At 71.6% G+C, this 109,066-nt stretch carries 114 protein-coding genes and 4 pseudogenes (2 of these 118 cut by a window edge); 50 read left to right on the top strand and 68 right to left on the bottom strand.

Translation table 11 applies throughout. The features are described 5' to 3' along the window. Both OIE67_RS19690 and OIE67_RS19685 read right to left on the bottom strand, forming a co-directional pair. Positions 1–439 carry the beginning of a D-alanine--D-alanine ligase family protein gene (locus tag OIE67_RS19690; RefSeq protein WP_326642368.1) on the bottom strand. 518 nt of this gene lie to the left of the window's left edge, so the window shows 439 of its 957 coding nt (coding positions 1–439); the start codon lies at positions 437–439; its stop codon lies beyond the left edge, outside the window. A gap of 114 nt (positions 440–553) precedes the next feature. Beyond that, a complete protein-coding gene (locus tag OIE67_RS19685; RefSeq protein ID WP_326642365.1) occupies positions 554–1,138 on the bottom strand; it encodes a TetR/AcrR family transcriptional regulator in 585 nt (194 codons plus the stop codon). A gap of 83 nt (positions 1,139–1,221) precedes the next feature. Here OIE67_RS19685 and OIE67_RS19680 point away from each other — a divergent pair, with 83 nt between their 5' ends. Together OIE67_RS19680 and OIE67_RS19675 are read left to right on the top strand one after the other, a co-directional pair. Next, positions 1,222–1,995 (top strand): oxidoreductase, encoded by a 774-nt coding sequence (locus tag OIE67_RS19680; protein ID WP_326642363.1) that lies wholly within the window; start codon positions 1,222–1,224, stop codon positions 1,993–1,995. Positions 1,996–2,028: 33 nt separating this feature from the next. Further along, the gene (locus OIE67_RS19675) at positions 2,029–2,376 is read left to right on the top strand and encodes a VOC family protein (protein ID WP_326642361.1); all 348 of its coding nucleotides are present in this window, start codon (positions 2,029–2,031) and stop codon (positions 2,374–2,376) included. Between the two features lie 9 nt (positions 2,377–2,385). Here the strand turns inward: OIE67_RS19675 and OIE67_RS19670 are convergent, their stop codons facing one another. Beyond that, positions 2,386–2,982: a TetR/AcrR family transcriptional regulator gene (locus tag OIE67_RS19670; RefSeq protein WP_326642359.1), complete on the bottom strand. Its 597-nt coding sequence runs from the start codon at positions 2,980–2,982 to the stop codon at positions 2,386–2,388. Positions 2,983–3,091: 109 nt separating this feature from the next. Here OIE67_RS19670 and OIE67_RS19665 point away from each other — a divergent pair, with 109 nt between their 5' ends. Then, positions 3,092–3,907 (top strand): SDR family NAD(P)-dependent oxidoreductase, encoded by an 816-nt coding sequence (locus tag OIE67_RS19665; protein WP_326642357.1) that lies wholly within the window; start codon positions 3,092–3,094, stop codon positions 3,905–3,907. 35 nt (positions 3,908–3,942) lie between these two features. On the opposite strand, the gene OIE67_RS19660 is transcribed toward OIE67_RS19665, so the two are convergent. Continuing rightward, a complete protein-coding gene (locus tag OIE67_RS19660; protein WP_326642355.1) occupies positions 3,943–4,677 on the bottom strand; it encodes a phosphotransferase enzyme family protein in 735 nt (244 codons plus the stop codon). Positions 4,678–4,679: 2 nt separating this feature from the next. Beyond that, a pseudogene (locus OIE67_RS19655) lies at positions 4,680–4,925 on the bottom strand (response regulator transcription factor); the annotation flags it as partial. A gap of 63 nt (positions 4,926–4,988) precedes the next feature. Between OIE67_RS19655 and OIE67_RS19650 the strand changes: the two are divergent. After that, a complete protein-coding gene (locus OIE67_RS19650; RefSeq protein WP_326642352.1) occupies positions 4,989–5,825 on the top strand; it encodes a pentapeptide repeat-containing protein in 837 nt (278 codons plus the stop codon). Between the two features lie 325 nt (positions 5,826–6,150). Here OIE67_RS19650 and OIE67_RS19645 read toward each other — a convergent pair whose 3' ends face one another. Continuing rightward, positions 6,151–7,101, bottom strand: coding sequence for a helix-turn-helix transcriptional regulator (locus OIE67_RS19645; RefSeq protein WP_326642350.1), 951 nt, complete (start codon positions 7,099–7,101; stop codon positions 6,151–6,153). A gap of 170 nt (positions 7,102–7,271) precedes the next feature. Here OIE67_RS19645 and OIE67_RS19640 point away from each other — a divergent pair, with 170 nt between their 5' ends. From OIE67_RS19640 to OIE67_RS19630, 3 genes are all read left to right on the top strand, one after another. Further along, entirely contained in the window at positions 7,272–7,721 is a 450-nt protein-coding gene (locus tag OIE67_RS19640; RefSeq protein ID WP_326642348.1) for a carboxymuconolactone decarboxylase family protein, read from the top strand. 177 nt (positions 7,722–7,898) lie between these two features. Beyond that, positions 7,899–8,498 carry a YdeI/OmpD-associated family protein gene (locus tag OIE67_RS19635; RefSeq protein WP_326642346.1) on the top strand — a complete coding sequence of 200 codons (600 nt, stop codon included), beginning with the start codon at positions 7,899–7,901 and terminating at the stop codon, positions 8,496–8,498. A 242-nt stretch (positions 8,499–8,740) separates the two neighbouring features. After that, the gene (locus OIE67_RS19630) at positions 8,741–8,971 is read left to right on the top strand and encodes a hypothetical protein (protein WP_326642344.1); all 231 of its coding nucleotides are present in this window, start codon (positions 8,741–8,743) and stop codon (positions 8,969–8,971) included. Positions 8,972–8,998: 27 nt separating this feature from the next. Here the strand turns inward: OIE67_RS19630 and OIE67_RS19625 are convergent, their stop codons facing one another. Further along, on the bottom strand, positions 8,999–9,673 hold the full coding sequence (locus OIE67_RS19625) for a TetR/AcrR family transcriptional regulator C-terminal domain-containing protein (RefSeq protein ID WP_326642342.1): 675 nt from the start codon (positions 9,671–9,673) through the stop codon (positions 8,999–9,001). Positions 9,674–9,682: 9 nt separating this feature from the next. Beyond that, positions 9,683–9,985 carry a hypothetical protein gene (locus tag OIE67_RS19620; protein ID WP_326642340.1) on the bottom strand — a complete coding sequence of 101 codons (303 nt, stop codon included), beginning with the start codon at positions 9,983–9,985 and terminating at the stop codon, positions 9,683–9,685. A 26-nt stretch (positions 9,986–10,011) separates the two neighbouring features. On the opposite strand from OIE67_RS19620, the pseudogene OIE67_RS19615 reads away from it, so the two are divergent. Next, a pseudogene (locus OIE67_RS19615) lies at positions 10,012–10,659 on the top strand (hypothetical protein); the annotation flags it as partial. Between the two features lie 323 nt (positions 10,660–10,982). On the opposite strand, the gene OIE67_RS19610 reads toward OIE67_RS19615, so the two are convergent. The 3 genes from OIE67_RS19610 to OIE67_RS19600 form a co-directional block, all read right to left on the bottom strand. Continuing rightward, positions 10,983–11,150 carry a hypothetical protein gene (locus OIE67_RS19610; RefSeq protein WP_326642338.1) on the bottom strand — a complete coding sequence of 56 codons (168 nt, stop codon included), beginning with the start codon at positions 11,148–11,150 and terminating at the stop codon, positions 10,983–10,985. A 171-nt stretch (positions 11,151–11,321) separates the two neighbouring features. After that, on the bottom strand, positions 11,322–12,158 hold the full coding sequence (locus OIE67_RS19605) for a M55 family metallopeptidase (RefSeq protein WP_326642336.1): 837 nt from the start codon (positions 12,156–12,158) through the stop codon (positions 11,322–11,324). A 110-nt stretch (positions 12,159–12,268) separates the two neighbouring features. Then, positions 12,269–12,841, bottom strand: a complete 573-nt coding sequence (locus OIE67_RS19600) for a TetR/AcrR family transcriptional regulator (RefSeq protein ID WP_326642334.1) — start codon at positions 12,839–12,841, stop codon at positions 12,269–12,271. 144 nt (positions 12,842–12,985) lie between these two features. Between OIE67_RS19600 and OIE67_RS19595 the strand changes: the two genes are divergently transcribed. Next, a complete protein-coding gene (locus OIE67_RS19595; protein ID WP_326642332.1) occupies positions 12,986–13,723 on the top strand; it encodes an SDR family oxidoreductase in 738 nt (245 codons plus the stop codon). Positions 13,724–14,037: 314 nt separating this feature from the next. Here the strand turns inward: OIE67_RS19595 and OIE67_RS19590 are convergent, their stop codons facing one another. Next, a complete protein-coding gene (locus tag OIE67_RS19590; RefSeq protein WP_326642330.1) occupies positions 14,038–14,934 on the bottom strand; it encodes a TauD/TfdA family dioxygenase in 897 nt (298 codons plus the stop codon). A 186-nt stretch (positions 14,935–15,120) separates the two neighbouring features. Continuing rightward, positions 15,121–15,855, bottom strand: coding sequence for a Clp protease N-terminal domain-containing protein (locus OIE67_RS19585; RefSeq protein ID WP_326642328.1), 735 nt, complete (start codon positions 15,853–15,855; stop codon positions 15,121–15,123). Positions 15,856–16,113: 258 nt separating this feature from the next. Here OIE67_RS19585 and OIE67_RS19580 point away from each other — a divergent pair, with 258 nt between their 5' ends. Then, positions 16,114–16,425: an HflX-like GTP-binding protein gene (locus OIE67_RS19580; protein WP_326642326.1), complete on the top strand. Its 312-nt coding sequence runs from the start codon at positions 16,114–16,116 to the stop codon at positions 16,423–16,425. A 15-nt stretch (positions 16,426–16,440) separates the two neighbouring features. Here OIE67_RS19580 and OIE67_RS19575 read toward each other — a convergent pair whose 3' ends face one another. Next, positions 16,441–16,893: a hypothetical protein gene (locus tag OIE67_RS19575; protein WP_326642324.1), complete on the bottom strand. Its 453-nt coding sequence runs from the start codon at positions 16,891–16,893 to the stop codon at positions 16,441–16,443. A gap of 268 nt (positions 16,894–17,161) precedes the next feature. Between OIE67_RS19575 and OIE67_RS19570 the strand changes: the two genes are divergently transcribed. Continuing rightward, complete coding sequence (locus OIE67_RS19570; RefSeq protein ID WP_326642323.1) at positions 17,162–18,445, top strand: MFS transporter; 1,284 nt, start codon at positions 17,162–17,164, stop codon at positions 18,443–18,445. A 16-nt stretch (positions 18,446–18,461) separates the two neighbouring features. On the opposite strand, the gene OIE67_RS19565 is transcribed toward OIE67_RS19570, so the two are convergent. Continuing rightward, on the bottom strand, positions 18,462–18,851 hold the full coding sequence (locus OIE67_RS19565; protein ID WP_326642321.1) for a VOC family protein: 390 nt from the start codon (positions 18,849–18,851) through the stop codon (positions 18,462–18,464). Continuing rightward, entirely contained in the window at positions 18,848–19,645 is a 798-nt protein-coding gene (locus OIE67_RS19560) for an arsenate reductase/protein-tyrosine-phosphatase family protein (RefSeq protein WP_326642319.1), read from the bottom strand. Before OIE67_RS19560 ends, OIE67_RS19565 begins: the two co-directional genes overlap by 4 nt. Positions 19,646–19,818: 173 nt before the next feature. Here OIE67_RS19560 and OIE67_RS19555 point away from each other — a divergent pair, with 173 nt between their 5' ends. After that, positions 19,819–20,751 (top strand): M48 family metalloprotease, encoded by a 933-nt coding sequence (locus OIE67_RS19555; protein ID WP_326642317.1) that lies wholly within the window; start codon positions 19,819–19,821, stop codon positions 20,749–20,751. Between the two features lie 12 nt (positions 20,752–20,763). Here OIE67_RS19555 and efeB read toward each other — a convergent pair whose 3' ends face one another. From efeB to efeU, 3 genes are read right to left on the bottom strand one after another with little or no spacing between them, the layout of a single operon-like run. Beyond that, complete coding sequence (efeB, locus tag OIE67_RS19550) at positions 20,764–21,990, bottom strand: iron uptake transporter deferrochelatase/peroxidase subunit (protein WP_326642315.1); 1,227 nt, start codon at positions 21,988–21,990, stop codon at positions 20,764–20,766. Beyond that, the gene (efeO, locus tag OIE67_RS19545) at positions 21,987–23,123 is read right to left on the bottom strand and encodes an iron uptake system protein EfeO (protein ID WP_326642313.1); all 1,137 of its coding nucleotides are present in this window, start codon (positions 23,121–23,123) and stop codon (positions 21,987–21,989) included. Before efeO ends, efeB begins: the two co-directional genes overlap by 4 nt. An 11-nt stretch (positions 23,124–23,134) precedes the next feature. After that, on the bottom strand, positions 23,135–23,959 hold the full coding sequence (efeU, locus tag OIE67_RS19540; protein ID WP_326642311.1) for an iron uptake transporter permease EfeU: 825 nt from the start codon (positions 23,957–23,959) through the stop codon (positions 23,135–23,137). Positions 23,960–24,069: 110 nt separating this feature from the next. Here efeU and OIE67_RS19535 point away from each other — a divergent pair, with 110 nt between their 5' ends. Together OIE67_RS19535 and pdxR are read left to right on the top strand one after the other, a co-directional pair. Continuing rightward, positions 24,070–24,462, top strand: a complete 393-nt coding sequence (locus OIE67_RS19535; RefSeq protein ID WP_326642308.1) for a BlaI/MecI/CopY family transcriptional regulator — start codon at positions 24,070–24,072, stop codon at positions 24,460–24,462. A 10-nt stretch (positions 24,463–24,472) separates the two neighbouring features. Next, the gene (gene pdxR / locus OIE67_RS19530; protein ID WP_326642306.1) at positions 24,473–25,900 is read left to right on the top strand and encodes a MocR-like pyridoxine biosynthesis transcription factor PdxR; all 1,428 of its coding nucleotides are present in this window, start codon (positions 24,473–24,475) and stop codon (positions 25,898–25,900) included. A 34-nt stretch (positions 25,901–25,934) separates the two neighbouring features. On the opposite strand, the gene OIE67_RS19525 is transcribed toward pdxR, so the two are convergent. Next, on the bottom strand, positions 25,935–27,299 hold the full coding sequence (locus OIE67_RS19525; RefSeq protein ID WP_326642304.1) for an FAD-binding oxidoreductase: 1,365 nt from the start codon (positions 27,297–27,299) through the stop codon (positions 25,935–25,937). 193 nt (positions 27,300–27,492) lie between these two features. Between OIE67_RS19525 and OIE67_RS19520 the strand changes: the two genes are divergently transcribed. Both OIE67_RS19520 and OIE67_RS19515 read left to right on the top strand, forming a co-directional pair. Next, positions 27,493–28,305, top strand: a complete 813-nt coding sequence (locus tag OIE67_RS19520) for a MarR family winged helix-turn-helix transcriptional regulator (RefSeq protein ID WP_326642303.1) — start codon at positions 27,493–27,495, stop codon at positions 28,303–28,305. 77 nt (positions 28,306–28,382) lie between these two features. Further along, a complete protein-coding gene (locus OIE67_RS19515) occupies positions 28,383–29,021 on the top strand; it encodes an NAD(P)-dependent oxidoreductase (RefSeq protein ID WP_326642301.1) in 639 nt (212 codons plus the stop codon). A gap of 41 nt (positions 29,022–29,062) precedes the next feature. On the opposite strand, the gene OIE67_RS19510 is transcribed toward OIE67_RS19515, so the two are convergent. Both OIE67_RS19510 and OIE67_RS19505 read right to left on the bottom strand, forming a co-directional pair. After that, positions 29,063–30,193 (bottom strand): SWIM zinc finger family protein, encoded by a 1,131-nt coding sequence (locus OIE67_RS19510; protein WP_326642299.1) that lies wholly within the window; start codon positions 30,191–30,193, stop codon positions 29,063–29,065. A gap of 20 nt (positions 30,194–30,213) precedes the next feature. Further along, positions 30,214–32,946 carry a DEAD/DEAH box helicase gene (locus tag OIE67_RS19505; RefSeq protein ID WP_326642297.1) on the bottom strand — a complete coding sequence of 911 codons (2,733 nt, stop codon included), beginning with the start codon at positions 32,944–32,946 and terminating at the stop codon, positions 30,214–30,216. Between the two features lie 102 nt (positions 32,947–33,048). Between OIE67_RS19505 and OIE67_RS19500 the strand changes: the two genes are divergently transcribed. Genes OIE67_RS19500 through OIE67_RS19490 form a run of 3 tightly spaced genes read left to right on the top strand, consistent with a single transcriptional unit; the run spans position 33,049 to position 35,412 of the window. Next, on the top strand, positions 33,049–33,666 hold the full coding sequence (locus tag OIE67_RS19500; RefSeq protein ID WP_326642295.1) for a DedA family protein: 618 nt from the start codon (positions 33,049–33,051) through the stop codon (positions 33,664–33,666). Further along, a complete protein-coding gene (locus tag OIE67_RS19495) occupies positions 33,650–34,777 on the top strand; it encodes a sensor histidine kinase (RefSeq protein WP_326642293.1) in 1,128 nt (375 codons plus the stop codon). Before OIE67_RS19500 ends, OIE67_RS19495 begins: the two co-directional genes overlap by 17 nt. After that, positions 34,768–35,412, top strand: coding sequence for a response regulator (locus OIE67_RS19490; protein ID WP_106239917.1), 645 nt, complete (start codon positions 34,768–34,770; stop codon positions 35,410–35,412). Before OIE67_RS19495 ends, OIE67_RS19490 begins: the two co-directional genes overlap by 10 nt. Positions 35,413–35,438: 26 nt before the next feature. Here the strand turns inward: OIE67_RS19490 and OIE67_RS19485 are convergent, their stop codons facing one another. The 4 genes from OIE67_RS19485 to OIE67_RS19470 all read right to left on the bottom strand — a co-directional run bounded on the left by OIE67_RS19485 (position 35,439) and on the right by OIE67_RS19470 (position 38,109). Further along, a complete protein-coding gene (locus OIE67_RS19485) occupies positions 35,439–35,822 on the bottom strand; it encodes a PPOX class F420-dependent oxidoreductase (RefSeq protein WP_326642289.1) in 384 nt (127 codons plus the stop codon). Between the two features lie 64 nt (positions 35,823–35,886). Next, complete coding sequence (locus OIE67_RS19480; RefSeq protein ID WP_326642287.1) at positions 35,887–36,426, bottom strand: sigma-70 family RNA polymerase sigma factor family protein; 540 nt, start codon at positions 36,424–36,426, stop codon at positions 35,887–35,889. A 33-nt stretch (positions 36,427–36,459) separates the two neighbouring features. Beyond that, positions 36,460–37,329, bottom strand: a complete 870-nt coding sequence (locus OIE67_RS19475) for a GNAT family N-acetyltransferase (protein WP_326642285.1) — start codon at positions 37,327–37,329, stop codon at positions 36,460–36,462. A gap of 66 nt (positions 37,330–37,395) precedes the next feature. Continuing rightward, positions 37,396–38,109: an SDR family oxidoreductase gene (locus tag OIE67_RS19470; RefSeq protein WP_326642284.1), complete on the bottom strand. Its 714-nt coding sequence runs from the start codon at positions 38,107–38,109 to the stop codon at positions 37,396–37,398. A 156-nt stretch (positions 38,110–38,265) separates the two neighbouring features. Between OIE67_RS19470 and OIE67_RS19465 the strand changes: the two genes are divergently transcribed. From OIE67_RS19465 to OIE67_RS19455, 3 genes are read left to right on the top strand one after another with little or no spacing between them, the layout of a single operon-like run. Then, positions 38,266–38,865 (top strand): TetR/AcrR family transcriptional regulator, encoded by a 600-nt coding sequence (locus OIE67_RS19465; protein WP_326642282.1) that lies wholly within the window; start codon positions 38,266–38,268, stop codon positions 38,863–38,865. A 27-nt stretch (positions 38,866–38,892) separates the two neighbouring features. Continuing rightward, entirely contained in the window at positions 38,893–39,273 is a 381-nt protein-coding gene (locus OIE67_RS19460) for a nuclear transport factor 2 family protein (RefSeq protein WP_326642280.1), read from the top strand. Beyond that, positions 39,270–39,710, top strand: a complete 441-nt coding sequence (locus OIE67_RS19455; RefSeq protein ID WP_326642278.1) for a MarR family winged helix-turn-helix transcriptional regulator — start codon at positions 39,270–39,272, stop codon at positions 39,708–39,710. Before OIE67_RS19460 ends, OIE67_RS19455 begins: the two co-directional genes overlap by 4 nt. 17 nt (positions 39,711–39,727) lie before the next feature. Here OIE67_RS19455 and OIE67_RS19450 read toward each other — a convergent pair whose 3' ends face one another. From OIE67_RS19450 to OIE67_RS19440, 4 genes are all read right to left on the bottom strand, one after another. Continuing rightward, the gene (locus OIE67_RS19450; RefSeq protein WP_326642276.1) at positions 39,728–40,099 is read right to left on the bottom strand and encodes a YybH family protein; all 372 of its coding nucleotides are present in this window, start codon (positions 40,097–40,099) and stop codon (positions 39,728–39,730) included. A 160-nt stretch (positions 40,100–40,259) separates the two neighbouring features. Then, positions 40,260–40,973 carry an SDR family NAD(P)-dependent oxidoreductase gene (locus tag OIE67_RS19445; RefSeq protein ID WP_326642274.1) on the bottom strand — a complete coding sequence of 238 codons (714 nt, stop codon included), beginning with the start codon at positions 40,971–40,973 and terminating at the stop codon, positions 40,260–40,262. 302 nt (positions 40,974–41,275) lie between these two features. Beyond that, complete coding sequence (locus OIE67_RS55490; protein ID WP_407674869.1) at positions 41,276–41,575, bottom strand: pentapeptide repeat-containing protein; 300 nt, start codon at positions 41,573–41,575, stop codon at positions 41,276–41,278. A 44-nt stretch (positions 41,576–41,619) separates the two neighbouring features. Then, positions 41,620–42,201, bottom strand: a complete 582-nt coding sequence (locus tag OIE67_RS19440; protein WP_326642272.1) for a hypothetical protein — start codon at positions 42,199–42,201, stop codon at positions 41,620–41,622. Between the two features lie 334 nt (positions 42,202–42,535). On the opposite strand from OIE67_RS19440, the gene OIE67_RS19435 reads away from it, so the two are divergent. Further along, positions 42,536–43,459 (top strand): aminoglycoside phosphotransferase family protein, encoded by a 924-nt coding sequence (locus tag OIE67_RS19435; RefSeq protein WP_326642270.1) that lies wholly within the window; start codon positions 42,536–42,538, stop codon positions 43,457–43,459. 4 nt (positions 43,460–43,463) lie between these two features. On the opposite strand, the gene OIE67_RS19430 is transcribed toward OIE67_RS19435, so the two are convergent. The 4 genes from OIE67_RS19430 to OIE67_RS19415 form a co-directional block, all read right to left on the bottom strand. Further along, a complete protein-coding gene (locus tag OIE67_RS19430; protein WP_326642268.1) occupies positions 43,464–43,964 on the bottom strand; it encodes an MBL fold metallo-hydrolase in 501 nt (166 codons plus the stop codon). Between the two features lie 106 nt (positions 43,965–44,070). Next, positions 44,071–44,301, bottom strand: coding sequence for a hypothetical protein (locus tag OIE67_RS19425; protein WP_326642266.1), 231 nt, complete (start codon positions 44,299–44,301; stop codon positions 44,071–44,073). Next, positions 44,301–44,537 carry a hypothetical protein gene (locus OIE67_RS19420; RefSeq protein ID WP_326642264.1) on the bottom strand — a complete coding sequence of 79 codons (237 nt, stop codon included), beginning with the start codon at positions 44,535–44,537 and terminating at the stop codon, positions 44,301–44,303. The genes OIE67_RS19425 and OIE67_RS19420 overlap by 1 nt, the downstream gene beginning before the upstream one ends. Positions 44,538–44,881: 344 nt before the next feature. Further along, positions 44,882–48,679: an NACHT and WD repeat domain-containing protein gene (locus OIE67_RS19415; protein ID WP_326642262.1), complete on the bottom strand. Its 3,798-nt coding sequence runs from the start codon at positions 48,677–48,679 to the stop codon at positions 44,882–44,884. Between the two features lie 647 nt (positions 48,680–49,326). Between OIE67_RS19415 and OIE67_RS19410 the strand changes: the two genes are divergently transcribed. Together OIE67_RS19410 and OIE67_RS19405 are read left to right on the top strand one after the other, a co-directional pair. Then, positions 49,327–49,764, top strand: a complete 438-nt coding sequence (locus OIE67_RS19410) for a hypothetical protein (protein ID WP_326642260.1) — start codon at positions 49,327–49,329, stop codon at positions 49,762–49,764. Positions 49,765–50,985: 1,221 nt separating this feature from the next. Next, positions 50,986–51,408 carry a hypothetical protein gene (locus OIE67_RS19405; RefSeq protein ID WP_326642258.1) on the top strand — a complete coding sequence of 141 codons (423 nt, stop codon included), beginning with the start codon at positions 50,986–50,988 and terminating at the stop codon, positions 51,406–51,408. Between the two features lie 301 nt (positions 51,409–51,709). On the opposite strand, the gene OIE67_RS19400 is transcribed toward OIE67_RS19405, so the two are convergent. The 4 genes from OIE67_RS19400 to OIE67_RS19385 form a co-directional block, all read right to left on the bottom strand. Then, the gene (locus OIE67_RS19400) at positions 51,710–52,651 is read right to left on the bottom strand and encodes a tyrosine-type recombinase/integrase (RefSeq protein WP_326642256.1); all 942 of its coding nucleotides are present in this window, start codon (positions 52,649–52,651) and stop codon (positions 51,710–51,712) included. A gap of 93 nt (positions 52,652–52,744) precedes the next feature. Then, positions 52,745–53,515 (bottom strand): YceI family protein, encoded by a 771-nt coding sequence (locus OIE67_RS55485; protein WP_407674868.1) that lies wholly within the window; start codon positions 53,513–53,515, stop codon positions 52,745–52,747. A 274-nt stretch (positions 53,516–53,789) separates the two neighbouring features. Further along, on the bottom strand, positions 53,790–54,158 hold the full coding sequence (locus tag OIE67_RS19390; protein WP_326642252.1) for a hypothetical protein: 369 nt from the start codon (positions 54,156–54,158) through the stop codon (positions 53,790–53,792). 8 nt (positions 54,159–54,166) lie between these two features. Beyond that, on the bottom strand, positions 54,167–54,889 hold the full coding sequence (locus OIE67_RS19385; RefSeq protein WP_326642250.1) for an SDR family oxidoreductase: 723 nt from the start codon (positions 54,887–54,889) through the stop codon (positions 54,167–54,169). 104 nt (positions 54,890–54,993) lie between these two features. Here OIE67_RS19385 and OIE67_RS19380 point away from each other — a divergent pair, with 104 nt between their 5' ends. Then, positions 54,994–55,830 carry a helix-turn-helix transcriptional regulator gene (locus OIE67_RS19380; protein ID WP_326642248.1) on the top strand — a complete coding sequence of 279 codons (837 nt, stop codon included), beginning with the start codon at positions 54,994–54,996 and terminating at the stop codon, positions 55,828–55,830. Positions 55,831–56,362: 532 nt separating this feature from the next. Here OIE67_RS19380 and OIE67_RS19375 read toward each other — a convergent pair. Then, positions 56,363–56,788: a Tn3 family transposase gene (locus tag OIE67_RS19375; protein ID WP_407674904.1), complete on the bottom strand. Its 426-nt coding sequence runs from the start codon at positions 56,786–56,788 to the stop codon at positions 56,363–56,365. Here OIE67_RS19375 and OIE67_RS55480 point away from each other — a divergent pair. The 4 genes from OIE67_RS55480 to OIE67_RS19360 all read left to right on the top strand — a co-directional run bounded on the left by OIE67_RS55480 (position 56,672) and on the right by OIE67_RS19360 (position 59,006). Beyond that, positions 56,672–57,043 (top strand): recombinase family protein, encoded by a 372-nt coding sequence (locus OIE67_RS55480; protein ID WP_407674903.1) that lies wholly within the window; start codon positions 56,672–56,674, stop codon positions 57,041–57,043. The two genes, OIE67_RS19375 and OIE67_RS55480, sit on opposite strands and share 117 nt — an antisense overlap. Then, a complete protein-coding gene (locus OIE67_RS19370; protein ID WP_326645404.1) occupies positions 56,941–57,156 on the top strand; it encodes a helix-turn-helix domain-containing protein in 216 nt (71 codons plus the stop codon). The genes OIE67_RS55480 and OIE67_RS19370 overlap by 103 nt, the downstream gene beginning before the upstream one ends. 342 nt (positions 57,157–57,498) lie before the next feature. After that, positions 57,499–58,062: an RNA polymerase sigma factor gene (locus tag OIE67_RS19365; RefSeq protein ID WP_326642245.1), complete on the top strand. Its 564-nt coding sequence runs from the start codon at positions 57,499–57,501 to the stop codon at positions 58,060–58,062. Next, positions 58,062–59,006: a CU044_5270 family protein gene (locus OIE67_RS19360; protein WP_326642243.1), complete on the top strand. Its 945-nt coding sequence runs from the start codon at positions 58,062–58,064 to the stop codon at positions 59,004–59,006. The genes OIE67_RS19365 and OIE67_RS19360 overlap by 1 nt, the downstream gene beginning before the upstream one ends. A 556-nt stretch (positions 59,007–59,562) precedes the next feature. Here the strand turns inward: OIE67_RS19360 and OIE67_RS19355 are convergent. Then, entirely contained in the window at positions 59,563–60,792 is a 1,230-nt protein-coding gene (locus OIE67_RS19355; protein ID WP_326642241.1) for a transposase, read from the bottom strand. Between OIE67_RS19355 and OIE67_RS19350 the strand changes: the two genes are divergently transcribed. Next, positions 60,767–61,378: a hypothetical protein gene (locus tag OIE67_RS19350; RefSeq protein ID WP_326642239.1), complete on the top strand. Its 612-nt coding sequence runs from the start codon at positions 60,767–60,769 to the stop codon at positions 61,376–61,378. The genes OIE67_RS19355 and OIE67_RS19350 overlap by 26 nt on opposite strands. 87 nt (positions 61,379–61,465) lie before the next feature. On the opposite strand, the pseudogene OIE67_RS19345 reads toward OIE67_RS19350, so the two are convergent. Next, positions 61,466–61,822, bottom strand: a pseudogene (locus OIE67_RS19345) (DUF4158 domain-containing protein); the annotation flags it as partial. A gap of 144 nt (positions 61,823–61,966) precedes the next feature. Between OIE67_RS19345 and OIE67_RS19340 the strand changes: the two are divergent. Together OIE67_RS19340 and OIE67_RS19335 are read left to right on the top strand one after the other, a co-directional pair. Next, a complete protein-coding gene (locus OIE67_RS19340; protein ID WP_326642237.1) occupies positions 61,967–62,311 on the top strand; it encodes an antibiotic biosynthesis monooxygenase in 345 nt (114 codons plus the stop codon). 29 nt (positions 62,312–62,340) lie between these two features. Continuing rightward, complete coding sequence (locus OIE67_RS19335; RefSeq protein ID WP_326642235.1) at positions 62,341–63,045, top strand: TetR/AcrR family transcriptional regulator; 705 nt, start codon at positions 62,341–62,343, stop codon at positions 63,043–63,045. 26 nt (positions 63,046–63,071) lie between these two features. On the opposite strand, the gene OIE67_RS19330 is transcribed toward OIE67_RS19335, so the two are convergent. Beyond that, positions 63,072–64,454: an FAD-dependent monooxygenase gene (locus tag OIE67_RS19330; protein ID WP_456094168.1), complete on the bottom strand. Its 1,383-nt coding sequence runs from the start codon at positions 64,452–64,454 to the stop codon at positions 63,072–63,074. Between the two features lie 384 nt (positions 64,455–64,838). On the opposite strand from OIE67_RS19330, the gene OIE67_RS19325 reads away from it, so the two are divergent. Together OIE67_RS19325 and OIE67_RS19320 are read left to right on the top strand one after the other, a co-directional pair. After that, positions 64,839–65,384 carry a dihydrofolate reductase family protein gene (locus tag OIE67_RS19325; RefSeq protein WP_326642231.1) on the top strand — a complete coding sequence of 182 codons (546 nt, stop codon included), beginning with the start codon at positions 64,839–64,841 and terminating at the stop codon, positions 65,382–65,384. A gap of 87 nt (positions 65,385–65,471) precedes the next feature. Further along, on the top strand, positions 65,472–65,633 hold the full coding sequence (locus tag OIE67_RS19320; protein WP_326642229.1) for a hypothetical protein: 162 nt from the start codon (positions 65,472–65,474) through the stop codon (positions 65,631–65,633). Between the two features lie 83 nt (positions 65,634–65,716). Here the strand turns inward: OIE67_RS19320 and OIE67_RS19315 are convergent, their stop codons facing one another. Then, positions 65,717–66,385, bottom strand: coding sequence for an alpha/beta fold hydrolase (locus tag OIE67_RS19315; protein WP_326642227.1), 669 nt, complete (start codon positions 66,383–66,385; stop codon positions 65,717–65,719). 84 nt (positions 66,386–66,469) lie between these two features. Between OIE67_RS19315 and OIE67_RS19310 the strand changes: the two genes are divergently transcribed. Continuing rightward, positions 66,470–67,063: a TetR/AcrR family transcriptional regulator gene (locus tag OIE67_RS19310; RefSeq protein ID WP_326642225.1), complete on the top strand. Its 594-nt coding sequence runs from the start codon at positions 66,470–66,472 to the stop codon at positions 67,061–67,063. Between the two features lie 55 nt (positions 67,064–67,118). Here the strand turns inward: OIE67_RS19310 and OIE67_RS19305 are convergent, their stop codons facing one another. After that, on the bottom strand, positions 67,119–67,541 hold the full coding sequence (locus tag OIE67_RS19305) for a pyridoxamine 5'-phosphate oxidase family protein (RefSeq protein ID WP_326642223.1): 423 nt from the start codon (positions 67,539–67,541) through the stop codon (positions 67,119–67,121). Positions 67,542–67,691: 150 nt separating this feature from the next. Here OIE67_RS19305 and OIE67_RS19300 point away from each other — a divergent pair, with 150 nt between their 5' ends. Further along, positions 67,692–68,120 (top strand): SRPBCC family protein, encoded by a 429-nt coding sequence (locus OIE67_RS19300; protein ID WP_245955860.1) that lies wholly within the window; start codon positions 67,692–67,694, stop codon positions 68,118–68,120. 30 nt (positions 68,121–68,150) lie between these two features. Here the strand turns inward: OIE67_RS19300 and OIE67_RS19295 are convergent, their stop codons facing one another. The 4 genes from OIE67_RS19295 to OIE67_RS19280 form a co-directional block, all read right to left on the bottom strand. After that, on the bottom strand, positions 68,151–68,717 hold the full coding sequence (locus OIE67_RS19295; protein ID WP_326642220.1) for a carboxymuconolactone decarboxylase family protein: 567 nt from the start codon (positions 68,715–68,717) through the stop codon (positions 68,151–68,153). Then, positions 68,714–69,313 (bottom strand): TetR/AcrR family transcriptional regulator, encoded by a 600-nt coding sequence (locus OIE67_RS19290; RefSeq protein ID WP_326642217.1) that lies wholly within the window; start codon positions 69,311–69,313, stop codon positions 68,714–68,716. Before OIE67_RS19290 ends, OIE67_RS19295 begins: the two co-directional genes overlap by 4 nt. A gap of 98 nt (positions 69,314–69,411) precedes the next feature. Then, positions 69,412–70,743: a serine hydrolase domain-containing protein gene (locus tag OIE67_RS19285; RefSeq protein ID WP_326642215.1), complete on the bottom strand. Its 1,332-nt coding sequence runs from the start codon at positions 70,741–70,743 to the stop codon at positions 69,412–69,414. 263 nt (positions 70,744–71,006) lie between these two features. Beyond that, complete coding sequence (locus OIE67_RS19280; protein ID WP_326642213.1) at positions 71,007–71,324, bottom strand: winged helix-turn-helix transcriptional regulator; 318 nt, start codon at positions 71,322–71,324, stop codon at positions 71,007–71,009. Between the two features lie 204 nt (positions 71,325–71,528). On the opposite strand from OIE67_RS19280, the gene OIE67_RS19275 reads away from it, so the two are divergent. Beyond that, positions 71,529–72,296, top strand: a complete 768-nt coding sequence (locus tag OIE67_RS19275; RefSeq protein WP_326642211.1) for an alpha/beta fold hydrolase — start codon at positions 71,529–71,531, stop codon at positions 72,294–72,296. 260 nt (positions 72,297–72,556) lie between these two features. Here the strand turns inward: OIE67_RS19275 and OIE67_RS19270 are convergent, their stop codons facing one another. Next, positions 72,557–73,501, bottom strand: a complete 945-nt coding sequence (locus tag OIE67_RS19270) for an alpha/beta hydrolase family esterase (RefSeq protein WP_326642209.1) — start codon at positions 73,499–73,501, stop codon at positions 72,557–72,559. Between the two features lie 216 nt (positions 73,502–73,717). Between OIE67_RS19270 and OIE67_RS19265 the strand changes: the two genes are divergently transcribed. After that, on the top strand, positions 73,718–74,260 hold the full coding sequence (locus OIE67_RS19265; protein ID WP_326642207.1) for an AAA family ATPase: 543 nt from the start codon (positions 73,718–73,720) through the stop codon (positions 74,258–74,260). 129 nt (positions 74,261–74,389) lie between these two features. Next, entirely contained in the window at positions 74,390–75,340 is a 951-nt protein-coding gene (locus tag OIE67_RS19260) for a phosphotransferase family protein (RefSeq protein WP_326642205.1), read from the top strand. A gap of 24 nt (positions 75,341–75,364) precedes the next feature. Here the strand turns inward: OIE67_RS19260 and OIE67_RS19255 are convergent, their stop codons facing one another. Continuing rightward, the gene (locus tag OIE67_RS19255; RefSeq protein ID WP_106239867.1) at positions 75,365–75,559 is read right to left on the bottom strand and encodes a CsbD family protein; all 195 of its coding nucleotides are present in this window, start codon (positions 75,557–75,559) and stop codon (positions 75,365–75,367) included. A gap of 90 nt (positions 75,560–75,649) precedes the next feature. Beyond that, positions 75,650–76,051 carry a VOC family protein gene (locus OIE67_RS19250; protein WP_326645402.1) on the bottom strand — a complete coding sequence of 134 codons (402 nt, stop codon included), beginning with the start codon at positions 76,049–76,051 and terminating at the stop codon, positions 75,650–75,652. 592 nt (positions 76,052–76,643) lie between these two features. Between OIE67_RS19250 and OIE67_RS19245 the strand changes: the two are divergent. Together OIE67_RS19245 and OIE67_RS19240 are read left to right on the top strand one after the other, a co-directional pair. Continuing rightward, a pseudogene (locus OIE67_RS19245) lies at positions 76,644–76,952 on the top strand (hypothetical protein); the annotation flags it as partial. Further along, on the top strand, positions 76,895–77,380 hold the full coding sequence (locus tag OIE67_RS19240; RefSeq protein WP_326645400.1) for a phosphotransferase: 486 nt from the start codon (positions 76,895–76,897) through the stop codon (positions 77,378–77,380). The pseudogene OIE67_RS19245 and the gene OIE67_RS19240, both read left to right, overlap by 58 nt. A gap of 318 nt (positions 77,381–77,698) precedes the next feature. Here OIE67_RS19240 and OIE67_RS19235 read toward each other — a convergent pair whose 3' ends face one another. The 4 genes from OIE67_RS19235 to OIE67_RS19220 form a co-directional block, all read right to left on the bottom strand. Continuing rightward, a complete protein-coding gene (locus tag OIE67_RS19235; RefSeq protein ID WP_326642201.1) occupies positions 77,699–79,819 on the bottom strand; it encodes a PP2C family protein-serine/threonine phosphatase in 2,121 nt (706 codons plus the stop codon). After that, positions 79,800–80,924, bottom strand: coding sequence for a DUF4158 domain-containing protein (locus tag OIE67_RS19230; RefSeq protein WP_326642199.1), 1,125 nt, complete (start codon positions 80,922–80,924; stop codon positions 79,800–79,802). Before OIE67_RS19230 ends, OIE67_RS19235 begins: the two co-directional genes overlap by 20 nt. Before the next feature lie 301 nt (positions 80,925–81,225). Then, the gene (locus OIE67_RS19225) at positions 81,226–82,068 is read right to left on the bottom strand and encodes an AraC family transcriptional regulator (protein WP_326642197.1); all 843 of its coding nucleotides are present in this window, start codon (positions 82,066–82,068) and stop codon (positions 81,226–81,228) included. A gap of 22 nt (positions 82,069–82,090) precedes the next feature. Further along, complete coding sequence (locus tag OIE67_RS19220) at positions 82,091–82,897, bottom strand: alpha/beta fold hydrolase (protein WP_326642195.1); 807 nt, start codon at positions 82,895–82,897, stop codon at positions 82,091–82,093. Between the two features lie 92 nt (positions 82,898–82,989). Between OIE67_RS19220 and recD2 the strand changes: the two genes are divergently transcribed. The 3 genes from recD2 (at position 82,990) to OIE67_RS19205 (ending at position 87,163) form a co-directional block, all read left to right on the top strand. After that, complete coding sequence (gene recD2 / locus OIE67_RS19215) at positions 82,990–85,257, top strand: SF1B family DNA helicase RecD2 (RefSeq protein WP_407674902.1); 2,268 nt, start codon at positions 82,990–82,992, stop codon at positions 85,255–85,257. Between the two features lie 155 nt (positions 85,258–85,412). Continuing rightward, positions 85,413–86,609, top strand: a complete 1,197-nt coding sequence (locus tag OIE67_RS19210; protein WP_326642193.1) for a L,D-transpeptidase — start codon at positions 85,413–85,415, stop codon at positions 86,607–86,609. Between the two features lie 56 nt (positions 86,610–86,665). Beyond that, positions 86,666–87,163, top strand: coding sequence for a GNAT family N-acetyltransferase (locus tag OIE67_RS19205; RefSeq protein ID WP_326642191.1), 498 nt, complete (start codon positions 86,666–86,668; stop codon positions 87,161–87,163). 52 nt (positions 87,164–87,215) lie between these two features. On the opposite strand, the gene OIE67_RS19200 is transcribed toward OIE67_RS19205, so the two are convergent. Both OIE67_RS19200 and OIE67_RS19195 read right to left on the bottom strand, forming a co-directional pair. Next, entirely contained in the window at positions 87,216–88,124 is a 909-nt protein-coding gene (locus tag OIE67_RS19200) for an SDR family oxidoreductase (protein ID WP_326642190.1), read from the bottom strand. A gap of 2 nt (positions 88,125–88,126) precedes the next feature. Next, on the bottom strand, positions 88,127–89,377 hold the full coding sequence (locus tag OIE67_RS19195; protein WP_326642188.1) for an MFS transporter: 1,251 nt from the start codon (positions 89,375–89,377) through the stop codon (positions 88,127–88,129). A gap of 79 nt (positions 89,378–89,456) precedes the next feature. Between OIE67_RS19195 and OIE67_RS19190 the strand changes: the two genes are divergently transcribed. Next, positions 89,457–90,350, top strand: a complete 894-nt coding sequence (locus tag OIE67_RS19190) for a LysR family transcriptional regulator (protein WP_326642185.1) — start codon at positions 89,457–89,459, stop codon at positions 90,348–90,350. Here OIE67_RS19190 and OIE67_RS19185 read toward each other — a convergent pair. Together OIE67_RS19185 and OIE67_RS19180 are read right to left on the bottom strand one after the other, a co-directional pair. Further along, on the bottom strand, positions 90,343–91,632 hold the full coding sequence (locus tag OIE67_RS19185; RefSeq protein ID WP_326642184.1) for an ArsB/NhaD family transporter: 1,290 nt from the start codon (positions 91,630–91,632) through the stop codon (positions 90,343–90,345). The genes OIE67_RS19190 and OIE67_RS19185 overlap by 8 nt on opposite strands. A gap of 265 nt (positions 91,633–91,897) precedes the next feature. Then, a complete protein-coding gene (locus tag OIE67_RS19180) occupies positions 91,898–92,362 on the bottom strand; it encodes a cupin domain-containing protein (protein ID WP_326642183.1) in 465 nt (154 codons plus the stop codon). A 90-nt stretch (positions 92,363–92,452) separates the two neighbouring features. Here OIE67_RS19180 and OIE67_RS19175 point away from each other — a divergent pair, with 90 nt between their 5' ends. Further along, positions 92,453–93,040 carry a TetR/AcrR family transcriptional regulator gene (locus tag OIE67_RS19175; RefSeq protein ID WP_326642182.1) on the top strand — a complete coding sequence of 196 codons (588 nt, stop codon included), beginning with the start codon at positions 92,453–92,455 and terminating at the stop codon, positions 93,038–93,040. Positions 93,041–93,082: 42 nt separating this feature from the next. Here the strand turns inward: OIE67_RS19175 and OIE67_RS19170 are convergent, their stop codons facing one another. From OIE67_RS19170 to OIE67_RS19145, 6 genes are all read right to left on the bottom strand, one after another. After that, positions 93,083–94,249 (bottom strand): tyrosine-type recombinase/integrase, encoded by a 1,167-nt coding sequence (locus OIE67_RS19170; protein ID WP_326642181.1) that lies wholly within the window; start codon positions 94,247–94,249, stop codon positions 93,083–93,085. Positions 94,250–94,317: 68 nt separating this feature from the next. After that, positions 94,318–95,847: a helix-turn-helix domain-containing protein gene (locus OIE67_RS19165; RefSeq protein ID WP_326642180.1), complete on the bottom strand. Its 1,530-nt coding sequence runs from the start codon at positions 95,845–95,847 to the stop codon at positions 94,318–94,320. A 16-nt stretch (positions 95,848–95,863) separates the two neighbouring features. Then, positions 95,864–97,567, bottom strand: coding sequence for an enoyl-CoA hydratase-related protein (locus tag OIE67_RS19160; RefSeq protein ID WP_326642178.1), 1,704 nt, complete (start codon positions 97,565–97,567; stop codon positions 95,864–95,866). 799 nt (positions 97,568–98,366) lie between these two features. After that, a complete protein-coding gene (locus OIE67_RS19155) occupies positions 98,367–99,275 on the bottom strand; it encodes a helix-turn-helix domain-containing protein (protein WP_326642176.1) in 909 nt (302 codons plus the stop codon). Between the two features lie 125 nt (positions 99,276–99,400). Next, positions 99,401–100,006 carry a TetR/AcrR family transcriptional regulator gene (locus tag OIE67_RS19150; RefSeq protein ID WP_326642175.1) on the bottom strand — a complete coding sequence of 202 codons (606 nt, stop codon included), beginning with the start codon at positions 100,004–100,006 and terminating at the stop codon, positions 99,401–99,403. A gap of 33 nt (positions 100,007–100,039) precedes the next feature. Further along, positions 100,040–100,948, bottom strand: a complete 909-nt coding sequence (locus OIE67_RS19145; protein WP_326642173.1) for an alpha/beta fold hydrolase — start codon at positions 100,946–100,948, stop codon at positions 100,040–100,042. Between the two features lie 349 nt (positions 100,949–101,297). On the opposite strand from OIE67_RS19145, the gene OIE67_RS19140 reads away from it, so the two are divergent. Further along, positions 101,298–102,020 (top strand): fasciclin domain-containing protein, encoded by a 723-nt coding sequence (locus tag OIE67_RS19140; protein WP_326642171.1) that lies wholly within the window; start codon positions 101,298–101,300, stop codon positions 102,018–102,020. A 495-nt stretch (positions 102,021–102,515) separates the two neighbouring features. On the opposite strand, the gene OIE67_RS19135 is transcribed toward OIE67_RS19140, so the two are convergent. Next, positions 102,516–103,505 carry an aldo/keto reductase gene (locus OIE67_RS19135; RefSeq protein ID WP_326642169.1) on the bottom strand — a complete coding sequence of 330 codons (990 nt, stop codon included), beginning with the start codon at positions 103,503–103,505 and terminating at the stop codon, positions 102,516–102,518. Between the two features lie 54 nt (positions 103,506–103,559). Next, positions 103,560–104,786, bottom strand: coding sequence for a GNAT family N-acetyltransferase (locus OIE67_RS19130; RefSeq protein ID WP_326642167.1), 1,227 nt, complete (start codon positions 104,784–104,786; stop codon positions 103,560–103,562). A 68-nt stretch (positions 104,787–104,854) separates the two neighbouring features. Here OIE67_RS19130 and OIE67_RS19125 point away from each other — a divergent pair, with 68 nt between their 5' ends. After that, positions 104,855–107,686, top strand: coding sequence for an ATP-binding protein (locus OIE67_RS19125; protein WP_326642166.1), 2,832 nt, complete (start codon positions 104,855–104,857; stop codon positions 107,684–107,686). Positions 107,687–107,727: 41 nt separating this feature from the next. Here OIE67_RS19125 and OIE67_RS19120 read toward each other — a convergent pair whose 3' ends face one another. Then, the gene (locus OIE67_RS19120) at positions 107,728–108,702 is read right to left on the bottom strand and encodes an aldo/keto reductase (RefSeq protein WP_326642165.1); all 975 of its coding nucleotides are present in this window, start codon (positions 108,700–108,702) and stop codon (positions 107,728–107,730) included. Between the two features lie 17 nt (positions 108,703–108,719). Between OIE67_RS19120 and OIE67_RS19115 the strand changes: the two genes are divergently transcribed. Further along, positions 108,720–109,066, top strand: partial view of a TetR/AcrR family transcriptional regulator gene (locus OIE67_RS19115; RefSeq protein WP_326642163.1) — the 5' portion only. Its footprint extends 379 nt past the window's final position; the window shows 347 of its 726 coding nt (coding positions 1–347); its start codon is at positions 108,720–108,722; its stop codon lies off the right edge, out of view.

Raw genomic sequence — 109,066 nt, 5'->3', positions numbered from 1 at the left:
GTTTGACGTACATCGGCCAGTCGAGCGACTTCACCAGGCCCCAGGGGTCGGTGGTGGCGCGCCACTCGTGCTCGGTGAACCACATGTGCGGGGTGATCGGGATGCCCTCCGCGAGGAACGCGCGCCGCATCGCCACTTTGTTCATCGCCACGGCCGAGGCCAGGACGCCGCAGCCGACGTACGGGATGCCCAGCGTCTCCAGGTGACCCTGCACGACGCCGTCCTCGCCGAACGGGCCGTGCAGCACGGGGAAGACCACGTCCGCCTGGTCGCGGTCGAGCCGGGCCGGCCATCTGCCCTGCCGGTCGATGATGACGGCGACGGGCTCGTACAGGTCCCTCGGCAGGGCGTCCAGCACCGCCTGCGCCGACTGCAGCGACACCTCGTGCTCGGCGGACGGCCCGCCCGCCAGCACAGCCACGCGCACGCGTTCAGTCACGATCGATCAGCCTTCCTGTGGTACGAGAAGCCCCGGTCCCGTCATCCGGAACCGGGCCTCCACCACTGTCGGCCGTCCGTGTCCCTGCCCCGTCAGCGCCGTGTCATGGTTGTGTCACGGGCGTGATCCCGCCGTGGACGCCGCGTCGTGGCGCAGGCCGTCGTACAGGATGGTGGCGATCCGGATCGCGTCCTCCTGCCAGCCGTTCGCGCGCATCGAGCAGATGCCGCCGAGGCCGCGCAGCACGACGCGCCCGCTGACGCCGTCGCGGATCAGGCCGGCCGCGGCGCCCGTGGCGAGGAGGTCGTCGAGGGCGCGGGCCATCTCGGTGCGCGCGTCGTCGAAGACCGGTGAGTCGGTCGCCATGATGCTCTCCAGCGCCTCACCCATCCCCTTGCTCACCGCAGAGTGCTCCACGAGCAGCAGCAGGAAGGCGCGCAGGGCCTCGTCGGGGGAGTGCCGGGCGAGCAGCCGGGCGGGGGCCGCGCAGAGTTCGGCGACCTCCTGGCGGTACACCTCGGCGACGAGCGCCTCGCGCGTGTCGAAGTGGCGGTACAGGGTGCCGACGGCCACGCCGGCGCGGCGGGCGATCTCCTCCACGTGGGCGTCGTCGTCGGCGAGGAACGCCTCCCGCGCCGCCTCCAGGAGCGCTTCGCGGTTGCGGCGGGCGTCGGCACGCAGCGGACGTGGTGACGGCAACAGTCCTCCCTAAGGTGAGTCCGACTCCGTTTGGTGTGTACAGTTTCCGGAGTCGAGTTCACCTTACCGAAGGAGTCACCCTCATGACGATCGACCACGAAGAGCTGACCGGGCTGCGCGTGCTGGTGACCGGCGCGAGCCGCGGGCTCGGGCTGGCCACGGCGCGCCGCTTCGCCGCGGCCGGCGCCACCGTGCTGACGGCCTCGCGTACCGCGCCCCCTGACGACCTGGCCGCCACCTTCATCCCCGCCGACCTGCGCTCCGCGGAGGGGGCGGCCGAGCTCGGGCGGCGCGCGGTGGAGAGCGCCGGGGGCATCGACGTCCTGGTCGACAACGCCGGGGCCGAGTCCCGGCCGGCGCCGACCCTGGAGCGTTCCGACGCGTCATGGCTGGCCGACCTGGAGATGAACCTGCTCAGCGCGGTCCGGCTGGACCGGGCCCTCGTCCCCGGGATGGTCGAGCGCGGCTCCGGCGTCGTGGTGCACGTCTCCTCCATCGCCAGCCACATCCCCCAGCCCCATGAGGCGTCGTACGCGGCGTCGAAGGCGGCCCTCAACGCCTACAGCCGCGAGCTGGCGACGGCGGTGGGCACGCGCGGCGTGCGCGTGGTGTGCGTCCTGCCGGGCTTCGTCGTCACCGAAGGAGCGGCGGAGCACCTGCGGCACCTGGCCGACGACCAGGGCGTGAGCGTCGAGGAGGTGCAGCGGCGGCTGGTGGAGCGCCTGCGGGTGCCGATGGGGCGGCCGGGGCGGCCCGAGGACGTCGCGGAGCTGATCGCGTTCCTCGCCTCCGACCGCGGCCGATGGCTCACCGGCGCCCAGTACCGGGTGGACGGCGGCATCATCCCCGTCGTCTGAGCCGTGTTCCGTACCTGATCAGAGGAGGACATCATGACCTTCAGCCTCACGTCGCTCGTCGTGGACGCCGCGGACCTGGAGAGCGAGAGCTCGTTCTGGCACCGGCTGCTCGGCGGCACGATCACGAGGACGGCGACGCACCACTTCCTGCGGATCGACGGCTTCCCCGTGATCGTGATCCAGCACGCTCCCGGGCAGGCGCCGCCGCGCTGGCCCGGCGGCTCCTCCCAGCAGCTGCACGTCGACCTCGCCAGCGACGACGCGGCGGCCGCGGACGAGCGGGTGCGTGCCGCCGGCGGCACGCGGCTGAGCCCGGCCGACGCCTCCGCGCGGGTGTACGCGAGCCCGGCCGGACATCCCTTCTGCGTCCGCCCGTCCTGAAGGGCCAGGTCAGACCGGTTTCATGGCCTTGAGGAAGGCTTCGACGAGGGCGTCGGCGTATTGCGGGGTGAGCGGGCCGGTGCGGAGCAGCCAGCGCTGGTAGAGGGGCGCGTACAGCAACTCGAGGGCCAGGTCGAGGTCCGCGTCCGCGGCGAGTTGCCCGGCCCGCTGCGCGCTGCGCAGCCGGTCCTTCTTGGCCTCGTCCACCGGGCCGGCCAGCTTCTCGCGATACTGGGCGGCCAGCGCGGGATCGTTGATGATCTCGGCGTTGAGCGCGCGGATCGGCCCCTCGAACGCCGGGTCGGCGAACTCGGCCACCGTCGCCCGCATCACCGTCTTGAGGTCGGCCGCCACGTCGCCGGTGTCGGGCAGCGCCATGCTCCGCTCGGGCCCGGCCTCGCTGAGGGCGAGGAACGCGTCCAGCACGACCGCGCCCCTGGAGGGCCACCAGCGGTAGATGGTCTGCTTGCCGACGCCGGCCCGGGCCGCGATGGCCTCGATGGTCAGCTTGGCATAGCCCACCTCGGAGACCAGCTCGCGGGCCGCGTCGAGGATGGCCTGCCGGGAGCGCTCGCTGCGGCGGGCGGGGTTGGGCTGCTTCACCATGACGGGGATCGTACCACATCGTGAGACGAGACGTTCCGTCTTGACAGCATCGCGAGGCGAGACGTACCGTCTTGCCTAGTTGAGGATGTATCTACAGAAAGAGGGCGTCATGAGCCGGGTGTGGTTCATCACGGGTGCGTCGCGCGGCCTGGGCCGGGCGTTCACGGAAGCGGCCCTGGAGACGGGGGACCGCGTCATCGCGGCCGCGCGGAACGTCGAGCCGCTGGCCGGCCTCGCCGCAGAGCATCCGGACCGTCTGGTACGGCTGCCGCTCGACGTGTCCGACCGGGCGGCCGTGTTCGAGGGCGTGGAGCGGGCGGTGGCTGCCTTCGGCCGGCTCGACGTCGTGGTCAACAACGCCGGGACGATGCTGCTCGGCATGGTGGAGGAGGCGACGGAAGAGCAGATCAGGGCGCACTTCGCGGTCAACCTGTTCGGCGCGCTCTGGGTCACCCAGGCCGTGCTGCCGCACCTGCGCGCCCAGGGCGGCGGCCGCATCCTCCAGGTCACGACGATGGGCACCGGCGGCGGCTTCCCGATGACCGGCCTCTACGCGGCCGGCAAGTCGGCCCTCGACTCGATCTCCGAGGCGGTGGCCATGGAGGCGGAGCAGTTCGGCGTCAAGCTCACCATCGTCCAGATGGGCGGCTACGACACCGGCCTGTTCACCGCGGGCACGACGATGACCGCCCCCGCCCCGCACTACCGGCGGTTGCGCGACCAGTTGATCGAGATGTGGGGCGACGACGCCGGTCCCGCTCCGGGCACGGCGGCGCCCGTGATCATGGAGCTGGCCGGCCTGCCGGATCCGCCGCGGCGGCTCGTCGTGGGCGGCGCCTCCTATGACATGGTGCTGGCCGGCGTCGAGGAGCGGGCGGCGGCGTACCGCGCCTGGGAGCACCTCAGCCGCAAGGCCCCCGGGTGACCCGCCGGCTCTCAGACCGGCTCTCCGCCCGGCCCTCAGACGGGCCGGACCTCGGCCAGCCGCTTGACCGCGTACGCGTCGTCCCAGCAGACGGCGGCCTCCCACGCGGCCGACGCCTGCGCGGCGACGTCGTACGCGCCTTCCTCCAGGCCGGCGGCGTTGCCGGGCAGCACCAGGTCGAGCTCGGGGACGTCGACGTGCGCCTCGTCCCAGTCGATCAGCGCGACCCGGTCCGCGGTCACCCGGACGTTGCCCAGGTTGTTGGAGTCGCCGTGGACGACACAGGTCTCCCGTCCGGCTAGCCGCGCCCACGCCGCCCGGCACCGGGCGACGCCTTCAGGCGGCATCGCGCCGAGATCGACCTTCGTGCCGGTCTCGGCGTGCAGGAGGTCGGCCGACGACCGCCAGCCCGGGCGCTGCGGCCAGCCCCGCGTCAACCGGTGCAGCTTGCGCAGCTCGCCGGCCGCACGCCGCCAGTCGTCCTCCGTCTCGGGCGGGCCGCCCTCGACGTAGGTCATCACCACCAGACCGTCGGCGAACAGCCGGCCGTCCGTCGTCGGGATCGGCACCGGAACGGTCAGACCTTCGCGGTCGAGGTACCGGAGCAGCTCGGTCTCCCACGCGAGATCGGCGTCGCTCCTGCCGCCGAGCCGCCCGACCGCGAGCCGCCCGCCGACCCGCACGCTCCACACATCGTTGGCGACCCCGCCGGTGAGCGGTTCGACGCGGGCGACGTCCGCACCCCACCGCTTGAGTGTCTCCCATCCCATGATCAGAGCTTACGGAAACCCCGGACGTGCTCGCCGTACGCTGCGCGCCTGACAGAACTGTGATCTTCTTCGCGCCTGACGACGAGGTCCGCCTCGTAGGCGGCGATGACCAGATGAACCTCGCTGCAGGCGTCGAGCTTCAGCAGCAGGCTGCTGACGTGCGTCTTGACCGTGCTCAGGGTGACGTACAGGGTCTGCGCGATCTCCGCGCTGGACAGGCCGCGCGCCACCAGGACCAGCACCTCCCGCTCGCGTTCGGGATGTCCAGGCCACGGGTCGGCCGGCTCACGTAACGCTCGATCAGCCGCCGCGTGGCGCTGGGCGCGAGCAGGAAGTCGCCGGACGCGACCGCCTGCACGCTCCTGATCAGCTCGGTCTGCGGGGTGTCCTTGAGCAGGACCGCGCTGGCGGCCGGTGCCGGGGTTGGCGCTGCGGTGATGCTGCTGCTGGCCGTGCGCCGTCAGCGGCACCAGGAGTCGACCACCGCGCACACCACGCACGACGCTGCCGAACGCCGCACCACCGAGCGGTACGCCAAGGCGGTCGAGCAGCTCGGCAGCGACCAGGCCCCGGTCCGGCTCGGCGGGCTGTACGCGCTGGACCGCCTGGCCGAGCAGACCCCCGCGCTGCGGCAGCGCGTGGTGGACGTGATCTGCGCGTACCTGCGGATGCCGTTCACCCCGCCGGCCGAGCAGGACCGGCGCGAGGAGATCCGCGCCGCCCAGCGGGCCGCCCGGACCCGCGCCCGCGCCGCCCAGAGAGCCGCTCACGCTGGAACCACCTGCCCGGCCGCGGACCGCAGCCGCGACCCGCACGAGGAACGCCAGGTGCGCCTGACCGCCCAGCGCATCCTGGAAGATCATCTGCGCCACCAGGACTCGCCCGTCCACCGCTGGTGGCAGCGCCGCACCACCGACCCCAGCCCACGCCACTGGGCTGACATCCGTCTCGATCTCACTGGCGCCATCCTCAGCGGCGTCCGCCTGAACAACTGCCGCATCAGCGAGGCCTGGTTTGTCGGGGCGACCTTCTCCGACGAGCCCGAGTTCGTCGAGACGACCTTCACCCGCTGCGCCCGATTCAACAACGCAACGGGGCTGGAGCGGGCAAAACTGAACGACGCGCGGACGGCACGTGGCGGTCGGTGAGGTCGTCCAGGGCGTGACGGACGGCCGTCCGTGCGTTCAGGGTCCTCGGGCAGGGCGCGTCGGGCGGTGTTCAGGGCGCGGGCGATGGTGGCCTGCCCGACGTCGAGGAAGGTGCGGTACCTCTCGCCACCCCGCGCCAGACGACCGGCCGCCTGAAGGGCCTCTGGGGAGGATCGGACCGGACCGCGTCTTCGCGGACCGGCAGTGCGGCGTGTCTCGTTGAGCGGACCTCGATGGAGACAGTCAAGATCGAGTTCGCACTTCATGGTGGCTGACAACATCCGTCACTGCGGGTAGCCGTGTCAGCGATCGGCGGGTGTTCGTGTTACTGGTTGTCGTTGAGGAGCTGTTGTGTGCGGGTGAGGAATGCCTGGCGGACCTCTTCTGGGTGCAGTATCTGGAGTGGCCGGCCGAGGCTGAGCAGGTAGCGGGCCAGGCCGTCGGCGTCGGGCCCGCCGATGTCGATGATCGTGGCGTCATCGCCGTCCGGGTGGTGGACGCCGACCGTTGGTGGCACCAGCCTGCGGGCCTCATCGGCCGGTACGGCCAGGCGGATGGTCACCCGCACCGGGTAGGGCCTCAGCGCGATGCCCGTGCTGACCATCTGTGCTGGATCTGGCGGGTCGGGCAGGGCGGTGGCCTGCCCGGTGGCTGTGGCATCGATGATGCGATCGGTACGGAAGGTGCGCCAGTCCTGCCGCGTCAGGTCGTAGGCGAGGAGATACCAGCGGCGGCCGGTGTAGATGAGCCGGTGGGGGTCTACTCGGCGGGTGGACGTCGTTCCGGCCCCGTCGCGGTAGGTCAACTGGGTACGCTCGCCTCGCCGGCACGCGGTGGCCAGGTCGAGGAGCAGCGCGGGGGAGATCTGGCTGTCCTCGGGTCGTGCGGTGTGGGTGAACGCGGCGTCCAGCTCGCCGAGCCGGTCGGCGATTCTGGCCGGCAGCACCTGGCGTAGTTTCAGCAGCGCCGACAGGGCTGCTTGGTCGCTGCCGGAGACTCCGCTGAAGGCGGCGGTGCGCAGCCCGACAGCGACCGCGAGGGCCTCCTCCTCGTCAAGGATCAGTGGCGGAATGCTGGTTCCGGGCCCGAGGTGGTAGCCGCCCCATGGGCCCATCTCCGATTCGATGCCGTAGCCGAGTTCACGTAGCCGGGAGATGTCCCGGCGAACCGTCCGTTCGGTGATCTCCAGTTGGGCGGCCAGATCAGCGCACGTCCAGGACTGCCGCGTTGACAGCAAAGACAGCAACTGCAGCAGTCGCGCCGAGGTGTTGACCATGGCTGACAGTCTGCTCGATAACCAGGACCGTTTCTGACCGGGTCATACCGTAACGTCGCCGGCACGACCGAGAACTCCTCGGCCGAAAAGTCCATGACGTTGACCTCCGCCAAGGTGCGTTAGATGACGGAACCGGACGGGCCGAGGTAACCGATGAAGGAGCAACACTGATGGATGCACGCATGAAGAGCGTGGCGAATTCCGACGTGATCACAGGGATCACGCATCTCCAGAAGGCGATTCACGCCGGTGGCGTCGACCCGCTCGTGCTCGAGCTGGTCCATCTGCGGGCCAGCCAGATCAACGGCTGCAGCCCGTGTGTGTTCGCCGGCGTCCAGTCGGCGAAGAAGCATGGAGAGACCGACGAGCGGCTGCACAGCGTGGTCACCTGGCGCGAGACCCCGTTCTTCACCGAGGAGGAGCGGGCAGCGCTCGCGCTGACCGAGGCCGCCACCCGGATCCAGGACGGCGCGCCGGGCGTGACCGACGAGATCTGGGACGCCGCTGCCACCCACTTCGACGAGAAGCAGATGTCGGCGATCATCTTGAACATCGCCATCACCAACTTCTTCAACCGGATCAACCACACGATCCGGGAGCAGGCTGGCAAGGCCTGGTGAAGGCGGGCGACCGTCATCCGTCCAGAGGACGTGGTGGCGACGTGGCGAAGGACGAGATCGGCCGGCTCCACCGCTGGCCGATCCAGCGCCACCGCCGGCAGGCCCCCGTTCTGGGCTCTCACCTTCGGGTGACCGCCGACAACCATCCCTTTGATGATGATCAGGGGCACAATGACGATGAGCGACGAACTACTGGAACTGACCGTTGCCGATGCCCGAGCCTGGCGGGAGTGGCTCAGCAGGCACCACGACAACTCGGCAGGGGTGTGGCTGGTCCTCGCCAAGCAGAACACGACCCGGCCCACCAGCCTGACCTATGACCAGGCGCTCGACGAAGCCCTGTGCCACGGCTGGATCGATGGCCGGCTACGACGGCGGGATGAGATCACCTTCTGCCGGCGCTTCACCCCTCGCGGAAGGCAAAGTCCCTGGTCAGCGCGGAACGTTTCCATCGTCAACCGTCTGATCGGCGAGGGCCGGATGCATCCGGCCGGAATGACAGAGGTCCAACGCGCCAAGGCCGACGGCCGCTGGGACACGGCCTACGCGGGACAAGCCGGCATCGAGGTACCAGCCGACCTGGCCGCCGCATTGGCCGCCAAACCCCAGGCGCAAGCGATGTTCGACATCCTCACCTCCCAAAACCGCTACGCCGTTCTCTATCGGATCACGAACGCCAAACGCGCCGAGACCCGAGCCCGCCGTATCACTCAGTTCGTTGACATGCTCGCCCGCGGCGAGACGATCCACCCACAAAAGCGCGCCCTCGGCAGTTGAACGCTGGACCACTCCTCTCCCCGCCTCGCTCCTCCAAGCCCACGCACATGGCGGCGCGGCGTTCGGCCAGAGCCGGAACCTTACCCAGCCCCCAAGAACCCATCATTGGCATGCTCCACGTCATCGTCGCGCTCACCCAGACCGGCCCGTAAGCACCAAGGGGTGGTCCGCGCCCGCTAGCCCTGGACCCGACCGAGTTCTGCGACAGCCTGCGCGAGGAGATGACCAGCGCCCTGGCGTAGTTGAACGACGCGCCGCCCTCCCCGGACTGGGTCCAGATCAGCGACCGCAAGGCGGGAGCGATCAAGCTGAGCTCGGAGGTGCTGGCTGAGCGGCTGATGCTGGTCATCTACGCCTGCGGCACCAACTGCGGTGTCCAGCAGATGGTCTCCGGCGCGCACGCCCACAGCGAGGTGGATCTGCGCTACGTCCGCCGCCGGCGCTACCTGACCCCGCCACAGCCGCGTCAGTAGGTCAGCGACTGTAGGGGGTGATGCTCGCTAGCCACGGTCGATGAGCACTTGGACGCCGTCAAGGATGCGATCGAGGCCGAAGTCGAGTGGATCGAGCTGGGTGGAGGTGAATGCGCCGTCGGCGATCGCCTTGGTCAGGGCGGGGAAGCGATTGCTGTGGCGGTTGAGTAGTTCGCTGGTCAGGCGGCCCCATTCGCGGTTGTGGTCCTCGTCAAAGTCGGCCCGTTGCTGGGCGAGGTTGCGTACCTGCCCGGCGATCAGCAGGAAGACCTGGTGGCGTTGGCCGGCGGTCAGACCGGTGGGTTCCAGGGCGGCAAGTGCGGCGTCCATCCAGGCGAGCTGGTGGGGGCCCATGATCTGCCGGCGCATGGCGGTGGCGGCCAGCAGCCAGGGGTGGGCCTGGTAGACCCCGCACTGGCGGTGGGCCCACGCGGAAAGCCGGGGTCGCCAGCCGGAGCCGGCGGCGACCTTGTTCATCGAGACGGTCTCCAGCCCTTCGGCGTCGGCGAGGGTCACGGCGGCTTCGGCGATGCGCTGGGGGGTGAGGCTGGGCTTGGGGCCGCGGGCGGGCTGGTCCTGTTCGCCCCACAGCAGCGCGATGCCCGTCGGCAGGTCGCGCGCCTTGCCGCAACCGTCACCGCGGTCATCACCGTCCCCGCCGCAGGCCTGCTCGGCTACCGCCAGCTCAGGCGCACCGCCCACGCCAAACGACTACGCATCAGCAGCCCGCACGGCATCGAGGAATCCGGGTTCGTCCGCATCGGCGGCATCGATCAGTGGGTCACCATCCGCGGCGAAGACCGCCGCAACCCGGTGATCCTGGAACTCCACGGCGGCCCCGGCGCCACCAACCTGATCTTCGCCTCGCGCACCCGCGACTGGGAGCGGCACTTCACGATCGTGCGGTGGGACATGCGCGGCGCAGGCAAAACCTTCGCCCACGGCGGCCCCGACGGACAGGGCGACATGAGACTGCATCGACTTGAACGCGACGCCCTGGAGGTCACCCAGCACATCCGCGCCCGCCTCGGCGTCGACAAGTCGTGCTGCTCGCCTGCTCCTTCGGCTCCATCGTCGGGCTGCGCCTGGCCCGCAACCACCCGGAGCTGTACTGCGCCTACATCGGCACCGACCAGAACATCAACGCCGGCGGCCGCGACCACACCGCCTACCGCGCACTGCTGGACCGGCTCGGCACGGCCGGCAAGCGCAAGGAACTGGCCGCCGTCACCACGATCGGCCCGGACAGATCCGCCTGGAGTATGGAGGACTGGTCGCAGTACAACAAGCACACCGTCGGCTCCGACCCGCTCACCTTCGACACCATCAAGACCGTCGTGGTCGGCTCCCTGCTGTCCTCGCCCCTGCACTCCGTGCGCGAGCTGCCTGCCTACACCAAGGCCATGAGCTTCTCCGAGCGCGTCGCGCCCGAGTCCGCGACCATCGACGAATGGGCCGAAGGCACCACGTTCGTCATACCGTTCTTCATCTTCCAGGGCGAGCGCGACGTGATCACCCCGCCCGAGCCGGTCCGGCGGTTCTTCGACGACGTCACCGCGCCCGTCAAGAACTTCTCCCTCATCCAGGACGCGAGCCACTTCGCCTCCTTCCGCCACCCCGACCGGTTCCTCGACCTGATGCTCACCAAAGTCCGGCCCCTACTCACCAGCCAACCGATCACCTGGTGAAGCGCCACAATCCTTGGCCATCACAAACCCGTCGGCCCGGCGACTGGACATCGGAGCCGCTGCTCGAGTCGCTGCGAACGCAATATGACCATTTCTGCAAGCATGCAGCGTGACGAAGATTACGCACAGCTACTTTGGGGCTCACCGCACAAACCCCAGTCCAAACCGAGGCCGGTGACAGCACAGGACGCCCGGCCGAATCGGCCGACTAAGTCACTCGCGGGTACCGCCAACGGCTGTCCTGCCAGTCAAGCCCGGACTTCCGGTGCTCAGCCCGGCTTGTCGGGCGGCGCGTCGGAGCGCGATGCGCGCTCGCCGGGCTGCTACTTGGTGACCTCGCGATAGATCCGGGCACCGTTGACCATGTCGACGCCGATGCCCGGCGTGTAGACGAGGTGGGTACCGGCGTCCCGGTCGGCGGGCATGCGGGCGCGGTCGGCGCGGGCGAGCGGGGTGCCGATGTCGCCGGTTCCGACGACCGCGATGTTCATGGGTTCTCCTGTCGGTGTCGCCGGCCTGCCGATGCAGGGCGGGCCAGGGCCGGTTCCAGGCCAGCGCCCTGTGCCAGCTCCGCTGATCGCGGCCCTCGCCAACAAGCGGGCCTGGCTTGAAATAGCGGCAGCAGGGCGCGGTGCCTCAATGTGAGCCGACCTCCCTGGGGCTCACCGTCGGGCCGCCACCGTGGCGGTCGCGTGTGCCGACAGGTGCAGGCAGGCGGAGATCAGCCTGATCAGGTCCTCGGTGCTGCCGACCTCGCGGACCAGTCCCAGGCCGCCGGAACGCCGAGCCTCGGGCACGTACATGGCGTAGTCGCAGGCCAGCGGGGTGGTGAACTCGATCTCGACGCGCAAGCTGTCCGGCACCGGCGGGCACGCCAGCCCGGCGTGACCGGCCACGGCGTCGCGGGCCGCGGCTCTGATGCGCTCGGCGGCCACCGACGGGTGCGTGGAGGTCGCCGCGTGGAAGCCCGCCGCCCGCTTCACCGGTACGGTCCGCACTCCGGGCAGCGCCTTGGCCGCCGCGGCGCAGACCAGGTCGTCGCCGGTGACCAGCCCCACGGGCACGCCCAGCGCCGCGGCGTGCAGGGCGTTGACCTCGAGTTCGCCGACCGGCGCGCCGTTCACCCGGATCTCACGGAAGGTGCCGGAGAAGCTGTGCGCCAGCACGCCGCGCTCGCCCGCCGCCGCGTGGTAGCCGACCAGCAGGGCGACCGCGTCGCCCTCCGTGATGCCCTGCATCATGGCCAGCGGTTTGGGCGAGCCGGTCACCACCTGGGCGCGCGGGTCAAGCTCGGCGTGCAGGAGGTTGTCCATGCTGCCGTGGCTGTCGTTGACCACGACCTCCCCGGCGCCGGCGTCGAAGGCGCCCCTCACGGCGGCGTCGGCCTCGGCGGTCATCAGCCGCTGGGCTCGCGCGTAGCCGGTGCCGCCGCGTACGGCCTGGTCGAGGGTCGCGACGCCCGCGACTCCTTCCATGTCGACCGAGATGAAGACTCGCATGCCCGAGATCTTAGTGTCGGCGCTGATCGAGGGCCGACCTCCTCGTCCGGCAGCGCGGGGGCGTCCGGACGGAGCGGCGTCTCAGGCGCGGGAAAGGTCTGCTCGTGGCGTCACGCGCGGACCCTGAGGCCGTCCAGGGTGAGGTCGAGCAGGCGTTCGGCCTGCTCCCGCTGCTCGGGCGCGGCCGAGGTGAGGGCGATGCCCGCCAGGGCGGCGCCCAGGTCCGCCGGGCTGATGTCGGTGCGGATCAGGTCGGCGGCCACGCAGGCGTCCATCAGGGCGGTGATGGCGTCCTGGATCATCTCCCGGCTGTGACCGTACGGGTTCTCGCCCGTGGCCGCGATGGCGCGCAGGGCGTCGGCCATGCCGAGTTTGGCGCTCACGTAGTCGAGGAAGAGGCGCGTCCAGGCGCGCAGGGCCTCGTCCGGCGCATGCTCCGCGAGCAGGCCCGGCACGGCGTCGCACAGCTGGGCCACCTCGTTGCGGTAGACCGCCTCGATCAGCGCCTCCCGGGTGGGGAAGTTGCGGTAGAGGGTGGCGGTGCCCACGCCCGCCTCCTTGGCGATGCGTTCCAGGTGGGCGTCCAGTCCGTGCTCGGCGAAGATGCCCGCCGCGGCCGTGATGATCTTGTCCCGGTTACGGCGCGCGTCGGCTCGCAACGGGCGCGGTGCGTGCTGGCTCATCGGCGGCCCGTCGTCCCCTCTCCGTCCTTGAGTTGCTAAACGGAGGAGCGCCCACTTACGCTGCAAATAAGTGGTGGCGCCTCCACTTCCACTCTAGGTCATCGGTTGGCCTGGGCACATAGCTCGGGGAAGGGATTGCTGATCATGACAGGCATCGCAGGGAAGGTGGTGGCGATCACCGGCGCCAGCAGCGGCATCGGAGCGGCTACGGCGACGTACCTCGCCGAGAGGGGCGCCCGGCTCGTGCTCGGCGCGCGCAGGAAGGACCGGCTGCGCGAGGTGGTGGCGCAGATCGCCGCCCAGGGCGGTTCGGCCGTCGGAGAGGTCGTCGACGTGACGCGCCGCGAGGACATGATGCTGCTCACGGACACGGCGATCGACCGGTACGGCCGGCTCGACGTCCTGATCTCCAACGCCGGCACCATGGCGGTTTCACCCTTCGACGACCTGCGCCAGGACGACTGGGACGCGATGGTCGCGACGCACGTCACCGGCCTGCTGAACGGCATCGGCGCGGCCCTGCCCGTCTTCCGGCGGCAACGCTCGGGCCAGTTCGTCAACGTCGCCTCCACCGCTGCCTACGTCGTCAAATCGCCGCAGGGCGTCTACGCGGCCACCAAGGCGGCGGTCAAGGTGCTGACCGAGGCGCTGCGCCAGGAGTCGGGGCCCGACCTGCGCGTCACCCTCGTCTCACCCGGGTTCACCAACACCGAGGGGGTGGGCAAGGGGGCGCCCCCCGAGGCGGCCGCGGCGATCGCCCGGCAGCGCGACGAGATCGCCATCCCGCCCTCGGCCATCGCGGCGGCGATCGGGTTCGCCATCGAGCAGCCGGCGGGCGTCGACATCAGCGAGGTCGTCGTCAGACCAACCGCCCAAGCCTGACAACCGCCGGCGAAGATTGGTCCGGATCGCGCCACCGCCCGGGCCCGCCGCTCGCCTGCCGTCACCGGCTGTGCGGCCTCCGGGCGACCGGCCGCCCTTCGCCGAGCCCCGCCGCTTCCTGCCGCCACCGGCTTCCCGGCCTCCAGGCGATCAGCCGCCCTGCGCGCCGACCCCTTCGCCGAGCCCCGTCGCTTCTTGCCGTCGCCGGCTCCCCCCAGCCTCCGGGCCGTCAGCCGTCCGGCCCGCCGAGTCCCCGCCATCATCGGTTTCCCGCCCGCCGAGCACCCATTGAGCGCCCGCTGGGCCGGCCGCCGCTACGTCGTCAGCCAGAGGCGCAGCAGGTGACGGCGGAGGTCGAGCCGGGGGTGATCGGTATAGGCGGTGCGGCTGTGCAGGACGACATGGTTGTTGAGTAACTGCAGGTCGCCGGCCCGCAGGTCCATGGTCAGCGCGAAGCGGGGGTCGCCGGTCAGCCGGTCGAGCAGCTCCATCACCTCCGTCTGGGCGGGGGTGAGCGGCGGCACGCCGGGGCCGCGCAGCGCCGAGCGGAGGTAGTCGGGCCCGTAGGCGATGGAGACCCCGCCGCCCGGACGCGAGGTGCACAGCGGCTTGGCGTAGAAGCTGTCGGGGCCGTCCCCGGTGCGGCGGTCGTGCCACCACGGCTGGTAGAGCACCTGGGCCAGGTCGGGGCGGGTGCGTACGAGCTCGTTGTGCACGGCGACGGAGCTGACGATGGAGCTGAGCCCGCCGGACCGCGCCGGACGCAGGCACAGCAGCGCGACGGCGTCATAGGGGTCGCTGTGGTAACCGAGCCGTCCACTGTGCTGGTAACTGCGGGTGACGGCGCCGGCCGGGTCGGCGCCGGTGTCGCGTACGTGTCTCAGCGGCGCCCCGTCCGGGCCCTGCGGGATGATCTGCCCGATGTGCCCGGCCAGACCCAGCGCGGCGGCCTCGCACTCCCGCGCGCTCAGCTCACCCACCGGCACGCCCCGCAGCAGCACGAACCCGCGGCCGTGCACGAGCCGCTCACGCACATCCCGCAGGACGGAGCCGAGCGTCGGCAGCGGGAATCGTCCGTCGCCCGGCCCGGCTCTCACGGCGTCGATGATCTCCCTCGCGTGTCGCTCGCCGAGATGTATCTGCCAGTCATCGCTGTCGCGGACCTCCGCCGCCAGCCAGCCGGCCGGTCCACGCACCTCCGTCACCGCCATCGCGCTGATGCCCCCTTCCGCCGCCCGGTGCCTCGCCTCCTCAACGATCGCCCGTCGATCCGCCGTACGGCACCCGTCATCGCCCACGGCGGAACGTCTTCGCCGAGAGCGCAAGGCCGACAGTGGGAAGGCCAACAGCGCACGGTCGCGGCTCAGCGGGCCGGGGCGAAGGCGGCCGGTGCGGGATCACGTGTCCTTCGAGCGCAGCATCCGTTCGACCGCGGGTACGATCTCCGCCTCCGCGGGCTGCTTGGCCACGCCGAGCCCGGCCAGCGTGCGCACCACCGGTGCGTCGTCCAGCGACAGGATGCCGAGCAGGAGGTGCTCGGTGCCGACGAAGTCGTGTTCGAGGCGCAGCGCCTCGCGCGCGGCCAGGTCCAGGGCCTTCCTGCCCTGCGCGGTGAACGGCGTCGGCTGGGAGCCCGGCCCGTCGCCGGGGCCGAGCTCGGCCGTGACGGCCTCCCTGACCGCGTCCAGGGAGGCGCCGAGCGCCACCATGGTCGTGGCGGCCAGCCCCTCGGGCTCGCGCAACAGGCCCAGCACCAGGTGCCCGGCCTCGATGTGGGCGTGACCACCCGTACGGGCCTCCTCCTGCGCCTTGACGAGGACGCTGCGCGCCTTGTCGGTGAAGCGGGAGAAGGTACGCAGATCGTCCTGGAGGGGCCGGGAGTTTCCGCTGCTCTTGGGCACGAAACGCTTCTGCACGGCCTGCTTGCTGACGCCCATGCTGTGGCCGATGTCGGTCCACGAGGCGCCGGAGCGCCTGGCCTGGTCGACGAAGTGGCCGATGAGGTGGTCGGCGATCTCGCCGATGTGCTCGGCCAGGGTGACGGCGTCGGACAGCTCGCCGAGGGGGTCTCCGTCCGGGTGGCGGTCCTTGATCGTGGTGATGAGATCGTCGAGTCGCACGTTGCTCTGCATGCCGTCAACCATAGGTTGACGCACTCAGATCGTCAACCCTGGGTTGACGCAATGAGCTTCCGGGTTGCCGGGGGCACAGGTGCGAACGGGTTCGACTCTCCCGGCGCCCGAATCTAAGCTGCTGAGGTGCGTGGTGAGCGGAAGCGCCGGAGGGCTGGGCGACCATCTCCTGTACGTGCCCCCAAAGACGTCATCGAGGGCGGTGATGTCCTTCTCGCAGGTCTTTTCTCCGCCAGGCGGAAGGATCACCTGGCGTGTATGGATGCTCTGGCGGGAGAGGTGTCCGCTCTGGGCGGCCGGGTCGTCGGATGCTTCGTCCAGCGGCGGGGAATCTCGGGCGGGAAGAAGGGACAGGCTCCCGGGGGGAGGGACAACATGGACCTGCCGTACTCCTCCAGGACGCTCATGAGCACGGGGAAGGTCCGCGAGATCGCTCAGGATCGCGCGGAGGCGGATGCCCTGGCGGTGGTGTTCTTCAATCCGCTGACCGGCAGGCAGCGCACCGTTCTCGGCGAACTCCTCGGCTGCCCGGTGTTCAGCCGCACGGATCTCCAGCCGCCTGGGGCATGAGCTTCCCGGGCCGGATCACGCCGGGACGGGTCTCGTGGCTCTCACGTACGACCTGGTCATCTCCAGGGACACGGCGATCGCGACGATCCCGAGGAGTCCGTGGTACCACTGCCAGCCCACGCCGATGCCGACGAAGCCGTCCACGATCATGATGCCGCCCCCGCCCACGACGGCCAGCGTCATCCCGGCCAGGACGAGCAGCATCAACGCCCGCGGCACCCTGCGGCCGACCGGTGTGACCGTGGCCATGGCGACGCACGCGCCCAGCACGCCGGTCGCGGCGGCGAGCCACTGCGCGGTGGCCGGGTCGAGGAAGTAGCCGGCCGCCTCGGCGGCCGACACGGGCGGTCCGCCCGGGAACCCGAGCCGGGCCTGCGCGGCGAAGACGGCCTTCCCGGCGGCGTAGCCGAGGAACAGTGCCGCCATCAGGTACGCCGGCCAGCGCCGCGGACGATGGAGATCGCTCATGGGCCCGATCGTAGGAAGCGTGACCCGTGCATCACCTCCCCGCGCAGGGGAGGGCGCCTCCCCCCAGCGGGGGATGAGGCGTGCGGGCGCGTGTCCGGCCGATCCGCCGGGACGGACCTGGAGCCCTTGACGGACAGATAGTCCATCTTCCTGGAGCCGGCGATGCCGGTGCCGCCCGCGCCGGCGCGGAAACCCAGGCGAGAAACCCGGACTTCTCATGCTAGGAAATAGGGCTCATCATCGGACGGGACCAGGGTGGTGCATCGGCGTGGCGCGGGCGGCGGAAGGCGAGAACATCGAACGGCGGCGCCGAAGGCGCTGGCCACTGCTGACGGCGGTGGCGATCGACTCCCTGGGCACGGGCCTGTATCTCCCGCTGTCCCTGCTGTACTTCCTCAAGGTCACCGACCTGGACCTGGCGACCATCGGGCTGCTGGTCAGCGTGACCACGGCGCTGACCCTGCCGGTGCCGATCGTCGTCGGGCGGCTGGCCGACCGGTTCGGGCCGCGGCTGGTGGTCGCCGGCGGACAGGCGCTGCAAGGGCTCGGCTTCCTGCTCTACCTGACGGTCTCCGAGGCGGGGTCACTGGTGGTCGCCGTCCTCGTGACGACGGTGGGGTCGCGGGTCTACTGGTCCTCGATCTTCACGCTCATCGCCGACCACGCCGACCACGCCCATCAGGTGGACGCCGAGGCGGCGGAGGCGAAGGATCACTGGTACGCGCGTACGGGGATGATCAGGGAGGCGGGCGCCGGCGGCGGGGCGCTGCTGGCCAGCGCGATGCTCGCCTTCGACTCCACGCGCGTCTACGACGGGCTGATCCTGGGCAGCGCGCTGGCGTTCCTGGCCGCCGCGCTCATGGTCGTGCTCACGGTGCCGGCGCTGCCGCATCAGCCGCCGCCGGCGGACCGTCCTTCCGGGCACCGGGCGCTGCTGCGTGACCGGCCCTACCTCGCGCTGATCGGGACGTGCACCATCTTCGCCCTGTGCAGCACGTTCCTCGCCCTGTCGCTGCCCGTCTACGTGGTCCAGGGGCTGTCCGGTCCCGACTGGGTGCCCGGCCCCCTCCTGGCCATGAACACGCTGCTGCTCGCCACCTGCACGGCCGCCCTGACCCGGTTCGTCCGCCGCCGCTGGACCCGCGCCCGCGCCTTGACCTGGGCCGGCGCGTTGTGGGCGCTGTGGTGCCTCGCGTCGGCGGTCGCCGTGCTGCTGCCGGCGCAGGTGCTGGTGCCGTACCTGGTGGCGGTGGTGCTGTGTTACACCGTCGCGGAGATGATCTCCGGCCCCGCGACGAACGCGCTGGCGGCGGACGCGGCGCCGGCCGGGTCGCGGGGCACGTACCTGGCGTCGTTCCAGTACTCCTTCGCCATCGCGAACATCCTCGCCCCCGGCCTGTTCGGCCTGCTCTTCAGTCAGAACCGGCTGCTCCCGTGGCTGGTCGTCGGCCTCCTCGCGGCGCTGGGCGCCGTCCTCATGCTGCGCCTGGAGCGCCGGCTGCCGCAGGAACGCCCGCCGGCCAGGAGCGGCCTGCCGGAAAGCGCGGGCTGACGCCGGCCGGGTCGGATCAAGCCTGGGCGGGCTGGAACAGTTCGACCAGGTTGCCCGCCGGGTCGGTGAGCAGAATCTGGCGTCCGCCGGGGCCGGCGACCACGTCGCTGGAGAAGGACGACAGCCCGGCGGCGCGGAGGCGGGCGATCTCGGCGTCGAGGTCGCCGACGATGAGGTGGATGCGATTGCCTCCGGCGGCGAGGCCCGTGGGGGTGGCGCGGGCGCCGGAACTGGCCGGTCCGGACAGCAGCAGCCGCAGCGGTCCGCGTACGACGTCGGCGAAGGCGGGCGCGGCGTCGAGGCGCAGGGTGAAGCCCAGATGGGTGGTGTAGAAGTCGACGGCGGCGGCCACGTCGTCGACGAGATAGCGCACGCCGGCGAGCTGTTCCTGTGCTGGTGCGGTCAAGACGAGACCTCCTGTGACGTGAGGACGGGCAGCAGGTGGCGGATGCGGATGTCGATCTCCGCCACGACGCGGTCGAACGCGAGGTGACGGGCCTCCTCGTCCCGCCCGGCTCCGCTGCCGCCGGAAGCGGGGGAGCCGGGCGCGGCGGGGTCGGGGATGCTCCAGTGCACTGTGCGGGAACGGGGCCCGAAGCTGGGGCAGACCTCGCGGACCTTGTCGCACAGGCTGATCACGTAGTCGAAGCGGCGGCCGGCCAGGGTGTCCAGATGCCGTGGACGCTGGTCGCTCACGTCGATGCCGTGACGTTCGCGCAGGACGCGTACGGCGTCCGGGTGCAGCCGCTCCCTGGGGTGGCTGCCCGCGCTGGCCGCCTCGGCCCGGCCGGCGGCGTGGTGGCGCAGCAGGGCCTCGGCGATCGGGGAGCGGGCGCTGTTGCCGGTGCAGGCGAACAGCACCACCGGCGGGCGGGCGGACGCCGCTGAAGATGGAGGCGGGAGCGGGGACAGGCGGAGCGCGGGGTGCAGGAGGGCGCCGGTGTCGGCCAGCGCCGCGGCACAACGTTCCAGGTCGAGGTGGTAGTAGCTGTCGCGGCCGTCGAACGTGCTGCGGCGGGCGGTGACCAGCCCGCCCCTACGCAGCTCCCGCAGGTGGTAGGAGACCAGGTTTTGCGGCTCGGCGACCAGGTCGACCAACTCGCGGACCCGGTGGTCACCCGTGGCCAGCTCGATCAGCAGCCGCCACCGGATGGGATGGGCGGCCAGCCGGACGAAGGCCGGGGTGGGCGAGCTCACCATGACCCCGAGAATACATCAAACCAGTTTGATGTATAAGCCCCCATATCTCGGGCCGGAAGCGGATGCCGACGTCCGCCGTCCCTTCCTTCCGCCCTTCCGCGACGTTAGGTTAGGTTTGCCTAACGACCGCTCGTGGAAGCGGTCACCGGTGACGCGTTCGCGGGAGCACCACCTTGTTCGATCATTTCGTCTGGTCCGTCGTGGCGGCCCCGGTGGCGTTGGTCGTCGTCATCGCGCTGCTCGCCGACCGGCTGCCCCCGGCGCCCGCGGCCAGGGTCCTGGCCTGGTCGGCGGCGGGGACCGCGCTGGCGAGCGTGCTCAACGTGGTGGCGTTCGCCGTCAAGGCCGCCGCCGAGATTCCCGCGGTCGCCGGATATTTCGGGTGGTCCTATCAGACGGTGATCGCCGACACGGGCAATGTGCGCTGGGTTCCGTGGCTGTGCGTGGGCCTGCTGGTGTGGGCGGCGGTGGCCGCCGGCCGGGTGGTGCGGCGTCATCGCGGCGGACGCGCCCTCGCGGCGCGATGGGCCGGAGCCACGGCCCGCGACGGGGTCGTCATGGTACGGAGCCCGCGGGTGGAGGCGTTCGCCGTGCCGGGCAGGCCCGGCCACGTCGTGGTCACGACCGGGATGCGGAAGATCCTCACCGATCAGCAGTACGAAGCTCTGCTCGCCCACGAGCAGGCGCATCTCACCCAGGGCCATCCCCCGCTGATGGTGCTGAGCGACCTGGCCGGCGCGCTGCACCCCGCGCTGTGGTGGGTCTCCGGCCGGGTCGGCTACCTGGCCGAACGGGCCGCCGACGAGCACGCGGCGGCGGCGGTCGGCGACCGCACGGTCGTGGCCAGGGCGATCGGCACGGCGGCGCTCGCCGCGCACGGCCGGCCGTCGCCGCCGGCCGGCCGGTTCGCCTCCTTCGCCAGGCCGAGGCGCCCAGGCGCGATCCCGCGCCGGGTCGCCGCGCTGCTCGGCCACCAGAACGCCGGTGGCCGAACCTGGCCGGCCGCCATTCCGGCGGTGCTGGCGGCGAGTTCGCTCATCTGGACCGGAGAGGCCCTCTACGATCTGGTCGAACTGCTCGTTCTCGCCCACGGCGCCCTGCACTGAGGCGGGGATCGTTCATGCGAACAGGGCGCGTCCCCAGTAGTCCCCGGCGTCCCTGACGCCGGGCGGGCAGGCGAACACGCCGCTCGACACGTGCTTGATGTACTCGTTGAGCCGATCGGCCTTGGCCAGGCCCATCTGCACCGGCACGAACTGCTTCCGCGGATCGCGCTGGTAGGCGATGAAGAACAGCCCCGCGTCCAGCCGGCCGAGCCCGTCGGAGCCGTCGACGTAGTTGTAGCCGCGCCGCAGCAGATGCGCGCCGCCGTGGCTGCTGGGATGCGCCAGCCGTACGTGGGCGTCGGGTTTCATGGCCGCGAGGTCGACCGGGTCGAACTCGTTCTTCCGGCCCACGGGCGCGCCCTCGCCCTTGCTGCGGCCGAAGATCTCCTCCTGCTCACGCAGCGAGGTGCGGTCCCACGTCTCGACGATCATGCGGATCTTCCTGGTCACCAGGTAGCTGCCGCCCGCCATCCAGCCGGCGCCGTCCTCCGCCCTGGCCCAGAGCTGGTCGCGCAGCAGGGCCGCGTCCTCCAGCTTCATGTTGTTGGTGCCGTCCTTGAAGCCCATCAGGTTGCGCGGGGTCACCTGGGCGCGCGAGGTGGAGGACGTACGGCCGAAGCCGAGCTGCGACCAGCGCACCGACACCTTGCCGAAGCCGATCCTGGTCAGGTTGCGGATGGCGTGCACGGCGACCTGCGGATCGTGCGCGCACGCCTGCACGCACAGGTCGCCCCCCGAGATCTCCGGCACCAGTTGCTCGCCGGGGAACTTCGGCAGGTCGGCCAGGGCCGCTGGGCGTCTGGCGGCCAGCCCGAAGCGGCGGTCGAACAGGGACGGGCCGAACCCGATCGTCAGCGTCAGCCCCGAGGCGGGCAGGCCGAGCGCCTCACCGGTGTCGTCCGGCGCGGCCTCGGGCGAGCCGCCGGCCGCGCCGAGGGCGCCGGCCTCCTGACCCTGGGTGAGCCGGGCGGCGGCGGCCGTCCACTCCTGCAGCAGGTCCACCAGCTCGGCCCGCTCGTCGGTGACGACGTCGAAGGCGACGAAGTGCAGCCGGTCCTGGGCGGGCGTGACGATGCCCGCCTGGTGCTCGCCGTAGAAGGGAAAGGGGTCGGCGGTGGTGGCGTGCGTGGCGGCCGGCTCCTGGAGGAGCGAACGGGACGCGATCGCGCCGGCGCCGGCTGCGGCGACTCCCGCCGCGCCGAGGCCGAACACCTTCCTGCGACTCAGCCGTTCGTTCATCGCGCCACGATCGGTGCGATCTCGCTGATCGGCTCGGCCAGCGCGTTGATCACGTCGGACAGGCGCTTGAGCTCGGCCTTCGACAGCTCGTCGTGCAGCCGCCAGCCGTCACCCTTGCGGTGCTCGCCCAGCTCGGTCTCGGCGGCGGCGAACTTCTCGTCCAGGGTCTTGACCAGGTCGGGCGCCCGCTCCTCCAGCACCGGGCGCAGCGCCTGCACCGCGGCCTTGGAGCCCTGGAGGTTGGCGTCGAAGTCCCACAGGTCGGTGTGCGACCAGGTGTCCTCCTCACCGGTGATCTTCCCGGTGGCCACCTCGTCGAGCAGTTCCTTGGCGCCGTTGGCCAGGTTGAGCGGGGTGAGCTCGGCGGCGTTGGCCTTGGTCACGATGGTCTTGACGTCGGCGATGAGCTTGTCGGCGACGGGCCCGTCCTTGCTCACGTCCTTGGTGATCCACAGATCCTTCTCGATCTTGTGGAAGCCGGTCCACTCCTCGCCGTCGGCGAGGTCCGCCTCGCGGGCGTCGATGGCCGGGTCGAGGTCGCCGAAGATCTCCGCCACCGGCTCGATGCGCTCCCAGTACGTACGCGAGACCGAGAAGAGCTCCTTGGCCTTGCCGATGTCGCCCGCCTTGACCGCGTCCACGAACTCCTGCGTCTTGACCAGCAGCGTGTCACTCTGCGACTTGACGTAGCGCTGGTAGCTCCGCGTGGCCTCGGCGAGCTTGGCGTCGGCGGTGAGCGGCTTGTGCTCGCCGGTCACCTTCAGCGGGTTGCGGATGCCCTTGCCGGCCATGCCGGGCTTGCACGCCGTCTCGTAGGTTCCGGCGGGCAGCTCGGCGATCAGCTCGCGGGTCAGCCCGGGGACGATGTTCTCCACCTCGGCCAGCACGCGGTCGCCCGGCGCGTACACGTAGAACTCGGTCACCTTGCTGCCGCCGTTCGTGATCGCGAACGTGCTGGTGCCGGCCGCGACCTCCGAGACGGCGACCTTGCACTCGGTGTCGCTCGCGTTCACGGTGACCTTGCCCGGCTTCGGCGCCGCGCCCGGTGCGGGGGCCTCCGCCGCGCAGGCGGTCAGCGCGGTCAGCCCGGCCAGGGCTAGAGCGCCGGCGGTGAGACGGATGGTGGCGGACATGGTGCTCCTGTTCAGACCGCGGGCGCGGGGGAAGGCTGGGTGCGCGCGGGGCGCAGGAAGAGGAAGAGCGTGGGGAGCAGGTAGGCGGCCCACGCGAGGGTCTCCGCGACGCTGGGCTGCGGGGTGATGTTGAGCATTCCGGCCAGCAGGGCGCCGTACCAGGAGTCGGCGGGCAGGACGGCGCTGAGGTCGAAGGCGTAGGTGCTCAGGCCGGGCAGGACGTTCGCCTCCTGCAGGTCGTGCACGCCGTACTTGAAGATGCCCGCCGCGACCAGGATGAGCAGCAGGCCGGTCCAGGTGAAGAACTTGGTCAGGTTGATCCGGACGGCCGACTTGTACAGGCCGTAGCCGAGCGCCACAGCGGCGAGCAGGCCGAGGCTGATGCCGATGAGCGGCTGGGCCGAGGTGGTCGCGCCCTGCACGGAGGCGAAGAACAGCAGGGTGGTCTCCAGCCCTTCGCGCGCCACGGCCAGGAAGGCCATGACGACGACGGCCACCGGCCCGAGCTCCAGCGCGCCGGCGAGCTTGCCGCGCAGCTCGCCGGAGAGCGCGCGGGCGGCCCGGCGCATCCAGAAGATCATCCAGGTGACGAAGACGACGGCCAGCAGCGAGGTGATCGCGTCGAAGAGCTCCTGACCGGTGTGGCCGAGCCTGGCGGCGGTGAAGGTCAGGATCGCGCCGAAGCCGACCGAGAGCGCCACGGCGGCCAGCACGCCGGTCCAGACGTGCGGCAGCCGGTCCGAGCGGTCGCTCTTGACCAGGAAGGCGACCAGCACGGAGACGACGAGAGCCGCCTCCAGTCCTTCGCGCAGGCCGATGAGAAAGCTGGCGAACACCGATTGCTCCAATGCTTGGGCGAGCGGGCCAACGCTCAGCCCTGCTACACGCTTGTAGAAGTTAACATAGGCTCACCTAACTAGCCAGGCGGGCCGGTAGGGTGGGCGTGATGAACGAAGATCCGGCGGACGGTTCTCCCGATCAAGGCCGGCGCCGCCGGCCCGGCGAACTGGAGGCGGCGATCCTCGCCACTCTGCGCGACGCGGGGCGCTCGCTCACGCCCGGTCAGGTCCTCGAGCTCGTCGATCCCGAGGGCGGGCTGTCCTACAGCGCCGTCGTCACCACGCTGGTCCGCCTGCACCGGAGGAAGGCGGTCGCCCGCCGCCGCGAAGGACGCGCCTACCGCTACGGCGCTCTCACCGACGCCGCCGGGCTGGTCGCGCAGCGGATGAGCGCCCTGCTCGACGCCGAGGACGACCGCGCGACCGTGCTGCGGCGGTTCGTCGGCGAGCTGCATCCGGGCGACGAGGAACTCCTGCGCCGGTTGCTGGCCGACGAGTAGGGTCCGTTCCGTGGGGCGATCGAGGACCGGTTCCGGGCCGGCCGAGGACCTGCTCATCGAGCTGGACCGCGACACCGGAGTGCCGCTGCACCGGCAGATCGAGGCGTCCATCCGCACGAGCATCCGGGCCGGCCGGTTGCGCGCCGGTGCGTCACTTCCGCCCACCCGCACCCTCGCCTCGGGGCTCGGGGTTTCCCGCGGGGTGGTCGTGGAGGCCTACCAGCAGCTCGTGGCCGAGGGCTACCTGGCCAGCCGCTCGGGCGGCTACACCCAGGTCGCGGCGTCGATGCCGCCGGCCGCCGCCGGCGCGGACCCCGCACAGGCGACGGCGCCGAGCCCCGGTTTCAAGGTCGACTTCGGGTACGGGCGCACCGACGTGTCGCAGTTCCCCCGGGCCGCCTGGCTGCGCTCGGTCCGCAGTGTGCTCACCACCACGCCCAACGACCGGTTCGCCTACCTCGACGGGCGCGGCGTGCCCGAACTGCGCCAGGCCCTGTGCGACTACCTCAACCGGGTGCGCGGCACCGTGGCCGTCCCCGGCAACGTGGTCGTCTGCAACGGCTACGCCCAGGGCATCTCGCTGCTGATCCAGGTGCTCGCGGCCCGCGGCGTCGAGCGGATCGCCATGGAGGACCCCTCGTCCGCCGACGACGCCCGGGTGCTGGCCGTGGACGCGGGACTCGACGTGGCCGGCATCCCGGTGGGCCCGGACGGCGTCCGGACCGACGCGCTCGACCGGGCCGACGCCGACGCGCTGATCCTCACGCCGTCGCACCAGTGGCCGACCGGCGGGGTGCTGCCGGCGGCGGCCAGGGCCGAGGTGATCCGCTGGGCCAGGCGCCGCGGCGCGATCGTGATCGAGGACGACTACGACGCCGAATACCGCTACGACCGCTCTCCGGTGGGGGCCATGCAGGGCCTGGCCCCCGACCACGTCGTCTACTGCGGCACGGCCAGCAAGACGCTCGCGCCGGGGCTGCGGCTCGGCTGGATGGTGCTGCCCGCCCACCTGGTCGCCGACGTCACCGCGGCGAAGCTGCTCGCCGATCGCGGTTCGCCGGTCATCGACCAGCTGACGTTCGCCGACTTCCTCGGCCGCGGCGAGTTCGACCGTCACCTGCGCCGGATGCGCCCGGTGTACCGGCGGCGCCGCGACGCCCTGCTCGGCGCGCTGCGTACCCTTCTGCCTGAGCTGCGACCGGCCGGGATCGCCGCCGGGCAGCACGTGGTCGCCTGGCTTCCGCCCGACCTCGACGAGGCGGCCGTGGTGGCGGCCGCCGCCCGGCACGGGCTCGGTGTTCAGGGCGTCGGGCCGTACCGGATCGCCGCCGCCGGGCCCGGCGGCCTGATCTTCGGTTACGCCATCCTCGGCGAGAGCGCCATCGCCGAAGGGGTCGCGCTGCTGGCGACGGCCATCCGGGAGGTACGGAGCTCCTGACGCGGCCGGTCACGATGCTCGCCGCCAAGGCCGGTCACCGTGCCGATTGCGCCGGGCGGATGTTCTGGTTCAGGTGGAACACGTTCGCCGGGTCGTACGCGGTCTTCACGGCGGTCAGCCGGGCCAGCTTCGCGTCCGAGTACGCCCGCCGCACGCCACGCCGCTCATCGGCCAGTTCGTCGGCCGTCAACGAGTTGACGTAGATCCCGCCGGCGTACGGTTCGAGCGCGGCCCCGGCGGCGCGGGCGGCACCCATCCTGGCGTCGTCCTCGGCCGGGTCGCTCCAGCGCGAGCCGGCGCCGAACTCGAACATCGTGTCGCGGTGGCTGAACGCCGCGTCCGCCTCCGGGACCTCGGCGATCGCGCCGCCGTGCGCCTGGAGGCCGACGCCCGGCAGGCCCGGGTCGGCGCTCAGGTCGGAGCCGCCGCGCAGCAGAAACGCCTCGATGGCCGCGGTGGGAAAGCTTCGCAGGTAGTGCCCCTTGGCGTAGCGGCGGTACGCGTGGCCGCCGGTGGAGTCCTCGCGGCGCTGCAGTTCGACGTACGACGGCGTGGTGACTCGGGTGGCGACGGGACGCCCGAGCGCCCGCATCGCGGGCAGCAGCCGGCGGCCCTCGGCCGGGTCGCCGACCCACACGAACCCCAGCGTGGCGATCGGGCCGGAGGGAGTACTGCCGACACCGGCGGTGAACGTCGCCTGCCGGGGTGCGACCGCGTTCAGGTCGCGCCAGCCCTCGATGACCGGGACGGCGTCCTCGGCGCGGAAGTCGAACTCGGCGACCAGGGTCCGCGTGCCGGTGTGGTGCAACCGGAACACGAACTCGGTGACGACGCCGAAGTTGCCGCCACCGCCGCGAAGACCCCAGAACAGGTCGGGGTGCTCGGTACGGCCGGCGGTCACGACGTCGCCCTCGGCGGTGACCACCGTGTAGGAGACGACGTTGTCGCAGGCCAGGCCGTACTGGCGGGCCAGCCAGCCCATGCCGCCACCGAGGGTGAGCCCGCCGACGCCGGTGTGGGAGACGTTGCCGGCGGTGGTGGCCAGGCCGTACGCCTGGGAGGCCCGGTCCAGCGCGCCGAGCAGCGCGCCGCCCTGCACCCGGGCCAGGCGGCGGGCCGGGTCGATCCGCACGCCGCCCATGGGCGTCAGGTCGATCATGAGGCCGTCGTCGGGCACGGCGAAGCCGGCGGCGTTGTGGCCGCCGCAGCGCACGCCGATCTCCAGGTCCTGTTCGCGGGCCAGCCGCACCGCGGCCACCACGTCGGCGACGGATGCCGCGCGGACGATCATGCGTGGACGCCGGTCGATCATGGCGTTCCAGACGGTACGGGCGCTGTCGTAGCCGGCGTCGCCAGGCGTGAGCACCTGGCCCTCGAAGCGGGTCGCTGTCGTCGTCATGTCCTCAGCCTGGCAGGAATCGGTACCCTCGATAAGGTCCGATCCGACCAGCTGTTAGAGGACCAATTCACGGTATGGCGGAATCGGCGAAAAATCTTCGGCCCGAGTCGTCGAATCCGGGCCGCGTCGTTCGTAGCCAGGGTGAAGGGCCGCCCACGAGGGGCGCCGTCACGACCGAAAGAGACGCCGACCGATGCTGACGCACCCACAGGCCAAGATCCGCCGCATGTTCGAGCTCATCGAGCCGATCGCCACCATCACCTTCTCCGAGGCGGTGAACGAGGCGTTCCTGGCGCTCGGCATGCGCGACTACTGGGACGGATACTTCGCGGGCCGCGCCGCGCCGCTGGGACTCGCGCCGGCCGGGGTGGTGCACGCGGTGTTCTACAACTTCGCCGAGGGCGAGGTGGCCCGCCACATCCCCTGGGTCTGGGGGAAGATCACCCCGGAGGAGGCGATCGCCGTACGCGAGCGCAGCAGCGCCGCCGCGCTGCGGCAGCGGATCGGGGAGCTCGCCGACCAGCCCGGCCTGGCGCGGGCCGCCGACCTCGCCACCCGGGCGGCCTGCAGCGCGCCGACCGAGGGCCGGGCGCTGTACGCCGGGCTGCGGGAGCTCGCCGTGCCCGAGGAGCCGGTGGCCAGGCTGTGGCACGCGGCGACGCTGCTGCGCGAGCACCGGGGGGACGGCCACAACGCCGTCCTGCTCGCCCACGGCATCGGCGGCACCGAGGCCCACGTCCTGCTGGCCCTCTCGCTCGGGATGCGGGCGGAGGACTTCGGCCGGATCCACCACCTGCCCAAGGCGCGGCTGGCCGCCGTCGTCGACGGGCTGCGCGCTCGCGGCCTGGTGGACGCGGCCGGCGGGTTCACCGAGGCCGGCCGGGAGACCAAGGAGCGGATCGAGGCGCGCACCGACGAGCTGGCCGCTCCGGCGTACGACGTGCTCGCCGCGGACGAGCTCGACGCGTTGATCGCGGGGCTGGAGCCGATCGCCGCCGCGCTCTAGGACGAGCGGGCACGCGGGGCGCTATGGTGGGTGTGAGTGGACACTTACTCACCCCCACGGAGAAGGAGTGGATCGGCATGAGGCTCACCGTATTCGGAGCGACCGGCGGCACCGGGCTGGAGCTCCTGCGTCAGGGGCTGGAGGTGGCCCACGAGATGACGGCCGTCGTCCGCGACGCCTCCCGGCTCCCCGCCGACCTGCGGGACCGCCTCGACGTCGTGGAGGCCGACGTCATGGACCCGGACGCCGTCGCGCCGGCGGTCAAGGGCCGCGACGCCGTGCTGAGCGCGATGGGCACGCGCGAGCGCGGCCCCACCACGGTCCATTCCGGCAGCATCGCCTCCATCATGGCCGCCATGCGCCGCACCGGTTCGCGCCGCCTGCTGATGGTCAGCGCCTCCGGCATGGTGGCCGGCCCCGACGACGGGCCCCTCATCCGGTACGTGCTCAAGCCCCTCGTCGTCCAGCGCCTGTTCCGCCACTCGTACGCCGACCTGGCCAGGGCGGAGGAGCTGCTGCGAGCCGGCGACCTCGACTGGACGATCGTGCGCCCGTCCCGCCTGACCGACGCCGGCCGTACCGGCTCCTACCGCACGGCCATGGACCGCAACCTGCGGGGCGGCATGAACACCACCCGCGCCGACCTGGCCGCTTGCCTGCTGGAGCTGATCGGCGACGGCGCCTCGGTGGGTCATGTCGTCTCGGTGGCCACCTGACCCGCGCCCGCGTCCAAGACGCCGCGTTCAGGACGCCGCGTTCAGGACAGCAGGGCCGCCGGGTCGCGCTCGGGCGGCCCGGCGGGCCACCAGTCGCCTTCGCGCAGCGTGAAGGGGTACCAGCGGCCGTCGCGGCCGTAGCGCAGTTGCAGGGAGCCGAGCGTCCAGCGGTTGCGCCAGATCCGCACCTCCGGCCGGGTCTCCTCCTCCCAGGCGGCCTCCAGCAGCGCCTGGGCCCTGGCGACATCGCGGCGCGGCGGCGTCCAGGCGGTCTCCAGCGCGTCCAGGCCGTCCGCGCCGCCGTACCGCCAGGCCTGCACGGCGGCGTCCGGGAGCCCGCCGAGGCCGAGGTCGTGCTCGGCGGCCAGCCTGACGTGGTCCTGATGTTCGGTCAGCTCCGGCAGGCGGCCGCGCAGCAGCAGCTCGCGGGCCCGCGCGGCGGCGGAGGCGGCCAGCCCGGCCAGGGCGGCCACGTCAACGCCCGGGGCCGGCGCCCAGGTGGGGAGCGTGCGGGGGACGTCGGCGGGCGGCGGTTCGGGCAGCGCGGGCACGCCCGCCGCGTACGCCGGCGCGACCGGCACCCCCGCCGGAGCCGCCCGGGTGGAGGGGGCCGGGGCGTCGCGTCCCTGCAGGGCCTCGACGAGGTCGCGCTCGCCGCGGCCGCGCAGGAGCAGCAGCACGAACGGGTCGGCGTCCAGCAGCCAGGACGCCTGGTAGCACAGGGCGGCGGCGTGCTTGCACGGGTGACCCCAGTCGGGGCAGCCGCACTCGGGCTCCAGGTCGCCGACTGCGGGCAGCAGCGGCACGCCCGCGTACTCGGCGGCCTCGACCAGGTCGTGTGGCATGTCACCGTCGAGCAGAGCGGCGATGTGCCCGGACTTGGCGGCCACCTGGTCGAGGAAGCGTTCCCAGGCGGCGTCGCCGAGCTGCTCGACGCGGACGACGGTGTCGTACTCGCTCTCGGCGACGGCGGCCAGCCGGCCGGGGCTGACGGTGATGGGGCCGAGCTGGCCGGTCTTGGCGTACGCGCGGCCCTTGCGCAGCAGCTTGTGATCCAGGGAGGTGTCCTCCATGGCCTGGACCCAGGCGCGCCCCCACCAGGTGGTGGCGAAACGGGCGCCCGCGCGCTGCGGGGGGAAGGCGGGGAAGCCGCGGGCGGCGCTGGCGGTCATCGGGGCTCCAAGTGCGGGGGTCATCTGAGCTCCACGAGGGCGGCGAGCTCGGCGTCGGTCAGCTCGGTGAAGGCGGCCTCGCCGGAGGAGAGCACGGCGTCGGCTAGCGAGCGCTTGGCGGTGAGCATCTGGGCGATGCGGTCCTCGATCGTGCCTTCGGCGATGAGGCGGTGCACCTGGACGGGTTTGGTCTGGCCGATGCGGTAGGCGCGGTCGGTGGCCTGGTCCTCGACGGCGGGGTTCCACCAGCGGTCGTAGTGGATGACGTGGTCGGCGCGGGTGAGGTTGAGCCCGGTGCCGGCGGCCTTGAGCGAGAGCAGGAACACCGGGGCGCTGCCGTCCTGGAAGCGCTGGACCATCTCCTCGCGGCGGGCCACGGGGGTGCCGCCGTGCAGCAGCTGGGTGGCCACCCCGCGGCCGGTCAGGTGGCGGTCCAGCAGGCGGGCCATGGCGACGTACTGGGTGAAGACCAGGACGGCGCCGTCCTCGGCGACGATGGTGTCGACCAGCTCGTCCAGCAGTTCCAGCTTGCCGGAGCGGCCGGGCAGGCGCGGGTCGGCCTCGTGCAGGTAATGGGCGGGGTGGTTGCAGATCTGCTTGAGCCCGGTGAGCAGCTTGACGATGAGACCGCGCCGGGCCATGCCCTCGGCCTCGGCGATGCCGGCCATGATCTCGCGGACGACCGCCTCGTACAGGCCGGCCTGCTCGGTGGTGAGGGCGACGGGCCGGTCGGTCTCGGTCTTGGGCGGCAGCTCGGGGGCGATGCCGGAGTCGCTCTTGCGGCGGCGCAGCAGGAACGGGCCGACGAGCCGGGAGAGCCGCTCGGCGGTCTCGCCGTCGCCGGACTCTACGGGTTTGGCCCAGCGGGCCCTGAACGTGGCGAGCGGCCCGAGCAGGCCGGGCGTGCTCCAGTCGAGGATGGCCCACAGCTCCGACAGGTTGTTCTCCACGGGGGTGCCGGTCAGGGCGACGCGGGCGGCGGCGGGGATCTCGCGCAGCGCCTTGGCGGTGCCGGAGGCGGGGTTCTTGACGTGCTGGGCCTCGTCGGCGACGAGCAGGCCCCAGGGGTGGGCGGCCAGCGCGGCGGCGTCCACGCGCATGGTGGCGTACGTGGTCAGCACGAAACCCTCGTCCGCGAGCGTGCGTCCCGGACCGTGGTAGCGGCGGACGGGAACGCCCGGCGCGAACCTGGAGATCTCGCGTTCCCAGTTGCCCAGGAGCGAGGCGGGGCAGACCACGAGCGTGGGACCGGCGCTCCCGTCCTGGTCGCGGTGCAGGTGCAGCGCGATGAGGGTGATCGTCTTGCCCAGGCCCATGTCGTCGGCCAGGCAGGCGCCCAGGCCGAGCGAGGTCATCCTGGCCAGCCAGCGCAGCCCGGCGAGCTGGTAGTCGCGCAGGGTGGCGGCCAGGCCGTCGGGCCGGACGGCGTCGGCGGGCTCGGACAGGCGTTCGCGCAGCTCGTTCAGCCAGGCGGTGGGCTCGACGGGCACCTGCTCGCCCTCGACCTCGACCGTGCCGGTCAGGGCGGCGCCGAGCGCCTCGATGCCGGTCAGCGGCTTGAGGTCGCGCTGGCGGGCCCGGCGGGCCAGGTCGGGGTCGATGAGCACCCACTGGTCGCGCAGCCGTACGACGGGGCGGTGGCCCTCGGCCAGGCGGTCCATCTCGGCGGCGCTCAGGCGTTCGCCGCCGAGGGCGAGCTGCCAGTCGAAGCTGGTCAGGTGGTGGCCGCCGAGGAAGGAGGGCATGTCGGAGGGCGCGGGGTCGCGGTCTCCGATGACGGCGCGGGCGCTGAGGCCGCGTACCAGGGACTTGGGCCAGTGCACGTCCACGCCGGCCGCGGCCAGGCGGTCGGCGGCGCCGGCCAGCAGCTGCTCGACGTCGCCGTCGGTCAGGATGAGCTCGTCGGGCACGGCGCTGTCGAGCAGCCGCTCCAGCCGGGGCCAGGCGCGGGCGGCGCGGCGGACGGCGAGGGTGGCCTCGATCTTGGCGCGCGGCCCGAAGCCGGGGTCGGCGCCCTGCCACAGGTCTGCGGCGTCCACGACGAGGGACGGGTCGGCCAGGCTGTGCAGCTGGGCGACGGCCCGGAATTCGGCGGCGAACTCGGCGGCGGACAGGTCGCCGGCCTCGATGCGCAGCGACAGCCGCAGGCCGGCGTCCAGCCCGGCCGAGACCTCCTCCGCCCAGCCGCGCAGGTGCGGGACCTTCACCGGCTTGACCGCGGCGTAGGCGGCGGCTCCGGTGGCGCGGACGGCGCCGGGCGAGCGCGGCATGGCGTCGGCGACGGCGTCGAGGAAGGCGCGCAGGAGGGGTTCTGCGTCCGGCAGCAGCAGCTCGCCGGCGCCGTCCACCGGGACGGCGCGGGCGGCGGCGGGCATGGCGGCGGCCAGTTCGCGGACGCGCTGCAGGTCGTCGGCGTCCAGCGGGCCGGCGCGCCAGGAGTCGTGGTCGCCGGGGGAGAGGCTGGGCAGGATGCGTCCGCGGGTGAGCAGTTGCAGCGCGATGAGCGCGGCGCCGCCCCAGAAGCGGGCGGCCGGGTGGGCGCCGGGGTCCTTACGGGCTCTGGCCAGGGTGGCCACCGCCGTGCCGACGGGGACGAGGGTGGCCGGGACGGTCCTGGTGCCCGGCTCTTCAGCGTCGGCGATGGTGATCAGGTCGTCGCCGCCGGGGTCGAGGAAGGCCACGTGCCCCGATCGTGGCGGGTCGCCGGGCTGGAAGATCGCCGCGTGCCGGGCCAGGTCCGTGGAAGAGCTCACGGCCGTACAGTGTACGGGGCGGATGGGGTGTGGTTTACCCCAGTGCCATCCGGGCAGCGGCCTCATTCCGCACGTTCCCCGATTTTTCATAGCCTTGATCTCATGACTGACTGGCTGGTTGGACTGATGGAGAGCCTGGGCGCCCCCGGCGCCGGGATCGCCATCGCCTTGGAGAACCTGTTCCCGCCCCTTCCTAGTGAGGTGATCCTGCCGCTGTCGGGCTTCACCGCCAGCAAGGGCGAGATGGATCTCCTCGACGTCCTGGTGTGCACGACGCTCGGCTCGGTGATCGGCGCGCTCGCGCTGTACGCGGTCGGAGCGCTGCTGGGCCGTGAGCGCACCCTGGCCATCGCCGGAAAACTTCCCCTGGTCAAGACCTCCGACATCGAGAAGACCGAGGCGTGGTTCCAGCGCCACGGCCGCAAGACCGTCTTCTTCGGGCGGATGATCCCCATCTTCCGCAGCCTCATCTCCATCCCGGCCGGCGTGGAGCGGATGCCGATCCTGACGTTCACGCTGCTGACCACCGCGGGCAGCGCCATCTGGAACACCATCTTCGTGATGGCCGGCTACTGGCTGGGCGAGCAGTGGGAGCTGGTGGAGTCCTACGTCGGCATCGGCACCTACGTGGTGATCGGCCTCGTGGTGCTGGCGATCGTCGTCTTCGTCGGCGTCCGGCTGGCCGAGCGGCGCAAGGGGAGGCATGCGAACCGCCCTTGACGGGTTGCGCCGGGCCGGCGCGGCGGGCGGCATCACGGTCGGGGTGGTGGCGCTGGGCGCGCTCACCGCTCTGGTCGAGCTGGCGTTCCTGGTGCTGACGCTGCCGTTCCTGGGCAATCCCAACATGCGGGCGTCGGCGCGGCGGCTGGCCCGGCTGGAGGCGTGGCGCCTGCGCCTGGACCCGTCCGCGCTGGACGCGCTGCACGATCGCGAAGGCGGCCGGGCGACAGGTTATCTGGCCGCGCGGGTGCCGGCCGGGGTGCTGGGCGGGCTGGTGCTCTTCGTGCTGGTCTTCGGGGCCGTGACCGCCGTCCGTATGGCGGCGGCGTGGGGCCGGGGCGAGCCGTTCGACCGGATGCTGCCCACGGCGCCGCTGGTGGCCTACCTGTCGCTGGCCGGGTTCGTGGCGCTGTTCCTGGTGCTGTCGGGCCTGGCCGGGGTGCACGCGCTGGAGCGCCGCCTGGCGCTGCGCCTGCTGGGCCCCGACCCGACCGAGGCGCTGGAACGGCGCATCGCCGAGCTGGCCGAGAGCCGGGCGGGCATCGTGGCGGCGGTGGACGCCGAACGCCGAAGGATCGAACGCGACCTGCACGACGGCCTTCAGCAGCGGCTGGTGGGGCTGTCGATGCTCATCGGCCGCTCGCTGCGCGGCCGCCCCGAGCTGCTCCAGCAGGCCCACCAGGAGGCGCAGCAGGCGCTGGCCGAGCTGCGCGAGGTGGCCTGGCGGGCCTACCCGAGCGGGCTGGACTCACTCGGGCTCGGCGAGGCGCTGGCCGGGGTGGCCGAGCGCTCCAGCGTGCCGGTCACGGTAGATTGCCGGCTGGACGAGCGGCCGCCCATGGCGGTGGAGACGGCGGCGTACTTCGTGGTGTGCGAGGCGGTGACGAACGCGGCCAAGCACGCCGGGGCCGCGCTCATCACGGTCGAGGTCGAACGGGAGGACGGGGCGGTGGCCGTACGCGTGCGCGACGACGGCGCGGGGGGCGCGCGGACGTCCGGCGGCGGATTGTCGGGGCTGGCCAGGCGGGTGGCGGCGCTGGACGGCCGGTTCGAGGTCAGCAGCCCGGCGGGCGGGCCGACGGTGGTCACGGCGGTGCTTCCGTGCGGGTGATCCTGGCCGAGGACTCGACGCTGCTGCGTGAGGGCCTGATCCGGCTGCTGCTGGAGGAGGGCCACGAGGTGCCGGCCGCCGTCGGTGACGGGCAGGCGCTGGTGACGGCGGTGGCGGAGCACCGGCCGGACATCGTGGTGGTGGACGTACGGATGCCGCCCACCCACACCGACGAGGGGCTGCGGGCCGCGCTGGAGATCAGGCGGCGCTGGCCGGCGATCAAGGTGCTGGTGCTGTCGCAGTACGTGGAGAAGCGCTACGCCACCGAGCTGATGAGCTCCGACGTCGAGGGCGTCGGCTACCTGCTGAAGGACCGGGTGGGCCAGGTGGGCGACTTCCTGGACGCCCTGGACCGGGTCGGCGCGGGCGGCGCGGCGTTCGACCCCGAGGTGGTGCGGCAGTTGCTGGCGCGTACCACGCAGGTGGATCCGCTGGCCCGGCTGACGGCGCGCGAGCGCGAGGTGCTGGAGCGGATGGCGCAGGGGCTGACCAACGCCTCGATCGCCCAGTCCCTGCACGTGTCGCAGAGCGCGGTGGAGAAGCACGTCAACTCGCTGTTCGACAAGCTCGGCCTGTCGCACACGACCGGCTACAGCCGCCGGGTGCTCGCGGTGCTGCACTTCCTGGAGTCGTGAACGGGGGCCGCGCCGGGGCCCGCCGTTCAGGCCGCGGCGAGCTGCCGGTCCGGCTCGATGAGGGCGACGACCCGCTCCTCCTCGCGGGTGTAGGGGCCACCGATGTACTTCGCCGCGATCCGGTCGATGATCTCCCAGGCGGCCTCGCCCTCGACCCACTCGACGACCCGGCCGCGCACGATCACCGGCTGGAACGGGTTGCCGGCCGCCGTCAGGGAGAGCGCCACGCGCGGGTCGCGGCGCAGGTTGCGGGCCTTGCGGCTGCCGGGTCCCGTGAGGATCACGATGTGGTCGCCGTGAGTGCCGGCCCAGACGGGGACGGAGTGGGGAGCGCCGTCGGGCAGGACGGTGGCGAGGTGGGCGATCGAGGTGCCGTCGAGGGCCGCGCGGACGTCGGTGTCGAGCTTCATGGTGGGCTCCTGGCGCTGATGGTACGGGCTGGAGTCTCCTTTGGGGTTCCTTGAGGAGACTCCATTAGATTAACACATAACGTTCCCTTAGGGAACCCCGATCGGGCTGGTCTTCTTGGGCAGCGCCGAGAAGGACGATGTCGTGCTCGCGGATCCGGTGGGGATCGGTGTCGACGGTGATGCTGGTGATCTTGCCGTCGGCGACGGTGAACGAGAAGACGGCCTTCGGCCGGTTGCGGTGCGCCCAGACGGCCGCGGGCACGCCGTCCACGAGGGCGAGCCGGGCGGCCTCGGCCCGGCCGGAGAAGAAGGAGGCCACCGCGTCGGCGCCGCGGAGCCCGGAGGCCACGACGTCCGGATCGAGCAGTTCGAGCAGGGCGTCGAAGTCACCGTGATCCTGCTCGTGATCCCACGGCGGCGTACCCGCTTCCTGGGGGCCGTGACGCTGATGTTCGTGCTCACCGGAGCCGTCACCACCCACATCGTCAACCACGATCCGGCGGTGGAGAGCTGGGCCGCGCCGGCCGACCTCGTCGTCATGACCGTCATCGCGCTGGCCCACTGGCCGGCCGACTGGCGGCACCTCCTGCCGGGGGCCGGGCAAGACGCCCTCCCTCGCCTCGGCCCCGGGGGCACGTCACGGAGCGGCACGGTACAGGTCCCGCCGTTCTGACACGCGTCTCAGGCCGGCCGAGAGGTAGGTGGCTACCGCGCCGGTGTTGGTGCTCGGGGTGTACACGACCACGCTGGACGAGCCCAGGTCCCGCAGGGCGCGGGCCGCGGCGAACGTGATCGCCCGGCCGTAGCCGTGGCCGCGGTGGTCGCGGTGCACTCCCATCGGCTCGATCAGGCCGAGCCTGCCCTGGCCGGCCGGCCACACTGCCACGGCCGCCACCGCCCGTCCCCGCTCGTCGCGGGCGAGCAGGCAGCGGGCGTCCGCGTACGGCGCGCCCGCCGCCATCGCGTGCCAGCGCTCGCCGGTGAACGTCGACTTCTCGAACGACGCGTGCACGACCTCGGCCCACTCGTGCGCCTGCTCCGGCCCGATCACCTCGACGTGCACGCCGGGATCGGGAACGGGTGCGCCGAGGTCGCGCCAGAGCAGTGTCCACAGGTCGCCGTCGCGCCAGCCGTCCTCGGCCAGCAGGTCCCGGACCAGGGCCTCGGCCGGCGCCTCGACGTAGACCTGGCCCGCGGGCAGCACGCCGCGCCCTGGCGCCGAGGCGTCCGCGGCCACCTGCCGCGCGAGGTCCCCGTCCCGCAGTGTTCCCGGCGCGAACGCCAGCCGCAGCAGGTCGGGACCGTCCAGCAGCCCGACCGCGAGGAGCTGCCCGGCCCGGCTCCAGGTCCGCGTGGCGCGCGCCGTACGCTCCGCGCCGAACCGCCAGAACCACCCCACGTCGCCCGGATGCAGCTGCACGGGCACCTCGTCGTCCTGCCACCCCGCCAGGACCCGCGTCACGCCGCCGAGCCGGCCGGCCTCGGGCGTGCCCATCTCGATCGTCATGCCCTCGATCAGACACCAGGCCCCAGGTCCGCCGCATCGGGATATTTCGCCGGCGCCGCGGCCAGGTCAGTTGGGCTGCCCGATCGGCCGGACGGTCACGGTGTTGACGTCGACGCCCGCCGGCTGGTCGAGCGCGTAGCAGATGGCCGCGGCGACGGGCTCGGGCGACAGGGAGTAGGCGGGGAGGGCGTTGTCCTGCCAGAAGGGGGTGTCGATCATGCCGGGGTTGACGAGGGTGACGCCGACGCCGCGGGTGGTGGCGTACATGCGCAGGTTCTCGGCCAGCCCGGTGACGGCCCACTTGGTCGCCGAGTAGAGATTGGCCGGACTGTTCTTCACCCCGACGACGCTGCCGACGAGCACCAGCCGCCCGCCGGCGGCCTCGAGGTGCGGCAGGGCGGCCCTGGCCAGCAGGGCCGGGCCGAGGACGTTGGTGAGGATCATCGGCGGCCACAGCGCCGGGTCGCCGTCGAAGATGGTCGAGCCCGGGCTGCGCAGGTGGTCGACGGAGGTGAACCCGGCGTTGGCCACCGCGGCGTCCAGGCCGCCGAAGCGCTCCACGGTGCGGGCCACGGCGGACTCGGTGGCCTCCCAGTCGGCCGCGTCGGAGATGAGGCCGAGCAGCCGGTCGGGGTGGCCGGTCTCGTCCAGGAATGCCTTGAGCTTGCCTTCGTCCCGGCCGGTGACGGTCACGCGGTGGCCGCGGCCGAGCAGCGACCGGGCGGCGCTCGCGCCGACGCCGCTGGTCGCGCCGGTGATCAGTACGGTCTTGCCAGTCATGGTCATGCTCCCGAGAGATGGGGACGTTCGGATCGTCCGTGCGGCGCCGGAGCCGGCGCCGTCCGCGCCTCAGAAAAACTCCAACGCTCGTGTTGCTGTTTCCACTGTAACTCCGGTCGAATCCAACTGCAACGTTGGTGTTGGTACGATGTCCGCATGGCTTGGGACGTCGAGGGAACGAAGCGCCGCATCTACCAGGCGGCGCTGGCCGAGTTCGCCCAGCACGGCCAGGAGGGCACGACCGTCGACCGGATCGCCAAGCGCGCCCAGGTCAATCGCGAGCGGGTCTACAACTACTTCGGCGACAAGGCGAAGCTGTTCTCGGCGGTGATCCGCGGTGAGCTGGACCGGATCGCCACCGCCGTGCCGCTGGTCATCACCTGCCCCGCGGACGTCGGCGAGTTCGCCGGCCGGACCTTCGACTACCAGCGGGCCCATCCCGACCTGGCCCGGCTGGTGCTGTGGGAGGGACTGTCGGACACCGGTGGCATCCCCGACGAGCTCGCCCGCACCGAGCTCTACGCCCGCAAGGCCGAGGCCGTGGCGGCGGCGCAGCGGGCCGGGCTGATCGACGACGCGATCGAGCCGGCCCACCTGGTCTTCCTCATCATCTCCCTGTCGAGCTACTGGTCGGCGGCACCGCAGATCGCCCGGATGTTGTCCGGCGGAGACGCCGGCGACGACGCGGAAGCCGCCCGCCGCCGCGCCGCCGTGGTCGAGGCCGCCCGGCGGATCGCCACCCCTCCCGCCCTCTGATGTATGCGTGTCGCATACACTTCGGGGATGGAACCGGCAGTGGAAGCGGCCATCGGCGAGTGGCACGCGAGCGTGAACGAAGGTGACCTGGAACGTGCGGCGAGAGCGGTCGGCGACGCGATCGTCGTCCTGGGCCCGAAGGGCGCGGGGGCGATCACGCCCGCGCAGTTCGCGGCGTGGGTGGAACGCTCGGGCATCGGGTTGCGCCCGCGATCGTGGCATCCGGTCGGCGACCGCCTCATGGTCGTGGAGGAGGACGCCACCTGGCCGGGCTCCCCGGCCCCGGCCCGGGTGGCGACGGTGTTCCGGGTGAGCGGCGGAAAGGTGACCGCCGCCCTGCGGCTGCCGGATCTCAGGCAGGCGCTGGAGCTGGCGCACATCTGCGGCGCGATGGCGACCACCGCGTGAGCGGCGGCGGGCCGGGGCAGGCGCTGTTCGCGTTCGTCCGGTACTGGTCGCGCCGGCCCCCGGCAGGGGACGGCGAGATGGCCGAACGCGGCCGGCTCGTGCTGGTCGCCGAGGCCGTCCACGCGCTGGCCCGCCGGGGGAGCGCGGCGACGGTCAACGCCGTGGCCCAGGAGATCGGCATCGACCAGAGCGGCGCGTCGCGCCTGGTCAAGGCCGCGACGGAGGCCGGATACCTGGCCATGCGGCCATCAGACGCGGACGGACGGCAGCGTCAGGCGACACTCACCTCGTCCAGCCGCGTCCTGCTGGATCAGGCTCATGACTGGCAGGAGCAGGTCTTCGACCGGCTGACCGAGGGCTGGAGCGAACGGCGGCGGCGCGACTTCCAGCAGGCGATGACGGAGCTGATCGAACGGTCCGGCGCGCTGCGCGGCTGACCCCCGCCGCCTCGTGCTCAGCCGAGCCGGGAGACCTGGTAGTGGGCGATGAGCCAGTCCTGGCCGATCCGCCGTACCAGCACGCTGAGGTTGACCTGGATCGTCGGCCGGTCCGGGAAGGAGAAGTCGACGGCCAGGTAGCCGAGGACGAGGCCGGCGGCCGGGGCCCGGGTCTCCAGGATGCGGTACGCGGCCGTCAGGCCGGGCGGCTGGGAGCCGTAGTAGGCGGCGACGCCCGGCCGCCCGACGCTGTAGGGGCGCAGGCCCTGGAAGACGGCGTCCTCGGTGAACAGGTCCGCGACGCGCTCGGGTTCGTGCGCGTCGACGCCGGCCTTCCACCGGTCGAGGACGTCGCGCAGGATCGCCTCCCGGTCGTGGTCGCTGGTCATGGGTCTTCTCCTGTCGCTGGAACGGAACACGCACGACGCGGATCGGCGAGCGGCTCTCGGCGCGGCGGCCCCCGGTACAGCGGCCCTGGCGCGGTGGCCTCCGGTGCGGTTGTCGGCGCGGCAGCCTTCGGCGCGATGGCGCCCGATGTGGCGGCCCTGGTCAGTGGCCGGCGCTGACGCCGCCGTCGACGTGCAGGATCTCGCCGGTGACGAAGGGGGCGTTCTCCAGGTAGACGATCGCGTCCACGATGTCCTTCGTCTCTCCCAGCCGGCCCACCGGCTGCAGCGCCGCGAGGGTGTCGTGGGTGTGTCGCGGGTGCATGGGGGTGGCGATGGTGCCCGGCGAGACGGCGTTGACGCGGATGCCGCGCGTGGCGTACTCGATGGCCAGGGACTTGGTGGCGGCCTGCAGGCCGCCCTTGGTCAGCGAGGCCAGCACGGACGGGACGCGGGAGTCGGGGTTGTCGACCAGGCTCGTGGTGACGTTGACGACGTGGCCGCCGCCCTGGTCGAGCATGCGTTCGACGGCGAGCTGGGTGATGTGGAAGAAGCCGTCGAGGTTCACGCCGGTCACGGCGGCGTAGTCGTCGGCGGTGTAGTCGGTGAACGGCTTGGCGACGAAGATGCCCGCGTTGTTGACCAGGGTGTCCACCCGGCCGAACCGTTCGACGGCCGCCTTAATCGCCCGTTCGGCGGTGGCGCGGTCGGCGACGTCGCCCTGGATGGCGACGACGTCGGGGTCGTCGGGGGCGGCGATGGTGCGGGAGATCGCGACGACGGCGTAACCGAGCCCGCGGTACGCCTCGACGAGTCCGGCTCCGATGCCCTGCGACGCGCCGGTGATGACCGCGACCTTATGACCCTGGTGGTTCATGATGACCTTCTTCGCTGTTTTATGTTCACGGCCGCCTAGCCGACCGGTCGTCTATGACGGTAGACGACCGGTCGACAATCGTCAAAAACCAGGACGGCGTGTGCCGCATCAGACCCGGTGACCTGCGCGGACTCTCACCCGAACTAGGAGTGCCGGTAAGAATCGTGTCTCACGGCCAAACGAGCGGCTTCGCCACAGGTCGCGACCTCAGAATCGCCAAACTCTACGGCGAGAGCTGCCACAGCGCGCTCGCCCCGCAGAGCGCTGCTCTACTGATCGTTAACGTACGGGAGCAAACCCTTCTAACAAGCGATCATGAACCCTGAAATCCACGGATCAGAGGGGCACTGGAGCGTCCTCCAAACCCTCTCCGCACGCACTCGCCAGCGGCGGCCTGGCAGTGGATCGGAGGCCGTGCGCATGCGCTCCGCCCAATCGGCCGAGGGCCACCAGGTCGCCGCATCCCACACCACGCCGGTCAGGTTCGCGCTGGTCAGGATCGCGTCGGCGAGCACCGCGCGGGTCAAGTCCGCGCGGCGCAGGTCTGTGCGGGTCAGGTTCGCGCGGGTCAAGTCCGCGTCGCTCAGGTCCGCGCCGGTCAAGTCCGCCGGTCAGGTGCGCGCGGCGAAGGTATGCGTTCGACAGGTCAGTGCCGCGCAGGTTGTCTTGATTCGGGCCAGCGATCACGGGCAGAGCCGGGCGGGCGCCGGCCGCGATGAGGACGCGGGCCCACCAGGGAGAGACGGTCAGCCGCAGCCAGGGGCGGCGCGGACGGGCAGCGCGGGCCAGACGGCCGAACAAGCTGTCGGGAGGCGTCGGCATGTTCCTCGCCCCCCGCCTCGACCGGCGCGGCCGTGGGACCGGCCGTCGCACCCGGGAGACGCGGCGGTGCCTCCTCCGGCTTGCGCACAGCGACCTCCACCCCGGCCAGCAGGCCGCGCACGCTGGCCTCGGCGCCCACGCCGAGCAGGAAGGCCGGCCAGGGGCCGCTCATCTGACCGTGTGCGGCGGCCGCCACGATCGCACCGATCAGCAGGGACCCGCCCAGCACCACTAGGCGGGCCCAGAACCGCTCGCGCGCCTCTTTCCCGGGGCCGTCCTTGCCGCGCCAGGGCCAGCGATATCCAGCGGCCTTGATGGCTGCGGTCAACGCCACAAGGGCTGCGGCCGTGCCGCCAGCCAGACCCCACAGCGCGGCCTCTAACACCCCGAGTGCTTCGGCCTGCATGTCTCGACGGTAGACCGGCCATGCCGAAGCCGCACTCATGTCGGGGCATGTCCCGCGTTACTTGTGCGGTGGCTGCTTCTCACAAGCTCGCCTCATAGACCATGAGCTGCGGCGACGCCGCTCGTTTGGGCCGTGAGACACGATTCTTACCGGCACCCCTACTTGGCGCACAGTATCTAGAGGTCCGTACGGCATGTTGAGCAGGTCAGCTGCGCGCAGGCAGAAACCGACCCTGACCGGCATCTGACGGCCTGGGAAGCGCTCGAAACCCTGGCCCTCCTGGCCCGAGAGTGAGGGATCTGAGGCCCTCAACACCCGGCTAATGTTGCTCCGCATGGCGCACACCGAGATCGAGATCACCGCGGAGTTGGTACGGGAACTGCTACTCGACCAGCATCCCGACCTGGCCGATCACCCGGTGAGTCTCGGCGCGCGTGGCTGGGCCAACCAGCTCTGGCGGCTCGGCGACGACCTCGCCGTTCGATTGCCCTGGATGGGGGAGTCCGCCGACGAGCTGCTGCTCAAGGAGCACGCCTGGCTGCCCGCCCTCGCCCCGAGCCTTCCGCTGCCGGTTCCCGTCCCGCAGCGCCGCGGCGAGCCCTCCACGCGGTTCCCGCGCCCCTGGATCGTCACCACCTGGCTGCCGGGCGAGCCCGCCGACCGCGCCCCTGTCACACGCGGCGTGGAGGCGGCCGACATCCTGGCCGCTTTCCTGACGGCTCTGCACCAGCCCGCCCCCGAACAAGTGGACACCGCCGGCCAGGACGGCCGCGGAGCGCCGTTGGCCGACTGCCATACGGGGTTCGCCAGACAGCTCGCTGAGGCCATCGAGAAGGGGCTGATCTCCGACCCGGACGCCGTCCGGGCGGTCTGGGAGGACGCCGCTGCCGCGCCCGCCTGGGCAGGCCCGGCGCTCTGGCTCCACGGTGACCTGCATCCGGCCAACGTCCTCACCCAGGACGGCACCATCTGCGGTGTGATCGACTTCGGCGACTTGTTCGCCGGCGATCCGGCCTTTGACCTTGCCGCCGCCTGGGCCCTGCTGCCAGACGACGCCCTCGACCGCTTCCATGCCGCCTACCGACCTGCTCCGGACGCCGCGACCCTACGCCGCTCCCGCGGATGGGCAGTACTGCGCGCTTTCCGCGGCATGCTCATCGGAGAAGCCGGCGTTCACGGCCGCCCAGGGGGCAAAACCACCTGGGGTCCACCCGCCCGCGCCGCACTGCGGCGCCTCATTGCAACAGCCCATCGCTGATCGATCACGCTCGCATACCTTCGCGCCAGACCCCACCATGCTCGGCATGCTGGGTCTCCTTGCCTGACGTGCCTGACAGGACTCCAAACGGCTGACCAGCAAGGTCGCGTGACAACCCAAGATAAGTGCGGGGCCGTCCACCGGAAGCGGTGCCGCGTCTCCTGGCCGAGCCACGTTCGTTGACCTGCCCGTCGTAGATGCCGCAGGCCCGCTCGGGAGCGACCGTGCGAACGAAGTCGATCACCTCTGCGGTCTTCGGCCACGATGCCTGCAGGGGGACCAGGAGCGTCTCCACAGGCTCGTTCGGGATGTGCAGGGAATCGCCGGGATGGTAGAGCGTGCCTCCCACGAGATAACCGAGGTTCACACAGTCGGGCCGGCCGCCGTAGATCGGCGCATGCCGGCCGCAGACGGCCCGCACCTGGGAACCGGCCGCCGTGAACTCCTCACCGACCCGCACGGCGGTGTACGGCAGCGCCAGCCCGGCCGTGAGCGGAGCGTACACCTCGATGCCGGCGCTGACGCGGCGACGGGGGAGAGGTGGCCGGATGGCGGGCCTGGCTGGCGAGATTCCACGCTGGTGCACGGCTGTTTTGCCCGCACTGTGCGGCTCATGCAGCCTCGATGGCGATCAGGTAGATGTCGAGCTCGTGCTCCACGAACACCAGGATGTACTCGCCGGCCTGGATGCTCCAGCGGCCGTCTTCACCCGGTTCAGCGGCGTCGGGGATGCCTTCGATCATCAGCTTGATGACGGCGTCGGCAACGGGCAGGCGCTTGCCAGGAGGGATCTGGTCGTAGGCTTGCCGGGCCAGACGCTCCCATTCCAGGTGGAAGGACATCAGGCCGGGCCGTTGCCCAGCCCGTAACGTTCACGCAGTACTTGCTGTTCCGATTCTGACAGGCCCGACACGGCGAGAAACGTCTCCGGCGTGGTCGCGACCCGACCCGGACTGTTGTGCCAGGCGTAGGTGACCCTCAGCTTCTGATATTCCTCCATCGGCACCACCACGGCGAGGTCGTCACCGCGTTGAACGATCTCGTGGTTGTCGCCGGGGGGCAGGGCATGCTCGGTCACGCGGCTCAGTCTAATGCCCTGGCTACTGCTGGCGGGAGTTCAGAACGACTCGATCGCGCGGGTGGGTTCCCTGCGAGGACTAACCAGATTGGGGACACGGGGAACACGGTCCCCCGTGTCCCCGTGGCGTTTCGCGCCTTGTCTTAGCCGTCTGCCGTGATCGGATCGTCCGATCCAGGCAGCGGTTCGCCCGGCCGGCGGCGCGAGTGTTGATCCTGCTGCGAGCGCGGGCTCCTGATCCGGGGATGTTGCCGAGCAGACGGGTCGGCTGGTGGTGAAGGAACTGGAGGAGGCTGGCGGCCTCGACGTTCTGGCGGCGCACCCTCACCCCGGTCCGCGCGAGCCTAGCCCGCATGGGGCGGCGGGCACACCTGCTGGAACGGCAGTCGCGGGAAGTGGGTCCGCCAATCCGCCTCCGGCAACCCCCCGCGGGCCCGACGGCACACGGCCGCCGCCGTGGCGGCCGGGGCGAGGTCGTAGCGCTGGACTGGCACGTGCTGACCGGCGGCGTACAGCGTGTTGCCGTCGGCGCTGAAGGAGAGAGCCATGATGCCGTCGCCGGGAGTGGGCAGGGGCGCTCCGATCGGCTGGCGGGAGGCGACGTCCCACAGTTGCAGCACACCGGCGGCGGTGCCGACCGCCAGTACGGACTCATCACGGGAGAACGCCAGTGCGGTGACCGCCCTGCGTAGATCCGAGTCGCCTGCGGCGACCGTCCCGAGCATTCCGATGCGGCGGTGCACGGCACCGTCCCACAAGACGGTTCTACCCGAGCCGTCGCCCGTGGCCAAGTAGCCGCCGCCGGGGCTGAAGGCCTGCGCCTGGGTGATGCCGGGGCTGGTCGAGGGCGGATTCTCAACGGCCGATCGCAGATCCACGACATCACCCTCCGAGGTAACGGCGAGCCGCCGATTGGGGTGGAGGGCGATCTGATTCGCCGTGACGTTGGGCACCGTCTTGGTGACGGCATGCCCGCGCAGGGCCCATATCTTCGCCGCCCCCGTTTCTGGTTGCTGGGCGACCAGCAGTGACGTGTCGTCGGGGGCGAAGGCAATGGCACCGACTGTCCATCTCTCCCCCTCATTCACTACAAGCGTGTCCGTCGTGCGCTCGCTAGTCACGTCCCACAGGGATACGCGGGTCGCCGGCTCGCGGCGGTCCATCGATGAGCTGCCAAAGGCGAGCGTTCTCCCGTCCGAGGAGAAGGCGAGCAGGAGCGTGCACTTTGGTATGTCCGGCGGATGCGGGCAGGGGATCTTCGGCAGGTCTACGGGTGGCCCACCGGACAACGGCCGGTGGATCCGCAACTGCACGCCCTGCTCCTCCGGCCTGTAGGCGAGCGCTAGTCGGTCGCCGTCAGGGCTGAACATGGCCTCGTGGACTTCATCCTTCTGCCATTGGGAAGTGACGGCAGCGCCCAGATCGAGCGTGCGTACAGTGGTCGGCCATGCCCTGTTGGTGCCTCCCAGGTAACGGATCCGGTTGGCTTGCGGATCGACGCGCAGGTCGGTGACCTGCTCGCCCATGAGGGAATGCCGGAAGACGGGCTCTTCGGGCAGCGAGACCCGCCACAGCAGGAGGTCGTTCCTGTCGGTGGCGGCCAGGAAGGTTCCGTCCGCGCTGAACCCGATCTCGGTCACGTCCCTGTGGGTGATGGTCGCCACCTCCGCTCCTGATGGAAGGTCCCACAGGCGGACCGCCTCGTCGGTGATGACCGCGAGGCGCCGGCTGTCGGGGGTGAAGCGCACCAACTCGTACTGGCACTGCCGCCGGGTCATGGCCGGCGCCCAGGGGGTGTCCAGCCTGCGGCGGGCCCGCATGTCCCACACCTGCAACCGCTGTCCTGGAACGCACAGCGTCAGGTATCGGTCATCTGGGCTGAGCGCCGCATCCGGGAAGCCCGCCTCGGTGGACGCCCGCTTGTCGGTGTAGCTGCGTATCATGGCCATTCCCACATCCCACGTCGCCGTCAACTCCGACGGAACCTCTCGGTGAACGCTCACCTGCAGGAGCTCGCGCCGCCGGGCGAGATCCCACACCAGAATCCGGTACGTGGAGCCGTCGGCGTTGTAACCGATGACGCGGCGCCCGCTCACCCCCATCTCAAACCCGTACGTGGCGGGGCCCAACTCCCGCTCGTCGCGACGACCCGCGGCCAGGTCCCACGACACCGCCGTCCCATCCTGCCTGCGCATGGGCAGCGTCCACGCGTCGCCCCTTCTCACACCCACCTGCTCTCGGTCGGCGCCCAGCCCCGGAAGCAGCGCCGTTCTGCGGCGGGTGTCCAGGTCCCAAACGGAGACCTGGCCTGCGCCCACGCTGAGCAGGGTCCGGCCGTCGGTGCTGAGGTAACGCATGGTCTCGGGGTCGCCGTCAGGATCGGTGAAGACGTCCTGGGGCCGTTGCGCGCCCGCCGCGAGCAGGGCCGAGCGGGTCTCAGGCAGGTCGGCCACCCGCCAGGCGGCCAGGCTGAGGCGCATCGCCGTGACCGGATCCGTCTCACGCAGGCTGTCCGCGACAGCGGCGGCGCGCCGGGCGTCGGCCTCGCGCTCGCGGATCTTGCTGGTCTGGTTCTGCTGCCAGGCCAGCAGGGCCGCCACCAGCGTCAGCACGAGCAGCCCCGAGATCGCCGCCGTCCGCCGCGTGCGGAAGCGCCGCTCCCCGTCCCTGGCGGCGACGCTGGCGGCGAGGAACTCGCGTTCCAGCGGAGTGAGCTCCTCCGAAAGCGTCCCCGGCCGCTGGCCGGAAGGCCTGCCCCAGCCCTTCTTCGAGGGCTTGTCCGGGACGGCGAACTGCTCGCAGGCGGCCGACAGGCGCACCCCTCGATAAAGGCCGCCCGGGTCGCGGTCGTGATCCATCCAGGCGGTGGCCGCCTCGGTCAGGCGGCGCTGCAGCCGGATCCGCTCGCGATCCTCCTCGATCCAGTCGCTTAACCGGGGCCAAGCTGTGAGCAGCGCCTCGTGGGCCAAATCCACCTGCTCGTCGCCGAGGGTGACCAAGCGGGCCTCGGCCAGGCGCTCCAGCAGGAACCCGGTGTCGCCATCGGTGGGCAGTTCGGCGCGGCTGATAGGGCGGCGGGTGTCGGGCGTGTCGCGGCCGGGCTCGACCAGGCGTAACAGCAGGTGCCGCAGCTGCTCTTGCTGTTGCAGGGTGAGTTCGGCATAGCAGGCTTCGCAGGTGCGAGCGATCGCGGCGTGGATACCGCCGGTCGCCTCGTACGCGGCGATGGTCAGCGCTTTGCCGCTATGGCGCCGCCAGGTCTCCAGCAGCGCGTGCGACATCAGCGGCAACCCGCCGGGCTGACCCGCAACCTCCTCGACAATCCTGGCCGTCAGCTCACGCTGCACGATCAGCCCGACCGCGGCCGCCGGTTTGGTGATGGCCTCGCGCAGCTCGGCCACGGTCATCCCCCCTACCAGAACTGTCGAGTCCCGCACGGCCTCGGCCAGCTTGGGATGGTGCGCGCATCGGTCCAGGAAGTCCGCGCGAACGGCCAACACCACACGCGTCCCCCTGCTGTCACATCCGAGGGCGACCAGGGTGTCGATGAAGGTCTGGCGCTCGGCCGGGTCCTCGCACAGTGTGAAGGCCTCCTCGAACTGGTCAACCACCACCACTTCACCCGTCTGGGCGTCAGGCAGGTGTGGGTGCGCGCCCGGTGTCAAAACACGAACCATGCGCGGCGCCAGCGCAGGCACCAGGCCGGCCCGCAGCACCGAGGACTTGCCGGACCCCGACGGGCCTACCACCAGCACGAACGGATGTGCCTCCACCAGCGCGGCCAGATGCTTGATCAGCGTGGTGCGGCCGAAGAAGAACATCTGATCGGCCGCCTCGAACCGAGCCAGCCCCCGATACGGTGCCCGGGCCGCCTCGCCGCCGGCGGCATCGGCGTCACGGCAGGCGGCTAAGGCCTCCTCCCATCGGGTCCGCCACGGCTCAGGGTCCGCGCCGCAGGCCTCGACATAGGCCAGCGTGACCGGCAATGTCGGCAGCCTGTTACCCGCGGCAGCCTGCGCCAGCGTGGCCGCCGAGCACGGCACCCGGGTGGCCATCACCCGATAGGCCGGGCTGCCCGCCTCTTCCCGCAACTTGCGCAACGCCACGGCGAAGGCCGCCACCGGGCCGCCGACCGGATCCACCGGCCGCTCACGACGCCCCACTTGTGTCCCCCGCATCCCCGAAAGGCGACAACCCGCACAACGTACAAGGTGTGCACCGCGATGATCAAGTTTTGTCTGAGTGGCGAATCGGGGTTTCAGACAATTCCCGACACCTCAAAACTGAGAGTCGCAGGCCGCTGACCCGTGGTGCGACACTCAACCCGCCGCCCCCAGTCAATTGACCTCCCGCGCTTTCCCTCGTACCGAAAGGTCGCGTCCATGACTCGAAGACAGCCGCGTCCCCGGCCGCAATTGAGCCGATGAATCCGTCCTCGCGGTGGAGGAGGTTTCTCGCCCTCGGGAGCGCTCTCGCGGCGGTCGCCGTCAGCCCGGGGGTTCCCAGTCCCGGCAACGCCCCTCACCAACCCTCGTGATCTCACCCTGCGGAAAGGGGCGCTGTTACATGACGCGGAACAGCTCCTCATCAAGCAGTGCATGCAAAAAGGAGGTTTCGCCTATTGGGCCGTCGAAGACAACCAAGCCCTGGAGTTCCTCTATGTCCTGGACGACGTGAACGTGGCTCGAGCGCAAGACCCTTGCGCCAGAGTGCAAGGGCTTCAGCCGCCGGTAGCCGCTTCGTCCAAAATCAGTGGCGTTACGCCAACCACCACGAACGGGGACAAATTATGTCACGATGGTCCATCGCCTCCGGTGCCGCCGCTCTTTCCATCGCCGCCGGGCTGCTGTCCGCGGCCCCCGCCAGTGCGGCCATGGATCTGCCCAGCAAGATCTACGGATGCACCCGAGGGGACTTTTGTGTCTACTCCACCGAGGTCATCTCGGCCGGCACGAAGATCGGCATCGGCCGCGGCGAGGACTGGGCGGTGTCCAGCGCGTCCGCGAGCCCGTACAAGGGCGTCCGGTCCTTCTTCAACTACGGCTGGCCCGAAAACGAGGACCACGTCGCGGTCACCTTCGTCTGGCCGGACAACACCAAGAGCCGGTGGTGCATTCACCGCGCCGAGGACGGGGACCTCGGCGAGGGACACAGCACGATCAGCATCGGCGTGACCGTCATCAAGATCGACTGGATCAACGCCTCCCAGGCGCCGTGCAACGAGTAGGCCCGCGTCTCCCGGTGACGACGGCTGCACCGGTCCGCACGAGGCTTCCCCGTCAAGTCTGCCTGTTGACGTTCTTGTCGCTGTCTGGCCGGCGTCTGTGCGGGCTCGCAGAGCCGTGCGGCATGCCGCGGAGCTTGCGCGACTCGCATGTGAAACCCGCGCCACCGGCCCGGCCCCGGACTCCAACGGCCTGCTCGGGACGCCCAGTGCTTCCCCACGAGCGGGCCGCCGATTGTCTGGACTGATGAAAGGGGGCTGCCAGACAACTGTTCGGACCCCAAGACTGAGGACCCGTGGCGGGATTGTGACCTGTGTGTTCCGGCTCAGGCTGGAACAGGGTGACGGGCGGAGGCGCCGTGTTGCGCAATGGATTTCGCAGCCCCGCAGCGGCGCAGGCGTCTCCTGGCGGTTGCCCCAAGGGGCGCGATCTGACGGACGCGGCGGGATATCACGTATCGGAAAGACGAGAGGTGACGGCATGACCAGAATGACGCTCAGATGGGCCGCGATCGGGCTGCTGACCGCAGCCGGACTCGCGCTGGCCGCAGGTCCGGCAGCCGCTGGCGACGAGATCTGGCCCAGGGGCACTGGGGTCGCCCCGTTGGGCGAAGATCCCTGGCCCAGAAGCGGCGGGGTCGCCCCGTTGGGCGACGAGTACTGGCCCAAGGGCACTGGGTAGTTCCCGGCTGAGTTCCTGGCCTCGGTCGTGATCAAGGTCCGGGGCCAGCCCGGTGAGGACTGGTGGGCGTGCACGTGAGCGGGCTCCGTCCTCGGGTGCTGCCCGGGCGGAGCACCGCTGGTAAGCGGCAGATCATGCTCCGCCCGTTCCAAGCCTGAGGGAGGAGCCCAGTGCAGCGCATGATCTGGTCATGTGCACCGGTACGAAGGCATTCTTCCGGCGCCGACGGTAGAGCGGGGTGACGTTCGGTGCCGGCAGGTCCAGCTGCGCCCGCAGCCGCTCTACTGCACCTGACCTGCCCAACATGCCGTACGGACCCCCAGATACTGTGCGCCAAGTAGCCGCCGCCACTACTTGAAGTACTTGACACATAACTGAGGGCTACCAAAGATAACGAGGACTACTAGCTCCGATCCGCTTAGCATTGCCTCATAAACGCGGAGCTGATGCCATGTTCTGGAACGGTCGGAAAACTCGCTCGTCAAGGACACGAGCTGCGTCGGCGGATCGATGCCTGTCTCGACGGTGCCGATCCTGGCGGGGTGGTCGGCCCACAGGCTGAGCTCGGTGCGGCGGAGTTCCGCGCAGCGGCGCTCAAGGCGCGAGGGCGCGGGCTACTGGAGGCCGTGCGTACGCTCGCCTGGTTCCACTGGAGCCGCTTCCGGGCGTTGCCGTCAGCCGAGGGAGAGAGCGACCTGTTCGACGTGCTGACCGACCTCACGCTCGAGATCGCGCCCGAGGAGTTGCGTCCCGTGCTCCACGCCGCGATCCCGTACGCCCGCTTCTCGGGCCCGAGTCCCGCGACACGTACAGCGCCCGGTTACGCGAGGCGCTCGGCACGCTGGATCGGCCGGAGACCTGCGACCGGGTCGCCGCGCCGCTACGGCGGGTGGAGTCGGCCCAGTTCGTTCCCGGCGATCCGGAATCCGTGGCGCGGGCTCGGCTGCGGATGGACCAGGCGCTGATCGACTGGGATGACCGGCGTGAGGACCGGGCCGCTCTGGACGCCGTCATCGAGGCCGCCAGAACCGTCGAACGCCTGTCGGCCGGTGAGGATCGGCTGCACGCGCTGGAGGTCCTCAGCGAAGCGCGACCGGCTGTCGCGCTCAGTTCTGCACTTGGTCACCCTCGGAGCGGATCTGCGTGAACGCGGGGTGGGACTGCATGTGATCGAGCGACCAGGCCGCCCTCGCCCAGCAGCTGTAGGGGGCCAGACCAAGTACGAGAGAAAGGGGCAGTGCCCTGCCCTGCCTGAGATATCGCTTATCAGTGGGTACGGCGGCGGGGCGCCAGCACCTCGGTGACCTTGGCGACGGCCTCGGCATCGGGTTTGACGTAGCGCATGGCGGTGCGGGGGTTCTTGTGCCGGGTCTTGCCCATGATGAGCTGCAGCGGGATCGCGGCCTCGCCGAGGTGGGTGGCGGCGCTGTGGCGCAGCTGGTGCAGGTCGAGGCCGGCGTACTTGTCCAGCAGGACGCGGGCGCGGTCGTAGCCGAGGCGGGCGCGGCCGGTGTGCGGGCAGATGTCGGCGGCAGCAGGCCGGCGGGCCGGGACCGGGCGGCGTTCGGACAGGAACAGGGGACCGTGCGTGCGGGTGCTGCCGTCGGGGAGCCGGAGCAGGCGGGGTAGCAGGTGGGCGGTGCCGCGCTCCCAGTACACCCATTCGAGGGCGCCGCCTTTGGACGGGACGGGGGCGCGGCGGTGCTCCAGGTCGAGGTCTTCTACGTTCAGTGCCAGGATCTCCGCGGCGCGGGCGGCGGTCTCGTACAGCATGCGCCAGAGCGTCTTCTCGCGCAGCGGGATGTCGCGGCGTGAGAGGAGCCGGTGGATGGTGGTCTTGGCCACGGCGCGGGTCTCGTCGGCGGTCTCCTTGCGGCGTTCGGCGTCGGCCGGGACCGACGGGGCGGTCCAGTGCTTCTTGGTCTGGCACCAGGTCAGCCAAGAGGTGACGGCGGCGCGGTTGCGGTTCCAGGTCGCCGGCGCGCATCCGTCCCAGAGCTCGGCGAGTGCGGCGCTGATCTCGGTGTCGGCGACGTCCGCCAGCGGCCGGTCGTGGCCGAGCAGGGCGATGACGCGGTCGATGGCCGAGGCGTAGGCGCGGTGAGTGTTCGGGTTGGCCGTGCGCGGAGTGGCGAGGAAGGCGTCGGCGGCCGCAGCGAGGGTGACGTGCCCGCCGCGAAGGGCGGCGACCTTCGGCGCGGCGCTCATGCCAGCCGCCGCGCCACGCCGGCGGCGATGTACCGGATAACGTGCCGGAGTCGCGCACCGTCCCGGCAAGGGGTTGTCCTGGTCGCCGCGCCGTCATGATCGCTCATGTAAGTGATAATAGTCAATTATCACGCACATGAGCCGTTGGTTTGGGGGTGTCAGCCCACATAAGGGCCGCGGTCCACTCCCCGGAGAGCGCCCTGTCAGGTGATGCGGGTGGCGACGACCTCGATCGCGATCCTCAAATGCCTGGCGGCCATACCCCGGCCTTTCGTCAGGCCGAATGCGTAGCGGTCGATCGTGACCGTGGCGCCGGCCCATCAGGAGGGTGTCGTTGCTCGTTGCGGAGCCGAGGACCAGGCTGAGCGGTTGACTGACGCCGCGCACGGTCAGGTGCCCGTGCAGCACCGTTGGCGCTCCCGCCTGACCGGGCGGCCCGCCTCGGAAGAACATCGTCGGATGAGTGTCCACATCGAGGAAGTCCGCCGCACGCACGTGCCGGTCGCGCATCCGCAGCCCGCTGGCGAAGCTGCTCGCGGGGACCTCCACCACGACGACCGAGTCGTCCAGCGGGCTCCGGACGCTGATCACTCCCTCTCCGATCGTGAACGTTCCGCGTACCGGAAGCACCCCGAACAGGGCGCGGGTCCTGAACCGGATCGTGGACCTGTCGGGGTCGATGCGATAGTCGCCGACGCGCGGGGACGACTCCCGGCCGGCCGGAACCGGCGAGCCGGTGCGTCGCTCAGCCACGTGCGGACCCGGGGAGCGTGCCTGGTGGCCGGTACAAGCCGGGGACAGGAATGCGGTAGCCCGGCAGGCCACGAGGGGCCTGGAGAGTGCCTTCCAGCGTTTCGGCCTCATCGTTGATCGGCACGCAGCCGATCATGTGATGGGTCATGGTGCTCCAACAGTGATGTCCATCGAGAGGAGGCGGCCGGCGTTGCCGGTGAAATGGATCTGATTGAGAAGAGCTCGCCCCGGCCATGGTGAGCCCGATGGTCGGCGAGCTGACCGGGATCTGGCGCCCCGGCCTGGCGCCGGGCGCTCGAGCCGTTGACGGCCGACCAGCCGCCGGCTGTTCCTCGAAGCGATGACGATGTAAGAGAACGAGAACGGTCTCCCTCGCGCAGCGAGGTCAAACCCAACGTCGAATGGCGTCGATCGTTGTTTCCGGTGAGGTGTTGAAGCAGAAACGAATTCCGGGAGTCGTCGCCGCCAGAACGTTGATCAGCCGTTCGAACAGGAGGGTGTGCTCAGGGACCATGCGCACGCCACCTCCGATCATGACCACGTCGAAGGGCCCCTCCGGCAACCGGTCACGGACGGTCTTTTCTGCCTCGTCCGGGTCGGTGCCGACCATGCACGGCACCGCGTCGAGGCCCGCCGCGCGCAGAGCCGCGTTGCCCTGCTCGATCCGTGCGGTGAGCGTCGCCTCGTCAAGGCCGGGAAATCCGGTGTAGTCGATCGCGCTCGGGTGCAGTCCGATCGTCAGGATCTTGGTCATTTTCACTCCTACCATGGAACGGGGCCATCACTGCCGAAGAAGCCTGCCGTCGGCCCGCCGGGGTCCGACGTGGCCAACTTGATGATCGCGGCGGCTCCCTCCGCGACGGTGTGGACACCCGTGTGATGGTTCATATCAGTGGCGGGGTTGCCCGGGTCCGCGGCGTTGACCTGGAATCCAGGCAGCGCCCGGGCGTACTGGGAGACGATCATGTTGAGCGCCGCCTTCGACGAGGCGTAGTCCAGGCTCAGAAAGCCGTACTCGGGGCGGGCGGAGTCACCGGCGTATGCCAGCGAGGCGAGAGAGCTGGACACCATGACGATACGGGGTTGCTGCGACCTGTGGAGCAACGGCAGGAACGCGTGGGTGACCCGCACCTGGCCGAACACGTTCACCTCATACAGCACGCGGAGGGCGTCGGCGTCCATGTCGGCCGGACTCAGCATCGGGCCGCCGACGCCGGCGTTGTTGACGAGCACGTCCAGTTGATCCACCCGCTCGGAGACGGCCTTCACAGCCGCCGCTACTGACTCGTCGGAGGTGACGTCGAGCTCGACGAACTCCACCTCGGCGCCCTCCTTCGCCAGTTCCTCGGCGGCTCGGCTGCCGCGCTCGCGGTCCCGCGCCGCCAGGAAGACCTGCCACCCCTTGCCGGCCAGTTGGCGGACGGTCTCCCGGCCCAGCCCCTTGTTTGCTCCGGTGACCAACGCCACTGTCTTCGGTTCTGTCATGGAGCAGATCCTCGCCGAGGGCGCCGGGGCCCACCAGGACCGGTGTGGCCTAGGACCGGCCGTACCACCCGGGCCGCGGCCGGGTGTGAGGCATAGTTGAGGGGGTGAACCGTGCAGAACTCGCCGAAATCCTCCGCACGTCCCGGGCTCGGGTACGACCGCACGACGTCGGACTGCCGGCTGGAACGCGCCGCCAGGTGCCGGGTCTGCGCCGAGAGGAACTGGCCATGCTCGCGGGTCTGAGTGTCGACTATGTGGTCCGGCTGGAGCAAGGGCGCGGACCTCGTCCTTCCCGTCAGGTCATCGCCGCGTTGACTCAGGCCCTGCGGCTCGACGACGACGACCGCGACCTGCTGTTCCGGCTCGCAGGCCACGAGCCGCCCCAGGCGGGGCGGATCGCGATGGTCGTACGGCCGAGCGTGCTCCGGCTGCTGGACCGCATGGCGGACCTGCCCGTGCTGGTGCTGTCGGCCAAGGGAGACGTCCTGGCCTGGAACCCCCTCGGGGCGGCGCTCCAAGGCGACATGTCCGCCTGGCCGCCGGGGCGGCGCAACCTCATCTGGCAACGTTTCCTCGGCAGCAGCCGCTGCCAGGTCGCCGCGCAGGCGGAGGAGGATGACGCGGCCGCCCACGCCTCGGTCGGTACGCTGCGTGCCGCACAGGCCCGATACCCCGGCGACCCCGACCTGATCCAGCTGATCGCGGAACTACGTCGGGGCAGCCCGCGGTTCGACGAGCTCTGGCGGGAGGGACGGTCCTCCCCGTGGCGTACCGCGACCAAGACCATCAAGCACCCCAGCCTGGGCACGATCTCGCTCGACTCCGACGTCATGCTGCTCCCGGACGGCCACCAAACCGTGCTCGTGTACTGGGCCGAACCGGGGTCCCCGGAAGCGACGGCGCTCGACATGCTGCGGGTGATCGGGCTGCAGCAGGTCTGAGGGCGGTTCGCAGTGGGCTCATCAAGTGGCTCTCGATGTTCCCGGGTCATCCCGGGATCGGACGGTCACCGTCCGACATTCCTCAACCGACCCAGCTCAGTTCAACGAGATCGACGCCGTTGCATGCCATCTCAGCATAAGAAATAACCCCTGAGTTCCCAGCCGTCTCTACCGCCCTGGTTGCCTGATCGCCTGGGGCCGCTTCGGCCTTTACGCCTTCTGACCTCTGCCGAGTTCTAGAGCGTCCCAGCACAGGTGAGGGATTCTGGGAGGAACGCTCTGACCGGACCAGCTGAGCGCCCACCCCTCAGCGCCTGCTGTCGCCAGGGGCGAGCAGACTGGTGAGTTCCGCAATGGCCTCTGGGGAGAGCTTGAAGTAGCGGCGCAGGTTCTCCGGCTTTCTTGTGCCGGGACTTGGCCATCAGCGTCAGCAGGCTCGCTCCGGCCTCGCCAAAGTGAGTCGGGGCCGAGTGGCGGAACTCGTGCAGGTCCCAGTCCGCGCCCGGCCCATCGGCGGCAAAGCGTTCGTCGCTCAGAGCGGATCACCTGACTGCTGACCCGCTGGTCCCGGCCCGAGGTCGAGCTGTTTGCTCATGTCGAGCTCGAACCTGCCGTACAGGTTCAGATGGGACCAGAATAGAGCCGACAGGGCGCGCCGGTCGGCGTCGCTGAGCTTCTTCCGCCACTTCGGCTCGGCCAGGACGATCTGCACCATCCTGGTGTTCAGGTAGACGATCGCCGCCTGGACCAGGTGCAGGGCCAGCGTGGAGACCTCAACATGCTCACGGTCGTCGCCCGTTAGATCACCGGCCTTGCCATAGAAGATGTCCTTGTTGGCCGAATTCCCTCCGGGAAGATCGATCGACGCCCCGAGCTCGACAAGGCGCTGGACTACCTCAGGCCCGGCGACACCTTCGTCATCACCCGCCTGTCGCGCGCCGCCCGCTCGCTGCGCCACCTGCTGGACTTGGCGGCGCAGCTTCGTGGGCGCGAGGTCGACCTCCTGGTGCTCAAGCAGGGCATCGACACCTCCACGCCGTCCGGGCGCCTGCAGTTCCACATGTTCGGCGCCTTCGACGAGTTTCTCCGCGAACTCATCGTCGAGGGCACCTGGAAGGGCTCGCCTCGGCCCGAGCGCGCGGCCGCGTCGGCGGGCGCCCACCGGCCCTGGACGCCCACGGCGTGGAGATGGCTCGCGCGTTGTACGAGATGAAGGGCGATGACGGCAAGCGCCGCTACACCGTCCAGCAGATCGCCGACCGACTCGGCGTCAGCCGCGCCACGATCTACCGCCACCTCGATCCCGATAAGCCGGTCTCGGCGTAGGAGGAGCACGGTGCTGCCCCCGATCACTTACTACGGCGGCAAGGCCAAGCTCCCCAACGGCTGTCCACCAGTTCCTCGCTCCTGTCGGAGTCCGGGAACTGGTCGAGCACACCCGCGATGGCGTGGGTCTGCCTCCCCATGATGACATTCGTCTCGGCAGCGCTCCCACGGCGGATCACCTGGGAGCACCGACTGGAGCGGCTTCGACGCGACGTAGCCAGACCTGTGAAGTTGCTCGACTGGGTCGTTCTTGTGACGTCTGTCACTCTTCCGCCGAGATCGAGAACCTCGCCATGGGGTGCGGGAGACAGCAGGGTGACCTACTGACCTTAAGGAGGGCCGTTGACCGTAGAGACGGCCGAGATCGACGACGCCGAGCTGATCAGGCGATCCGTCGGCGACCCAGAGCAGTTCGCCACGCTGTTCGACCGGTACGCACGGCAGATCCACCTGTACGCCGCGCGGCGCATCGGCACGCAGGCCGCCGACGACATCGTGGCCGAGACATTCCTGTCCGCGTTCCGGCGGCGCGGCTCGTATGACACGTCGTTTCCGCTGGCACGCCCCTGGCTGTACGGCATCGCCACGACGCTCGTCGCCAGACACAGGCGACAGGAGGAGCGGATGCTGCGAGCGCTGGCGCGTACCGGCGTGGATCCCCTGCCCGAACCGATCGCCGACACCGTGGTACGGCGGGTCGCCGCGCGGGACAAGGCACGCGAGCTGGCGGGGGCGCTGGCGTCGCTGTCGCGCGGCGACCGCGACGTGCTGCTGCTGGTGGCGTGGGAGGGCTTCAGCTACGAGGAGGTGGCCCAGGCGCTTGGCATCCCACTGGGGACTGTGCGGTCGCGGCTGCACCGAGCCAGGAAGAAGGCACGGGCCGTATCGGGAGACGAGGAGCTGTGATGAGCACGATCAAGGACTTCCGGCGGGACACCCCGCCAATGACGGCACAGGCGGAGAGCACCGCCCGGGCCCGGCTTCTGGCCGCGGCGCGTGAGCACGAGCCTCACCGTGAACCTCGGCGCGGGCCACGGCTCGGCCGTCGGCTGGTGCTCGCGGGCGCGCTGGCCGTGGCGATCAGTGCCGGTGTGGTGGTGGCGAACGACCATCCCCGCGTGGTTCCGATGGCGAGCGTGCGGGAACTGGGCGAGCGGGCCGCTCAGGCCGCCTACGACGACCGCGGACAGGTGCCGAACCCCGGCCAGTGGCTGTACATCAAGCAGCGCCAGGCCCCGCAGTCTGCGGACGGCGGCTATGGCGTCGACCTGTCCAGACGCGAGGTACGGGAGGAGTGGAACAGCGTGGACGGCCTGCAGACGGCGTCCCTGTTCCCCAACGGCAAGCTGCTGGTACAGGGCAACCACCCAGGACTGAGCGCGGACGAACTGGCCCGCCAACCGGTCACTCCGGAAGGACTACTCGCAAAGATCCGCCAGAAACTGGCGGACATGCACATGACGCCGGGGGGAACCGATTCGCTGCCCTCGATGGATGAGCGGCTGTTTCAGGCCGTTTACCAGATCATGGGCACCCAGGCGCTACCGCCGGAGGTGCGGGCGGCACTGTTCCGCGGTCTCGCCACCATCCCTGGGGTGACCGTCAACCAGGACGCCGTGGACGCCGACGGCAGGCATGGGGTCGCGTTCAGCTACACCGGCGGATGGAGCCGCTACGACCTCATCCTGGATCCCGTCGATTTCCGCTTTCTCGGCACATACGGAGTAACCGTGCAGGACCGGACGACCGACTACACCGACGGCCCTAACTACGTCGTCAAGGCCGGCACGCCGCTTACCCTGACGGCCCTCTTGGAGGCCAAGGTGGTGGACGGCCCCGGCCAGAAATGAGCCCGCACCGGGCGTGGTGCCATCGTGCGGGGCGGCGTACAGCGTGGTCGGGAAGTGATTCCGAACGAGATCCGGCGGCAAGGGCGGGCTCGGTGAGACCCACGGCGGCCTCGTTCGCGTAGCGCCACCGTGTCGATGTGCCGGGTCCGGCGCGCAACACGGTGGCCACAGCCCGCTCGGCCTGGTCGTCGGGGGCCTACCAGACGCCCAAGCCGAGCTGCGGGGGATCTGCCACCACGGTGTCGAGGCTGCGTTCGGGTCCGATCACGAGTTGAGCAATTCCTTCAGTCGTCGTTCTCGGCAGAGAGGTGGAATCGGGGCATGGGCCTTCTCCGGCACTCGATGGCCCCCTCAACGCCCACGAGGCCCTGTTCGACCCACGTAACGAAACTCGCGCGCCGAGTGCCCACACCACCGCCCACCATGTAACGAAACGCCGTGTGAGGCTCCCGAGTGCGGCCTGACCGTCCGCCAACCTGCCACGGGACGTCGCCGCCGCTACTGCTCAACGGCCTCTGCCAGGTTCGCGCGCATCGGACGACGACGCGATCGTGACCTATGTCGGACTGCCCGGCTGGGCAACATCCCCGCTCAGCGTCAGCCGCTTGGCGACGTCCAGCCCTACCTCGCCGTAGGGCTGGACGTGCTGCCAGAACAGCGGGGTCAGTCCGCGCCGGTCGGCGGGTTTGAGCAGCTTGACCCATTCCGGCTCGGTTAGGACGTCCTGCAGCATCAGGGTGTTGATGTACACGAGCGCGGCCTGCAGGATGCGCAGGCACAACACGCTCATCTCCAGCTCCTCGCGCCGGTTGGTGGCGATGTCGCCGCCCTTCCCATAGAAGATCACCGAATTGGCGCCGTTGGAGGACTCCACCACGTTGAGCCCTTCCTGGATCTCCCGCTGCAGTTCGCGGAGACGGAGGTAGCGGGCGACGAAGATGGTCTTCTGCGCGCGGCCGACCTCCAGCATGGCCTGGTAGGTCGGGTGGGAGGCGGACTCGGTAAAGCGGCGCAAGATGGCCTCGGTGGAGGCGGTGCCCTGTTTGATCGCGGTGGCGTATTTACTCATCTGGTCGTAGTTCTGCTCGATCAGCTCCCACCGGATCGGCCGGGTCATCGCCGGCGCCAACCGCGAATGCAGGTCGCCCTCGCCGCTCTCCACCCGGTACAGCTTGACCTTGTTGATCTGCTTGATGCGGGGAAGCAGGTCGAAGCCCAACAGCCTGGACACGCCGAACCCGATTTCGGTCTGGCCGTGGGAATCCACATAGTTGCCCTCGACCTTCATGGTGGTGCCGTGCCGTACCGCGCCCTCGATCATCGCGTGCACTTCCGAGGCCGAGGCGCGTAGCGTCTGGGAGTGCACGACCATGGACCCGCGCTCGATGTGCCAGTAGATGAGGATGCCGCGACCCCCGTACCGCGAGTGCCACTCGGTGAAAATGTTCTGGTCGTAGGCGCGCACATGCGTGGAGTCGGAGGCGACGGTGGTCGTGCCCTCGCCCCACAACTCCACATCCCGAGCGGTGAACGTCGCGTTCGCGATGGCGATCGCGATGTCGGTGGCGATCTGCGGGGTCAGGTAGCGGCGCCGCACGTACCGGATGTCGTCCTCGCGGTGGTCGTGGCCACCGGAGGCCACGGCCCGGATCCCGGTGTTGGTGCCGTACCCGTAGATGGTCTGCATGAGTCGCTCGGCCAGGACCTCGGGCTTGAGGGTGGATCCGCCCACCACGGAGGTGACGGCATTCAGGCAGCCGGTGCGCAGCACCGCCTCCTTCAGCATGTCGATCAGCGGGACCGAACCCCAGCGGCGACCCACCTCGTTCTTGATCTTGCGGAGGGTTTCGCGGCTCGTCTGCAGCCTCGATCTTCGTCAGCTTGATCGCGCCGGACTTGCGATCCTTGATCTCCACCCAGTCCAGCTTGGGCAAAGCGGTGTCCAAGGCCTCCAGCTCGGCCCGCATTTCGGCCTTCAATTCGGCGATGAAGTCCTTGGGGTCCAGGGGTTTGCGCAGCTCGGCGTAGTTCTCCACGCGGCGCGCGGCAAAATCGGCGGGCAGGTCCTCCTCCGGGTCGCGAAAGGAATGGGCGCCGACCACCCAGATCTCCTTGCACCGCAGGGCGTCGCGCAGTGCCTGGAAGGTGACGATCTCGTACACCATCCGCACCACCCGCCGACGCCCACGCTTGTCGTTCTTGAACACCAGGTCCTCCCACGCGCCGGACGTACCGCGGTGCTCGGGCACGTCGGCCGCCGACTGGTCGCCGTCGCCCGACTCCTCGTTCACGGTCTCGCGCTCCTTGTCGAAGTTGACCAGCCCGCAGATGCGCTGCGTGGTCACGCTGCTCAACCGGGAGGAGATCCGTAGAGACCAGGTGACCTCCGCGTTGTGCAGCGCCGAGGCGACGATCCGAGAGATTCGCCCGGGCGTGGGCGGCTCGATCCTCTCCTCCCGCAGATGCTTCAGGAGCTCTTCCCGCACCCGCTCGGGACGCCGCTCGGCCTGCGCGACGTTCTCGGCCAGCCACCCCGTCACCTTCGTCGCGTCGGCGGTCGTACAGGTGCGGAAGCCGAGGTGCGTGCGAATCTGATTGCGGTGGTACTCGATCGTGGAGCCGGACCACTCGTAGAAGCCGAGCTCGGAGGCGGGCACCTGGACCTGCTTGGCGACGTGCTCGACGACCTGGTCGGGCAGCTCTGAGCGGCCGCGCGGGACGCGTCCGTACTGCGTGTAGAACTTCAGCAAGATCGCGAAAGCGAGGCGGGTAGCGCCGCGCTTGCCGGCGACGAGGTCGCGCTCGTCGATGTGCATCGGGGGGTGCGTCATGTCCGCCCAGCATTGACCAGGCAAGTCACAGCAAGATCAACGCCGTTTGGGGCTCATGACACGTTTCTTACCGGCACCCCAACTAGCATGATCGGAGAAGATCGGGACACGGAAGGAAGCAGGGAGCCGATGACAGCGGATGAGCCAGAGTCCTCGCCGGCGATGACGATCGAGCTGGCCCGGTTCAAGGTGCGCGAGGGGTCCGAGGACAGGCTGGTGGCCGAACGCCCGGAGATGGTGGCGGCGTTGCGGCGGCGCTTCCCCGGATGCCTGGCCGCGTATCTGACCAGGGGCGACGACGGCGAGTGGCTGGATGTGATCCTGTGGCGCAGCCGGGCCGAGGCCGAGGAGTCCGCACGCGAGGTCAACTCGGTGCCGGAGGTCGCGGCCTGGTTCCGGCACATCGCGGAGTCGGGCGGATTGCGGCACGTGGAGGTCGTCTCCGCCTGGACCGATAGTCGACCGGTCGAGTAAAAGTAGACGACCGGTCGTACACTAGCAATATGGGACGAACGAGTGACGCCAAGGAGAGGATCCTCAGCGCCGCGCAGACACTCATCGAGCTGCGTGGCTACTCCGCGCTGGGTGTGGCCGAGATCTGCAAGGCGGCGGGTGTGCCGAAGGGGAGTTTCTACTACTTCTTCGCCTCCAAGGAGGATCTCGCCCTGGCCGTCATCGACGCGCACTGGGCCGTCCAGCGCGACGACTGGGTCCGCATCCTGGGTGCCGGCGACCCGCCGCTCCAGCGCCTGCGGCGGCTGTTCGAGGCGACCCAGGCCGTCCAGCACGCCGGGCAGCAGAGCTGCGGCACCGTCTCCGGCTGCCTGTTCGGCAACCTGACCCTGGAGATGAGCAACCAGACCGAAGCCCTGCGCGTACGCCTGCAACAGATCTTCGACGCGCAGGCCGATCTGGTCGAGGAGGTCGTCACCGAGGCCAGGGAGCGCGGCGAGGTCACCGTCGCCGACACCCGCGAGGCCGCACGATCGGTGGTCGCCCAGCTTGAGGGCCAGGTGCTCTTCGCCAAGCTGTACAACGACACCGGGCGCCTCGACGCGCTGTGGACGAACTGCCTGGCCATCCTCGGCGCCACCGCGAGTGGCGCCGCGAGTGCCACGGTGAATGCCACCGCGAGTGGCATGGGGAGTGCCGCCGGGAGTGCCACCGTCGTGACCGCGCCGGAGCCGGAGGGCGTGCCGGCGCGGTGAAGATCGCCTGACGACCTCGCGCCCGATCAGCCGAGGGGCCTGCCGAACCAGCGGGAGAGGTGCTCGTCCAGGTCCCGCTGGTCGTCGCCGATCCAGGCCACGTGGCCGTCGGGGCGGAGCAGGACGCACGGATGATCCAGCCGCGCGGTGGGATCCGCGACGTGGTCGACCCGGTCGGACCAGCCGCCGGCGGTCAGGCGTTCGGTGCGGTCCAGCAGCAGGCCGCGGCCGTCGCGCAGCAGATCGTAGAGCCTGCCCTGTTTCACGTCGAGGTCGGGCAGCCGGCGGCCGAGCAGGTCGGGGCCCGGGCCGAAGTCGTAGCGGATGCCGATCGCGGCGATCTTCTCGATCAGGTGGCGGTTCACCTCGTCGAAGTCCATCAGCTCGGTGAGCAGCCTGCGCACGGCTCGCGGGCCGGGACCGGGGGCCAGCAGTTCCGCCTGGGCGCGGGTGTTGTCCAGCACGCCCTCGGCGACCGGGCGGCGTTCGGCCTGGTAGGTGTCCAGCAGTGGCTCCGGCGCCCAGCCCCGGATCCGCGCGGCCAGTTTCCAGCCGAGGTTGACCGCGTCCTGCACGCCGAGGTTGAGCCCCTGCCCGCCGATGGGCGGATGGATGTGCGCCGCGTCGCCGGCCAGCAGCACCCGCCCGTCCCGGTAACGTTCGGCCAGCCTGGTGGCGTCGCCGAAACGGGACAGCCAGCGCGGGGAGTGCACGCCGAAGTCGGTTCCGGCGACGGCGCGCAACTGCCGCCGGAAATCCTCCAGGACGGGCGGTTCCGCGCGGTCGCCGACGTCTCCAGCGGGGACGACGACGCTGTAGACGCCCTGGCCGAATGGGCGGAGCCAGAAGGGGTGCGGCAGCTCGCGCAGTGTGGCGAGTCTGGCGGTGATCTCCTCGTAGGGCACGCCCGCTTCCATCTCGCCCATCAGCGTCTCGTTCCGTGAGGGCTCGCCGGGGAAGCCGACGCCGAGCAGTTTGCGCACCGTGCTGCGCCCGCCGTCACAGCCGACGAGATAACGCGCACGCAGCCGTTCGCCGCCGGCCAGGTGGACGGTCACGCCTTCGCCGTCCTGCTCGAACCCGGTCACCGCGTGACCGCGCCGGATCCGCGCGCCCAGTCCGGCGGCGTGCCCTTCGAGCAGGCGCTCGATGACCGGCTGCGGGATGCCCAGCAGGTAGGCGTGCGCGGAGTCGAGGTTCTCGGGCACGGGTTTGCTGATCGCGGCGAAGAAACCGGCGGCCGGCCGCTTGCGTCCGTGTTCGAGCAGGCGGTCCAGCAGGCCGCGCATCGCCATCAGCTCAAGGCTGCGCATGTGCAGGCCGACGATGCGGACGAACGACTTCGGCTCGGTCTCCTGCTCCAGGACGAGGACCCGTACGTCGTGCAGTCGTAGCTCGGCGGCCAGCATCGCGCCGGTGGGCCCGCAGCCGGCGATGATCACGTCGTACGCGGGCACGGCGCCGGCCTCCGGCGACGGGGAAGCGGCGGGGAACTGCGGAGAGTCCATGGTGGTGCCTTTCGGGAGTGCCTTGGTGGCGAGGCGCTCCCGGCGACACCTACGTCAATCGCCGGCCGTGACGGAGAGGGGGAGCACCCACATCGCTACAGCGTTCATGGGACTCACCTCCTCGGGCGGTGTCACGGTCAACGGCACGCTACAAGCCCGGGTCTTCGCACGGCAAACCCTTTTCCCGGACGGTCGCGCGCCGCCGATCGCCTTGACAAACATATTTGTCGGTGCGACGCTGAGCCTAGCTCACCGACAAATCTGTTTGTCAAGGAACGGAATTCCATGAGAAAGATCATCGCGAGCCTGTTCATCTCCCTGGACGGTGTGACCGAGGCGCCGGAGACCTGGCATTTCCCCTATCTGAACGACGAGATGCAGCAGACGGTGGCCGCCCAGATGGAGGCCGCGGACGCGCTGCTGCTCGGGCGGCGCACGTACGACATCTTCGCCGCGCACTGGCCCCGGCAGGACGCCGCCAAGGACCCCATGGCGGCGACGCTCAACGCCGTGCCGAAGTACGTCGTCTCCACCACCCTGACCAGCCCGACCTGGGAGAACACCACGGTCCTGGCCGGCGACCCGCACAAGGAGCTGACCCGGCTCAAGGACGTGCCCGGCAAGCACATCGGCGTCACCGGCAGCGTGGCCCTGGTGGCCTGGATGCTGCGCGAGGGCCTGCTGGACGAGCTCACCCTGCTGGTGCACCCCATCGTGCTCGGCGCCGGCAAGCGCCTGTTCGAGGAGGGGATCGGTAACATCCCGCTCGCTCTCACCCGTTCCGCCACCTTCAGCACCGGCGTGCTGAACCTGACCTACGAGAGGGCCTGACCACGGCCGCCAAGACCGTCGCCGCCAAGCTGCTCATCAAGCCGGAGACGCGCGCTGTGGATCTCCGACCCGGCGCACCGCCCGCTGGTGGAGCCGCTGCCCGAGGGTGCCCGGCATACTGCGGAGCTGAAGGAGGCGGGGGTCGCGGTGTTCTTCGCCGCCGACGCCGCGGCCGTCCGCCGCCTGCTCGGCGAGCAGCGCGCGCATCTCGCCGAGCCCGCCGTCGTGTGGGTGGATGATCCGGGGTGAGATCGGGTTTGTCCATGTGACCAGGCTGCGCGCACCGGCTTGGCGGCGACATGTCGTCGGCCTGGCCTCGAGGCGAGGGAAGGTCATCGGTCGAGCAGGAGCTCCGCCACCGCCTCCGGGGCTTCACGCATCGCGTCGTGGCCGGTCGGCAGGTCGTGGACGCGCCATCCCGGATCAGCCCGCAGCCGGGTGCGGAGTTCGGTGAACGGGGTCCGCTCCGCCCATCCCGTGCAGTACACGAACTCCCGGCGGGGGATCCGGGCGTGCGCGCCGGTGAGCCTGACCGCCTGCAGGAACGAGGCGAGGGGATGGGGACGGCGGCGGGGGTCGCCGCCGCCCGGCGGGGAGACGGCGTAGCCGGTGCTCGCGGCGCCGGCCGCGATCAGGTCCCGGAAGTAGGGGTTGGCCGACGACCACCACGACTCGCCGTCGCGCGGGACGAAGGCGTCCAGGTGCACCAGCCGTGTGATCCGCCCGCCGGCGCGGTCGGCGGCGGCGGTGATCACCATCCCGGCGTAGCTGTGGCCGACCAGCGTCGCGCCGGTGACGTGGGCACGATCGAGCAGCCGCAGGACGTCGCCGGCGTGGGTGTCGAGGTTGGCGGTCGCCACCGTCGCGTCGTCGTCGTCCGGCCGCAGGCCGGTCAGGGTCAGGGCGTGAACGGTATGGCCGGCCCGCTCCAGCAGCGGGGTCACCGCCTCGTACGCCCAGGAGCCCTTCCAGCCGCCGGGTACGAGGACGAACGTCGCCATGTGCCTCTCCTCCACTGCCTCCGTTTGTGTAAACTTACCGTGTCGACAAATCGTGGGCAACCAGCGGCCAGGAGTGGGCGGACGATGACGGACACGGACGAGCCGGGCAGGAAGGCACGCCCGCACGCGGGCCGTTCCCGTAACGAACACGCGCGCCAGGACGTGCTCGGCGGCGCGCTCGACCTGGCCGCGGAGACGGCCTCGCGCGGGTTCACGATGGAGGAGCTGGCCGCCCGCGCGGCGGTGAGCAAACGCACCCTCTACCGGTGGTGGTCCTGCCGGTCGGAGGTCCTGGCGGAGGCCCTGGTCGAACGGGCCCTCACCGTCGTGGACACCCCGGCGAGCGACGATGCCGCCGCCGATCTCAGGGCGTACATCCGATCCGTCTACCGCCAGGCGCACGCCCCCCAGGCGGCCGCCGCGCTGCGGCTGCTCATGGCCGACGCGCAGACCAGCCCCGCCGCCGCCGCGGCGTTGCGCGCCTTCACCGACCACCGGCGCGACACCTGTCTGGCCCTGCTGTCCCGCGCCCGCGAGCACGGCGTCGTCCCGGCCGGGCGCGATCCGAGGGTCATGGCCGACGTCATCCTCGGCACCGTCTGGTATCGCCTGCTCACCGCGGACCCGATCACCGGCGACACCGTGGCCGACGAGATCCTCCACCTGCTGTCGCGGTGACGGCCGCGCCGGCGACTGCGCACGCATGCGGCTTTCCTCCGGCGTCGCTGATACGTCACGGGCTGAAGGTACGGAAGCCGGTGACCAGTTCGGGCTGGATGCGGGCCACGAGCTCGATCGGGCGGCCGGGCCAGGGCCGCAGGCGGGTGAGTGCCCGGCCGAGCTCGTCCGGGTCGGCCACCGGCCCGGCGCGGCCGGTGAGGGTGACGCTCCAGCCCAGCCGGGTGGCCGGGTCCAGCAGGTCGGCCTCGTAGACCACGGGCGCGGGCCGGGTGAGCAGCGCGGTGAGGCCGATGCCGGTGGGCAGGCCGGTGAGCAGGGCCCCGTCGTCCATGGCGTGCGGGATGAGCTGGATGGCCGGCAACGCGCGGCTGATGAACACGATCCGGCCGTAGGTCACGTTCCGCAGCAGGAGCAGGGACTCGGCACGGGACAACCGCCTGGTCACCGGTGGGGGCGGCGTGGTTCGGTGTGGCACGCTCCCACCCTGCCGCGAGCGCGAGCGCCGGGGTAGGGACGAAAGTCCCAACCCCGATGATCTTCCGGTCCGCGCGCCTGCGGGCGCGGCCCCCGTCCGGAGGCGAGGATGGGCCTGACCCACCGATCGGCCACCAGATGGGGGAACCCGGTGAAACCCGTGTACGCGGCCGCCGCCGCGCATGTGCCCGCGCCGCCGGAGCAGGTGTTCGAGCTGATCACCGACTGGCCCAGGCACCAGGAGTGGATGTTCATGACGACGGCCCGCCAGGTGGGCGAGCGGGAGCTGGAGGCGTACACGGGGGTGTGGCCGATCGGGTTCCTGGACACGATGACGATCACCCACTGGCAGCCGCCGACGCTGATGCGGGTCACCCACACCGGTCGGATCGTGCGCGGCCGCGGCGCGATCCGCGTCAGCCCGTGCCGTGACGGCAGCCGCGTGGTGTGGGCCGAGGAGCTGGAGCTGCCGCTCGGGGTGCTGGGGTGGGCGGCGTGGCCGCTGGTGCGCCCGTTCGCGGTCGCGCTGGCGCGCCACTCGCTGCGCACGCTGTCCTCGCTGCTTCCCGTGCACGTCTGACCAGGATCGGGAGGGACGCCGGACGGTAGGTCAGGCCGTCGCGTCCGCGCGGGTCCATTCCTGCTCCTGCCAGGCCGGGTCCAGCGGGGTGTGCGCGAGGTGGTTGGTGTAGTTCGACAGCGTCTTCATGCCGACGCCGAGCACGATGTCCAGCACGTGGCGGCGGATGTGCCCGGCGGCCAGGAACGCTTCGACGTCGGCCTCGTCCACCCAGCCGCGCTGGGTCACGACCGCGTGGGTGAACCGGCGGACCGCCTCCAGCGCCTGGTCGGCGAGGGGCCGGCCGGCACGCAGGTCCTCGACCACCTCGGCCGGCACCCGGGCGCGCAGGGCCAGGGTGGAGTGGGCGGCCACGCAGTACTCGCAGCCGTTGGCCACGCTGGCCGTGATCAGCACCACCTGCTTGGCCGCCGCCCGCAGCGACGACCGGCCGAACTGCTCGGCCAGCGCGTTGTAGCCGGCCAGCAGTTCGGGTGATTCGGCCATCACCCCGTTCAGGGTGGTCACGAACCCCATCCGCTCCTTGGCCGCCGCCAGCATCGGGCGGGCCGCCTCGGGCGCGTCACTCTCGTCATAGGTACGGAAACCGTGCATCATCTCTCCTCGGCAAGGGTGAAGGCGCCGACCACGGCACGCACGCCCGCCAGCAGGACGTCCGCCTCGGCGCCGGCTCGTGAGCGCAGGTTGACCGCGTACGCCTGCAGGGTCAGCGCCTCGGCGGCCGCCTCCGGATCGAGGCCGGGCCGGAGCCGGCCCTTGGCGCGCGCGGTCTCCAGCGCGGCGCGCATCGCCGTGCGCAGCGCGGCGTGGTGGCGGTCCAGGATCTCCCGGATCTCGGGCGGGCCGCCGCCGGCCGTGGCGTGGGTGTTGGTGACGAGGCAGCCCCAGCGGGCGTGCTCGCCGGTGCACCGGGCCGCGACCAGCCGTTCGAAGAACGCGGTGATGGCCGGTACGCCGCGGGTGTCGGCGGCCAGGGCGTCGAAGACCGGCCGTGACTGGCGTTCCAGGTAACGGCCCAGCGCGGCGGCCTGCAGTCGCTCCTTACCGCCGAAGGTCGCGTACAGGCTGGACCGGCTGAGCCCGGTCGCCTGGACGACCTCGGCGATGCCGGTGACCTCGGCCCCGCGCCGCCAGAACAGGGTCATCACCTGGTCCAGCGCCACCTCGGGATCGAAGTGCTTGACGTCGGGCATTCCGCCGACCCCCTATCTTGGAACGACTATTCCAAGATAGGGGTGGCGAAGCCGCGGCACAACCTCCGCTCGGAAAGAACGTGCCCGGCGGCCGACCGTCAGGCGTGCCAGTCGCCCGCGCCGCCCGGCACCGGCGCGGCCGGGTCGTAGGGCTCGCGGGTGAAGATGAAGGTGTTGAGGTCGAGGTGGTCGGCGGCCGGCCGCAGGGTCTCGCCGGCGTAATAGCCGTCGAGTCCCAGCCAGGTGCCGTCGTCCTGCGGCACGAACCGCGAGGCCCGCCCGCCGCCGTCGATCGGCTCCAGCGACAGCCCCCGGTCGGGCAGCAGCCGCAGCGCGTACGGCTTGGGTCCCCAGTGCCACAGCCCCGTCAGTGCCAGCAGGTCGGGGTCGGCGGGCACCGGCCGCCACTCGTCGGGCAGGCGCGGCTCGTACTCGTCCAGGATGTCGAGCAGGTCGGTGAGCAGCGTCCCGCCCATGCCGGAGGTGGTGTTGGCCATGAACAGCACGCCGACGCCTTCCGACGGCTGGGCCCACACGGTGGCCAGGAAGCCGGGCATGGATCCGGAGTGGCCGGACAGGCGTCTCCCGCCCGTCCTGGCCAGTTGCAGGCCCAGCCCGAACCCGCCGGTCCAGGCGTCGCCGTCGACGACCCCGGCCGGTTCGCGCATCTCGGCGAGGGTGTCGGGGCACAGCACGCCCTCGCTGTCGCCGCACAGGAACGCCGCCCAGCGGGCCAGGTCGTGCGGGGTGGACCACAGCTGGCCGGCCGGCGCCATCGCGTCGGCGTCGTGCTCGGGCTCTTCGAGTACGACGTCGGCCCAGGGGTGGACGGCGTAGCCGGTGGCGTGCGGAAGGCGGGGGCGGGTGGTGGTGTCGTGCATGCCGAGCGGGTCGAGCACCTCGGCGCGCAGCGCCTTGAGCCAGCTGGTGCCGCGCAGCCGGCCGACGAGCTCGCCGAGCACGGCGAAGCCGACGTTGGAGTAGTGGAAGCGGCGGCCGGGCCGGTGCTTGAGCTCCTCGGGCCCGACCCGGTCGAGCAGGTCGGCGGCGGGGATGCCGGGGGTGCGCTCCCACCAGGCGGTGGGCGGCTCGGCGGTCAGCCCGGCGGTGTGCGAGAGCAGCTGGGCGATGGTCAGGTGGCCGAGCCTGGTGCCGGGCAGGTGCTCTTCCAGCGGGTCGTTCAGCCGCAGGGCGCCCTCGTCGCGCAGCCGCATGACGACGACGGCGACCATGCTCTTGGTGATCGATCCGATGCGGTACTGGGTGGCCGCGGTCGGGGCCGCGTCACCGACGCGTCCGCGCCCGCCGAACCACGCGGTCCGCCCGTCGCGGACGATCGCCGCCGTCAGCGACGGCACCCTGCACTCGGCCTGTTCGACGGCGAGCCTGCGCATGAGCGCGCGCGCCGCCGGCTGTCCCACCTGACTCATGAGCGACAAGATTAGTGCGTTCCCGGGGGTCAGCCACGACTGATCGCGCAAGCCGCCCGCCACCGCGCGCCCGACGGCGGTCTCGCCGTGTTCGGCGGGTCACGGCGGTCTCGCGTTCCATCCGCGACAGCTTCTCAGGATCGCGTACGTGGTGGCCGCCGCCGGGTGGTTTCGTCGGTGACGGGTAGCGGCGTTTGTCGGCCAGTTCCGACTGCTCTGGATTCCGCTACCCGCCAGTGATGTCGGTGAGGAGTGACAGCGCATCAGAGCTGTGAATCGGCTGAACCGTCGTAGGCTCGGCGGGCTGCGGTGATGGCAGGGGCCACGAGACGAGCCCAGCCCGTGAGCGCTTCGAGGGGCTCGCGTATGTCCTCGATCAATGGAGTGGTGGCGTACTCGACTCGCGGCGGGGAATCCGGGTACACGGTCCGGGTGATGAGCCCGTTGCGTTCGAGATCGCGCAAGCTGACGGTCAGCATGCGACGGCTGATGCCCGTGATCGCGCGCTCCAGCTGGGTGAAGCGACGTGGACCGTTGCCCAGTTCGACCAGTATCTGAGCGCTCCACTTGCCGCCGATCAAGTTCAGGACCTCGGGCAGAGGGCAATCGTCAGGGGCGGGTGCCGTCGTCGCGGGCGTGAGCTGGTTTGTTACTGCGGTGTTCCGTTGCGACAAGAAAGTGCCTTCTTCCGAAGCTCTCTAAGCATGCGTCACGATTGATCCCGTTATCAATGGTAACGGTCCTGCATGCAGGCAGGATCATCGTGAACAGATGAGGAACAACACGTGCCCATCGTACGCAGCAATGGCTTCAGGATTTCCTACGAGCTCTCCGGCGATGGCCCTGCGGTGGTGCTTCATCCAGGCATGTTCCAGGACGGAGCACATTGGGCGCACAGCGGCTACACCTCCGCCCTCGCGTCCACCTACACCGTGATCGCCATCGACCCGTTCGGCCTGGGTGGCAGCGACGCCCCGCACCAAGCCGAGGACTATTCGCTGGAACGGCGGGTGGACTCCGTCACGGCGGTGCTGGACGAGGTAGGCGTCGAAAGGGCCGCGTTCTGGGGATACTCGCTCGGCGCCATGACCGGTTACGCGGTCGCCGCGCATGCGCCCGACCGGCTGACCTGCCTGGTGGTCGGCGGGTTCGATCCCCTCGATGGTTTCCGCTCTGCGGTCGGCCCTACGCTGCGCCTGCTCGGCCTGCCCGCCGACACCGACGCGTACCAGCTGATGAAGCAAGGCGCCGCTGCCGATCCCTATCAGGCCGCCCTGATCGAGGCAGGTGATCCTGCTGGTTTCCGCGCCAATTATGAGGCGTTCTCTCGCGAGCCTGGACTCCATCGGGAACTCGCCGACTCCGGCGTGCCGATGCTGCTGTACGCGGGCACGGCCGACCCTTGGCACGAGCCGATGCACGCCTTCGCCGAGCGCTCAGGCGTCCACTTCTTGTCCATCTCCGACGCAGACCACAAGGGCTGCTGGGACAGATCGACCGACGTTCTGCCAACGGTGCTGCCGTTCCTGGCCGCTAACGCCGGCATGCCGTGAGCAAGGCCACGCCGGCGGGCGTCAGCCGCCGGCGACGGCATCGTCTGAGCGCGGCTCTGGGCGAGCCGGTAGGACTCGGTGCCCAGCGCGATGAGCAGGTGGACTTACCCGTCCCCGAATCGCCGATCAGACACAGCGGCTGATACTTGCGCATCCAGTCGCAGTTAAGCCAGCGGGTGGATGACGGCGCGGGCTCGGTCTTCAGTCTCGTGTACGGCGTGCGCACGCTGCCGATGACCCGGTGAGCCGGGGCCCGGTGGTCACCGGGAGGGCGCGCGGTCGAAGGTGTCGAGGATCAGGCCGGTGGCGTCCAGGTCGCGGGCCGTCGCCCCGAGCCAGGGCAGCTCGATGCCGCCGGGCCAGGTGTGACCGCCCCCTTCGACCGTGTAGAGGCGCAGGGCGACGCCGGCCGGGCACGAGGTCCACTCGCGCAGCCGTACCTGGCGGGTGAGGGAGCGCGTGGTGCGGCCGGCGCAGCCGAGGCGGGCGGCCCAGCCGTCCGCCGCCCGCTGCACCGGGTCGAGCACGACAAGATCGGCGAGCGCGCGCAGGTCGCCGGTGGCGTCGGGCAGCGGATGACCGCCGCGGTAGGGGACGATGCGGTCGGCGGTGCCGTGGAAGGCCACGATCGTGGTCGGGACGGCCCGCTCGCAGGGGCGGACGATGTTGAGCCCGGCCACGGCGGCGACGGCGGCCAGGCGTCCGTCCAGGGCGCAGATCAGCGCGGCGGACATGGCGGCGCCGTAGGACATGCCGGCCGCGAACTCGCGGCCGGGATCGACGCACAGGTTGCGCCGCAGGTGGTCGAGGAGCGCGGCCAGGAACGCGGCGTCGTCGGGGCCGCCGGTGTGCGGCAGCGTCCAGCCCATGCGCCCGTCGGCGGCCTGCGGGGTGGCCACGATGTAGCCGCGGCGCGAGCCCTCCTCGGCCAGCCGGCTGTAGGCGGTCTGGCGGCTCGCGGTGGAGTTGAGGCCGTGCAGGTCGAGGATGACGGGGTGCGGGCCGTCGCCGTCCGGGACCGACAGCAGGAAGCGGCGTTCGAGCCCCGCGTGACCGAGCCGGTGGGTGCCGGGCTCCAGCCGGGCGGCGGCCTGGCAGCCGCTGGTGGGGGCGGCCTGGGCGGGCGGGGCCGGTGGGGGAGGCGCGGTCTCGCAGCGGGCGGTGAGCAGCAACGCCGCCATGATGAGGGTCGCGCGTGTGGGCATCGGGGGCCTCCCGCAGCCGTGAAGTCTCCTGCTGGCAGTCTGCGGGACGGGGCCGTCGTCGCGCGAGCCGTACGCGGCGGGTGTAGGGTCGTGGCGAGTCCTTTCCGGTGGCCGCGCGTGTCGACCCCGCCCGGTCCGGGGGCTCTCCCCGTGGTGGCGTCCGTCCCCCCTTTTTCTCTTTTCCCGTTCGTGTGCCTGGAAGGCAGCCGTACGACGATGAAGCGTTACATCCTCACTGGAACCCCCGGTTCCGGAAAGACGACGATCCTGCACCGCCTGGCCGCCCTCGGCCACGCGACGGTCGAGGAGGCCGCCACGGCGGTGATCGCGGCCGAACAGGCGCGCGGTGAGGACGAGCCGTGGACGCGGCCGTCCTTCATCGACCAGATCGTGGCCGTGCAGCGGCGGGCGTCTCTGCTTCCCCCGGCTGCTCGGCGGGGGTGGCAGTTCTTCGACCGCTCTCCCATCTGCACGCACGCCCTGAGCACGTTCGTCGGCCACCCGATCTCGCCGGCGCTGGCCGCCGAGATCGAGCGGATCATCCGTGAAGGGGTCTATGAGCGGGACGTGTTCTTCGTCCGCAATCTCGGGTTCTGCGAGCCGACTGCGGCCCGCCGGATCGGGTTCGAGGAGTCGCTGGTGTTCGAACGCCTTCACGAGGAGACGTATCGCGCCTTCGGTTACCGGATCGTGGACGTGCCGGCCGGGCCGGTGGACGGACGGGTGGCGGCGATCGAAGCCGCCGCCGGCGCCGCCTGAGACGCGGCGTCGCCCGCGTCCTGGGCACTCACCCGTGTCCTGAGGAAGTCGCCCGCGTCCTGGAGACGTCACCTCTGCCCGGGGAAAAGGAGGCGAAGGACCCGTGCTGCCTGTGTCACCATCTCGGCCATGTCTGTGCCGATCCCGATGCCGATGTCCGGCCGTGAGCCGAGCGCCGAGACCCTGGCGGCGATCGCTACCCGGCACGGGGCCGGCGGCGGCCGGGTGCGGCCCCTTCCGCCGGGCGTCGCTAACCACGCCTTCCTGCTGGGCGAGGACCTGGTGGTACGTATCCCGCGAACCGAGCGTTTCCTCGCGGACCTGGTCAAGGAGGCCGAGGTCATCCCCGTGGCCGTGCGCGCGGGAGTGCGGACGCCGCGGCTCGTCGCCTTCGACGACACGTGCTCGGTGGTGGACGTGCCGTACATGGTGCTGGACCGGGTGCGGGGCGACGATCTCGCGCGCCTCGACCTGCCCGCCGACCGCGCCGCCGACGTGCTGCGCCAGGTGGGCAGGGAACTGGCCCGGCTGCACCGCGTGCGCAGGGCCGCCGGGCCCGCGCTGGCCGCCGTCCCCGTGCAGGACGGCGATGTGGACGCGCGGGCCCTCATCGAGGACCTTCACACGGGCGGCTGGCTCGACGCCGAGGCCGCCCGCTGGCTGACCGGCTGGACCGGCCGCCTGGCGGAGCATCTGCCCGCCGACCCGCCCCTCGTCCTGACGCACGGCGACCTCGCGCCGCAGAACCTGCTCGTCCATCCGGCGACGTCCCGTCTCAGCGGGATCGTGGACTGGGGCGACGCGCAGTGGGCGGACGCGGCTGCCGACTTCGCCAAGGTCCCCCTGACCGGCGTGCCGGCGGTACTCGCCGGCTACCGGGAGGAATCCGGCGAAGCGGACGCGCCAGCGTGGGAGGCCCGCGTGCTGTGGTACCACCTCACGTGGGCCCTGGCCCGGCTGGCCGACCCCGTCCCGCATCCGGGTGAGCGCCACTGGAGCGCTCCGGCGGCCGGCCGCCTCCTCGGGCTGCTGCGTTTCTTCACCTCAGGCCCGCCGGCCCCCTGGTCGGCGCTGGTCTGACCCTGGCCTGGAGCGGACCGCCGGTCACTTCTTGAAGGTGTCCTTCACCTTCTTGCCCGCGTCCTTCACCTTCTCGCCGGCCTGCTTCAGGCCGCCCTCGGTCTGGTCGGCGCGCCCCTCGGCGCGCAGCCGCTCGTCGTCGGTGGCGTCGCCGACGTTCTCCTTCGCCCGTCCCTTGAGCTCCTGAGCCTTGTTACGGATCTTGTCGTCGGTGCTCATATCTCTGCCTTCCTGGTCGAATCCCCGCGAGCCCTTGTCCTTACCGAGCGGGAAGGCCGGAAACGTGTCTCCCGCGCGCGGGGCCGACGATCACAGGTAGAGGCAGAAGGGATGCCCGTCGGGGTCGAGCATCACGCGTACGTCGTGCTGCGGCTGGAACCCGGCCTCGGCCGCCCCGCACTCCAGCGCCCACGCGACAGCCGCGGGCAGGTCGTCGACCTTGATGTCGAGGTGCTGCGAGGCGTTCTGCCGCCCGGGCTCGCTCGGCCACACCGGCCGCTCGTGACAGCGCTCCCACTCGAAACCGACCGTGAGCCCGGCCCCGCCCTGCGGCTCCCGGATCTGCGCCCACCCCGCCTCCTCGGGCTCGCCCTGCTCCGGCCCCTCCTCCGTGGTGACGGGCCAGCCGAGCAGCCGGGCGTAGAAGCGCGCGAGCTCACGCGGCCGTGAGGTGCCGACGGTCACGGAGGTCAGCTGGAGACGAGGGGGCATCACGATCGGTTCCTTTCAGGAGCGGGCCCGAATCAGTGGCGGGCCCGGATCAGCACCGGTAGGCCCGGATCTTGCACCGCTCGATGTCCTGGCCGAGGTCATCGGTCAGGCGGTGGAGTCCGGGTAACCATGTGCCCTTGAGAACCCAGCGGGAACCGTTCCAGTAGTAGGCCCACCGCTCGGGTTCGCGTCACCAGCCCCAAAGTAACTCTGAGTAATGTCTCTGGTTCAGCACGTAGTAGTCACGGCTGAGCGGTACCGAGCCGTAGCCATGCCTGTGCCGAGCAGGGTGCCTGGTGAAACTTCGGTGCGATCGGGGGAGAAAGGATCCCTGCCGATGCGCAGAGAGTGGCAACTGGAGGACCTCATCGAGTGCTGGGGCCTGGTGGTGTTGGGTGGACCAGTCCACCCAACACCACCAGGCGCACCTCGCACGGGTCGCTGAACCAGCCGATCGGTCGTCCAGTTCATGCCGTGAGCGCCGGAGCAGCTCGACCGTGTCGCCAGGGCGGCCGCCGAGCACACCGGGCTGCCGGAGACGTTCGGCGCGATCGCCGACGTGCTGGTGCCCGCTCTTGTCGACGGGTGCGGCATGCACCTGCTGTCTGGATTCGGGGACCGCCCCCAGGGCGCACCCGTCATCGCCAAGCGCGTCGCCACGACAACCGCGCGGGAGGGCCTGGGGCCGGACCTGCCGTTCCGCGAAACCCGGTTCGCGGCCGACAGCGGGTTCGCCCGCGTGGTGGAGCAGCGCCGCCCGCTGCACCGCCCGTTCCCGGTGCCGGCCCCGGTGCGGTCCGGCGAACCGTCCGAGCGCTTCCCCAAGCACTGGACCGTGATGACGTGGGTTCCCGGCGAGCCGCTGGACCACGGTTCGATCAGCCGCGGCGCCCACGCGGCCGACACGTTGGCGGCCTTCCTCAGGGCGCTCCATGCGGAGGCGCCCGCCGACGCCCCGGCCAGTTCGGGCTTTGGCGCTCACCCCAAGAGGTGCACCGGCGGCTTCGAACAGTCCTTCAGGCCGTTGCCCCCGGCGCCGTCGGCGATGTCCGCGCCGTCCGGGCCGTCCGGGCCGATGCCGTGGCGGCTCCCGAGTGGGAGGGATCGGTGGTGTGGTCGCACGGTGACCTCCATCCCGCGAATGTCGTCGTCCCGGACGGGACGCCCTCGGGCGTGATCGATTCGGCGCCTTGTTCGCCGGCGATCCCGCGTGGGACCTCGCCGCCGCATGGGTGCCTCTCCCCGCCGGCGCGGCCGCACGGTTCTTCGACGCGTACGCGCACGCGGATGAGGGGGCGATCCGGCGCGCCCGCGGGCCGGCCGCCATGAAGGGCCTTTCCTGCCGATCATGGAGCAGAACGGACATCGGGCCTTCCCGGCGGGAAGCCGCACCGGGGACCTGCGGCACTTGACCGTGTTCTGAAAGGTCTTTGACGTAGTCAGCCCCGTCTTGTCCAGGTTCTCACCTTTGCGAACTACGAGCCGGCCGATCGGTGGCATGCCGATGACCGCCACCCCGGATCGTGCTGCTGCGCCACCGGGGTCGTCGGTGGCCGGGCCGGGGGCGGTAGGGGCCTGCCGGGCGAACAGCTCGGCGAGCGGCGGCAGCGCGCCGTGGTGCGTTCGGCGGCCAGGCAGGCGTGATCATCATGGCGGCGGGGTGGTTCGCAGGAGGAGAAGGGCGATGTCGTCGGTACGCTGCTGGTTCGTGGTGTGCTCGATGAGCGCGTTGGCCAGGGCGGGCAGGGACTGTCCGGGCTCGGGGGTGAAGCGGGCGGCCAGGGCGGCGATGGAGTCGCCCAGGTCGAGGCCGGGCTTCTCGACGAGGCCGTCGGTGTAGAGGGCCATGGCCGCGCCGGGCGGGATGTTCACGTCCGTGGTGCCGTACTCGGCGTCGGGGTCGATGCCGAGCAGCAGGCCGTCAGGGGTGTCGATGATCTCGGCCGGGCCTGCGGGCAGGCCGAGTACCGGCGGCAGGTGGCCCGCGCTGGCCAGGCAGGCGGTGCGCCGGCGCAGGTCGAAGCTGACGTACAGGCAACTCGTGAAGCGGTCCGGAGCCAGTTCGGTGAGCAGCCGGTTGGTGTGCGCCAGCACCTGACCTGGGTCGGCACCGGCGGTGGCGTGGGCGCGGATGGCGGTGCGCACCTGGCCCATGAGCGCGGAGGCCGTCATGTCGTGGCCCTGGACGTCGCCGATCACCGCTCCGGCCAGGGTGTCGCCGAGGCGGATCAAGTCGTAGAAGTCGCCGCCGATGCCCGTGCCGGGGGTGGCGGGCAGGTAGCGGGCGGCCACGTCCAGGCCGGGGAAGTCGGGGAGGTGTTGCGGCAGCTGACCCGCCTGCAGGGACTCGGCGAGCTTGTGCTTGTTGTCGTAGAGCCAGGCGCGTTCGAACGCCTGGGTGATCAGCCCGCCGAGGGCGGTGACAAGGGATCGCTCGCTGTCGCTGAACTGACGGGGACGATCATAGGCGAGCACACACGTGCCGATGGACCGGCCCATGGCGACCAGCGGCAGGAGCGCCCAGGCGCCCATGTCGTCGATGCGGATGGCGTCGGGATAGGTCTGCTGGAACTCCTCCCAGGTCGGGTAGAACGCCGCTCTGCCCTCGTCGTAGCCGCGCGCCCAGCCGACCGCTCCGACCATCCGCTGCCCGTGGAACCCCTCCAGGCCGCGGCTGCTGTAGCCGCGCGACCCGACCACGTGCATCCGCCCGCTGTCCCAGGTCAAGACGGCCATGGCCTGGGCCTCGCAGGCCGGCATGACGTGGTCGGCCACCAGGTTCACCATGTCCTGAGCGCTCGTCGCCCGGGCGAGGCACGTCGCCAGGTGGAGCACGTCGTGCAGCCCGATCACCCGAGGAGGCCGGTCGGCGTCTTCGGAAGCGGTCTCGGGCGCGTCAGCGGGCGTGATCCGTACGGTGACGCCAGGCAGGCGCGGATAGCACTGGAACGACAGCCACCGGCCGTCGGGATGGCGGGCGGTGAACTGCGCGGCCTGGTGGCTGACGACCGCGGCCCGGTAGCGGTCCTCACAGAGAGGATCGTCCAGCCAGGGCAGCGCCTTGCACAAGCGCTTGCCGATCATCTCGGACGGTTGCGCGGCGAGCAATTCGGCGGCCGTGGCGGTGACGAGGGTGACTCGCGCGTGCGCGTCCAGGTGACAGTAGCCCTCGGGCAGGGAGTCGAGACACGCCAAGGCTGTCAGGCCGGTGGCCGGGTCCTGCCGCTGAGCGGGAACCAGGTCCAGGATACGAGGCGGAGAGCCGGCGACGAGCGGCCGGCCGCTCTCGCTCGCCTGGCGGAGCAGGCGCCCCATCTTGTCGCAGATGTCGTCGATGATGTCGAGCCGGCGCCGGCTGAGCCTGGACTCGCCCGCCGGAGGCCATCCCATGACGATTCCGCCCCAGACGACACCCCCGGCGCAAAGCGGCGAGGCCGCCAGCGCGAAGTGGTACGGCAGCGACAAGGCCGCCGCCGGGAATTCGCGCGCCAGGGCCACTCGGTCGCTGAGCCAGATCAGCCTCTGCTCACGCACCGACACCGCGACCGGCGTGCGGTCGTGCACTCTGACCCTGGCCCAGGTCCGGGCGATGGTGGCGGGAAGACCGATCGTCGTCTGCATCTGCAGCAGATGGCCGCCCGCGGCCAGGACGTACACGATGCCGATGTGCGCTCCGGCGCTGAACACGGCTTCGATGAGCAGGTCGTCCAGACGAGACGACGTCGCCGCCGCCCCCGGGAACGCGGCGCTACGCCGTGGCCGCGCCATGGCCTGTACAACTTCCGCACCGACCCGACCAACGTTCCAACCACCCCATATCGGCAGAATACGCCCATAGTGGTGGACGGCCGGGTGCCACCAAGAGCTTCGCCCCACCAGGCCGCGCGTCGGGGGCAGACGGGTGCTTGCCCTGCACCCGCCGGAACTCGCTGCTCAGCTCGTTCTCGACCTTCCGCTCGGCCCGCACGCTGATCTTGTGCACGAGCTGGATCAGCAGCTCGACCAGGCCGTCGATCATTTCGGTCTTGCGCACCCAGCACAACGCCGCCAGCAGGGTCAGCCTGATCGCGTCCGGCGCGGCGGCGAAGTCGGAGGGATACATCCGCATCGCCCGCGCCCGCCACGCCTCCACGACCTTCTCCGAGGTCCCCTCGAACAGCGTCTCCGGCAGCCCGATCGCCTTGACCCGCTCCAGCTTGACGATCTCGGCCAGAAGCGTCTCCAGTTGCAACGTCCCCGGGTCCTCCTTCAGCTCCTGCAAGAAGCTGCGCATCGCCGCGCCGTCGTCGCCGCCCTCTTCCTCGCCGTCCGGGACGGGATCGGGAACCGCGATCAAGTCCTGCAGCGCGGCGGCCGCCGTGGCCGGCCAGCGCTGCACCGTGGTGGCGGTGAACTCCCGCTCGAACATCGCCTCGGCCGCTCCTGTGAGGCGTTCGACGCGCTTCGGCGCGGGAGGCTCCATCCGTTCCTCTCGGCAGCGGGCCAGCAGCGCGGCCCGCAGCCGCTCCCGCGCGGTCTCCACCGGGCAGATCTCGCCGACCAGCCAGAAGATCAGCTTGTCCTCATCGGCGACGGTCGGCTGCCGGAAGCCGTGGAACTGGCGGACCTGCGCGCGGTGATACTCGATCGTGCTGCCCGCCCACTGGTACTGGGCGAACAGGGCCGGATCGACCTTCACCTGGCCCGCCAGGTAGTCCACAGCCGCCTTTGGGACGTCCTCGCGGCGAGGAAACCGCCCCTCCAGCTCGAAGTACTTAAGGATCAAGGCGAACCCGAGACGGGTGGCGCCGCTCTTGTTCGCCAGTAGTTCGACCTCGGCCTCATCGAGCGTCCAGCACTCGATGAGGTCCTCCAGTTGCCACTCTCTGCGCATCGGCAGGGATCCTTTCTCCCCCGATCGCACCGAAGTTTCACCAGGCACCCTGCTCGGCACAGGCATGGCTACGGCTCGGTACCGCTCAGCCGTGACTACTACGTGCTGGACCAGAGACATTACTCAGAGTTACTTTGGGGCTGGTGGCGCGAACCCGAGCGGTGGGCCTAGTAGACAGGGCCATGAGCGCCGCCAACGAGGCCCTCAAGGCGGGCGGGCTCGATCTTGGTGGCGCCGCTTCGCCACACCCGTGCGGCCTGAGCCAGGACTGTGACGCAAGGGTGGGTGATCAACCGGATGGTCAGGTACCTACGGCCGACGGCCAGGCGACGTCGTCGATGGCGAGCCACGGCGCGGCCGCCAGGGCCGAGGGGGTGAGGCCGGTGAACGTCATGATCTCGCGGTGGAGGTGGGACTGGTCGACGTAGCCGCTCTCGGTGGCGGCGCCGGCGGCGGTGTGGCCCGCCGCGAGCAGGTGGGCGGCGTGGTCGAAGCGCACCAGCCGGGCGGCGCGCTTGGGGGTGATGCCGAGCTGGGACCGGAAGCGGGACCACAGGCGTTTGCGGCTCCAGCCGACCTCGTCGGCCAGGCCGTCGACCCGTACTCGTCCCCGGCTGGTGACCGTCCGCCGCCAGGTGTGGGCGACCTGCGGATCGACCGGTGGGCGGGTGCCGAGCCTGCGGCCGAGGAGGCCGGCCGCGATCGTGAACCGTTCGTCCCACGACGCGGCGCCGCGCAGCCTGTTCTCGGCTCGCCCGGCGTCGCGGCCCCAGACGTCCTCAAGGGCGGTCACCGTGCCGCTGAGCTCGGCCGACGCCCCGAACAATGCGGCCGCCGCGACAGGCTCCAGCCGGATCTGGAGCAACTGGCCGGCTCCCCGCCCGGTCGCCCGGAGATCGCCGGGCAGGAGGCCGACGACGACGCTGCCGCGCTCGCGCCGGCCCTGGGTCTCGTAGACGGCGCCCTCTCCGTCGCTCAGATCGACGAACAGGGTGACGGACGGGTAAGCGATCATGGGGATGTCGACCGGGCCCGGCGCCCGATGACTGAACCCGGCCATGCTGACCCCGGGCAGCCGGACCGACGGGCCCGGGACCGCGACGTCCACCCACGCCCGTCCGGACGGCGTCCCGATCGGCTTCACAGCCTCAGTCTAGGCATCGGGGTCAGGGCCGCCGCTGGCTCGTCGCCATGAAGCTGAGCAGCAGTTCGCCGACCATCTCCGGGGCTTCCATCATGGGCAGGTGCCCGACGCCGGGCAGCAGTTCGACCCGGGCGTCCGGCACCGCCTCGTACAGGCGCGCCGACGCCGGATCCCAGCGCGGGTCGGCGGCGCCGAAGATCACCTGTACGGGGAGCCGGAGGGCGGCCAGCCGCTCCGGCAGGCTCCGCTCGGCGATGTAGGCGGTGTTGCGGCGCAGCACCGTCCGCATCGAGCGGTAGGTGATGTTCCGCACGTCGGCGACCACGTCGCCCGGAAGGTGCACCGGGCGCGCGGCCGTCGCGCCGATCCCCTTGCGGATCATCGCGTCCGTACGCCTCGTCCACAGGAGCGGCCCCAGGGGCGGGGCCAGCAGGACCCGGAGGATGAACGGCTGCCGGAGCAGCGCGTCCGGGCGCGGGCCGGCGCTGATCAGCGCGAGCGAACCCACGAGGCCGGGCCGCTGCTCGGCCAGCGCGGTGGCGATGTAGCCGCCGCTGGAGTGCGCGACCACGGCGACGTGATCGAGGCCGAGGTCGTCCAGCAGCGCCGCCACCCGGCCCGCCTGCGCGGGCACGTCGTACGACGGCGCGGGCGGCGACTTGCCGCAGCCCGGCAGGTCGACCCGGATGAGGTGATGGCGGGCGGCCAGCGCCGGCACCACGGGGTTCCAGAAGCCGCCCGAGGCCCCCGATCCGTGGATGAGCAACACTGGCGGCGCCTGCCGCGGGCCGTGACGGGCGACGTACATCCCCTGCGAGTACTCACTCATGCGGTGACTATGCACGGACGGCCACCCGCCGGTCTTGGACTTTTGTACCCGCGAAGGCGGACACCCGGCCCGGGCCGGGTGTCGCGGTGAGGATGATCTGCCCTAGTCTCCTCGGTGTGGGGAGGCCCGTGGGGAGCCAGGACGAGGGCTCGAACAACGCCGGAGCGACGCTGAACGCCGTACTTGAGCGGATCACGTACGCGAACGAGGAGACCGGCTACACCATCGCCCGCGTGGCCACCGAGCGCACCGGTGCCGATCTGCTGACCGTCGTCGGGCCGTTGCTCGGCGCGCAGGTCGGCGAGTCGTTGCGGCTGCACGGCCGGTGGACCTCCCACCCTCGCTACGGCCGCCAGTTCGAGGTGATGTCCTACACCACCGTGCTGCCGGCCACCGTCCAGGGCATCCGCCGCTACCTCGGCTCCGGGCTGATCAAGGGGATCGGGCCCAAGATGGCCGAGCGGATCGTCGACCACTTCGGCACCGGCACCCTCGAGGTGATCGAGCAGCAGCCCGAGCGCCTGGTCGAGGTGCCCGGTCTCGGTCCCAAGCGGACGAAGATGATCGCCGCCGCCTGGGAGGAGCAGAAGATCATCAAAGAGGTGATGATCTTCCTGCAGGGGGTCGGGGTGTCCACCTCGATCGCGGTGCGCATCTTCAAGCAGTACGGCGACACCTCGGTCTCCGTCGTCAAGAGCCGCCCGTACCAGCTGGCCGACGACGTGTGGGGGATCGGGTTCAAGACCGCCGACACCATCGCCCAGGCGGTCGGCATCCCGCACGACAGCCCCGAGCGGGTCAAGGCCGGGCTGCGCTACACGCTGTCGCAGGCGGCCGACGACGGCCACTGCTATCTGCCGGCGCCCAATCTCGTCGGCGACGCGGTCAAGATCCTGGAGGTGCCCGCCGACCTGGTCGCCTCCTGCCTGGAGGAGCTCGTCGCCGACGAGGGCGTCGTACGCGAGCAGATCCCCGCCGGCGACAACCTGGTGCCGGCCGTCTACCTGCCGCCCTTCCACCGCGCGGAGATGTCGCTGGCCTCCGGCCTGCTGTCGCTGCTGAACGGCGGTCACGACCGGCTCAAGGCGTTCGCCGACGTCGACTGGGAGCGCGCCGAGACGTGGCTGCACGGCAAGACCGGCGCCGAGCTGGCCGCCGAACAGCGCCAGGCGGTCCGGCTGGCGCTGACCGAGAAGGTCGCGGTGCTGACCGGCGGGCCGGGCTGCGGCAAGAGCTTCACGGTGCGCTCCATCGTGCTGCTGGCCCGCGCCAAGCGCGCGAAGGTGATCCTGGCCGCCCCCACGGGCCGGGCCGCCAAGCGGCTGGCCGAGCTGACCGGCCACGAGGCCACCACCGTGCACCGCCTGCTGCAGCTGCGGCCTGGCGGCGATGCCACGTTCGACCGCGACAACCCGCTGGACGCCGACCTGGTCGTGGTGGACGAGGCGTCCATGCTGGACCTGCTGCTGGCCAACAAGCTCGTCAAGGCGGTCGCGCCCGGCGCCCACCTGCTGTTCGTCGGCGACGTCGATCAGCTGCCCTCCGTCGGCGCGGGCGAGGTGCTGAAGGATCTGCTCGCCGCCGAGGAGGTGCCGCGGGTACGGCTGACCCAGATCTTCCGCCAGGCCCAGGAGTCGGGGGTGGTGGTCAACGCCCACCGCGTCAACACCGGCCGCCACCCCGTCCTGGAGGGCATGAAGGACTTCTTCCTGTTCCCGTGCGAGGAGCCGGAGGAGATCGCCGCCCTCACCGTGGACGTCGTGGCCCGCCGCATCCCCAAGCGGTTCCGCCTCGACCCGCGCCGCGACGTGCAGGTGCTGGCCCCGATGCACCGCGGCGCGGCCGGTGCCGGCGCGCTCAACACGGCGCTGCAGGAGTCGCTCACCCCGGCCAGGGAGGGCATGCCGGAGCGCCGGTACGGCGGCCGCGTCTTCCGCGTCGGCGACAAGGTCACCCAGCTGCGCAACAACTACGACAAGGGGGCGGCCGGCGTGTTCAACGGCACGGTCGGCATCGTCACCGACATCCGGCCCGACGAGCACAAGCTGACCGTCCTGACCGACGAGGAGGAGTCGGTCGAGTACGCCTTCGACGAACTCGACGAGCTCGCCCACGCCTACGCCGTCTCCATCCACCGCTCCCAGGGCAGCGAATACCCCGCCGTCGTCATCCCGCTGGCCACCAGCGCGTGGATGATGCTGCAGCGCAACCTCCTCTACACCGCCATCACGAGGGCCAAGAAGCTCGTCGTGATCGTCGGCTCGCGGCGGGCGCTGGCCCAGGCCGTACGGACGAAGGGGGCGGGCCGCCGTCACACCGGCCTCACCCACCGGCTCAACCGGTCCCGGGCCACGGCCTGACCTGCGCCGACGGCCGGCGGGCGGGGGCGCCGCCCGCTCGCCGGTCAAGAAGTAATTGAAATGTGATCGAACTTCCTCGAATGATTTCGCGTCCTACATGTAGGAGCATTAAGGTTTTTGGGGTGCCTTTTGGTACTCATGGGGAGAGGACGATCTTGAACGTTGCGACTGCCTGGAGGGGACCCGCCACCGCAGCCGCGCTGCTCACGGCCGCAGCGCTGACCGCGTCATGCTCTGGCGCCGGCCCCGCGACCCCGGGCCCCGACTCCCCTGAGAGCACCACCGTGGCCACCCCGCAGGCCCCCACCGTCAAGATCACCCCCGCCGAGGGCTCCGCCAAGGTCCACCCCGACAAGAAGGTCGTGGTCACCGCCGCCGGCGGCGCCCTGGAGGACGTGGTCGTCGAGGCCGACGGCGAGCAGCTGGACGGCAAGTACAACACCGACAAGACGCGCTGGGTCTCCAAGACCGCGCTGAAGCCGTCCACCAGCTACAGCGTCTCGGCCACGGCCGGCGCCACCACCGCCAGCAGCACGTTCACCACGGCCAAGCCCGAGCGTTCGCTGCAGATCGCCGACGTCACCCCCAACGCCAAGGGCGAGAAGCTCGGCGTCGGCGCGCCCATCATCGTGACCTTCAACCAGCCGGTGACGAACAAGGCCACCATCGAGCGCGCCCTGGAGGTCGAGGCGGAAAAGCCCGTCCAGGGCGCCTGGCGGTGGATCAACGACACCGTCGTCATCTACCGCACCGCCAAGTACTGGCCGGCCCACCAGAACGTCACCTTCAACGCCAACATCACCGGCATCAAGGCCGGCAAGGGCCTGTACGGGACCAAGGACTACACCGCCGACCTGAAGATCGGCGCCAAGCAGATCAGCAAGGTCGACGTCGCCAAGCACATGATGTACGTCTACCGCGACGGCAAGCGGGTGCAGACGATGCGCATCAGCGCCGGCATGGCCACCACCCGCGAGTACACCACGACCTCGGGCGTCCACCTGACCATGGAACGCGGCAGCCCCGTGCGCATGATCTCGCCCGGCCGCAAGAAGGGCGATCCCGGCTACTACGACGTCATGATCGACCACGCGGTGCGGATCTCCAACTCCGGCGAGTACGTCCACGCCAAGAACAACGTCTGGGCCCAGGGGGTGCGCAACGTCAGCCACGGCTGCGTCAACGCCCGGCCCGACCAGGCCAAGTGGTACTACGACCACTTCCAGCGCGGCGACGTCGTCGACATCAAGGGCTCCAACCGTGAGCTGGAGTGGAACAACGGCTGGGGCTACTGGCAGATGTCGTTCTCGCAGTGGAAGAAGGGCAGCGCCCTGACCAGCAGCAAGGCCTGACGCCCCGCACGCGGCGGCGAGACGGCGGGCACCACCGGTAAGGACATCCTCTGATCATGCACATCCGCCCCGGCCGGGACGGCGACGTCGCCACGGTCCTGGCCATGTTCGACAGCGCCGTCACCTGGTTGTCCGCCCACGGCCGCACCGGCCAGTGGGGCGAGCGGCCCTTCACCGGCGACGAGCGCCGCACCGAGCAGGTCGCCTCCTGGCTGGCCGGCGGCGGCATGCGCATCGCCGAACGCGACGGCCGCCCCGCCGGCTGCATCAGCGTCGGGCCCGCCCACGGCTACGTCACGCCCGCCGCCGAGCCCGAGCTCTACGTGCAGGCCCTGGTGACCGACCGCGGCCACGCCGGCCACGGGGTCGGGCGGGCGCTGCTGGAGTGGGCCTTCGGCGAGGCGCGCGAGCGGGGTGTCGGGCTGGTGCGGGTCGACTGCTACGCCGGCGGTGACGGCCGCCTGGTCGCCTACTACGAGAGCTGCGGCTTCATCCGCTCGGCGCCGTTCACCGTGGGCGAGTGGCCCGGCATGCTCCTGCACCGCCACGTGTGAGGACCGGCGGGCGCTGAAACCATGCGTTCCGGCCGTGTGTTCCGGCCTCTGCTCAGCGGGACGCGTCAGCAGGGCTCGGGCGGGGCTCGGGCGGGGTGAACGCGGCCGCGTGGTCGCGGGCGAAGCCGGCGATGTCGCGCGGCGCCCGGCCGAGCAGGTCGGCCACCGTGCCGGTGGTCAGGTCCCCCCAGCCGCCGGCGTACGCCCGCGCGTACTCCTCCAGCATGTCGGCGATCCACTCCGGCACGCCGTGGCCGAGCAGCGTCTTGCGCCGGGTGTCGTCGCCGACCGGCAGGTAGGCGACCGGCCGGCCGAGGACGCCGCTCAGCGCGCCGGCCGCCTCGTCGAAGGTCAGCGAGCGCGGGCCGGTGAGGGTGTAGGCCCGGCCGTCGTGCCGGCCGGAGCCGTCGAGGAGCACGCGGGCGGCGCACTCGGCGACGTCGCGCACGTCGATCATGCCGATCCTGGCCGCGCCCATGTTCAGCGCGAAGGTACCGGTGGCGGCGATGTCGCCGGCCTCGTTCGGCAGGTTCTGCATGAACCAGTGCGGGCGCAGGATCGTCCAGCGCAGGCCAGAGCGTTCGAGCTCCTGGTCCGACAGCGCGTGCAGGCGGCCGCTGCGGTTCGGCGCGCCCGGCGCCGCGCCGATCGCGGACAGGCGCACGACGCGCTCCGCCCCGGCCTGGCGGGCGGCCCAGACGGCGTTGCTGCTGTGCTCGGGGGCGCGCGGGCCGTTCGGGGTGAGCAGCCACAGGTCGTCCACGCCTTCGAAGGCGGGCGGCAGCGACCGGGCGTCGCCCAGGTCGCCGGCGAACACCTCGGCCCCGCGTTCGCGCAGGCCCTGTGCCCGGGAGGTGTCGCGGACGAGCACGCGCGGCCGGACGTCGGCGCCGCGCAGCGCGTTCATGAGCGCGCCGGAGACGGTTCCGGTCGCTCCGGTGATCAGCACGGTGCGTGCCATGGTCATTCTCCCTTGGTCGAGGCGGCCGGCACCGGGTGTGCCACGGGCCGCGGGGGTGTGCCGGCGGGCCGGCCGGTGGTGAGGCGCTCCAGGATCCAGAGCACGAGCGTCCCCGCCGACAGCGCGCCGCCCAGGACGCACACGCCGCTCCAGCCGGCGTGCACCCAGACCAGCGAGGTCAGCGCGGAGCCGATCGCGCCGCCGACGAAGAACGAGGTCATGAACGCGGAGTTGATCCGGTTGCGGGCCTGCGGCCGCAGCGCGTAGACGACGTTCTGGCTGCTGTTGAGCACCGCCTGGTGGGCCAGGTCGAGCAGGATCACGCCGGCCAGCAGCCACACCAGCGAGCGGGCCCCCGCGGCGATCGCGAGCCAGGACGCCACGAGCAGGACCGTTCCCGCGCCGGTCACGACCTGGACGAGGCCGCGGTCGGCCAGCCTGCCGGCCACCGTGGCGGTCAGCGCGCCTGCCGCGCCGACCAGGCCGAACAGGCCGATGGCCGACTCCGTCCAGCCGTAGGGGGAGCCTGCCAGCAGGAACGTCAGCGCGGTCCAGAGCACGCTGAAGGAGGCCAGGCTCAGCGCGCCGATGCCCGCCCGCCAGCGCAGCAGCGGCTCCAGGCGGAACATCGACAGCGTCGAGCGCGGCAGCGCCGGGTAGGACAGGCGCCCGCCGTCGCCGCCGAGGCGGGGCAGGAACAGGCGCAGCAGCACGGCCGTCAGCGCCATCAGGGCGGCGTTGACCCAGTAGACGGTCCGCCAGCCGCCCAGCTCCGACAGCGTTCCGGACGCGGTGCGGGCCAGCAGCAGGCCGAGGATCAGCCCGGTCATCACGGTGCCGACGACTCTGCCGCGTTCGGCGGGGTCCGCCAGTGTGGCCGCGAACGGCACCACGACCTGCGCCCCGACCGAGGCCAGCCCGGTCAGGGCCGTGCTGATCAGCAGCACCGTGCCGTCGGCCGCGGTGGCCGAGACCAGCAGGAACACCGCGGTCGCCGCGTACAGCGCGACGGCGAGGCGGCGCCGCTCCATCAGGTCGCCGAGCGGCACCAGCAGGATCAGGCCCAGCGCGTACCCGGCCTGGGCGGCCGTCACCGTCAGCGCGGCCATGGCAGGCCCGAGGCCGAGTTCGCGGCCGATGAGGTCGAGCAGCGGCTGCGCGAAGTAGTTGCCCGCGACCGCCAGCCCGGTCGCCGCCGACATGAGCAGCAGCAACCAGCGCGACAGGCCGCCGGGGTGGGGTGTCGTCGTCATGCGTCCAGCCTCGGGGATCGGCGATCGATGAGTCCAACGCATGTTTGTCATCGGATCGATCGTGGTTCACGATTGATCCATGGAGCTGCAGCAGATGCGCTACGTCGTCGCCGTCGCCGAGACGAGCAACTTCACCCGCGCCGCCGAGCGGTGCATGGTCGTGCAGTCGGCGCTGAGCCACCAGATCGCGCGGCTGGAGCGCGAGCTGGGCGCCAAGCTGTTCGAGCGCACCAGCCGCCGCGTCCTGCTGACCCCGGCGGGTGAGGCGTTCCTGCCCGCCGCCCGCCAGGCGCTCGACGCCGCCGAGCGGGCCCGCGCCGAGGTGGCCGCCGCCGCGGGCGAGATCCGCGGCCGGCTCGCCATCGGCGCCATCCCCACCGTCACGGCGGTCGATCTGCCGCTCGTGCTGCGGCGCTTTCACCAGCGCCACCGCGAGGTGCGGATCAGCCTGCGCTCCGGCGCGAGCGAGGAGTTCGTCGAACGGGTCCGTCAGGGCACGCTGGACGTCGCCTTCCTGGGCCTGCCCCCGGGCGCCCGGCCCAAGGGGGTGCGCGGGCGTGAGCTGGCCCGCGGCGACCTGGTGGCCGTGGTCACGCCCGGCCATCCGCTGGCCGGGGAGGAGCGGGTGACGCTGAGCAGGCTGGCCGGCGAGCCGTTCGTCGACTTCCCCGCCGGCACCGCGGGGCGCAGCCAGTCCGACGAGGCGTTCGCCGCGGCCGGGATCGCGCGCGAGGTCGCCTTCGAGGTGTCGACCCCCGACTTCATGGCCCGCCTGATCCGGCTGGGGCTGGGCATCGGGATGCTGCCGGAGGCGTTCGTGGCGCAGCTTCCCGACCTGCCCGTGGTCCGGCTCAGCGACGCCCCGGCCCGCATGGAGCACCTCATCTGGAGCCGCCACCAGCCGTCCCCGGCCGCCCTGGCCTTCCTCACCGCGCTGGGCGTGCCGGTGCCGCCGGAGGACGGGCTCACATGAGGTAACGCAGCCACAGGTACGGGGCGACCAGTGCGACGGTGACCGCGGTGACGATGAGGCCGTACCTGGTGAACTGCCAGAAGCTGATCGGGGTGCCGTTGCGGGCGGCGATGCCCAGGATGACCACGTTGGCGGCGGCCCCGACGGCGGTGGCGTTGCCGCCCAGGTCGGCGCCGAAGGCCAGCGCCCACCACAGCACCTGCCCGCCGCCGTCGCCGGTGGCCTGCACGAGCTGCTCGACGATGGGGCTCATCGTGGCCACGTACGGGATGTTGTCCACGATGGCCGACAGCACGGCCGAGACGCCGAGCAGCCCCATCGTGGTCAGCTCCAGCCGGCCGTCTGTGGCGGCGACGGCGGCCTCGGACAGCCCGGCGATGACACCGGTCTCGACCAGGGCGCCGACCATGACGAACAGCCCGGCGAAGAACACCAGCGTGGGCCACTCCACCTCGGCGATGGCCTCGGAGGTGGTCACCCTGGTCGCGGCCACCAGCACGCCGGCGCCGAGCAGCGCGACCACGCTCGGCTCGTAGTGCAGCACCGGGTGCAGCACGAACGCCGCCATCACCAGCGCCAGCACCGCCAGGCTCTGCCACAGCAGCCGCCGGTCCGCGATGGCCTCCCGCTCGTCCAGCGCCATGACCTCCGCCGCGCGTTCCGGGTCGTAGCGGAACGAACGGCCGAACATCAGCCGGCACAGGCCGATGAACACCACCATGAGCACGATCACCATCGGCGCCATGTGGATCAGGAAGTCGTTGAAGCTCAGGCCGCCGCGGCTGGCGATGATGATGTTCGGCGGGTCGCCCACGAGGGTGGCGGCGCCGCCGATGTTGGACGACAGCGCCTCGGCGATGAGGAACGGGATCGGGTTGACCGCGAGCCGTTCGCACACCAGGAACGTCACCGGCGCGATCAGCAGCACCGTGGTCACGTTGTCGAGCAGCGCGGACGCCCCGGCGGTGATCAGCACCAGCAGCACCATCAGCCGGAACGGCCGGCCGCGGGCGCGTTTGGCCGCCCAGATGGCCAGGTATTCGAACACGCCGGTCTGCTTCAGCACCCCGACGATGATCATCATGCCGAGCAGCAGGAAGATGACGTTCCAGTCGATGCCGGAGTGCTCGGAGAAGAACGCGGCCTCGGCGCCGGTGGCGTGGATCGCGAGCATGATGCCCGCGCCGCCGAGCGCGGCGGCCACGCGGTGGATCCTCTCGGTGGCGATCAGGGCGTAGGAGGCCAGGAAGACCGCCACGCTGACCCAGGACAGCACGCTCATGCGGCGGACATCCGGGCCCGCGGGGTCGCCGCCGGTGTCGGGCGGCCACGGCGCACGGGAACGTCGGCGGGAAGGTCGCGGGCGCGCATGTCAGCACATCCTTCAGGCAACGGGACAAGGACTTGCCGACCAGACTTCCCGGCGCACCTTGAGTGACCGTATCAAGTCCCGCCGAATCCTGCCGAAGCCGTCCCCGCCGCCCGCCCGCCCCGGCGGGCCGTGCCCGCTCCTCAGACGCCCCTTCGGCGGGGGCGCCGGCGGGAGGTCACGGCGCGAACTCGGTGGACGGCTCGGTGGCGTAGTTCTTCCAGATCGGCGCCATGGTCTCGCGGTTCATGGGCTGCCCGGACTCGACCATGGCCTTGAGGTCGCGGAAGTACTGCACGTACAGGTCCGGGGTGAAGGTGTTGAGCATGACCGCCGGCTCGTCGCCGGGGTTGGCGAAGGTGTGCGGCGCGCCCGGCGGGACGGTGACCCACGTGCCGGGGCCGACGTCGTGGCGGTCCTCGCCGATGGTGAACCGCAAGGTGCCCGAGATGACGTAGAAGCCCTCGTCGTGCTGGGCGTGGCGGTGCTGCGGCGGGCCGGGGGTGTGCGGGGGGATGACGACCTCGCCGATGCCCAGGCGGTGGGCGGTGTTGCTGCCGTCTTCGAGGATCCGGATCCGCGAGGACGGGCCGTTGGCGATGAGTTCGCCCTCGCCGGGGCCGACGATCGACACCTTGACCATGAGGAGACCTCCAGAAGTGATTGCATCTTGTGCAATCATGACGCTAGCACCGATGAGTGCACATTGTGAAGTCGCGCTAGACTCGGGGGTATGCCGCGATGGAAACCGGGCGCCGTCGACCGCCTGCAGACCGCCGCGCTCGAGCTCTTCGACGAACAGGGCTTCGAGCGCACGACGGTCGCCGAGATCGTCCAGCGGGCGGGGCTCACCCAGCGAACGTTCTTCAACCACTTCGCCGACAAGCGCGAGGTGCTGTTCGGGCTGAGCTCGGAGCTGCAGCGGGAGATCATCGGCGAGATCGCGGCCGCGGACGCGGCCATGCCGCCGCTGGAGGTGGTCATGCGCGCGCTGGGAGCCGTCGCAGACAAGCTGTTGGAGCATCGGCGTGCGGTGGTGGCGCACCGTTACGCCGTCATCGCCGCCAACCCGGAGCTGCTGGAACGCGAACTCGGCAAGAACGCCGCACTCACCGACGCCATCGCCGCCGCGCTGACGGAGCGGGGCGGCGACGCCGATACCGCCTACCTCGCCGCGAGCGTCGCCATGCTCGCCGAGCAGGTGGCCTTCCGGGCATGGACGCGGCCGGGCGAGACCCAGGCCCTGCGCGACCTGCTGCAGGACGCCCTGCACGCGGTACGCACGACCGTCGACGCGGCCGGCCGGCCCCTGTCTGCCTGACGCGCGGGCGGTGGCCGGTCAGGTGGCCGGTCAGGTGGCCGGTCAGGCGGGCGGGCGGTCGCGCAGGAGGGGGTGGGTGCGCATGGCGACCTCCAGTTCGCCCGGCAGGTCGTCGCGGTAGCGGCCGAGGGTGGACAGGTCGCTGTGCCCGAGCACCCGGCGTACCGCGTCCATGTCGACCGCGTCGGCCAGCAGGTGGGTGGCGGTGGTGTGGCGCAGCCCGTGGGGGGTGACCGTGCGCCGCTGGTCGGGGTCCACCCGCCGCTGTACCCGGTCGATCACGGCCTGGACGTCGCCGCGGGCCAGGCGCCGGCCGCGCCACGACAGCAGCAGCGCCTTGTCCTGCCCGTCGGGCCGCCCGCGGGCCAGGTATTCCCGCAGCACCAGGGCCACGTCGCCGGGCAGCGGCACGTCGCGGGTGCGGCCGCCCTTGCCGAAGATGCGCCAGTAGCGGACGCCGTCGTTGGTGAAGAAGTCCTCGACGTTGGCGCGGACCAGCTCCGACACGCGCGGCCCGACGGTGGTCAGCAGCAGCACGATCACCGCGTCGCGCAGTTCGGTGCGCTGGTCGCGGCGTTTGCTCTGGTCGGCCTGCTCCCTCGGGAGCTCGCGTGCTGCTCCGATCAGCCCTTGGGCCTGCTCGCGGGTCAGGGCCCGCCGCTCCGGCCGCAGCCCGCCCCGCTCCTTGGCCGTCACCGCCGAGCGGGTCATCGGGTTGAGCTGCACCCATCCGGCCAGGGCGGCGTGCTTGAACAGCGCGGAGATCGAGCGCCGGAAGCGCGCCTGTGACGACGGCGACTGTCCTGACCCCGCCCCGGCTCCGTTCGCCGCAGGTGTCCGGCCGCCCGCCGGACGGCCGCCCACCGCTGATCCGCCCGCCGTGCGGCCGCCGGGCGCTCCGTCGTCCGCTCCGTCGTCCGCTCTGTCGTCCGCCGTCTCGCCTGCCGCGCGCCCGGCCGCGCGCCCGGCCGTGGTGCGGCCGTCGGGTTTGCGGGCGAAGGCCAGCAGGATCGCGTCCACGTCGGCGCCGGTCAGGTCGTCCAGCACGACGTCGGCCCCGGCCAGCTCCACCAGGGTGCCGACGTCGCGCGCGTAGACCTCGGCCGTGGCGGGGGACAGCGCCCCCGTCAGCGTCCTGGCCCTTACCAGCTCCACATAGCGGTCCGCCGCCTCCGCCACCGTCAACCGGTCGAGCTCCGCAGGCCGCACCGGCAACCCCCTTCTCCTCGCGTCACGAAGATCCAAAGACGACGGTAGCGGCCTTCACCGACGAAAAGTCAGATGTCGCGGAAGGTCTCGATCCTGGCGCCCAGCGCGTTCAGCCGCTCGGCCAGGTCCTCGTAGCCGCGGTTGATGACGTACACGTTGCGCAGCACCGAGGTGCCCTCGGCCGCCATCATGGCCAGCAGCACCACCACGGCCGGCCGCAGCGCCGGCGGGCACATCATCTCCGCGCTGCGCCAGCGCGTCGGCCCCTCGACCAGCACCCGGTGCGGGTCGAGCAGTTTGACCGAGGCGCCCAGCCGGGTCAGCTCGGTCAGGTAGATGGCGCGGTTGTCGTAGACCCAGTCGTGGATCAGCGTCGAGCCCTGCGCCGAGGCGGCGATGGCGGCGAAGAAGGGCACGTTGTCGATGTTCAGGCCGGGGAACGGCATCGGGTGGATCTTGTCGATGGGGGAGATGAGCTTGGAGGGCCGCACCGTCAGGTCGACCAGCCGGGTACGGCCGTTGGCGGCCGGGTACTCGCGCCCCCGGTCGTGATCCAGCCCCATCTCCTCCAGCACCGCGAGCTCGATCTCCAGGAACTCCACCGGCACCCGGCAGATCGTCAGCTCCGAGGAGGTCACCACGGCGGCGGCCAGCAGGCTCATCGCCTCGACCGGGTCCTCCGACGGCGAGTAGTCGACGTCCCGCTCGATGGCGGCCAGCCCGTGCACGGTCAGCGTCGTGGTGCCGATGCCCTCGACCCGCACGCCGAGCTGCTCCAGGAAGAAGCACAGGTCCTGGACCATGTAGTTGGAGGAGGCGTTGCGGATGACCGTGACCCCGTCGTGCCGGGCCGCGGCCAGCAGCGCGTTCTCGGTCACAGTGTCGCCGCGCTCGGTCAGCACGATCGGCCGGGCCGGCGCCGCGCCGCGGTCGACCCGCGCGTGGTAGAAGCCGCCGGTCGCGGTGATGTCGAGCCCGAAGTGGCGCAGCGCCGACATGTGCGGCTGCACCGTACGGGTGCCGAGGTCGCAGCCGCCCGCGTACGGGATCTGGAACTGCTCGGTGCGGTGCATCAGCGGCCCCAGGAACATGATCACGCTCCTGGTGCGCCGGGCCGCCTCGGTGTCCATCGCCTCCAGCTCCAGCCGGGCCGGGGGCACGATCTCCAGGTCGCTGCCCTCGTTGATCCACCGCGCCCGCACCCCGATCGAGGCGAGCACCTCCAGGATGCGGTAGACCTCCTCGATCCGCGCGACCTTGCGCAGGATCGTCCGGCCGGAGTTGAGCAGGGACGCGCACAGCAGCGCCACGCACGCGTTCTTGGACGTCTTGACGTCGATGCTGCCCGACAGCCGGCGCCCGCCCACCACCCGCAGATGCATCGGCCCGGCGTAGCCGAGCGAGACGATCTCGCTGTCGAGCGCCTCGCCGATCCGGGCGATCATCTCAAGACTGATGTTCTGGTTGCCGCGCTCGATCCGGTTGACGGCGCTCTGGCTCGTCGCCAGCGCATCTGCGAGCTGCAGCTGCGTCCATCCACGATGCTGGCGCGCGTCCCGGATCAGCCGCCCGATCCGCACAAGGTAATCATCTGCCACAACAGCAGACCATATCTCACATATGAGATGCCCCGGTGCCACTGGGGGCCGACGCGCCGGACAACTCCCGATGACGCGCGAGATGTTCCGGAGTCGCCTGAGCCTTCACCTTGTGCACGAACGCCCGCCGGGCCTCACGGAACCCGCTGCGGTCGTCGAACATATCGCGGCTCATCTCGGCCAGCTCCTCGGCGCGGTAGGCGTCGAGCGGCTTGCGGCGCTCGTCCACCTCGCGTACCGACTTCCGGCCGGCCAGCAACCGATCATAACCCGGATCGACGGCCAGCCGCTCGGCGTACTCCAGCACCCGCCGCTCGAAGTCCAGCCGCGACCCGCCGAGCGCCCGGTCGGCCAGCCCGCACTCCACCGCCTCGGCCGCGCCGATCGGCAGCGCGTCCTGGGTCAGCCGGCGCGCCCGCTCCGCGCCCACCCGGCGCGGCAGCGTGTACGTCCACAGCTCCGAGCCGAACAATCCCATCGTGCGGTAGTGCGGGTTCAGCACCACCGACTCACGGATGATCACCCGGTCGGCGCCCAGGCCCATCATCACCCCGCCGGCGCCCGCGTTGCCGCCGATCGAGGTCACCACCAGCTGCGTCGTGCAGGCCACGATCTCCCGGCACACCGCGTTGATGGCGTTGATGTTCATCCACGCCTCCAGCTCGGGATGGCGGGCCGCGTCGATCACGTTCAGGTGGATGCCGTTGGAGAACGTCTCCCCGCCCCGCACCACCAGCACCCGGGTGTCCTGCGCCACCGCGTAGCGCAGCGCCGAGGCCAGCCGCCGGCACTGATCGGTCGACATGGCGCCGTTGTAGAAGTCGAAGCTGACCACGCCGACGCCCTCGCTGCGGTCGTAGGTGATCTCGCTGTAGCCCGACCGCTCCGGCACCTGCGCCACCAGCTCGCCCAGCGCCATCGCGGCCGGCAGCTTGATCGCGCCCTCCTTCTCCAGCCTCAGGTGGCCGACCCACGCCGTCCCGTCGCCGGTGTGCACCAGCACGGCGCCCTCACGCCGCGCCGCCACCTGCCCGGGCACGCCCTCCAGCTCGGGCCCGCGGTAGACGTCGAACACCCGTACCGGCAGGTCGCACAGCACCGCCCGCCCGCCCGGCGCGCCGTCGGCCGCGCGTACCCGGCGCACGATGTCCTGTGTCGGCTCCTCCCAGGAGAACTCCCGGTCGGCGTGCCGCATCGCCCGCCGCAGCCGCCCGCGCACCTCGGGGGAGCGGTAGTCCAGCGGCTCGGGCACGAACGAGGACTCGCCCGCCTTGGCCGCCACCTCGGCCACCAGCTCCACCGCGGCGTCGGCCACCGGCCCGTTGTACAGCGCCGACTTGCGCGGCGGCTCGGCCGGCATCGGGAACGTGCGAAAGCCCCAGATCGGGCCCGCGTCCATCTCCTCCACGGCCTGCAGGGCCGTGACCCCCCACTCCGGCTCCGCGTCCGTGATCGCCCAGTCCAGCGACGACGGCCCCCGGTCCCCGGGAGGCCCCGGGTGGATGATCACCGTGCGGAACGCCCGCCACAAGCCGTCCGGCACCCGCTCCTTCAGGAACGGGCAGATGATCAGGTCCGGCTTGGCCAGCTCGGCCGCCTCCACCATCGCCTCCTGCGAGACGGCCAGCTCGACGCTCACGTCGTGACCGGCCCGGCGCAACTCCAGCCAGGCGCGCTGGGTCAGGCCGTTGAAGGAGGAGCAGAGCAGCAAGATACGCAACGCGGGGCTTCTTTCCAGGCAGGGGGAGCAGTGGTACCGGGGCGGGGACTACCGGGCCGACAGCCGGTGGTCCCACCGGTCACATGTATTTACGGCAATCCCATATGACCCATACATGTCATCGATGCTGACACGGATCCTCCACTGCTCGTGACGATTCACCGCAAAAAACCACCCCAACCAGACCCAAATGACCCACTTTGCCGGAAAAATCCCGCCGGGTGTCCGCGGCCTCGGCACGCACTCAGCCCGTCGCGCATCCGAAATCCCGGCCCGCGAACGGGACCCGCCGGCCGCCTGAGGCACCCGCAGAAGGGCCTCGCGAAGGGCTTCCAGCTCGGGGGCCCCACCGAAGCGAACCGCTCACCGAAGAGACCCCGCCGAAGGGCCCCGGTTGATGAGCCCCCGCTGAAGGAGCCCGGGCGGGGGAGCTGCCCGGGCCCCCAGCGATGACACGCCCCGGCGAGGAGCGCACCACCCGCACCGGAGAAACCGCCTCCCGTCACCCCGGCGACGCGGCGTGCTCCGGCACATCCCCAGCATCACCCCGCCGGGCGTCCGCGCAGGTCACGGCCAGGGCAGGAGTCACCGACAGGACCTTTGAACAAGCCCGCCCAACCGCGATCCAAACCCCCGCCCCCACAACGACACCCCGCCCGCGCCACGATCCGCCCGCACTCCGTCGCCCAGCGTGACGGCCACGTGCCGCTGATCACGGGTGCGGCGGCGACGGGAGGGGCCGGAAGAGCACGGTGGACGGTGCGGCGGTGGACGGGCGCCCCGGCGTCGCGGGGACGGTTCAGCGGCGGGCGCGCAGCGCGGCCAGCAGCCAGGCGAAGGCCGGGACCGCCGGCGGGCCCGGTTGCCGGCCGTTCAGCAGGCTCAGGAGCTGCCAGTACCGCTCGACGCGGGGCTCGGTGACCAGCTCCAGCCACGTGATCACAGCGGCGCTCTCCTGCTCGGCCAGGCCGCCGGGGAAGATCCGCGCCAGGATCGCGCTCGCCCCGGCCGACTCCGGCGCGACGGCGCGCGCCAGAGCGGCGCCGGCGTGCTCGATGACCAGGGGCCGGAGGCTGAGCCCGTACTCCAGGCGGTTGTCCCGTCCGCCGCTCAGAACCATGCGGCGGACCGTCTGCCGGAAGCTCGCGTCGCCCGCCAGACCCGCCAGTTCCACCCAGGCGTCGATCTGCTCGGGGGCCGGGTCCCGCGGCAGGTCGGGCGGGAGGTCGCGCATCCATTCCGCGACGATCGTGGCGTCCTCGTCGTCGACGCCGGCGAACACGCCGTCGACGAAGTCGTCGATGATCTGCCGGCGTTCCCGTGCTGAGAGCCTGGCCAGCGCGTTGATCAAGGTGATCTCCTCGGTAGAGCTGTCACGGCAGGCGAGAACGCGCAGGACGGACCGGCGGATCTCCAGGGTGCGGATCTCGGCGTCGAGCGCCCTGGCGTGCAGCTCCGCCACTTCGCTGAGCGTGGCCCGCCGCTCCAGCACCCGCCGGATGGCGTCCAGGCCGAGCCCGAGGTCGCGAAGCGTGCGCACCAGGCCCAGCCGCACGACCGCCTCGGCGTCATAGAGCCGGTACCCGCCCGGCGATCTGCCGGCCGGAGGCAGGACACCGCTGTCGGACCAGAAGCGGATCGTGCGCGCCCGCAGTCCTGTGCGGCGGGCCAGCTGCCCGATCGTGTAGAGGCCCGTCACGTCGTTCACGGCCTTCAATCTGCACCTTCCACCCGGTGGAATCTCAAGCGATCCGTCGGGGATTCTCGCGCACCGCCGGCGACGGGGGCCCGGGGCGGAGGACGGCGGGCTCTGATCCGGCCGGCCGGTGCCGGTCAGGGCGTCGCCGGGCCGAACAGGCGGTCGAGCTGGTAGCCGACGATGTCCATGGCCGCCCGGTGGTCGCGCTGCCCGCTGAGGACGCTGGAGGTCAGGCCGTTGGCCAGGGCCAGCAGGGCGGCGATCTCGGTACGCGGGTCACGGTCGGGCGCGATCTGCCCTGCCCGCTGCGCGTCGGTCAGCCGGGTGGTGAGGAAGTTCTCGAGTGCGTCGGGCAGGGTGAGCCCGGCCGCGGCGAGGGCCGGGTCGGTGAGTGCGGCGGTGTAGTAGGCGGTCCAGGCCATGGAGTCCAGGCGGCTCTCCTCGTCGCAGGGCACGATCGTGGCCAGCACGGCCTCCAGGACGCCGCGGGCCGTCAGTCCGCCCGCGGCGGCGGTGCGCCGCCTGACCCGGCGGTCCATGCGGGCGCCCAGCTCGGCGAGCCCGGATTCGAGCAGGGCCTGCTTGCCGGCGAAGTAGTACTGGACGACGCGCAGCGACACCCCGGCCTCGGCGGCGATCTCGCGCATCGACACCGCCCGCAGGCCGCGGGTGCCGGCGATGCGCAGCAGCGCCGCGGTCAGCTCGCGCCGCCGCGCCTCGTGGTCCACCTGCCGGGGCATTCCCGTTCTCCCTTCCGCCGTCCGTACCGTGTCCTACCGTGCCGCGGCGCCGGCGTCCAGGACGGGGAAGGCGAGGATCCGGCCGGCGATGCGGCCTGGAGCCTCGACGGGCAGCGAGTGGCCGGTGCCGGGCACGATCTCCACCCGCCACGACGGCACGGCGCGGGCCAGCCGCGCGGCCACCGCCCGCGCATCGTGCAGCGTGCTGCGCTCGCCCAGCAGCACCTGTACGGGCACGTCCGGCTCGCGGAGCTGCTCGTCGGTGTACGGCGGCGGGATGAGCGCGTGCCGGCGGAAGGACCATCCGGCCCGGATCAGCCGTACCAGGCCGTCCTCGCGCAGCACCCCGTTGTTCACCACGCCGGCCAGGCGGTGCCGTAAGGGGCGGGGAAGCAGGCAGGCGAGGGCGCCGAGGGCGGCCCAGCGGACGAACCGGCCGGTGATCGGCGCGAAGCCGCCCGGGTCGACCAGCGTCAGTGCCGCGATCCGGCCGCCCCGGCCCGGCGGCCGGTTCGTCGCGGCCCACATCGCGGTCCAGGCGCCGGCCGAGAAGCCCGCCACGTGGGCGCGCTCGGCTCCGGTCGCGTCCAGGACGTCGGACAGCCAGCCGCCGACCTCGGCGGCCGTCGTGAGCGCCCGCCGCTGCACCGAGCGGCCCGGCTCGCCGAGCGGGTCCAGCGCGAGGACCGGCCGGGTACGCGCCAGCGGCCCGATGTAGCGGTGCCAGCTCAGCGCGTTCCCGCCGGCGCCGGCCACGAGGACCACCGGATCCCCCTCGGCGGGCCCGGCCCGGTACGCCCGCACGGTGCCGGCGCGGGTCTCGACGTCGAAGGCGTCCACCGGCGCCGGCCACAGCTCGGCCAGGGCCCGGTCGTAGACGGCGTGGTAGCGGTCGCGGGCGGAGTCGGCGGTGAAGGCGGAGGGCCGGTCGGGAACGCGCATGAGGGGCTCCATCTCCCGTATGGATACGCTTGTATCCTAACCCGGCGCGGGCGGTCTGGCGAGGCCCGCCCACCGGCCGGTCAGGCCGCCGCACCCGGCCATCCGGCGGGGCGGTCCGGTCGTCCCGAGCCGGCGCGTGCCGGGTGAGAAGGACACCGGAAGGGGGTTTGAACGGCCATCCCCGTCTCCGCATTAAGCGACCATTACCTACTTTGTCGCCTCATAGCGGACACCGTACTTCTGCTTCTCCTGCCAGCACGGACACTGGAAGCACTCGCACGATGAGTTCTTGCGTCGATCGGAGCCGCAGCGGGCCCGCCCGCCGGCTCGAAAGATTCGGGGGACACCAGTGAAACGAGTGCTTCTCGCAGCGGCACTGGCGCTGACCACCGCCACCGCCGGGACCACGGCCGCCTCCGCCCTCACCCCAGAGCCGGAAGGCTCGCCGGTGCCGGGGGAGACCGCCACCATGCCGGGGGAGACCGAGACCCCGCCCGAAGAGACCTCACCTGAGGAGGGCACGCCCGAGGAGACGGCGCCCGAGGAGACGGCGACGGACGAGCCCGCTCCGGACGAGACGACGACGGGGGAGAGCACGCCTGGCGCCACCGCGAGCCCGTCGGGGCCCGGCTGCGCCCCGCTGGAGGAGGGCCTCACCGGCAGCGCCGACCAGCCCGTCGCCACGGCTCTGACGAAGGTCACCGACCTGTCCATGCTGTCGGAGGCGATCAAGCAGGCCGGGCTGGAGGAGAAGCTCAACTCCGCCCAGGACATCACCGTCTTCGCACCCGACAACGCGGCCTTCGAGGCCATCCCGAAGGACGCCCGCGACAAGATCATGGCCGACAAGAGCATCCTGACCAAGGCCCTGTCCTACCACGTGGTCGAAGGCAAGCTCGGACCCGCCGACCTGAAGGACGGAGCCAAGCTCAAGACGCTCGAAGGCGGCGAGCTGACCGTCAAAGGCACCGGCGACGACCTGACCGTCAACGACGCCAAGATCGTCTGCGGCAACGTGCCGACGAGCAACGCCACCGTCTACATCGTCGACAAGGTCCTCATGCCGCAGTAAGGCGCCCGCGGACCTGATCACCGGCAAGAGGCACGGCCACCGCCAGGCGGCCGTGCCTCTCCCCGCCCCCGCCCCCGCCCACCGGCCGGCGTTCAGGGGTTCCTGACGGCGGACAGGTCGAACTCGAGCGTGATCCTCTCGGAGATCATCACGCCGCCGCCCTCCATGACGGCGTTGAAGCTGACGCCCCAGACCGACGAAGGGCTGGCCGCGCTCGAGACGCCGCCCCCTCCACGTCGAGAGCGTCCGCACCCACCTCATCGACCTCCTGCCGCCCGAACAGCTCCACCGGCTCGGCGACATCAGCCGGACCCTCCTGCAGCACCAGACCGAGACCGGACAGGACACCCAGCAGCGCACCCAGCAGCGCACCCAGCAGCGCACCCAGCAGCGCACCGGGCAGGCAGACGAGCAGGCGCCGCGGGCGGACGTCACCGGCCGCCTCACCGTCCCCTCTTACCGGGCGCTCCGACCAGGCCCCCGAAGGGCCGCACCTCACGGCGCCACGCCCACCGGGGCGCGCACGTCCAGCAGGCCCTCGGCACGCAGATCGGACCACAACCCCGCCGGCACCCCGGCCGAGAACGCCGCCACGTCGGCCTCCACCTCCCGCGCCGAGCGCATGCCGACCACGATCCCCGCCACCACGGGATGCAGCAGCGGAAAGGCCATCGCGGCCTGCGGGACGCCCACCCCGTGCGTCTCGCACACGTCCGCGATCCGGTGGACCCGCCGCACCTGCTCGGCCCCGGCGGGCTCGTAGTCGAACCGGGCCCCCTCGACCGGCCGCCCGGTCGCCAGCAGGCCGGAGTTGAACACCGACGCGGCCAGGACCGACACGCCGCGCTCGGCGCAGGCGGGCAGCAGTTCCTCCAGCGCGCTCTGGTCCAGCAGCGTGTAGCGGCCCGACAGCATGATCACGTCCGCGTCGGTCTCCCGGACCAGGCGGGTCAGCTTGGCGGGGTCGTACATGCCCGCCCCGACGGCCCCGACCATCCCCTGCGCCCGCAGCTCGGCCAGCGCCGGGTAGCCGTCGCGCAGGGCGGCCTCGAAGTGCTCCTCGGCGTCGTGCAGATACAGCACGTCGATCCGGTCGGCGCCCATGCGGGTCAGGGAGTCCTCCACGCTGCGCCGGATGCCGTCGCGGGAGAAGTCCCACACCCGGCGGTGGGTGGCGGGCACGGCGAAGCTCTCGTCCATCCGCCCCCGCGCCTCCTGCGGGACCAGCAGCCGGCCGACCTTCGTCGACAGCGTGTACTCCGCCCGCGGCCTGCCGCGCAGCAGCTCGCCGACGCGGCGCTCGGAGTGCCCGATGCCGTAGTGCGGCGAGGTGTCGAAGGAGCGGATCCCCGCCTGCCAGGCGGCCGTCAGCGCCCGGGCCGCGGTGTCGTCGTCCAGCGGTTCGAACAGGCCCCCCAGGGGGCCGCCGCCGAAGCCGAGCTCGGTGACGCGCACCGGGGTGCGCCCGAGCCGATGAGTACGCATGCGATGAATCTCCATGGGTGTGCGCTTCCGGCCTTCGGCCGGACGTCATGATGCTCAGAAGGCCGGGAAGGCCGCGCCCGACGGGTGGAACGGCTCCCGCTCACCCCGGAAGGCCAGCGACGCGGCCGCGACCGCCCCAGGGCGCAGTTCCTCGACCCGGCCGGCCGCCGCCAGCGACGCCAGAGTGGTGCCGCCCAGGTAGGCCGCGCCCAGCTCGGTGGAGGTCAGCCGCAGATCGGCCCGGGCCCGCGTACGTTCACACGTGACCGCATCCCCGCCGGCTCGCAGCCGGTAGCGGCCCGCGTTCCACGGGCAGAACGAGTCCTGCACCTCCAGCACCACGTCCAGCGCGGCCGAGTAGCGGCGGGCGCAAAGCGCCCGCGGCACGTCCGCCAGCCGGACCCACAGGTTGTCGACCACGGTGGTGTGGGCGGCGCGCGGGTCGGCCAGCAGCTGCTTCAGCGGCTCGTCCACCGCGCCGTCGTAGCTCAGGCCGGTGTGGGCGTCGAGGTCGATGAGGAAACGCCACAGCGCGGCGTACGCCTGCCGGGTGGCGGACACGAGCTCGACGACCCGCACCACCGCGCGCCGGGAGCGGTAGAGGACGTAGCCGGTGACCTCGCCGCCCGGCTCGGTGTGGACGGCGAACCGCAGCGCCGTCCCGCCGCCCTCACGCGCCCGCTCGCCGTCGGCCAGCCGGGCCCGCCAGAACCTCTCGCTGCGGTCGACCCACCCGACCCCGTCCCGGCGGGCGACGTCGTACACCTTCTCCAGCAGCGGCAGCGCCTCCGCCCGGTCGAGCAGCCTGATCGCGCCGTCCCCGACATCGGTGCCGGGCCGCAGCGCCATGAACCTCTTGTCGCCCTGGATCTCGGCCACGTGACTGGCCACCCCGTACCCGAACCGGCCGTAGATCGTCGCCTCGGCGGCGTTGAGCGCCGCGACCGGCTCGCCGCCCGACTCGTACAGGCCGGTGAGCTGCTCGCGCATCATCGCGGTGAGGATGCCGCGGCGCCGGTGCGTGGGCAGCACCGCCACCAGGGTGATGCCGGCGACGGGCACCGACGCGCCGGGGACCGTCATGACGCGGCCGTAGACGGACGCGCCGCCGACGATCCGGCCGTCGTCGAAGGCGGCGAGGGTCCGCCCGGGTTCGATGGAGGCGGCGGCGTTCCTGAGGCCGCCTTCGGTCCAGTCCTGGCCGTAGGTCGTGGTGACCATGCGGGCCCACGCGCCGAGCTCGGCCGCGGTGATGACCCGCAGCGGGTAGGTGCTTGTCATGCCGTCGAGCCTGGCCGGATGAACAGGCGCCGCACATCAGGCGATCGGGGTATTTATATGCTGGCGCGGTGGTGGCGGAACGCGTGGTCAGCCCGGTGTTCGTCGGCCGGGGCGAGGAGTCGGCCGCCCTGGCGGCGGCCCTGGACACCGCCGTCGGGCAGGGGCCGGCGGTGGCGCTGGTGGCGGGGGAGGCCGGGATCGGCAAGTCGCGGCTGCTCGCCGAGTTCGCCCGCTCCCTCGGGCCGGGCGTGCGCGTGGCCGAGGGAGCCTGCGCCGAGCTGGGCAGCGACGGGCTGCCGTACGCGCCGTTCGTGACCGTGCTGCGCCGCCTGATCCGCCTCGACGGCGTCCTGCCGGGCCCCTACCGGCAGCTGGCCCGCTGGTTCCCCGGCCTCGGCGAGCCCGGCGACGCCGAAGGCGGCAAGCACCGCCTGTACGAGGAGATCCTGACGCTCATCGAACGGGTGGCCGCCGACCGGCCGCTCGTCGTCCTGATCGAGGACCTGCACTGGGCCGACGCCGCCACCCGCGAGCTGCTCGGCTTCCTGGCCAGGAACCTCACCCAGCCCGGCGTGCTGCTGGCGATCACCCACCGGCCGCCCGGCCCCGGCGACGGGCAGCTCGGCCCGCTGCTGGCCGAGCTCTCCCGCCGCCCCCGCACCACCAGCCTGCGCCTGGAGCGCCTGGACCGGCGGGGCGTGGCCCGCCAGCTGGCCGCCATCCTCGGCGCCGAACCGGGACCGGACACCGTACGCCGTGTGCACGCACGCAGTGAGGGCAACCCGCTGTTCGTCGAGGCGCTCGCCCGCGCCGGCGAACGCACTCCCGACAGCCTGCGCGACCTGCTGCTGTACGGCCCGCGCTCCCTGCCGGGCCCGGCCCGTGACCTGCTCGGCGTCGCCTCGGTGGCGGGCGGCCGGGCCGGCCACCGCCTGCTGGCGCGGGTGAGCGGCAAGGACGGCGCCGAGCTCGACGCCCTGCTGCGCGAGCTCGTCGACCGCAGCCTCCTGCTCACCGCGCAGGACGGCTACGACTTCCGCCACGCCCTGATCCGGCACGTGGTGTACGAGGACCTGCTGCCGGGCGAACGGGCCCGCCTGCACGCCCGCTACGCCGAGGCCCTGGACGGCACCGGCGCCCACGCCGAGCTGGCCGCGCACGCCCACGCCGCCGGCGACCACCGCACCGCCCTGACCGCCGCCTTCCACGCCGCCGCCCAGGCCCGCGCCTCCTACGCCTATGAGGAGCAGGTCCGCATGCTGGAGCAGGTCCTGCAGCTGTGGGACCCCGGCGTGCCACTGGGCTGCGACCGGGTAGGCGTCCTGACCGAGGCCGCGCAGGCGTGCATGCTCAGCGGCGACTACGCGCGCGGCATCGGCTACGCCGGTGCCGGGCTGGCCGCCGTGGACGAGCGCCGCGAGCCCGCACGGGCCGCGCAGCTGCTGGAGCATCGCGGCCGGCTGCGTCACCGGCTGGACGGGACCGGCGTCACCGACTGGGAGCAGGCCCTGCGCCTGCTGCCCGCCTCCGCTGCCGCCATGCCCGCCGCCATGCCCGCCGCCGTGCAGCGCGGGCAGTTGCTCGGTGTGCTGGCCATGGGTCTGCTGCCGGAGGAGGAGCGGGCGCGCTCCTCGTTCGAGGAGGCGCTGGCCATCGGCCGGCGCACCGGCGACGCGACCGTCACGATCCGCGGCCTGCTCGGCGTCGCCTCCATGACCGGAGACCTCGCCCTGCTGGCCGAGGCCCGCACCCTGGCCGCCCGCCTGGACGGTCACGACCTGCTCATGACCGTCCCCATGTACGAGGCCACCCTGCACACCAAGGCCGGCGAGCACCACCGCGCCGCCGAGGCGGCCCGTGACGGCATCCGCCACGCCCGCCGGTACGGGCTGGGCCGCAGCCGCGGCGCCGAGCTCGCCCGCTACGCCGGCCGCAGCCTGATCCTGGCCGGCCGCTGGCAGGAGGCGGAGACGCTGCTGCGCGAAAGCCTGCAGGAGGATCCGCCGCCGCTGTCCCGCCACGCCCTGCTCGTCCTTTCCGGCCATCTGTCGCTGCTGCGCGGCGACGTGCCCGCCGCCGCCCGCGCCGCGGCCGACGCCGAGGCGGCCGCCTCGGCCGAGCACTCCGGCAGCGCGAGCCTGTTCCCCCGCCACCAGCTGCTGTGCCTGCTGGCCGTCGCCCAGGGCGACCCGGAGCGGGCCGACCTGCTGCTGGAACGGGCTCTGGCCGATCCGGCCCTGGCCCGCGTCTACAGCAGTGACGCCCGCCCGGTCCTCATCGCCGGCGCGCTCGTCCAGCGGGCCCGTCTCGCCGCCGGTCCCGGCCGGGAGCCGCGGCGGCGGGTGGCGCGGCGCCAGGCCGAGCTCGCCGCGGCCGACGCCGCGCTCGGAGTGGACGGGCGGCTCGACCGCGCCTGGCAGGTCATGCTGCACGCCCTGCTCGGCGACGCCGGCTGGGACGAGGCCGCCAAGGCCTGGCAGGAGCTGGGGCAGCCGTACGAGCTGGCTCTGAGCCTTTTCCACGGCGCGCGAGCCGCCCTGGAGGCCGGCGACCGGCCCGCCGCGACGGCCCGCCTCGGCCAGGCCGCGACACTGGCCGCCGACCTCGGCGCCGGGCCGCTCGCCCGCGACATCGCCCTGCTCGGCCGGCCCCGCCCGGCCACCGGCGGGCTCACCGAGCGCGAGCACGACGTCCTGCGGCTGATCGCCGAGGGGCTGAGCAACCGGCTGATCGCCGCCCGCCTGCACATCTCGCCGAGCACGGCGGGAGTGCACGTCTCTCACATCCTGGCCAAACTGGGCGCGTCCACCCGCACCGAGGCGGCGGCCATCGCCTTCCGCGAAGGCCTGACCGGCGACGGACAGACCGGCGAAGGGCTGACCGGCCCGTCCACCGCCTGACCCGGCGGCACACCTGCGCCGAGACCCCGTCGGGAGGCTGGTCAGCGGTGGCTTTCCGCCGCGGACCTGAGCGCGTCGAGCGTGGACTGGTGCGGCCGCTCGATGACGGCCGTGGACTCGTCGACGAGGCCGGTCAGGCGGGCCACCTCGGCGTCGGTCAGGTTCGCGGCGACCTCGGCCGCGGCGATGTTGGCGCGCAGGTGTGCGGGGTTCGTGGTGCCGGGGATGACGACCATGGCGGGGGAACGGCGGAGCAGCCAGGCCAGCGCGACCTGGGCCGGCGTCGCGCCGAGGCGCTCGGCGGGGCCCGCCAGCTCGTCGTAGGAGGCGAGCCGGCCGGAGGCCAGCGGGAAGTAGGGGACGAACATGATCCCGTGCGCCTCGCAGTCGGCGAGGACCTGGACGCCGCTGCGGTCGAGCAGGTTGAAGCGGTTCTGCACGGCCGCGATCGGCGTCATCCTCCGTGCGCGGGCCAGCATCCCGGGCGAGGCGCCGGACAGGCCGATGCGGCGGATGAGGCCCTGGTCGTGCAGCTCGACGAGCACGCCGAGCGCGTCCTCCAGCGGCACGTCGCTGTGCGTTCCCGGGGTGTCGCCGGCGAGCCGCAGGTAGGTCAGCTCGCTCGTCTCCGTGCCCAGGTCGGCCAGCGCCTGGTGGACCTGCTCGCGGACGGTGTCCGGGTGGTCGGTGATGATCCACGACCCGTCCGGGCCGCGCCCGGCGCCGACCTTGTTACCGACGATCACTTCGTCGGGCAAGGGCCGCAGCGCCTCTCCGATCAGCCGGTTCACCGTACGCGGCCCGTAGGCGTTCGCGGTGTCGAAGAACGTGACTCCCTGCTCGACCGCCAGGCGCAGCACCCGGCGCGCGGCCTCGGGGTCGTCCGGCGGCCCCCAGACGTTCGGCCCGGCGAGCTGCATGGCGCCGTATCCGACCCGGTTCATCGGCTTTCTCCCTTGCTGTATCACTGCCACGCAAAAAAGCGTATCACTGCGCGTTTCAGTGATACGCCACATGCCGTAGCATCGCCACCGTGGATGACGTGAAGACCCGCACCCGGCGGCAGATCCTCGAGGCGGCGGCCGGAATCCTCGAACGGGAGGGCGCCCAGGCGGTCTCCACCCGCTCGGTCGCCGCGGCGGCCGGCATCCGCGCCGCCTCCCTCTACCAGCTCTTCGGCGACAAGGACGCCCTGCTCGCGGCCCTGGCCGTGCACGGCTTCGGCCTCTACCTGGCCGAGAAGCACGAGCTGGCGCCCACCGGGGACCCGGTGGCGGACCTGCGCCGCGGCTGGGACCTGCATGTCGGCTTCGGCCTGCGCCATCCGGCCTTCTACGTGCTGATGTTCGGCACCGACCGCCCCGGCCGCCGCGCGCCCGC

Source organism: Nonomuraea fuscirosea, assembly GCF_035917475.1.
GTDB classification, from domain to species: domain Bacteria; phylum Actinomycetota; class Actinomycetes; order Streptosporangiales; family Streptosporangiaceae; genus Nonomuraea; species Nonomuraea fuscirosea.
The sequence above is the reverse complement of the archived record's forward strand: the minus strand, read 5'-3'. Positions and strand labels throughout refer to the sequence as shown.

What these genes read in the sequence shown, in the direction of transcription:
- OIE67_RS19680 (WP_326642363.1), top strand. Translation starts at nt 1,222, where the DNA reads ATGACGATCGACCACGAAGAGCTGACCGGGCTGCGCGTGCTGGTGACC.
- OIE67_RS19675 (WP_326642361.1), top strand. Translation starts at nt 2,029, where the DNA reads ATGACCTTCAGCCTCACGTCGCTCGTCGTGGACGCCGCGGACCTGGAG.
- OIE67_RS19670 (WP_326642359.1), bottom strand. Translation starts at nt 2,982, where the DNA reads ATGGTGAAGCAGCCCAACCCCGCCCGCCGCAGCGAGCGCTCCCGGCAG.
- OIE67_RS19665 (WP_326642357.1), top strand. Translation starts at nt 3,092, where the DNA reads ATGAGCCGGGTGTGGTTCATCACGGGTGCGTCGCGCGGCCTGGGCCGG.
- OIE67_RS19660 (WP_326642355.1), bottom strand. Translation starts at nt 4,677, where the DNA reads ATGGGATGGGAGACACTCAAGCGGTGGGGTGCGGACGTCGCCCGCGTC.
- OIE67_RS19645 (WP_326642350.1), bottom strand. Translation starts at nt 7,101, where the DNA reads ATGGTCAACACCTCGGCGCGACTGCTGCAGTTGCTGTCTTTGCTGTCA.
- OIE67_RS19640 (WP_326642348.1), top strand. Translation starts at nt 7,272, where the DNA reads ATGGATGCACGCATGAAGAGCGTGGCGAATTCCGACGTGATCACAGGG.
- OIE67_RS19635 (WP_326642346.1), top strand. Translation starts at nt 7,899, where the DNA reads ATGAGCGACGAACTACTGGAACTGACCGTTGCCGATGCCCGAGCCTGG.
- OIE67_RS19610 (WP_326642338.1), bottom strand. Translation starts at nt 11,150, where the DNA reads ATGAACATCGCGGTCGTCGGAACCGGCGACATCGGCACCCCGCTCGCC.
- OIE67_RS19605 (WP_326642336.1), bottom strand. Translation starts at nt 12,158, where the DNA reads ATGCGAGTCTTCATCTCGGTCGACATGGAAGGAGTCGCGGGCGTCGCG.
- OIE67_RS19600 (WP_326642334.1), bottom strand. Translation starts at nt 12,841, where the DNA reads ATGAGCCAGCACGCACCGCGCCCGTTGCGAGCCGACGCGCGCCGTAAC.
- OIE67_RS19595 (WP_326642332.1), top strand. Translation starts at nt 12,986, where the DNA reads ATGACAGGCATCGCAGGGAAGGTGGTGGCGATCACCGGCGCCAGCAGC.
- OIE67_RS19590 (WP_326642330.1), bottom strand. Translation starts at nt 14,934, where the DNA reads ATGGCGGTGACGGAGGTGCGTGGACCGGCCGGCTGGCTGGCGGCGGAG.
- OIE67_RS19585 (WP_326642328.1), bottom strand. Translation starts at nt 15,855, where the DNA reads ATGCAGAGCAACGTGCGACTCGACGATCTCATCACCACGATCAAGGAC.
- OIE67_RS19580 (WP_326642326.1), top strand. Translation starts at nt 16,114, where the DNA reads ATGGATGCTCTGGCGGGAGAGGTGTCCGCTCTGGGCGGCCGGGTCGTC.
- OIE67_RS19575 (WP_326642324.1), bottom strand. Translation starts at nt 16,893, where the DNA reads ATGAGCGATCTCCATCGTCCGCGGCGCTGGCCGGCGTACCTGATGGCG.
- OIE67_RS19560 (WP_326642319.1), bottom strand. Translation starts at nt 19,645, where the DNA reads ATGGTGAGCTCGCCCACCCCGGCCTTCGTCCGGCTGGCCGCCCATCCC.
- efeB (WP_326642315.1), bottom strand. Translation starts at nt 21,990, where the DNA reads ATGAACGAACGGCTGAGTCGCAGGAAGGTGTTCGGCCTCGGCGCGGCG.
- efeO (WP_326642313.1), bottom strand. Translation starts at nt 23,123, where the DNA reads ATGTCCGCCACCATCCGTCTCACCGCCGGCGCTCTAGCCCTGGCCGGG.
- OIE67_RS19535 (WP_326642308.1), top strand. Translation starts at nt 24,070, where the DNA reads ATGAACGAAGATCCGGCGGACGGTTCTCCCGATCAAGGCCGGCGCCGC.
- OIE67_RS19525 (WP_326642304.1), bottom strand. Translation starts at nt 27,299, where the DNA reads ATGACGACGACAGCGACCCGCTTCGAGGGCCAGGTGCTCACGCCTGGC.
- OIE67_RS19520 (WP_326642303.1), top strand. Translation starts at nt 27,493, where the DNA reads ATGCTGACGCACCCACAGGCCAAGATCCGCCGCATGTTCGAGCTCATC.
- OIE67_RS19515 (WP_326642301.1), top strand. Translation starts at nt 28,383, where the DNA reads ATGAGGCTCACCGTATTCGGAGCGACCGGCGGCACCGGGCTGGAGCTC.
- OIE67_RS19510 (WP_326642299.1), bottom strand. Translation starts at nt 30,193, where the DNA reads ATGACCGCCAGCGCCGCCCGCGGCTTCCCCGCCTTCCCCCCGCAGCGC.
- OIE67_RS19500 (WP_326642295.1), top strand. Translation starts at nt 33,049, where the DNA reads ATGACTGACTGGCTGGTTGGACTGATGGAGAGCCTGGGCGCCCCCGGC.
- OIE67_RS19495 (WP_326642293.1), top strand. Translation starts at nt 33,650, where the DNA reads ATGCGAACCGCCCTTGACGGGTTGCGCCGGGCCGGCGCGGCGGGCGGC.
- OIE67_RS19485 (WP_326642289.1), bottom strand. Translation starts at nt 35,822, where the DNA reads ATGAAGCTCGACACCGACGTCCGCGCGGCCCTCGACGGCACCTCGATC.
- OIE67_RS19475 (WP_326642285.1), bottom strand. Translation starts at nt 37,329, where the DNA reads ATGACGATCGAGATGGGCACGCCCGAGGCCGGCCGGCTCGGCGGCGTG.
- OIE67_RS19470 (WP_326642284.1), bottom strand. Translation starts at nt 38,109, where the DNA reads ATGACTGGCAAGACCGTACTGATCACCGGCGCGACCAGCGGCGTCGGC.
- OIE67_RS19465 (WP_326642282.1), top strand. Translation starts at nt 38,266, where the DNA reads ATGGCTTGGGACGTCGAGGGAACGAAGCGCCGCATCTACCAGGCGGCG.
- OIE67_RS19460 (WP_326642280.1), top strand. Translation starts at nt 38,893, where the DNA reads ATGGAACCGGCAGTGGAAGCGGCCATCGGCGAGTGGCACGCGAGCGTG.
- OIE67_RS19450 (WP_326642276.1), bottom strand. Translation starts at nt 40,099, where the DNA reads ATGACCAGCGACCACGACCGGGAGGCGATCCTGCGCGACGTCCTCGAC.
- OIE67_RS19445 (WP_326642274.1), bottom strand. Translation starts at nt 40,973, where the DNA reads ATGAACCACCAGGGTCATAAGGTCGCGGTCATCACCGGCGCGTCGCAG.
- OIE67_RS19440 (WP_326642272.1), bottom strand. Translation starts at nt 42,201, where the DNA reads ATGCAGGCCGAAGCACTCGGGGTGTTAGAGGCCGCGCTGTGGGGTCTG.
- OIE67_RS19435 (WP_326642270.1), top strand. Translation starts at nt 42,536, where the DNA reads ATGGCGCACACCGAGATCGAGATCACCGCGGAGTTGGTACGGGAACTG.
- OIE67_RS19425 (WP_326642266.1), bottom strand. Translation starts at nt 44,301, where the DNA reads ATGTCCTTCCACCTGGAATGGGAGCGTCTGGCCCGGCAAGCCTACGAC.
- OIE67_RS19410 (WP_326642260.1), top strand. Translation starts at nt 49,327, where the DNA reads ATGTCACGATGGTCCATCGCCTCCGGTGCCGCCGCTCTTTCCATCGCC.
- OIE67_RS19400 (WP_326642256.1), bottom strand. Translation starts at nt 52,651, where the DNA reads ATGAGCGCCGCGCCGAAGGTCGCCGCCCTTCGCGGCGGGCACGTCACC.
- OIE67_RS55485 (WP_407674868.1), bottom strand. Translation starts at nt 53,515, where the DNA reads ATGAGGCCGAAACGCTGGAAGGCACTCTCCAGGCCCCTCGTGGCCTGC.
- OIE67_RS19390 (WP_326642252.1), bottom strand. Translation starts at nt 54,158, where the DNA reads ATGACCAAGATCCTGACGATCGGACTGCACCCGAGCGCGATCGACTAC.
- OIE67_RS19385 (WP_326642250.1), bottom strand. Translation starts at nt 54,889, where the DNA reads ATGACAGAACCGAAGACAGTGGCGTTGGTCACCGGAGCAAACAAGGGG.
- OIE67_RS19360 (WP_326642243.1), top strand. Translation starts at nt 58,062, where the DNA reads ATGAGCACGATCAAGGACTTCCGGCGGGACACCCCGCCAATGACGGCA.
- OIE67_RS19355 (WP_326642241.1), bottom strand. Translation starts at nt 60,792, where the DNA reads ATGCTGAAGGAGGCGGTGCTGCGCACCGGCTGCCTGAATGCCGTCACC.
- OIE67_RS19340 (WP_326642237.1), top strand. Translation starts at nt 61,967, where the DNA reads ATGACAGCGGATGAGCCAGAGTCCTCGCCGGCGATGACGATCGAGCTG.
- OIE67_RS19335 (WP_326642235.1), top strand. Translation starts at nt 62,341, where the DNA reads ATGGGACGAACGAGTGACGCCAAGGAGAGGATCCTCAGCGCCGCGCAG.
- OIE67_RS19330 (WP_456094168.1), bottom strand. Translation starts at nt 64,454, where the DNA reads ATGCTGGCCGCCGAGCTACGACTGCACGACGTACGGGTCCTCGTCCTG.
- OIE67_RS19325 (WP_326642231.1), top strand. Translation starts at nt 64,839, where the DNA reads ATGAGAAAGATCATCGCGAGCCTGTTCATCTCCCTGGACGGTGTGACC.
- OIE67_RS19315 (WP_326642227.1), bottom strand. Translation starts at nt 66,385, where the DNA reads ATGGCGACGTTCGTCCTCGTACCCGGCGGCTGGAAGGGCTCCTGGGCG.
- OIE67_RS19310 (WP_326642225.1), top strand. Translation starts at nt 66,470, where the DNA reads ATGACGGACACGGACGAGCCGGGCAGGAAGGCACGCCCGCACGCGGGC.
- OIE67_RS19295 (WP_326642220.1), bottom strand. Translation starts at nt 68,717, where the DNA reads ATGATGCACGGTTTCCGTACCTATGACGAGAGTGACGCGCCCGAGGCG.
- OIE67_RS19290 (WP_326642217.1), bottom strand. Translation starts at nt 69,313, where the DNA reads ATGCCCGACGTCAAGCACTTCGATCCCGAGGTGGCGCTGGACCAGGTG.
- OIE67_RS19285 (WP_326642215.1), bottom strand. Translation starts at nt 70,743, where the DNA reads ATGAGTCAGGTGGGACAGCCGGCGGCGCGCGCGCTCATGCGCAGGCTC.
- OIE67_RS19270 (WP_326642209.1), bottom strand. Translation starts at nt 73,501, where the DNA reads ATGCCCACACGCGCGACCCTCATCATGGCGGCGTTGCTGCTCACCGCC.
- OIE67_RS19265 (WP_326642207.1), top strand. Translation starts at nt 73,718, where the DNA reads ATGAAGCGTTACATCCTCACTGGAACCCCCGGTTCCGGAAAGACGACG.
- OIE67_RS19260 (WP_326642205.1), top strand. Translation starts at nt 74,390, where the DNA reads ATGTCTGTGCCGATCCCGATGCCGATGTCCGGCCGTGAGCCGAGCGCC.
- OIE67_RS19255 (WP_106239867.1), bottom strand. Translation starts at nt 75,559, where the DNA reads ATGAGCACCGACGACAAGATCCGTAACAAGGCTCAGGAGCTCAAGGGA.
- OIE67_RS19250 (WP_326645402.1), bottom strand. Translation starts at nt 76,051, where the DNA reads ATGCCCCCTCGTCTCCAGCTGACCTCCGTGACCGTCGGCACCTCACGG.
- OIE67_RS19235 (WP_326642201.1), bottom strand. Translation starts at nt 79,819, where the DNA reads ATGGCGCGGCCACGGCGTAGCGCCGCGTTCCCGGGGGCGGCGGCGACG.
- OIE67_RS19230 (WP_326642199.1), bottom strand. Translation starts at nt 80,924, where the DNA reads ATGCGCAGAGAGTGGCAACTGGAGGACCTCATCGAGTGCTGGACGCTC.
- OIE67_RS19220 (WP_326642195.1), bottom strand. Translation starts at nt 82,897, where the DNA reads ATGAGTGAGTACTCGCAGGGGATGTACGTCGCCCGTCACGGCCCGCGG.
- recD2 (WP_407674902.1), top strand. Translation starts at nt 82,990, where the DNA reads ATGATCTGCCCTAGTCTCCTCGGTGTGGGGAGGCCCGTGGGGAGCCAG.
- OIE67_RS19205 (WP_326642191.1), top strand. Translation starts at nt 86,666, where the DNA reads ATGCACATCCGCCCCGGCCGGGACGGCGACGTCGCCACGGTCCTGGCC.
- OIE67_RS19200 (WP_326642190.1), bottom strand. Translation starts at nt 88,124, where the DNA reads ATGGCACGCACCGTGCTGATCACCGGAGCGACCGGAACCGTCTCCGGC.
- OIE67_RS19195 (WP_326642188.1), bottom strand. Translation starts at nt 89,377, where the DNA reads ATGACGACGACACCCCACCCCGGCGGCCTGTCGCGCTGGTTGCTGCTG.
- OIE67_RS19190 (WP_326642185.1), top strand. Translation starts at nt 89,457, where the DNA reads ATGGAGCTGCAGCAGATGCGCTACGTCGTCGCCGTCGCCGAGACGAGC.
- OIE67_RS19185 (WP_326642184.1), bottom strand. Translation starts at nt 91,632, where the DNA reads ATGAGCGTGCTGTCCTGGGTCAGCGTGGCGGTCTTCCTGGCCTCCTAC.
- OIE67_RS19180 (WP_326642183.1), bottom strand. Translation starts at nt 92,362, where the DNA reads ATGGTCAAGGTGTCGATCGTCGGCCCCGGCGAGGGCGAACTCATCGCC.
- OIE67_RS19175 (WP_326642182.1), top strand. Translation starts at nt 92,453, where the DNA reads ATGCCGCGATGGAAACCGGGCGCCGTCGACCGCCTGCAGACCGCCGCG.
- OIE67_RS19150 (WP_326642175.1), bottom strand. Translation starts at nt 100,006, where the DNA reads ATGCCCCGGCAGGTGGACCACGAGGCGCGGCGGCGCGAGCTGACCGCG.
- OIE67_RS19145 (WP_326642173.1), bottom strand. Translation starts at nt 100,948, where the DNA reads ATGCGCGTTCCCGACCGGCCCTCCGCCTTCACCGCCGACTCCGCCCGC.
- OIE67_RS19135 (WP_326642169.1), bottom strand. Translation starts at nt 103,505, where the DNA reads ATGCGTACTCATCGGCTCGGGCGCACCCCGGTGCGCGTCACCGAGCTC.
- OIE67_RS19130 (WP_326642167.1), bottom strand. Translation starts at nt 104,786, where the DNA reads ATGACAAGCACCTACCCGCTGCGGGTCATCACCGCGGCCGAGCTCGGC.
- OIE67_RS19120 (WP_326642165.1), bottom strand. Translation starts at nt 108,702, where the DNA reads ATGTGGCGTATCACTGAAACGCGCAGTGATACGCTTTTTTGCGTGGCA.